The sequence below is a fragment of the Spirillospora sp. CA-108201 genome (genome assembly GCF_050936235.1).
Classification (GTDB): Bacteria; Actinomycetota; Actinomycetes; order Streptosporangiales; family Streptosporangiaceae; genus Spirillospora.
Map to the genome: position 1 here is coordinate 5,220,680 of NZ_JBNJNE010000001.1, position 112,930 is coordinate 5,333,609.

The window sequence follows — 112,930 nt, forward strand, 5'->3', positions numbered from 1 at the left end:
CTCGCCACGTGCGACACCGTGTACGACGTCATGTCGATCACCAAGCAGTTCACCGCGGCCGCGATCTTGAAGCTGGAGATGATGGGCAGGCTCCGGACGACCGACCGGATCGGCACGGTCCTCGGCCCGGTGCCCGCGGACAAGCGCGGCATCACCCTGCATCAGCTGCTGACGCACACGGCCGGGCTGGCCGAGGGGCTCGGTGACGACTACGAGCCCGTCTCCCGCGACGAGATGCTGGGCGAGGCGCTGAGATCCAAGCTGGTCTCCCGCCCCGGCGCGGAGTTCCACTACTCGAACACGGGATTCAGCGTGCTCGCCGCCATCGTCGAAAAGGTGTCAGGGACCGGCTACGAGCGGTTCCTGGCAACGCACTTGTTCGCACCCGCGGGAATGACCCGTACGGGCTATGTGCTGCCGAAGTTCTCCCGCGCACAGGTGGCCGTCGAGTACGACGAGAACGGCGCGAGCCGGGGACGTCCGTTCGACCATCCCTGGGCCGCCGACGGACCGTACTGGTACCTGCGCGGCAACGGCGGCATGCTGTCCACCGGACGCGACATGTTCACGTGGCACCGCGCGCTGCTCGGCGACACGATCCTCAACGCCGCCGCCAAGACCAAGATGTTCGAGCCCCACGCCCGCATCCCCGGCGCCGACGCCGCCTACGGGTACGGCTGGGGCATCCTGCAGACCAAGGACGGCAGGGTCGGCTGGCACAACGGCGGCAACGACTGGTCCTTCGCCAGCTACAGCCGGATCCTGCGCGACGGCACGATGGTCCATTGGGTCACCAACCAGGTGACCCGAGCAGACCAGTGGAACCTTGAGGACCGCGAACTGGAGATGAGCCAGGCCCTGGCCGACCGCGTCCGCGACACCGACTAGTACTACATAGCTAGATCTGGATGATCTGGAGGCGCAGGTGTCGCCTGAAGTGGTGCCTGCGCGCTTCAGCTTGATGGCCACGGCGGAGGGCGGACCAGTAGAGTCCCAGGTCAACAGCGTGATCGTCTTTACCGATCAGGTTGAACAGACGCCGGATCTCTGCGATCGACAGGGCGATCAGTCGCCGGAGAGGCCGTTGAGGTGACCGTCCGGGGGGCGGGTGGTGATTGCTGCCGGTCCGTCTGTTGTGCGCCGCCGGTCGCCGCCGGTTGTCCACAGGGGGCGGGTCCCCTTTTTGGCGGTATGGCGCAGCACGGCGAGAAAGGCCATGGCGAGCATCGCCAGGGTGATGTGGCGGTACCAGGCGCGGTAGAGCCGGAACTGGTATTGCGCCAGCCCCGCTTCCTGTTTGGCGGCCTCGAAACATTCCTCGATCGGCCAACGGGAGCCGATGACCCGGACCAACTCGCATAATCCTTCCCCGCGCGGGTTGTAGGAGTGAAAGTACGCGAGTTCGCCATCGGTGATGTTTCGCCGGAACACGTACTGGTGTCCCGGGAACGGTGCCTCGATCACGGCCCAGTCATAGACCCGGAAGCCTTTCGATCCGATTCCGCAGGCTCGGCGTTGCCAGTCGTGGGGTTTCAGTTGTGCGGCGACGGTCTCGACAATGGCGGGGTCGCCTGTCGCCGAGGAAACGCTTCCGGTGATGACGGTGGTGTTCTTGGGCACGGCCATGCAGTAGGCGATCTGTTGTTCCTCCAGATGACGGCGCAGTCTGTGGTTTTGGCCGAACTCCTCGTCCCCGGCGAACCACGCGAACGGCACCCCTGCCCCGACCGTCCGGTCGATCATGGCCTGGACCTGCTGCGGGCGGGTCATGAACGCCAGGTCCTCGGGGACGCCGGCCTCGGCCCGCCGCTCGGCGTCGGCGCACCAGGAGCGTTCGGGCATATAGAGTTCCCGGTCGATGAGCACCCGGTCTCCGGCCGTGTTGGCGTAGGCCAGGAAAGTGCCGATCTGACAGTTGTCGACCCGGCCGAGCGTCCCGGAGTACTGCCGTTGTACCCCGGCCGACTTCTTTCCCTTCTTAGCGAACCCGGTCGGGTCGGCGATCAGCACCGCCCGGGGATCGGCGAAATACTCCATCGCATAGGACCGCACATCGTCGCGCAGCCCATCGGCGTCCCATGACGTCAGGTTGATGAACCGCTGGACCGCTGTCGGCCTGCGCTCCCCGGTGAACTCCGAGATCGTCCAGGAATTCTTGCGCGCGAGTGGCGCCAGCAATCCCCGCAGGTACTGCCGGAAATGCTCACGTGACTCCGTCCGGTACCATCGGCGCTCGAACCGGACGCACACCGTCTCGAAATCCGAATTCCATCTGTCCAGAACCGCTGCCGTCACCGCACCGGCGCACTCACGAGAGTCAAACATACAGACACCGTTACACCACCCAGTGTGATCACGTAGAGGAATCGTTCGATCGCCCACCGAGATCTAGGCATGTAGTACTAGCCCCGGTTCTCCCTGGCCCGGCGGCGGTGCCGGGTCGGGGATTCGGGCCGGACGTTCAGACAGTGTTGTTCATTTGAGGCGTGTCCGGCCGGTGGGCTACGGTCCTCGCGTGGCTGAGGACCTTGAGCGGGTGTTGCTGGGTCGCTACCGGCTCCTCGATCCGCTGGGACGCGGCGGTATGGGCACGGTCTGGCGCGCGTACGACGAGCGGCTCGGCCGCCAGGTCGCGATCAAGGAACTGCGGCTGCCCGAGGGCCTGAGCGCCGAGCAGCGCGGGGCGTGGACGGCGCGGCTCGACCGGGAGGCGCGTGCGGCGGCCCGGCTCCGGCACCCGGGCATCATCACCGTTCACGACCTGGTCACCGACGACGGGCAACCCTGGATCGTCATGGAACTGGTGCCCGGCCCGTCCCTGGCCGATCTGCTCGCCGAGCAGGGCCCTCTTTCTCCAGAGCGTGCCGCCGCGCTCGGCGTGCGGGTTCTGGACGCGTTGCGCGCGGCCCACCAGGCGGGCATCGTCCATCGCGACATCAAGCCCGCCAACGTGCTGCTGGAGGGTGACCGGGTCGTCCTGACCGACTTCGGGATCGCCGCGGTCGAGGGCGACGCGACCCTGACGCGTTCGGGCGTGCTCCTCGGAACCCCCGCGTACATGTCCCCCGAGCAGGTCCGCGGCCTGCCCGCGGGCGCGGAGTCGGACCTGTGGTCGCTCGGGGCGACGCTGCACACCGCGGTCGAGGGCCGCCCGCCTTTCGCGGGCAGCGGCCCCGGGGCCGTGTTCGTCGCCGTCGCGACCGAGGAACCGGCTCCCGCTCCCAACGCCGGGCCCCTCGCGCCCGTCCTCCACGGCCTCATGCGCAAGAGCGCGGCCGAGCGGATGACTCTCGATCAGGCGCTGCGGACGCTGGACTCGCTCGCGTCGCGACGAGCCGGGTTCGCTCCCGCGCCGGCCGGACGGCAGGGCCCGCCCGCCGAGCATGTCGGGCCGATTCCCGGACCAGTGGGCGGCGCCGCACCGCCGCCACCGGGGCGCCCGGCTCCCTGGCGGCCACCGGCAGGTGCACCGCCGACACGCGTGTCGCACCAGAACGGACGCCTTGGCCGACGGCCGGGCTTCGCCGTCGCGGGCGCGGCGGCGCTGTTGATGATCACTGTGCTGCTGCCCTGGCAGACGGTGACCGTCTCCATACCGGACCTTCCCCGCGACATGACGACCACCACCACCGGGCTCGGTTCGGTCTGGGGCTGGGTGACGTTGCTGTGCGCGGCGGCAGCGGCCGTGTTCGGCGTGCTCGGTGGCGTCCGGTCCAAGGGCGGGCTCACGGCGGTCGCGGCGGCGCCGGCGCTGATCGGCCTGCTCATGCTGGCCGCCGTGGCCGCCCTGCCCAGGTTCAGGAAGCCGACGGTCCCGAACGTGAAAGGCTGCCCCCGCAGCTGGCCTCCATGGTGAACAGTCACACCAAGGCGTCCGTGGACTTCGGCTGGTATCTCGCGGTGCTCCTGACGCTGCTGGTCATCGGGCTGAGCATCGCTTCTCTTGCTCTCACGCTGAGGCTGAACACCACGAAGCCGTGAGGCGGCCTCAGAGGTTCCGCTCCCCGGCTCGGCCGGTCGTCACTGTTCGGCGAGCCACTGGTCGAAGGTGGTCGGCGTGATGCGGGCGTCCGGGCCGGGCAGCAGCGCGTTGCCCGCCGCCTCCTCGCTGAAGATCGCCGACCACGTCGGCACGAGCTTCACCGTGCGGCCGCGCGCCTGGTCGGTGCGCCGGGCCATGTCGACCAGGTCCTGCGGTTCGGGGCCCGCGACATCGCTGTAGCGCCCCTGCGGCCGGCCCGCCGCGATCTCGGCGAGGACGCCGGCCACGTCCGCGGGCGCGACCGGCTGCACCAGCAGCGGCGCGATCGCGGCGACGCCGTCCTGCTCGGTCCAGCTCGTCACCGTCGCGGCGAAGTCGTGGAACTGCGTGGCCGGGACGATCGTCCAGGGCACCGGACCGGCGGCCACCAGGCGCTCCTGCTCTCGCTTGCCGGCGTAGTGCGCGTTGCCCTCGATGCGGTCGACCCCCGCGATCGACAGCAGCACGTGGTGGCTGACGCCCGCCCGCTCCTCGGCGGCGAGCAGGTTCCGCGTGACGGCTCCGAAGAAGGCGACCGTCCCGGCCGGGTCTGCCGCGGTGCTGTTGGTGACGTCGACGACCGCGTCGACGCCGGCCAACGCGTCGTCGAGCCCCTCGCCGGTCGTCAGGTCCACGCCGAGCGAGCGGCTGACGCCCACCACGTCGTGGCCGTCCCGCCGCAGAGCGGCGACGGTGAGGGTTCCGATGTTCCCGGTCGCGCCGGCGACGGCGATCCGCATGGCGGTCTCCCCTGTCCTGGTGATCGAGGTCTGGTGATCGGGGCCTGGTGATCGAGGTGGAGCGTATCATGGACGAAATAGATCCATAATGTCTGCGATATGCTCTCGACCGTGAAGCTGCCCGCAAGCACCGAATGGGTTCTGCACTGCGCGACCACGCTGGCCCAACTGGATCCGGAAGCCAGCGCGTCGACGGCGCAGCTGGCGCAGTACCACGACCTGCCGGCGCCCTATCTCGCCAAGCAGCTGAAGGCCCTCGTCAAGGCCGGTCTGCTCGCCGCGACCACGGGCCCGCGCGGCGGGTTCCGGATCGCACGCCCCGCCTCGCGGATCACGCTGCTGCAGATCGTCGAGGCCGTCGACGGCGGATCCTCTCCGTACGAGTGCCGCGAGATCCGCCAGCGGGGCCGGGGAGCCCTGCCGCCCGGCGAGTGCCGGGACACCTGCGTCCTCGCCGCGAGGATGGCCGACGCGCACCAGGCGTGGCGGGACAGCCTCGCCGGCGTCACCCTGGCCGACGTCCTCGGCACTCTTCCGCCGTCGGCGCCGTCCCGTACCCGGTCACGCCTGGCTGAGCTGACGTAGCTCGGCGGACGTCCGCCGGCCGGAACGCAGGGCGGTCAGGGGGCGGTCGTGCGGTGCAGGGCGTCACCGGCGGGCGGCAGGTTCTGGTCGGCGAACAGGCTGGCGATGAGCTCCCCGCGGCGGGAGACGCCGACCTTCTTGAAGATCGCCTTGATGTGGTCCCGCACGGTGTGGACGGAGATGACGAGGGCCCGGGCGATCTCGTCGCTGGTCAGGCCGCGGGCCACCGCGAGGGTGATCTCCAGTTCCCGTCCCGAGAGCCCGCAGGCCTCGGCGGCGAGAAGCGACACCTGCGCGGGCGTGGCGGGCTCGATGACCAGCGCGGTGCGGCCGGACGAGCCGTCCGCCCCGCGCATGCACGAGGCCCGGCAGACGAGCCACCGGCCCGCGCGGTCGCGGACCCGGACCTCCGCGCCGCCGTCCGCGGCCCCGCGCGCCCCGACGGCCATGCCGTGCATCCAGGCGGGCAACGCGATCCCGAACGCCGTGGGGGACGACGGGCCGGGCGGCAGCGCGTCCAGGTGCCCGCGCGCGTCGGCGTTGACGGAGATCAGCTCGCCGGCGGAGTCGAAGAGCAGCAGACCGGGGCCCGAGGGGGCCGTCGTGCCCGGCCCGGGAGCCGGCCGGGCGAAGGAGCGCAGCCGCCGGGCGAGCGGCGGCGACAGGCTGGACACCAGCGCGATCTCGGATGCCGTGAAGGGCGGGCGGCCCTCTTCGCGGAACAGGCTGATGTGGCCCCACGGCCGTCCGCCCGCCCGCAGGACGGCGCGCAGCTCGTCGGCGAGCCCGCGGGGTCGCAGGTAGCCGCGGTAGAGGGGGCTTCGCTCCGGCATGTCCCCGGTGCTCTCGCGGAGCGCCGCTGCGGGGACGGCGGCGCGGGCGAGGTCGCTGAACAGGTTGACGCTCTCGGCGAGCCACTCGTTGTCCCAGTAGGCGGCCGAACCGCCCTCGGAGAGGTTCTCGACCCGGACGGGCGCCGTCATCAGCCCGGTGAACGGATCGGTGGCCCGCCACACCGAGGCGTCGAACGGCACGAGGGCCCGCAGCCGGGTGGACGCCTCCGCGAACATGTCGAGCGCGTCCGCTGCCTGGTCGGCGCGGGAGATCAGGCCGGCCCGGCCGCGCCGGACGCGGGACGCCGTTGGGTCGTGCATGCGATCCGCCCTCCTGAGGCGTCTTCGAGGAGGACGCGGCTCCGCCTGCTTCTATTCCGCGGGCGGGCGGCCCTTGCGGGCGGTCTGCCAGGTCGGGCTGTCCAGGAAGTGGACGTCGTACCGCTCCTGCACCGCGAGCAGGCTCTCGGGGCGGTCCCGCCCTTCGGCGACGCGCTGGAGCATCCGGAAGTAGCCGAACCGCTGGACGCCCGGGGTGATTCCGACCAGCAGATCGGCGCCCGAGCCCCGCACCGCTCCGAAGGCGTGCGGCAGACCCGGCGGGATCACCAGGAAATCGCCCTTGGCGAGGGCCTGGACGTCGCCGCCGAGAAGGAACTCGGCCGCGCCGTCGAGGACGTGGAAGAACTCCGACGAGAGCAGATGACGGTGCGGCTGCGCACCGTCGGCGCCGTCGACGAGGGTGAGACGGCTCGCGCTCAGGGCGGCTCCGGTCTCCTCGCCGTCGGTCAGGAGCCCGAACCCCCCGCCGGAGGGGAGGCCGAGGACCTCGGCCTCGCCGCCCCGGACGAGGAGCGCGCTTCCCGGCTGGGACGTGCTGGTCATGCGGTGTCTCCCGGTGGTGCTCGTGGACGTTCCCCCGATCGTGCCGCCGGCGCTCCGCGGCCTCCATCCCCCGTTCGAGGGATTGGCCTCGCGCGCCGCCGCGGTGATGGTGATCGGGCACCTGACGGGAACTCCGCGAAGGATTCGATCATGCATGCCGCATCTGCCCGGCGGGCGTCCACGCCCCCACCGGTTCGGAACGAGACCGGCGCGGGCCCGGCGGGACCGCGGCTGGGCGTCCTGTTCGGCCCGGCGGTGTTCGGCGTCACGGCGGCAGGCGTCGCGCTGCCGGAGGTGGCCGCCTCGCTGGGCGCGGCACCGGATGACGTCGCCTGGGTCCTCACCGTGCACGCACTGGCCCTGGGCGTGGGGACGGCGCTGTTCGGGCGCCTGGCCGACGCCCGGGGCGTCCGCACCACGCTGCTGTCCGGTTCGCTCGTCCTCGGGCTCGGCGCGGTGGTGATCCTGCTGGCGCCGAACCTCGGCGTCCTGGTCGCCGGACGGTTCGTCCTGGCGGCGGGCTCGGGGGCGATGACCTCCGGCGCCCTGTCGCTCGCCGGGGTGCCGCTGTGCCTGCGCCTCGCCGTCCGTCCCGGATCAGGGAGGCGCATGGATCCCGTCGGCGCCGGGCTGGTCACGGCGGCGGCGGCCACGCTGCTGGTGTTCGTGCAGTCCCCCACGCTGTCGCTGCCCGCGTGGGCGGTGGCGTCGGCCGGGCTGGCGTTCCTGCCCGCGGCGGCCTGCCTGGCCTGGTGGGTGCGGACCCGGCCGGAAGGCTTCGTGCTCCGGTCCGTGGTGGCCGATCGCGCCTTCGTCCTGGCGGCGGCCATCGGCGTGGGCGTCTACAGCGGCCTGTTCGCCGTGATGTACGCCCTCCCGCAGATCCTGGTGGAGCAGCAGGACTGGAGCGTCCTCTCGGTCGGGAAGGCGCTCCTGCCGGGTGCTGCTGACCGGAGCGTCCCTCGCCTTCGCGGCGTTCGCCGTCACGCAGGTCGTCACGACCGGCCTCGTGTCGGCGCGCATCGCACCGGACCTGCGCGGGGGCGCCATGGGCCTCCTCAACCTCACGTTCTTCGCCGGCGGCGGGATCGGCTCGGCCGCCGCCGCGGCCCTGTCCCGGTCGATGCCCCTGACCGGCGCCCCCGCGCTCGTGGCCGTGCTCCCGCTCGCCGCGGGCCTCCTCGCCCTCGTCCAGGGAGGCGGGAAGCATCCGGGCACGGCCCGGAAGCAGGGCGGGCGCGGCAGGGATCGGGGGGCATTATCGATCTTGGCCTCGGGGGCCCGCGGGCGTCATTAGGATCCCTTGGTGATCTCCAAACGATCTTTCGCGGGGGCCGGCCTCCTCGCCCTGCTCGCCCCCTCGGCGCTGGTCGGCGCGCCCCCCGCCGCCGCTGACGACGGCGGTCCCGCGGAGCCCCCCAAGGTCGAGCTCGTCCTCGACGTCAGCGGCTCCATGCGCGCCCGCGACATCGACGGGCGCAGCCGGATGTCGGTGGCCCAGCAGTCCTTCGACGCGGTGGTCGACTCCCTGCCCGCCGAGACGCAACTGGGCATCCGCGTGCTCGGGGCGCGGTACCGGTTCCCCGGCAGCCCGAAGGCCGTCGGATGCACGGACACCCAGCAGCTCTCCCCCGTCGGCCCGGTGGACAAGGCGCGGGCGAAGGCGGCGATCGCGACGCTGCGCCCCACCGGCTGGACGCCGATCGGGCTCGCGCTCCGCGCGGCGACCCGGGACCTCGGCGCCGGGGAGACGACGCGGCGGATCATCCTCATCACCGACGGCGAGGACACCTGCTCGCCCCCCGACCCCTGCGAGGTGGCCCGGCAGCTCGCCTCCCAGGGCACGCACCTGGTCGTGGACACCCTCGGGCTGACCCTCGACGACAAGGTCCGGCAGCAGCTCACCTGCATCGCCGACGCGACCGGCGGGACCTACACCGCCGTCCAGCACCAGGACGAGCTGACCGGCCGCCTCAACCAGCTCGTCCAGCGCGCCGGCGCCACCTACACGCGGACGCCGGAGAAGGTCGCCGGGGCCGCGGGGTGCGCCGGCGCGCCCACGCTCGCGCCCGGCGTGTACACCGACCGGGAACGGTTCGGCGAGCACCGCTGGTACCGGGTGTCGGTGGCTCCGGGCCAGGAGCTGCGCGCCTCCGTCAGCGTCGCGCTCGACCGGACCCTGAACCCCGACCACGGGGTGCTGCTGCGCGCGGTGTCCGGGGCCGGGCAGGAACTCGTCCGCGGCACGGACGCGGGCAGCGGGCGCACCGACGTGCGGTCCACCGGGCTGCGCTGGTCGGACCAGCGGGCCGGGGCGGACGCCTCCGCCTCGCCCTCGCCGGACGGCGGTTCCGGCGGCACGCCGGTCTGCCTGGTGGTGAGCAACTCCTTCTCCGCCCCGCCGTCGGTGCGGACGGCGCCGGGCATGCCGCTGGAGCTGACCGTCGACCTCGTGTCGTCCTCGGACACGCCGGGCGAACCGGACCTCGGCCGCGGCTGGCTGCTGCTGGTCGTGCTCGCCGGGACGGGCCTGGTCGCCGGCCTGGCCACCGGGTGGCTCGCCCGGTGGCGGGTGGCCGTCTGGAAGGAGAACTGACCATGCGCACCCTCCCCCTCCTCTCCTCCACCGCCTGCATCGCCTCCGCCGTCTGCGCGGTCCTGCCCGCGGCCGCCGCGCCGGCCGCCGCGGACGCCTCCCCGAGCCCGCGGCCGACGGTCGGCACCGCGGGGACGTCCTTCCTGACCGCGACCACCGTGGAGGCGGGGCAGCCGGTCCGCGTGCCCGCCTCGACCGGCGACTACCTGTACTGGTCGTTCGCCGCCGCGGCCGGGCAGACCGGGCGGATCACGGTGACGGTCGCGCTGCCCCCGGCGGCGAGCCGCCACGGCGCCGCGACGTACACCATCGACGTCTTCGACGGGCTGCGCCGCCGCCAGGCGTGCACGGCCGGCCCGCAGAACGCGACGGCGGCGGCGGGGGCCGCGAGCGTCCGGCTCCGCTGCTCGCTGCGGCAGGTCCGGGCGTGGGCCGAGCCGTGGTCCGACGACCCGCTGCCCGGCACCTACTACCTGCGGCTCGCGGCGAGCGGCCTGCCCGAGCAGGACCTCGGCCTGCCGATCCGGGCCGACGTGCGGATCAGCGCGAAGGACGGGAACGCCCGGCCGGCGGGCGCGAAGCTGAAGGCGCCGCTGTCCCCGGCCGTCGACCCCGGAGCCACGCTCGCGCCGGGCGCCGCCCCGTCGGCGAGCCCCGTGAACTCGGCGCCGAAACCGGCGGAGCGGGTCAAGGGCTGGTTCTCCTGGCCGTCCGGCCGCTGGTGGTGGACGATCGGCGGCGGCGTCCTCGCCGCCGTCATGGCGGTGGCGGGCTACAGCCTGACCCGGCATCCGCGCCGCTGGTTCTCCGCATAGCGCTGTGCCTGCGGGGTGGACGCCGCCGTCGCGCCGGCAGGCGACTCGGTCCTCGGGGCCGTGTTCTCGGCGTGAGGGTGCCGGGTCCGGCCGATGGCAGTGCCCGAAGGGGATCGGCCCGTGATGATGTGGTCCGCGTGGGTTGACCTGCTGCTCCGGCACCGGAGGGTCGAATAATGTGACGAACGAACGATAACGACTGGTTGGCCGATCAGTTCGTCGAGCACCGGCCGCATCTGAGGTCAGTGGCCTACCGGATGCCCGGCTCGCTGAGCGAAGCCGATGACGCCCTGCAGGACGCGTGGCTGCGCGTCAGCCGGGCCGACACCAGTGACGTGCGCAACCTCACGGGGTGGCTCACCACGGTGGTGGCGCGGGTGTGCCTGCGCTGCTGGTGGTGCTGGACACCCTGACACCCGCCGAACGGCTCGCCTTCGTCCTGCACGACATGTTCGCGGTGCCGTTCGAGCAGATCGCCGCCATGCTGGACCGCTCGGCAGCGCCAGATCGTCGAGGCGTTCCTGGCGGCCACCCGGAGCGGGGACTTCCACGGGCTGGTCACCCTGCTCCATCCCGATGTGGTGCTCCGCGCCGACAAGGCCGTCATCCCCACCCCCGAGCCCGTCACGGTCGCCGGAACCGAACCCGTGGCCAAGGGCGCGATGGCCGCCGTCCAGCGGGCCCGGTTCACCGGCACCGCGCTCATCGACGGGGCGGTCGGCCTGGCGACGGCCCCCGGCGGCCGCCTGCGCGTGGTGCTGGCCTTCACCATCGTCGACGGACCCGCTCCGCCGCCGGGCGACCGCTCCCCGTGGCCGTGACGCGCGTCACACGGCCCCCGCCGTCACATCCGTCCCACGCGCCGGGTCAGGGCAGTGACCGACCCTCCGCCGGAGCCCACCGGGCCGAGTACGGCGTGCCCCGCTCGTGGTGGACCCCGCTCGGCGCGGCCAAGGCCGCCGCCGCCCTCGCCCTGGCATCGGCCGCCTGACATCGGGCACCGTCCGGTGCTGATCCGGTTCGGCCGAACCGCTGCCGCCGCTATTTCGGGTCGAGGACGAACACGGGGATCTGCCGGTCCGTCTTCTCCTGGTACTCGGCGTAGGACGGGTAGGCCGCGACGGCCCGCTCCCACCATTCGGCCCGCTCGGCGCCGTCGACCTCACGTGCGACGTAGGTCTTCGTGACGACCCCGTCCTGCAGCGGGAACTCGGGGTGCGCCTTGATGTTGTGATACCAGGTGGGGTGCTCGGGAGCGCCGCCCTTGGACGCCACGACCGCGTAGCTGCCGGCGTGCTCCACCCGCATCACCGGGGTGTAGCGCAGCCTGCCCGTCTTCGCACCGCGCAGCGTCATCAGCACGACCGGCGAGCCGAGGATCTCGACTCCCTCGGTGGTGCCGCTCTCAAGGATCTTCCTCGTCTGGTCCTGCACCCAGCTGGTGGGGCTGAACTCCACGTCGTCCGCCATGTCCAGGACGAACGTCTCCTGATCCGCGCCCATTCCCGCCGGACGCGCCGTCTCCCGCCCCGGCACGATCGGCACGCCGACGGCGCTCCCGCGTCACGAGGGTGCGAGGGTGGTGTCGGCGTGGCGAAGGGCGGCGTTCTCCGTCCTGATGCGGGTTCTCAGGAGGCCCAGGTTCACGATGGTGAACAGCAGCGCGGTGATCCAGCAGGTGTGCACCAGCGGCAGGGCGACGCCCTCGGCGACGACCGCGACGTAGTTGGGATGGCGCAGCCGGCGGTAGGGGCCCCTGGCCACCGGCGGCAGGCCCGGAATGATGATCACGCGGGTGTTCCACCGTCTGCCGAGGGTGGCGATGCACCACCAGCGCAGCCCCTGGGCCAAGACGGTCAGGCTCAGCATCGTCCAGCCCAGGACCGGGATGAAGGGGCGGTCGAGCAGCCACGCCTCCAGCGGCGCGCCGCCGAGCAGGCCGGCATGGGCGACGACGATCCCCGGGTAGTGCCCGCGTCCGTACTCGACTCCGCCCCTGCTCCTGGCCCAGGCCAGATGGCGGCGGGCCACGACCAGCTCCGCGACCCGCTCCGCCCCGACCAGCGCGATGAGGAGCGTGAACCCGATCACGCGGTCACCAGCGCAGGAGCAGCAGTTCGGCGGAGAACCCCGGTCCGAGCGCCATCAGCAGCCCGGTCTCGCCCTCCGGCGGGCGGCGCCGTTCGATCGTCGCCTGCAGCACGTTGAGCACCGAGACCGAGGACAGGTTGCCGAACCTGCGCAGGGAGTCCCAGGTCAGGTCGAGCTCGCCGTGCCCGAGGGCGAACGCCTCGGCGATCGTCTCGATCACCTTCGGCCCCCCGGGATGGCAGACCCACGAGGTCACCTCGCCGGGAGACAGGCCGTGCTCCCCGAGGAAGGCGGCGACGTCGCCGGCCAGCGTCGCCTCGACGTGGTCCACCAGGTCGGCCGCCAGGACGATCCGGAAGCCGTGCTCACCGACGTCCCATCCCATGAGCCTCTCGGTGCCGGGGTAGAGCTTGCTGCGGGTCGCGACGACCCGGGGCCCCCAGCGGTCCGGCGCCCCCGCGCCGGCCGGCCGGTCGGCCCCGACCGCCACGGCCGCCGCGGCGCCGTCCCCGAACAGGCCGCTGGCCACCAGGTTGGCCAGCGAGCCGTCGTCGCGCTGCGCCGTCAGCGAGCACAACTCGACGCAGACCAGCACCGCCACCTGGTCGGGCCACGCGCGCAGGTAGTCGTGCAGCCGCGACAGCCCGACGGCGCCGGCCGCGCATCCGAGACCGAAGACCGGTACCCGCTTGACGTCGTCCCGCAGGCCCAGGCGCTGGGCCAGGAAGGCGTCCAGCGAGGGCGTGGCGACCCCGGTCGAGGAGCAGAAGACCAGGTGGTCGACCTGCGACGGGTCGACCCCGGCCGCCTCCAGCGCCCCGCGGGCGGCCCGCTCCCCGAGGGACAGCGCGGTATCGGCGTAGGCGCCGTTCGCCGTGGTGAACCCGTCGAGATTCGCGTACTTCTCGATCGGCAGCGCCAGGTACCGGCCCGACACGCGGGTGGCGGAGTGGAAACGCTCCACCACCCGCCGGTCGGCGCCGGTCGCCGCGACGACGGCCTCGGTGATCTCACGCTGGTCGTAGTGGTACTCCGGCAGGACGGTCTGCACAGCCCTCACACGCACGGCTCCCCCTCAGCTTCCCCCTCCTGCTTCCTACCCACCAGCACGGCATGAAGCGGGCGTCACGGGGTCGGGTCGACGGCGGCCGGAACGCGGCGGATCACGGTGACCACGGGACGGTCACCGCGATCCGTGGAGGGAAGGCTCACGCAGGGGGCAGCACGTTCAGTCGCTGCAGCAACTCGCGCGAGACGGCGGCGCGCTTGCCGGCGTCGGCCGCCTCGACGATGTCGATGTTCAGCGCGAACGTGTACACGCGCCCGCCGCGCTCGACCCATCCCGTCCACCAGCCGGTGCCGGGACCAGGGGCGTTCTGCCAGCCGGACTTGGCGAACAGCTTGTACCCGTCCTTCTCCTCCTGCTTGATCAGGTCGCGGACGGTGCGCTGGTGCGCACGCGAGGCGGGCAGGCGCTCGGCCGCCAGCCGCTCCATGAACCGGGTCTGCTCCACCCCTGAGATCTTCAGCGGCCCGTCCAGCCAGAACCGGTCCACCTTCGTCCCGGTCCGGCGGTTGCCGTAGCCGAGCCGGTTCAGCCACTGCCGCTCGCGCTGCAGGCCGATGCGGCGGGCGATCACCTGGAACGCGGCGGCGTTGGAGACGCGCACGGCCTCCCGCATCGTCATGTCCTGCTCCCACTCGGGGAACGGCTGCGGCGTCCCGTCCCAGGGGATCACCTCGTCGGGGCTCCTGACCGCCCCGGTCTCCAGGGCCACCAGTGCGTGCGGGACCTTGAAGCTGGAGGCGGGCACCAGCGGGGTCTGGGCGAGCCGCCGGTCCACGACGGTCGTACTCCCGGTCTTCACGTCCAGCATCGTGAACGAGCCGCGCACGCCCGCCGCGTCGAAGACGGCCCGCAGATCGTCGCGCTCGACGACGCCGGGGCGGATCCGATCGGCCGCCGCGACGGCGGCGGCGCCGCGCGGGGCGGGGTCATGGCCGGCCGCGCCGCACGCGGCGGAGCCGAGGAGGGTGAGCGCACCGAGCGCCGCGGCGCCCAGCCGGACGCGCAGCGTTCGGGAAGAAGGCTTGGTCATGCGGTTACCCGATCACCGAACCCTGCCTTCTGTCCAATATTGATATTGATTATTGATCAATATCTGAAAAGACATCTTCGCAGCTCGATCGGGTCGCTGGAGCTCGCGACCACGTCCAGGGTCCGCACACCTGATCGGTTTCGGGGAGACCGCGTCCGGCGTGTGGCCACCCACGGTGGTCAGTGATCGAACGTCCTCGAAAGTCTGTGGCGGCGGTGTCGGATCCGGGCGGGGGTGTTCGTGGAAGTGGTGGAGCCGCCCAACGGAGGCGGCGCGGGAACAGGGAGCAGCGCCATGAGCACCACCTTCACCGTCGACTACTTCTGCAGCCTCGACGGCTACGGCATGGCCGAGGGCTGGCCCGGCTACTGGGGGAAGGAGGGGCCGGAGCTCATCGAGGACCGGGTGCGCACGTTCGCGCAGGACCAGGTGCTCGTCTTCGGCGCGACGACGTTCCGGCAGTTCCGCACGTTCGTGGGGATGTTCGACGAGCCCTACTACGACAGCCTGAACGAGCTGCCGAAGATCGTGTTCTCCGGCACGCTCGAAGAGCCGCTCGGCTGGCGGAACTCGACGGTCCTCAACGAGGACGCGGTGACGGCGGTCGAGCGCCTCAAGCGCACCACGGACGTCCCGATGCGCTGCCACGGCAGCGTCTCGCTGAACCGCGCCCTGCTCGCCGCCGGCCTCGTCGACCGGCTCGAAGTCATCATGTTCCCCGCCGTCTCCGGCCGCTCCGGCAAGGCGGCGCTCCTGCACGGCGGGCCGGAGCTCGACCTGGAACTCATCGAGTCGACCGTGCTCGACGGACGGACGCACAAGCTCGTGTACGCCCCGCGCCTCCACGGCGCGATCCCCGAGGGCGTCGGACCGCGGCTCCGGACCGCGGGCTGAGCGGTCGGTCGGCACCGAGCCGGTCAGGGGCGTGTGGAGACGTCCAGCAGCCGGGCCGCGGCGTGGGAGAGGGGGACGGCTTCCTGCTCGATCCGGCGGAACGGCGTGGGGCCCGCGGTCGCGACGGTGTCGTATGCGGTCCTCTCGGCCTCGGTGAGGTGCGGCAGGTTCTCCGAAGACGGCTTGATGGGACGCCCGTCCTTGTCGTGGTTCAGCCCGTGCCCGGCGTAGCGGTGCAGGTCGGTGGCATCCATCAGGATCGAGGTGACCGGTTTCGGTGGCGCGCCGTCCGGTGCGGGCTCGGCCAGCGCGGCGCGGAACCGGTCGAGGATCGCGTATCCGTCCGCGTCGATGTCCCCCCAGTAGACGACGTGGTCCGCGGCCCGGATCCAGGGCACGTGCGCGAGCAGGGCCGCGGCCGCCTTGCCGCCGCCCTCGACCACGATCGCGTCCGGCACCGGCGGGAACCAGAGCCGGGAGTCGCGGTTCTCGACGACGAGGACGGTCCGCGGCCGGTAGGCGACGTCGTGCGTGTCGCCGGTGGTCCAGGCGTCGTGCCTGCGGCGGCCCGACGCGGCGTGGCCGGGGTCGACGTAGGTCAGGTGCAGCACGGCCGGGCGGGACCGGACCTCGTCCCGGACGTCGCGTCCGGCGACGTCGCGCAGCAGCGCGCCATGGGTGTCGAGCCACTTGGTGTGCATGCCCGGGATCGGGAGCTGGCGTGCGGTCCAGGCGCCCGCGTCCGGGTGCCGGCCCAGCCAGGACACCGCGCCGAGCAGGACCTCGGCGTCGCCGGCGCCGAGCCGGCAGACGGCCCGGAGGGTGGCCGGGGTGAGGACCGCGCCGGCGGACCGCAGCGACGACGCGAGCGCGCGGGCGCGGGCGGCGTCCACGGCCGGCGGTCCGGTTCCGGAGACGAGGGCGACGGCGGCGTCCAGATCCGCGACCAGCGTGGCGGGGTGGTCGTCCGTCACGCCCCGGACGGACACCGGCCTGCGGACGATCTCCACGCCCGGCGGGAGCCTCTCGGCGAACTCACGCCAGCGCATGCGCCACTCGTTCCAGGCGGGGAGCCTCCTCGTCACCGCGCTCCCGGTCGACACGCCGGGACGGAGCGGGACGGAGAACGCGACCGGGTCACCGATGCCGAGTTCGGCGCACACGGCCTCCGCCCACTTCCGGTCCACCTTGCGGCGGAGGAGCTCGACCGCGGCGGCCGGGGCGACGAGCCGGGAGCTCACGCGTCGGGAACCGCGACGATGGGCTTCGCCCTCGACCGCCCCTCGGCGTTCTTCAGGATCAGGTACTCCGCGTCCACATGGGGCTCGATCGCGCTGTGCTTGTCGTTGGGGGCGCCGATGACGAGCTGGAAGCCGAGCCCGCGCCACGCGCCGATGGCCCGGCCGGTGAAGTGCGCGTCCGCCTTGATCAGCGCCTCGTCGAGGAAGACGGGGGCGTAGCGGGGGCGTTCGGCGCCCGCGTCGCCCAGCTGGTAGCGCAGCGCCGCGCCGACGATGAAGGCGACCAGCTCCTGGGACTCGCCGCCGGACTTCTCCCCGATGTGGTCGTAGACCGCGACGTGCTCGCCGGCGAGGTCGCACTTCTCCGCGCTGATCCGGACGTGGTTGCGCACGTCGACCAGGTCGGCGAAGTCGGGCGCGGTGCGGCGGATGCGGTCGATCACCTTGGCCATCCGGTGGTAGGCGCGCTCCCGGTCGGCGTCCGTGCCCGCCTTGTCGATGACGGCGCGCACGTCGCGCAGTTCCTTGCGGAACCGGGCGCGCACCGCCGAGTGGCTCTCCTGCGGGTCGATGCGCAGCCGGTGCCCGTCGTCGGCGAAGGGCAGCTCGGCGAGGATCCGGTTGACCGGGTCGATCCGGTCGCGGATCTCCCGGACGGCGGCGGCGAGCTCGCTGTCCAGGCTGGTCAGGTCGTTGCCGGAGAGTTTGAGCAGGCTGTCGCGCCACTCGGTCTCCAGCTCGTGCAGGCCGCTGGTCTCCAGATCGGTGAGCAGGCGGTCGAAGTCGCGGTAGGAGGCGTCGGGCTCGGTGCCGAGGTTCGGGTTCGGCCAGCGCTCGACGAAGGTCGAGAACGTGTCCCGCAGCGCCTTGCGCGACCGGCCGACCTCCTCCTCCGCCGACGTGCGGTCGGCGCGCATCCGTTCGGAGCCGCGCCGGTGCGCGGCGTCGAACTCCTTCAGCGCGGCCGCCGGGTCGGCGCCGTCGGGGGCGTCGCCGAACAGCCCCGCGAGGTAGTCCCGGTGTTCCGCGCTCACCTCGGTGCCGGTCTCCGCGGCGGTGTCGAGCGCCCGCTGGGCGCCGTCCACCTCGTCCACGATCTCCTCCCAGGACCTCTCCAGCCGCTCCACGTCCTTCTTCCGTCCGCCGATGTCCTCGGTCAGCTCGGTGACCTTCCGCTTGAGCTCCTCGACCTCCCCCTGCAGCCGGTCGATCTCCGGGTTGCCCTTGCGGACCTCGGTGATGACTCCCTGCCAGCGGTCCCGTTCGGCGGTGACCGACTCGACGTCCACCTGGTCCCAGGACAGTTCGGTCACGGTCAGGTAGGCGGTGCGCCTCTCCTCGAACGAGTTGAGCTCCCGCTCCGCGTCCTCCGCCCTCGCGTCGGCATCGTCGAGACGCTCCTGGGCGCGGCCGATCCCGGCGTCGAGATCGGCGAGCAGCCGGGTGTTGGTGAATCCCAGCAGGTTGGCCCGGCCCTGACCGCCGTGCGCGCCCCGGCCGCCCTGCGACGTCTGGCCGGTGATCGTGAGGGCCTTCTTGTACTGCCTCAGCAGCCGGGGCGTCTCGACGCAGACGAAGTCGAACCGCTCGGCGAGTTCGCTCTTGAGCCACGCGGTGAACGGCGACGACCGGTAGTCGAGCCGGCCGGGGAGCGTCCGGTCGTTCAGCCCGACCTCGTCGCGCATGCCGGTGCGGACGCCTTCGAACTGCACGCGGCGGGCGACGGGCACCGCGTTGATCGCCTCGCGGAACGCGTTCAGGAGGCCGATGTCGATCAGCATCCGGGTGGCGAACCCGCCGAGCGCCAGGTTGAACGCCTCCCGCCACGGCTCGAACTCCGTGCGCACCTCGATCAGCTCGCCGACGAACGGCAGGTCGTCCGGGGTGAGGCCGGCGGCGGCGGCCAGCCGGTCGCGGGCGGCGTGCAGCTCGGTGGGGATGTTGCCGCGGCGGGCCTTGACGGCGCCGTGCTCGGCGCGCAGCGCGGCCAGGTCGCGGGCGGCGTCCGTCTGCTCCGCCGCCGCCTTGGCGAACTCGTTCTGGGCGGTCTTCCTGGCGCCGGAGTCGGCCAGCGCCCGGTGCGCCTCGTCGACCAGCGCGGCGAAGTCCGGGGCGGTCGACACGGTCGCCCCGACGCCGTCCAGGACCCGGTCCAGCCGCTGCCGCGCGCGTTCGACCTCGGCCAGCCGCCGCTCGGCCCCGCGGATCTCCCGGAGCGCGGTCTCCAGCCGGTCGCCGCCGGAGGCGCGCAGCGTGTCGGCCAGCGCCTCCCGCCGGGTCTCCGCCGCCTCGATCAGCACGGCGGTCTCCCGCACGTCCTGCTCGGCCCGGCGGCGCCGCGCGGTCAGGTCCTCCTCGGCCGCGCGCAGCAGGTCGAGCCGGCGTTCGTGCCGCCACAGCGCCGCGGGGGACGCCGGGTCGGTGAACGACCCGACGTCGTCGATCACCTTCAGCCGCGTCACCGCGCCGTCGACGGCGGCCCGGTGGTCGCGGATCGGGGCCAGCGCCCGCACCTGCCGCCGGGCGGTGATCATCCGGTCGCGGGTGCCGGACAGCTCGTCGAACTGCTGCACCACCTCGTCCGCCGTGGCCAGGGTGGACGGCTCCTCCAGGACCATCGTCTTGTACAGCGCGTCGACCGTGGTGATCTGCTGGCCGGCCTGGATCCTGCCGAGCAGCCCGACCGCCTTGTGCCCGTCCCCGGCGGCGCCGATGCCCAGCGTGGTGTGCAGCCGGGCGGTGAAGTCGCGGTCGGTGTCGAAGCAGGTCACGCCCGTCGCGGTGACCGCGGGGCGGGCGAGCCTGCTGCCCGCGGGGCCGTCCAGCTCGCGCAGGTCGTAGTCGTCGTCGACGGTGCCGCGGACCACGACGACGTCGTCGAGGGCGCGCGCGGACGACGGCACGTACCAGGCCCGGAGCGCGGTGAACACCGCGCCGCCCGGGTCGGCCCAGGTCATCGCGATCGCCGACCAGGTGTCGCGGCCGTCCCCGCGCAGCACCCGCTGCCTCGTCTCACCGCCCGCCCGGGACTCGTCGAGCTTCCCGCGCGCGTAGGAGAGGATGTTGCGCTGGTCCTTGCCCCGGGGCCGGCCGACCACGCCGCCGTTGGACGCCCCGTTGAACGGCGTGGTGTGCGGCATCAGCAGCGCGATGTAGGAGTCCATCAGCGTCGACTTGCCCGACCCGGAACCGCCGCCGAGCAGGGTCGCGCCGGGCGCGAACCGGACGCGGTGGTACCCGTCGTAGCCGCCCCAGTTGACCAGCTGGAGGTCGCGCGCCACCCACTGCTGCCCCCGCGACGCCGCCGGGATCAGCCCGAACAGCGTGTCGATCATGCTCATGGCGCGACCTCGTTCCGCTCCCGCAGCCACCGGCTCAGTTCCGCGAGCTTCTCGGTGCTCAGCACGACCTCCACCAGCGGCGTGATGCGGTACCGCCCGGCGGACTCCTCCGCGAGCAGGCCCTCGGTGGCCAGCCGCTGCACCGCGTTGCGGATCTCGCGCTGGCCGCGGGCGAGGTTGTGGTCGTCCGGATCGAAATAGGTCAGCACGGTCTGTTCCAGCTCTTCGATGTCGACCCGCGCGGACGTCTCGCCGGTGCCGCGCTCCCGCTGGAAGACGGTCCGCAGGTGGACGAGTACCAGGGTCTCGGCCCGGCCGTAGGGGTCGTCCTTCAGCAGGATCGGGACGTCCAGCTCCCCCGAGCGCACCTGCTGCTTGTAGGCGATGCCGCGGTCGTGGTCGACCACGAGCCGGACGAACAGGTCGTGCAGCCGCGACTCGACGATCTGCTGGTTCTCCAGCAGCGTCCGCCACTGCGCCGGGTTCTTCTCGGCCAGCAGGAACTTGCGCTGCAGCAGCCGGACCAGCACGCGCCGCACGTCCACGTCCAGCGTGCCGGTGTCGCCGGCGAACAGCTCGGCCGGGTCGTCCTCCATCGGGACCGGCTCGATGAAGCCGGCCTCCTCGCCGGTCGACCACCCCTCGCCGGCGCCGTCCGGTTCACTCATCGTCGTTCCCCGTCCCCTCGTCGGCGGCGCGGGCCGGCGCCGGGACCGCCGCCAGCACGCCGCCGAACGCGAGCCGTCGCCGGGTCCGGTCCGGACGGACCGTCTCGACCACCGCGACCTCGGCCGTGTCGGTCATGCCGAGGCCGTGCGCGATCTCCAGCAGGCCGAGCAGATCCACCGGCCGCCGTATCCGCTCGGCCGCCGCGCGGAACGCGGCCGCGACGTCGACGCCGGCGCCCGCGTCGCCCGCGAAGCCCGCCAGGTGCGCGCGCAGGTCGGCGTACTGCGGACCGCCCCATGCCCGGGTGTCCGCGGTCGTCACGTCGTCCTCCTCGTCCCATTCCCGCAGCGGCGTGGGCGGCTGGGGCGGCCGCAGGTCGCTCATGGTCTGCCGCAGCTGCCCGACGTCGGCCACCGGCAGGCGGCGCAGCGGGTCGACGGCCGAGCCGCGGCGCGACCCGGGCACCCACGCGTGGAACCCGGACATCACGTCCCGCAGCAGCTCGTCCACCTGGCGGTCCCGCATCGGGTCGTGGTTGCGCACCTGGGTGGTGATGACGTGCGACGCCTGCCGCTGCGCGGCCAGCACCTCCTTGACGCCCTGCTCGATCCGGCGCGCGATCTCGGCGAGTTCCCGCCGCTGCGGCTCCGGCATCTGCTCGGTGAACCCGTGCCGCAGGACGGTGCGCAGCAGGTGCCACAGGTCGTCGATCTGCGCCGGGTCGCCGATCAGGCGCAGCGCCCCGGCGAACGCGCGGCCCTCCGGCGTCGCGTCCATGATCTGCCGGCCGCGCTCCAGGTACTCGCGCAGCACCTCCCCGGTCGGCCGCACGTCCTGCCGCAGGTCGGCGACGACGTCCCGCTGCATGGCCTTGATCGACTCGGCGACGCGGGCGAAGTCGGCGGGCAGCTCCCGCGCCAGGTGCAGCACGTTCTCGGCCGCTTCGAGCAACTGGTCGTCGGCGACGGTGTCGACGACGCCGCCCTTCTCCAGCCGGTCGAGTTCCCGCCGGCGCTGGTCGATCTCCGTCTGGAGGCGCGCCATCCGGGCCATCACGTCCGGGTCCGCGTCCTGCGCGAGCCGCTCGACCGCCTCCAGCAGCGTCCGGACGCGGGACTCCGACACCCTGGTCCGGGCCCCGCCGACCCGGCCGGCGACCTCGAGCGCGCCGACGCCGTGCGCGGACAGCCGGTACACCTCGACGTCGTCGGAGACCTGCCGGACCAGCCAGCCAGCGTGCACCCACTGCCTGCACAGGTCGCGGGCGTTCCCCGCGGGCAGGGGCTGGTCGCCCTCGTCGCCGTAGCCCGCCGCCCGCAGCTGGTCGAGGGCGTCGGAGATCTCCGCGTGGGCGTCGGCCACCGCCACCGTCGGCCGCTCCGGCGTGAACATCATCGCCAGCACGGTCACCACGAACGGCGCGTAGGTCCGGTGGAGCAGATCGAGCATCGGGTTCTGGAACGCCCGAAGCGCACCCTGATATGCGCCCTCAACACCTCGTGTACCCATCGCCGACCAGGGTACGACCTGGGGCTGACGCAACGCGTCGAGAAACTGACGCCGTCGCGCCCTGCCGAGGCTTCGTCCCGCCGTTCGGCCGCGAATTCCAAACCCCGTCCGCAAGCCTTTCTCGCGACCTCGGCACCGGTGCCCGGTTGCGGAGGGGGAGGGGTGGGGAGAGCATGTCGGCGTCCGGTGACGTCGGCGTCGCCGGACGACCTTCTGCAGGTCACCGCATCTCACACCCCTTGAGGAACCACGCTATGACGACCCCGCGGGCCTTCCCCCTGGAACCCACTCCGATCCATGTGCCCGATGAGGTCCTCGACGACCTGCGCGCCCGTCTCGCGTCGACCCGTCCGCCGCTGGACGAGGGGAACGAGGACTGGTCCTACGGCGTCCCCGACGCCTATCTCCGTGAGCTGGTCGCCTACTGGCGGGACGGCTACGACTGGCGCGAGGCCGAGGCCGCCATCAACGCCTACGAGCACTACCAGGTGGACGTCGCCGGTGTCCCGGTGCACTTCATGCGCAGGCCCGGAAAGGGGCCTCGCCCGGTCCCGCTGATCCTCACCCACGGCTGGCCGTGGACGTTCTGGCACTGGTCGAAGGTGATCGACCCGCTCGCCGACCCGGGCGCGTTCGGCGGCGACCCCGCCGACGCTTTCGACGTCATCGTGCCGTCCCTGCCCGGTTTCGGCTTCCCCGGCCCGCTCACCGGATTCCCGGACGTCAACTTCTGGAAGGTCTCCGACCTCTGGCACACCCTGATGACCGAGACCCTGGGATACGAGAAGTACGCCGCCGGGGGCTGCGACATCGGCGGGATCGTCACCAGCCAGCTCGGCCACAAGTACGCCGACGAGCTGTACGGCGTCCACATCGGCTCCGGGCTGCCGCTCGACTTCTTCAACGGGCCCCGCGCCTGGAGCCTCACCCGGAACCGGCCCCTCACAGGCGACCAGCCCGCCGACGTCCGCGCCCGCATCATCGAGCTGGACCACCGCTCGGCGTCGCACCTCACCGTGCACATGCTCGACGGCGCCACCCTGGCCCACGGGCTGAGCGACTCGCCCGCCGGGCTGCTCGCCTGGCTGCTGGAGCGCTGGAACGCCTGGAGCGACAACGGCGGGGACGTCGAGTCCGTCTTCACCAAGGACGACCTGCTCACCCACGCCACGATCTACTGGGCGAACAACTCCATCGCCACGTCGATGCGTTACTACGCCAACGCCAACCGCTACCCCTGGGCCCCCGCCCACGACCGCACCCCGGTCGTGCAGGCCCCGGTCGGCCTCACGTTCGTCACCTACGAGAACCCGCCCGGCGTCCACACCGCCGAGCAGCGCGTCCGGGCGTTCAAGGGCGGCCCGCAGGCCGCCTGGTTCAACCACGTCAACGTCAACGCGCACGACCACGGCGGCCACTTCATCCCCTGGGAGAACCCCGACGGCTGGGTGAGCGACCTGCGCCGCACCTTCCACGACCGCAGGCCCTGAACGACCTGTCACGCCCGGCCGGGAGGCTCACTCCGTCAGGCTGTGCGGGTCGGTGAGGCCGTGCGGGTCGGTGAGGCCGTGCAGGTCGGCGATGACCTCGGAGGCGGCGACCGGGTCGAGGTCGCCGAAGGCCAGGGGCCGGCCGGAGTGGCGGCCCGTCATGAGCATGACGCCGCCGATGTGCTGCTCGGCGTGCTCCTCGGGGTCGAAGACGCGGATGCCGGGCGCGAAGGTGACCATCACGTGCCGGTCGTCCGGCGTCATGCGCATGACCTGCCGGCGGAAGCCGCCGGTCTCCTTCTCGCCGAGCTCCCAGCCGCGGGACGTCAGGCCCATGATCCTGCCGAAGTGGACGGTGCCGCCCTCGAAGCGCGGAAGGCGGTCGCGGCCCCGCTCGTCCTCCCGGAGGGTGTGGACGGGACGGCCGAGCTGCGGGAACGGCTGGAGGATCTCGTAGTCGGCGAGGATCGCGGCCCAGGCCCGGACGGTGTCCGCGCCGAGGACGAGCGGGTGCGGCAGGGCGACCCGGGCGTCGCCGGGCAGCGTGAAGGCGTCCTCGTGGACGTCGGCGAGGGTTCCGTCCTCGGCCACCCGGAACGTGTCCGCCCCGGCCGACCACACCAGGCGGCGGGCGATGTGGCGCATGAGCGGGTGCTCGACGAACAGGGAGGCGAACTCCCCGGCCGCCCAGGTGCGGCCCGCCGCCATCGCCGTCTCCAACCGCCTGATCTGGTCCGCGGCGACCGTGCGGACCTCCTTCTTGAGGACGGTGAAGCGTGCGTAGGCCGCGGGGGCGAGAGCGTCGTCGTCCTTGGCGCCGGGCTTCGGCAGCGTCTTGCGAGGCTTGCCGCTCTCGTCGGCGACGAAGGGCCTGAGCTCCTCGTCGAAGCCCACCACGAAGCTGCGCGGCCCGTAGTCGAGCGTCATGGAGCCTTCGGCGTCCAGGCCCAGGGTGGGGACGAGCCGGTCGGCGAGCTGCTCCTGGGTGAGCCCGCGCTGTTCGGCGGCGCGCTTCAACGCCTCGCGCGCGGACCGCCGGATCCACTTGCGGTCCTCGGCCTTGTTCGCGAGCCGGTCCAGATGGCGGAGTGCCGAGTCGGTGCCGAGGGAGCCGAACAGGCGGAGCGCGGACTGCCCGCCCGCATCCCACACGAACGCCCTGGACCACCGTGCGACGATCGGCGCGAGCCGGTCGGCGGTCCCGTCGTCGCCGAACTCGGCCAGGGCGTACTGCAAGCCGGGCGACGCCCACAGTTTGGGATGGCGGTCGGCCTCGTAGAGGGCCCAGGCGAACTCGGCGAGCGACGCCGGGTCGAGAGGCCCGACGACGAGGGGCACCCCGGCGTACGGCTTGCGGCTCTCCGAAATGGACAGCATCGTCAGCAGATGCCGGGTCGCGGCCAGGGGAAGCGCCTGCCGGCGTCGGCGCAGCAGGATCCGCGGCAGCCTCTCGGGGTCCCAGCTCTCCGGGAGGTCCGGCAGCGGGTCGGGGTACACGTCGAGCGGGTCGGTGCGCAGCATGGAGACCGCCTGCACGGCCTCGTCCCCGTAGTACTCGGCCGCCTCGACGAGAATGTCGTGGCCGTGCCGTTGGGCCACCGAGCGCAGCGCCGCCTCGGCGCGTTCCCGCTTCGGGCCCGGCTTGCGGAAGGCGTCCGGGATCGTCAGCCTCACGGCGTCCGCCCCGTGCAGCCCGTACCAGGCATCCTGCGCGTCGTCGCGCCCGTTGCCGGCGAAGTCCTTGATCATTGCCTGGGCGACGGCGTGGTCCAGGAAGGGTTCGAGCGCGTACACGCTCCATTTCTTCTTCTTCGACTGGTGCATCACCAGCGGGTAGGCGGCCATCTCGTGACGCGCGACCGCGCCGCGATCGGCGCCGACGTTCGAGAAGTCGGCGAAGGCGTCCCAGTAGCGCTCGTCGGCGAGCAGTTTCTCGCCGAGTTCCCGGGGCGCCTGCATGACGAGCCCGATGTAGAGGCGCTCGAACCGCGACCGGGACTGCCAGTCGCGCGGCTTCCACAGTGGCAGGGCCTGGTCACCGGCGAAGAACGCGGCGAGGTCGTCCCAGTCGGTGTCGTCCGGCATGCGGGCCTGCGAATACCTGTACGGGGACTCCAGCCATTCCTCCCGCCGGCCGGGCGCCCAGCGGATGACGGTCGGTTCCCTGGGCGTCTTCAGCTTGAGGACGACCGGTTCCCTCGTCCCGCCCGTCCAGGGCGGCCGGACGAGCAGGGCGGGCAGCGCGTCGCCGGGGGCGTCCCCGACTTCTTGATCACGGCTCATCATGCCCAGTATTCCGGCCGCCGAGAGCGCCGGGACCGGCCCGCCGAACACCGCCGCCGAACACCGCCGCCGACGTCACGCTCCGCGATGGTTCCATCACCCTGGCGCGAGCGCAGGCCGACCAGCAGGGGAATCGTGGCCCATGGACCGCGTCCGTACCGTTAAGGCCCCTCGTCGCTTCTTCAGGAGGACTCATGAGGTCACCCTTACGTGCCGCGCCGGCCATAACGGGCGCCATTCTGGTGCTCGCCGTTTCAGCCGTCGCGCCCGCGCCCGCGTCGGCCGTCGGCGTGCGGGCCACGGGCACCTTCTTCTACCACTCGCCCGACTCGGGCGATCTGGAGATCGAGGACCCCCACAACGGCGACTGCCGGCTGCTGCTCCAGGGCGCCACCAGCGCCCGCAACCAGACCGACGCCCGCGCGGCCTTCTTCCTCGACCGGCTCTGCGAAGAGCCCGCGAACATCACCCTCGTTCCCGGCGCGACCAGGTCCTTCGCCGCCCCCATCCCGCACAGCGTCATGTTCGGCTGACCGGATCTCCTGTTCGCGGGTCGCGGGTGGCGCCGTCCGCTCCAGGCGGGCGGCACCACCCGCGATCCGGCTCCCGCCGGGGGCGCTACCGAGTGCGGGCCGGGAGGCGGGCTGCGACGAGGGGGACGACGATCGCCGCGGCCACGAGGTGGGCGGCGATCAGGGTGAGCCTCGTCGGGACCGTCGCCGGGACGATCAGGTCGGGCACGACCGAGAGCGCGGTGAGGACGGCGGTGGCCGCGAGGAACGCGCGCCTGGGCGCGGGGGCCCAGCGGCGCAGCGCCACGGCCAGCAGCACGCCGATCACGCCGAACAGCAGCGTCAGCTGGGGGAAGCCGAGCAGCGGGATCGGCTCGCCGTCCACCTCCAGGGACGCGCCCGCGCTCCGGCCGAGGGCGGCGACGGCGGTGGTGGCCGCCGCGGCGGCGACGCAGGCGATCAGGCCGGTGCGCCACATCGGGACGGCGCGGGAGGCGGTCGCCGGGGCCTGGACGGCGCCGAGGCCGCTGGAGGTGACGTCGCTCGTCATGGTCTGACCTTTCACGTGGGGGTTGTCCGTGAGAAGCAATGTGTCCACCGGACACTTGATGTAAGCTAGACACATCGATGCCGGGTTGACAAGAGGTTGGTGGGATGAAGGCGCTCTGGGATCTCCGCGACCAGCCGGAGAAGCGGCCGCGCATGCCGCTCTCGGTGTCCGCGATCGTCGAGGCGGCCATCGCGGTCGCCGACGCGGACGGTATCGAGGCGGTCTCCATGCAGCGCGTCGCCGCCGATCTCGGCTTCACCAAGATGTCGCTCTACCGCCATGTCGCGAACAAGTCCGAGCTGCTCAGCATCATGATCGACACGGCGGTGGGCGAGCCGCCCGACCTGGGCGAGGTGCCCGGCGGCTGGCGGGGCAAGCTGGAGGAGTTCGTCCGGCGGCTCGCCGAGGTCTGGCGGCGGCACCCCTGGATCCCCGCCGTCACCGTGGGCACCCGCGTCATGGGCCCCCGCGAGGCCGGGTGGACCGAGAGCGCGGTGGCCGCGCTGGCCGGGACCGGCCTCACCGGCGACGAGCGCATGGCCGCCGCGTTCCTGCTGTTCGGGCACGTCCGCACCACCCAGTCGATGACCACGGCCGGCACCCAGGCCTGGTCGGGCGGCAGCGAGACGGCCGAACTGATCCGCGGCCGGGCGGACCTGTTCCCCGAGCTCAGCAAGGCGTTGAGCGGCCCCACCCCGGCCCTCGACGACAACGCCCGCGCCTTCGGCCTGGACCGCCTCCTCGACGGCCTGGCGGCCCTCGTCGAGGAGCGGTCGTGACCCCCCACGGGCTGGCCTCGGCCTACCTGTCCGCCCTGGAGGCCGGCGACCTGGAGGGCGTCCTGGGGCTCTTCCACCCCGAGGCGGTCGTCCACTCCCCGCTGTACGGGCCGCTGCGCGCCGCCGAGTTCTACCCGAGGCTGCTCGCCGACACCGGCCGCTCCGAACTCCACCTTCGCGGCGTCACGCAGGGCGAGCGACTCGTCGGCGTCTGGTTCCGCTTCGACTGGACGCTGTCCTCGGGCACGGCGGCCGGCTTCGAGTGCGTGGACATGCTGGAACTCGACGGCGAAGGCCTGATCGCGACACTGCGCATCTTCTACGACACCGCCACCACCCGCGCCGCGTTCGAACGCGAGACGGGCGGCTCCTGGCACCGCGCCTCCTGACGTGACCGGCGCGCGTCCGCCCCGTTCCCGCCCGCCGGTTCCGCGGAGCGCGGCCGGACAACCGGCTCCCGGCGCGCCACAACGGCCGGTTGTGCGCGCCTAGGGTGAACCGGTGGACACCGAGGCACTGCGATCGTTCGTCCGGGCGGCCGAGCTCGGGCAGCTGCGGCATGCGGCCGACGAGCTGGGCGTGACGCAGCAGGCGGTCTCCAAGCGGATCGCGGCCCTGGAGCGCGACCTGGAGGTCCGCCTCTTCACGCGGACCGCCGGGGGGGTCGAGCTGACGCTCGACGGCCAGGCGTTCCTCCCCCACGCGCGGAGCGTCGTCGCGGGCGTCGACCGCGCCGTCGCCGCGGTCAGGCCGGGCTCGCGGGCCCTGCGCATCGACGTTCTCGGCTTTCGGAGCGCCCAGTCCGTCGTCCTGCACGAGTACTGGCGGTCGCGTCCCGGAGCCGACCTCGACCTCGTGACCCTCAGGGTCGACGACCCGCGCGCGGCTGTCGCCGCCGTCGAGTCCGGCGATCTCGACGCCTCGTTCCGGACCGTCACCGACCCGGCGGCCCTGCCTCCCGGCGTCCGGATGGTCCACGCGTTCGACTCCCCGCTGGAACTGCTCGCCGGCCCGGGGCATCCGCTCGCCTCCGCGCGGAAGCTGACGCCGTCGCAGCTGCGCAGGCACCGGATCTGGGTGCCGGGCATCGCGCCCCGAAGCGAGTGGGGAGAGTTCTACGACCAGCTCGCCACCGAGTTCGACCTGCGCATCGACGCGGCGGGCCCGCATTTCGGCGACCAGGTCCTGCTGGACGCCCTCGCGGACTCCGCGGACGTGGCGACCCTGGTCGGGGCGCGCGACCGGTACGTCTGGCCCGCGGGCCACGACCTGCGCCGCATCCCCATCGTGAACCCGACCCTCGCGTACCCGCTCTCGCTCATGCTGCCGAGAAGCGAGCCGCATCCGGAACTCCGCGGGATCACCGCTCACCTCGCGAACCTGCCGAGGCTTCCCGAGACGGTCTGGCTCCCGTCCTGGGCGAGGACGCGCCCGGCGAAGGCGAACTGACCGACTCCTCCAACCCCACTCCCCCGGAAAGGATCGCGGCATGCCCGGCGACCGTCTCATGCGCATCCGCAGCACCGAGTTCCAGGCCATGGCCGAGAGGGTCCTGCGGACCACCGAGCTCACCTCCCGCCTGAACGTCCTGCCCTTCGAGGACGAGGCGGGCAAGGCCGAGCTGTTCGAGCGGATCCTCGGCAGGCCGCTGCCGGCGGGGGTCACGATCTACCCGCCCTTCTACACCGACCACGGCCTCCGCCTGGACCTCGCGGAGCGCGTGTTCATCAACCAGAACTGCACCTTCCTGGACTACGCCGGCATCCGGCTCGGGGAGCGCGTGATGGTCGGGCCGAAGGCCACCTTCATCACCGTCGGCCATCCGGTCGACCCCGGGGAGCGGCGGGAGTGGCTGACCGGCGGCCCCATCGACGTGGCGGAGAACGTGTGGATCGGCGCAGGCGCCACGATCCTGCCCGGCGTCAGCATCGGCCGCGACTCCGTGGTCGCCGCCGGCGCGGTCGTGGCCGAGGACGTCCCGCCGGCGACCCTGGTGACCGGCGGGAAGGCGGCCGTCAACCGGCGGTGGTGACCGGGCCCGCGCACTCCGCCGGGCGGCGATGATCTCCGTCTCGGGCGATCCGCTGGTTGGATCTCTCCGTCATCTGCTACAAGTGTGGTAGCAAGCGGCCGCCGGTGCGGTCGCGGGGATGACGACAGGAGTAAGGACCCCATGGTCTTCAAGCAGCTGCTCGGCGCCTTCGGCGCGGGCGGACCGTCGGTCGAGACCGTTCTCGCCGCCCCCCACGCCCGTCCGGGGGAGCACCTGGCCGGCGAGGTACGGGTGCGGGGCGGCGACCGCGACGTGCACGTCCACCAGGTCGTGCTGAGCCTGGTCACCCGGGCCGAGTACGAGCACGGCGACCACGAGGGGGCCGGGAGCAGGGAGTTCTACCGTGGGCCGATCACGGGCGGGTTCCCCCTGGGCGCCGGGCTGTCCCACGCGATCCCCTTCCAGATGCCGCTGCCCTGGGAACTGCCGCTGACCGAGGTCTACGGGCAGCACCTGCACGGCATGGCCATGGGCGTCCGCACGGAGCTCGCCGTCGCCGGCGCCGTGGACGCCGGCGACCTGGACCCGGTCTCGGTGAGCCCGCTGCCGTCCCAGCAGCGCGTCCTGGACGCCTTCGGGACGCTGGGCTTCATGTTCAAGAGCGCCGACGTGGAAGAGGGGCACATCGCGGGCGTCCACCAGGAGCTGCCGTTCTACCAGGAGATCGAGTTCTTCGCGCCGCCGCAGTACGACGGCCGGATCAGCGAGGTCGAGCTCACCTTCGTGTCCGATCCGCACGGGCTCGTGGTGATCCTGGAGGCCGACCGGCGCGGGAACGTCTTCTCCGAGGGCGACGACGTCTTCGGCCGCTTCCACGTCTCCCACGACCAGGCCCTCCACACGGCGTGGGAGCACGAACTGGAGGGGTGGCTGCGGGCCGTCGCCGGGCACCTCCACGGCGGGTCCGTCCACGGGTCCCACGAACCGTACGGCCACCACGGCGAGCACTTCGGAGGGCACCACGGCGAGCACTTCGGAGGGCATGGCGGGGGGCACGGCGGCGGGCACGGCGGCGGGCACGGCGGGCCGGGGTGGGGCGGTGTCGCGGCCGGAGCGGCGGGCGGACTGGCGGCCGGGTTCGTGGCGGGCGCCGTCGTCAACGAACTGCTCGACGACGACGAGGAGCAGAAGGACGAGCCGTCGGTGGGCGACGCCTTCGCCGACGTGAGTCAGCAGGCCGCCCAGGACGCCTACCAGGAGGCGGCCTACGAGCAGGCGTACGAGGACGCCTACGAAGACGCCTACGAGGACGCCGTGGAGAGCTTCGAGGAGGAGTAGGGGGCGGTCAGCCAGATCCGGCCGAGGCAGGCCAGGAACGTGCCGAGCGCCCAACCCGCGACGGCGTCCGTCGGCCAGTGGTAGCCGAGCGCGACGACGGCGACGGCGACGGCCGCCGCCCCGGTGTGGGCGGCGGCCGTCCAGGCGCGGGACGCGCCGGTCACGGCCGCCGCGAACAGCAGGCACGCGGCCGCGTTGGCGGCGTGCCCCGACGGGTAGGACAGGAAGCCGTCGGCGAAGACGGCGTCGTGGCCGGTGCGCGGCGGCGTCCGGGCGAACGCGATCTGCGCCCCGCGCACCAGGAGTTCGCTCGCCACCAGCCAGATCCCGGCCTTGAGCAGGAGGGCCCTGCTGCGTCGCCGCCGGGCGGCCCAGAGGGTGGCGAGCGCGGCGAAGGAGCCGGCGAGCCAGTACTGGCCGCCGTTCACGACCGTCCGCCACCAGAGGTGCCAGGCGCCGCTGCGCGGCGGCAGGCCCTCGGCGAACGTCCGGCCGTCGAGATGCCGCAGGGGCCCGCCGAGCAGGACGTCCAGGGTCACCGCCGCCGCCACCGCGGCGGTGACCGCGGCGAGGACGTAGGGCGGCCTGGCTACTACATTTGTAGCAGGACGGCTAGGGTCGGGAGAGACGACCGACGAGCGGAGGATGACGATGCCTTTCTGGGACAAGCTGCGCGACTCCACGCAGAGTATGCAGACGCAGCTGCTCAGTAAGAAGAACGAACTGAAGAGCGGAGCGTTCCGGGACGCGAGCATGGCGATGTGCGCGCTGGTCGCGGCGGCCGACGGCAGTGTGGACCCGTCCGAACGGCAGCGGACCGCGTCCCTGATCGCCTCCAACGAGGTGCTGCAGAACTTCGCGGCCGACGACCTGCAGCGGCGGTTCAACGACTACGTGTCCAAGCTCACCGCCGACTTCGACTTCGGGAAGGTCTCCGTCCTCCAGGACATCGGCAAGGCGAAGAAGAAGCCCGCCGAGGCGCGCGCCGTCATCCAGATCGGCATCGTGATCGGCGGCGCGGACGGGCACTTCGACGACGCCGAGAAGGCCGTCGTCCGCGAGGCGTGCTTCGCCGTCGGCCTCGACCCCGCCGAGTTCGAGCTCTGAGGGACGGCGCCCCCGTCACCGGAACGCGAGCAGCGACACCAGGAACGACACGAGGACGTGGTCGAGCTGGAGGGTCGCGGCGGTCAGCGACCCGGTGACGACGCCGTTGCCCATGAACAGCAGCGGGCCGGTGACCGCGTTCTTGGCCGGGGGCGTGCCCAGCAGCGCCTCCACGCGCTCGACGATCCCCGACTCGGCGAACGCGCTCACCGGCCCGGGGTCCCGCGGCTGCGCGAGCGCGACCTTGGCGATCGTCCGGGCGACGGCGGCGCGGTCGCCGGTCGCCTCCGCGGCGTCCTCGTCCGCCCAGCGCTCCGTCGCCAGCCGCAGCCGGCCGGCCAGCGCCCGCAGCGGCGGCAGGACGGCCGAGGCGAGGGCGCCGGCGGCGAGGTAGCGGTGGTGCCGGTGCCTGAGGTGGGACGTCTCGTGCTGGAAGACGACGTGGAGCTCCTCGGCCGTCAGGCCGCGCAGCAGGCCCCGGGAGACCAGGACCCCGCCGCGGCGGCCCGGGATCGCGACGGCGATCGGCACGTCGGTGTCGAGCGGCTCGCGGGCGTCCGCCCGCGCGGTGCGGAGCTCGGCCGCCCAGCGGGAGGCGGCCCTGCCCGCGGCCGCCAGCCCGGCGGCCGACAGCAGGGCCGCCGGAATCCCCACCGCGTCCGGCACCGGCCGGTCGTCCCCGAACAGCGCCCATTCGGGGACGTGCGCCGCGGCGGACGGCGCCAGCGTCGCCGCGTAGTTGACGGCCACGAAGAAGCCCGTGCCGAGCGCGGCCACGGCGGTCATCGCCCCGGTCGTCGCCAGCAGCCGCGCCGACCAGGACGGGTGGAGCCGTAACGGCACCTTCGCCAGCGCGGCGCTCAGCGTCAGCATGATGGCGAGGGGCAGGAAGGTGAACCAGTTCACCCGCCGGCCTCCGGCGGGTCGAGGAACTCGCGCAGCTTGCGCGCCTCCTCGGCGCTGAGCGACCGCGCGAACCGGTTCAGCACGTTCCCCGGGTCGCTGGCGTGCCGCAGGTGTTCGCGCATGCGCCCCGCCACCAGCTCGGACTCGTCGACGGCGAGCCGGTACCGGTAGTGGCGCCCCGCCCGGGCGCGCGACACCAGCTTCTTGTCGTGCAGCCGGTGCAGGATGGTGTTCACCGTCGTGTAGGCGGGATCACCGTCCAGCCGCTCCACCAGCTCGGCGGTGCTGGCCGCCCCGCCGAGCCCGGCCAGCGCGGCGAGCACCTCCGCCTCCAACTGCCCGAGCGGCCTGCGCGACACCGTCCTCAGCCCCCCTTCCGCAGCACGTCCGGTTCGAGGTAGACGAGCCGGGCGATCGGGACCGCGGCGCGGATGCGCGCCTCGGCGTCGTTGATCGCGTCGGCGACCTCGCGGGCGTCGTCCTGCAGATCCACGGCGACCTTCGCGGCGACGAGCAGCTCGTCCGGCCCGAGGTGCATGGTGCGCATGTGGATCACCGAGGGGATGTCGCGGCCCTCGACGATCGCCTCTCTGATCAGCCGCAGGTGGCCCGGGGTCGCGGACTCCCCGACGAGCAGGCTCTTGACCTCGGTGGCCAGCACGATCGCGATGGCCGCCAGCAGCACGCCGATCGCGGCGGTGCCGATCCCGTCCCAGATCCCGTCGCCGGTGATCAGCGTCAGGCCGACGCCCGCGAGCGCGAACACCAGCCCGACCAGCGCCCCGGTGTCCTCCAGGAGGATCACCGGCAGCTCCGGCGACTTGGAGCGGCGCACGAACTGCACCCAGCTCGTCCGCCCGCGGCTGCGGTTGGACTCCCGGACCGCGGTGCGCAGCGCCGCGCCCTCCAGGACGATCGCGACCAGCAGGACGGCGATGGGCACCCACTGCCACTCCTCGATCGGGTGCGGATCGCTGATCTTGTGCCAGGCCTCGTACAGCGCGAACAGCCCGCCGAGGCTGAACAGGACGATCGCCACGAGGAACGCGTAGATGTAGCGCTCCCGCCCGTACCCGAACGGATGCTCCTCGGTCGCGTCCCGCTGGGCGCGCCTCCCGCCGATCAGCAGCAGCGCCTGGTTGCTGGAGTCGGCCACCGAGTGGATCGCCTCCGCCAGCATCGACGACGATCCCGTCAACGCGAACGCGACGAACTTGGTGACCGCGATCCCCAGGTTCGCGGCCAGCGCGGTGATGACGGCCTTGGTACTGCCTTCGGCGCTCACGGACTCCCCTGTCGTACCGGCCCTTCGGAACGTCCGGTCAAGCGTAGGCGGTGATCGCGGGCAGCATGTCCTGAAGGGTCCGTCCCTGGCCGGGTTCGCCGATCGCGTTCATCTTCCAGCCGCCGCCCTGCCGGTACACGCTCGCCATCACCATCGCGGTGTGCCGGCCGCCGCCGCTGAGGGTGTACCGCGCCAGCTCCTCGCCGGTGGTCTCGTCGACGAGCCGGCAGAACGCGTTCTCGACCTCGTCGAAGGTCTGCCCGGTGAACGAGCTGACCGTGAACACCAGGGACGTGACCTGCGCGGGCACCGTGGACAGGTCGACCAGTACCGACTCGTCGTCCCCCTCCCCCTCTCCGGTGAGGTTGTCGCCGGTGTGCCGGACGGACCCGTCCTCGCTGGCGAGCTTGCCGAAGTAGACGACGTCCGCGACCCCGCCTCCGGCGAGCATCACGCACGAGGCGTCCAGGTCGATGTCCTGGTCCCGCTGCTTGCCGAACAGCCCCTTCTTCTTGACCGCGTCCCAGCCCAGCCCCATCCGGACCACGCTGAGCGTCCCGCCCTGCTTCTCCAGCGAGATCCGCTGCCCCTTGACCATCGAAACCGCCACGATCCGGCCCCTCCCGTCCCTCGACGTGCGCGAACTTGCAACTACACTTGTAGCAGAAACGGCGCGGCCTCGGGAGGACCGGACCCGCCGCGGTTTGCGATCATTGACGGCGGCGGGGGCCGCCCCGCCGAACGGTGGACGAGAGCTGCGGCCGATCGGAAGGGCTGGGGACATGGACGAGTTCGACGTCGTGGTGGTGGGAGCCGGGCCGACGGGTGAGAACCTGGCCGAGCGGGCGCACGCCGGCGGGCTCAGCGTCGCGGTCGTGGAGAGCGAACTGGTCGGCGGGGAGTGCTCCTACTGGGCCTGCATGCCCAGCAAGGCCCTGCTGCGCCCGGCCGCCGCGCTGGCGGACGCCCGGCGGCTGGCCGGCGCCCGCGAGGCCGTGACCGGGACGCTGGACGCCGAGGCGGTCCTCAAGCGCCGGGACGGGTTCACCTCGCACTGGAAGGACGACGGCCAGGTCGAGTGGCTGGACGGCGCCGGGATCGTCCTGGTGCGCGGGCACGGGCGGCTGGACGGCCCCAGGCGCGTCGCGGTGCGGACCCCGGACGGCGGGCGGCGGGTGCTGACCGCCCGGCACGCCGTCGCGGTGTGCACCGGCACCCGCGCGGCCCTGCCCGGGCTGCCGGGCCTGGCCGGCGTCCGCCCGTGGACCAGCCGCGAGGCGACCTCGTCCGAGCGGGTGCCGCCGCGGCTGGCCGTCATCGGCGGCGGCGTGGTGGCCTGCGAGATGGCCACCGCCTGGCGGGCGCTCGGCAGCGAGGTGGTGCAGCTGGTGCGCGGGTCGCGGCTGCTGCCGCGCATGGAGCCGTTCGCCGGGGAGGCCGTGGCCGGGGGCCTGCGCGCGGCCGGGGTCGACCTGCGCTTCGGCGCGTCGGTCACCGGCGTCCGCCGCGACGGCCCGGTGACCCTCACCCTGGACGGCGGCGACACGGTCACCGCCGACGAGGTCCTGTTCGCCACCGGCCGCACGCCCGCCACCGGCGACCTCGGCCTGGACACGGTCGGGCTGGCCCCGGGCCGGCCGATCGAGGTCGACTCCACCGGTCTGGCGGCCGGCGTCCCGGGCGAGTGGCTGTACGCGGCCGGGGACGTCAACGGCCGCGCCCTGCTGACCCACCAGGGCAAGTACCAGGGGCGCGTCTTCGGCACGGTGATCGCCGACCGCGCCGCCGGGCGCCCCCTCGACACCGCCGCATGGGGACGCAGCGTGGCGACCGCCGACGAGCGGGCGGTCCCGCAGGTCGTCTTCACCGACCCCGAGGTCGCCGCCGTCGGCCCGACGCTGGAGGAGGCGACCCGGGAAGGACGCCGGGTGCGCGCGGTCGACTACGACCTGGGAAACGTCTCGGGCGCGTCCCTGTACGCCGACGGCTACCAGGGCCGCGCCCGCGCGCTGGTCGATCTGGACGGCGAGACGCTCCTCGGCGCCACCTTCGTCGGCGCCGGCGTGGCCGAGCTCCTCCACTCCGCCACTATCGCGGTCACCGCCGAGGTCCCGATCTCCCGCCTCTGGCACGCCGTCCCCTCCTACCCCACCATCAGCGAGGTCTGGCTCCGCCTCCTGGAGACCTACCGCGGCTGAGCCCCCTCGGCCGTCCGCTCCCGGGAGAGGCCCGGGCCGCCCTCGGACAGCCGGCCGTCGGTCATGGAGTGCACGCGGTCGGCGGCGGCGAGCCTGGCCAGGTCGTGGGTGACCATGACGGTGGCCAGCCGCCGGTCGCGGGTGAGCCGTTCGAGCAGCTCGACGACCTGTTCGCCGCGGACGTGGTCCAGGGCGCTGGTCGGCTCGTCCACGAGCAGCACCTCCGGCTCGTTCATCAGCGCGCGGGCGATGTTGACCCGCTGGCGCTCGCCGCCCGACATCCGGTGCGGCCGCCGGTGCTCCAGGCCGGCGAGGCCCACGGCGGCCAGCAGCTCGCGGGCCCTGCCGGCGGCCCGCCGCGGCGACCGGCCGGCCAGGTGCGCCATCACCGTCAGCTGGTCGAGCGCCGTCAGCGAGGCCGGCAGGTTGGGCTGCTGGAAGACGATGCCGACGTGGTCGCGGCGCAGGCGGGCCCGTTCGGCGGGACGCAGCCCGGTGGTCTCCCGTCCCGCCACCGACACCGTCCCGGAGGCGGGGGCGATGAGGGTCGCGGCGACGGCCAGCAGGCTCGACTTGCCGGAGCCGGAGGGGCCGGCGACCGCGGCGAACTCTCCGGGCCCGACGGCCAGGCTCACCCGGTCCAGCGCGGTGAGCGTGCGGTCCCCGTCGGGGTAGGTCAGGACGACGTCGGTGAGGGCCAGGCTCATCGTGCGGCTCCCAGTGCGGTCAGCGGATCGACTGAAGTGATCTTGCGGACGGCCAGCGCGGCGCCGGCCGCCCCGAGCGCCACCATCAGGGCGACGGGCAGCACGGTGGTGGTCGCCGAGACCACGAACGGGACCCCGTCCCCGATCGCGAGCCCCGCCAGCCCGCCGGCGGCGCCGCCGAGCCCGGCCCCGGCCAGCAGGACCAGGACGGCCTGGGCGAGCGCGTCGCGCAGCAGGTAGCCGGTGCTCGCGCCGAGCGCCTTCAGCACGGCCACGTCGCCGCGCCGCTGGATCGTCCAGACCGTGAAGAACGCGCCGATGACCAGCGCCGAGATGGCGAACAGGAATCCCCGCATGAGTCGCAGCGACCCGTTCTCGGACGAGAACGACGGGATCGCGGACCTGGCGTCCTCCCGGGCGAGGGTGGTGGTGCCGAGCCGCCGGTCGGCCGCGCCCAGGTCGGCATGCCCGGTCCCGCGCAGCAGCAGCACGGTCGCGGCGAGATCGCCGCCGCCCGGTTCGAGGGCGCGCCAGTCCTCGACCCCGATCCAGGCGACCGGCGCGTGGCTGTAGGACGACGCGCCGCCGGCGCCCGCCACGGTGAACCCGTGCCCGAGGACGTCGACCCTGTCGCCGGCCGCCAGCCCGGTGCTCCCGGCCAGCTCCGCCGACAGGACGATCTGACCGGGCGCGGGCGGGCGCGCCCGGTTCCCCGGGGCGACGCCGAAGAGCGCGGCCGGGGCGCCGCGCTCCCCGGACGGGCCGAACGACATCCGGCCCATCGCGATGCCGAGCGGCTCGGCCTTCACACCCGCGACGTCCTGCCAGCCCCGCGACGTCGCCTGATCGATCCGGCTCCCCGCGAAGGAGGTCTCCCCGCCGAACACGACGTGGTCGGCGGGGAGGTCCTCGATGGCCGAGGCGCTGTCGCGCGCCAGGCCGGCCGTCAGCCCGGACAGCAGCGTCACCAGCAGCGTGATGAGCAGCACGACCGACCCCATGAGCGCGAACCGCCCCTTGGCGAACCGCAGGTCTCGCAGTGCCAAGAACACCGTGGGCCTCCATCTGACGTCCTGGAATCGACGCTTCCCAGCGTGCGCCGCGGGCCCGTCCCGGCACATCGTGCGCCGGGACGGGCGGATCGCCTTCTTCCGGACGGCGGGACATCAACCTTTCGATCGATGCGGTCCGCGGGACCCGTCGCCTACGGTGAGTGAGAGATGCCCGACGATCTGTTCTCGCCCGCGGTGCGGTTGCTCGGCTGGGCCGTGCACGGCACCTTCCTCGTGCTGCTCACGATCGCCCTGGTGCGCACGCTCCACGACGGGCGGGCGGGGATCGCCGCGGGCGGCCTCGCTCTCGGGGCCCTCTACGTCGCCGGGGTGACCTGGGCCGGGCACGACCGGCGCCCCCGTCCGGTTCCCGCCCGGCTGTGGCTCGCGCTGCTCACCGCCGCCTGGGCGGGGCTGGCGCTGTCCTCCCCCGACTTCGTGTGGCTGGCCTTCCCGTTGTTCTTCCTCTACCTGCACCTGCTGCCGCTGCCCGCAGCGCTGCCCGGCGTCGCGCTGCTGACGGGCGCGGCGATCGGGGCGGTGGCCTGGCACGGCGGCGGGGTCACGCTGGCGGAGGTGCTGGGCCCGAGCGTCGGCGCCTCGGTCGCCACCCTCATGGCCCTGGCCTACCGGGCGCTCTACCGGGAGAGCGAGCAGCGCCGCCGGCTCATCGAGGACCTGGTCCGGACCCGCGAGAGGCTCCTCAGGGCGGAGGCCGACGCGGCACGGCTCACCGAGCGCGAGCGCCTCGCCCGCGAGATCCACGACACGCTCGCCCAGGGCATGTCCAGCATCATCCTGCTGCTGCGCGCCGCCCGCCGCGACCTCCACGGCGACCTCGACGCCGCCGTGGGACGGCTGGAGGAGGCCGAGCAGGCCGCCGCGGAGAACCTGGAGGAGGCCCGCAACTTCGTGCGCGAGCTGGCCCCGCCCGCCCTCCAGCGCTCCTCCCTGCCCGACGCGCTGCGCCGGATCACCGAGTCGGCGGACGCCCGCTCCGCCGCCCGGATCCGTTTCCAGGTGTCCGGGCCTCCCGCCGAGCTCCCGGTCGACCACGAGGTCGCGCTGCTGCGCATCGCCCAGGGGGCCCTGGGGAACGCCGCCGGGCACTCCGGCGCCGAGAACGTCGGGGTCACCCTGACCTACCTTGACGACATGGTGGTGCTGGACGTCTACGACGACGGGCGCGGCTTCGATCCCGCGGCGCGCGGCGGGCGGCCGCCGGGGAGCGGCGCGGGCACGGGCTACGGGCTCCGGGCGATGCGCGAGCGCGCCCGCGCGCTGGGCGGCGCGCTCACCGTCGAGTCGGCCCCGCGCGAGGGGACGGCCGTGGTGGCGAGCCTGCCGCTGCCCGGCGGCGAGGAGCGGCGATGAGCGGGCCGATCCGCATCCTGCTGGTGGACGACCATCCCGTGGTGCGCTCCGGGATCCGCGCCATGCTCGCCGACCGGCCCGGCTTCGCGCTGGTCGGCGAGGCGGCGACGGGGCGGGAGGGGGTCGACGAGGCGCGCCGCCTCTCCCCCGACGTCGTGCTGATGGACCTCCAGCTCGGCGCCGGGATGCACGGCGCCGAGGCCACCCGCCAGATCACCTCCGCCGGGGCGGGCGCGCCGCGCGTCCTCGTGCTGACCACGTTCGACACCGACTCCGACATCCTCGCCGCCGTCGAGGCCGGCGCCACCGGCTACCTGCTCAAGGACGCGCCCCCGGACCGGCTGTTCGCCGCGATCCGGTCGGCCGCCGCCGGAGACAGCGCGCTCGCGCCCAGCGTCGCCTCGCGCCTCCTCGGCCGGATGCGCTCGCCCACCGCGACGCCGACCGCCCGGGAGCTGGAGGTGCTGCGGCTGGTCGCCGAGGGGCTCTCGAACCGGCAGATCAGCAGGCGGCTGTTCCTCAGCGAGACCACGGTCAAGACCCATCTGGTGCACGTCTACGCCAAGCTCGGCGTCGACTCCCGCACGGCCGCGGTCGCGGCCGCCACCCGGCGGGGACTGATCCGCTCGCCGTGACCCGGCTGCGGGGACCGTCAGCGGGTGACGGCCGCGGCGCGCAGGCGGCCGTCGCCGGCGCCGAAGTAGACCTTTCCGTCCGAGACGGTCGCGGTGGGGTCCGAGTCGTCCGCCAGCTCGGCCCTGCCCTGGAAGCCGCCGTCGCGGGCGTTCAGGAGGTGCAGCTCACCGGCTTCCGTGCTCACGTAGACCGTGCCGGACGCGACGGCGGGCGGCGAGCTCAGCGGGGACGTGTCGTAGCTCCACAGCCTCTTGCCGGTCGCCGCGTCGACGGCGAGGACCTGGCCCTTCGATCCCTGGGTGTCGTCGTTTCCGCCGTAGTAGACCACTCCGCCGGACAGGACGGGGGTCTCCGAGTCCGAGAAGTCGCGGAGCTCCGCCGGGTGACTCCACAGAAGGTCGCCCCTGCCCGGCCTGCGGGCCGACAGGGTCCCGTCGGCACCGATGGCGTAGAGGACGCCGTCGGCGACGGTGAGGGACTCGGGCCGTTTGTAGACGTCCTCGGCGAAGGGCGCCTTCCACAGCCGTTCACCCGTCTCGGCGTTCAGCGCGTGGAGCTGGGGGCTCTTCTCCTTCCGTCCGTTCGCGACGTAGTAGACGACGTCGTCGGCGGCGGTCAGCGCCCACACGATGTCGGTGGCGTGGCTCCATGCCCTCTTGCCGGTGCCGGTGTTCAGCGCGTAGACGGTGGACGCGTAGCCGCCGCCCCGCCGCCCGTAGAAGTAGAGCTGCTTCCCGGACAGCGCCGGACCGGTCAGCATCTGGCGGGGCTCGTACTCCCACAGACGGCGGCCCGAGTCGACGTCCAGCGCGAAGACCCAGCTGCTGTCGCCGTCCCGGGAGGAGTCGGTGTACCCGCTGACGTACATCACATCGCCGGCGACGACCATGGAGTGCCCGGCGCCCCACGCTCGGTCGGACTGCCACCGGCGGTCTCCGGTGGCGGCGTCGACGGCGTGCACGACGCCGTCGCCGTCGGCGAGGTAGACGGTCCCGTCCTCGACCTTCGGAGGCCAGCTCGGGTCTCCTGCGTAGGACCAGAGCTGCCTCAGGACCGGCGGCCGCGGCGTCGGGGTCCGGACCGCCTCGCCGCCGCTCGGGTCGCCGCCCCCGCCGACCAGGAGGAGCGTCGCCGCGACGACGGCCAGGACGCTGGCCGCGGCGAGTCCGGCCAGGACCGGGCCCCGGGTGAGGAGTCGGCTCCCACCGCCGGGGTTTCCTGGGGACGGGAGCGCCGCCGTCGCGACGACCGTGGGGCGGGCGCCGGCCGCGGCTCACCGGCCGTCGGGTCGACCGCCGTGGAGTCGACTGCCGTGGAGCCGACTGCCGTGGAGCCGACTGCCGTGGGGATGCTCCAGGGCGGCGTCGGCATGGGCTGCCCGCCGGCGCCGCGGGCCTGACCGAGTTCCTCGACGAGTGGTGCGACGGCGGGTCGCTGCCCGGGTTCCTTGGCCAGGCAGCGGGCCACGACGTTCGCCAGGCCGGGTGCCACGCCGGTCAGGTTCGGCGGCTCGTGGACGACCCGGTAGTTCAGGGCGTGGACGGAGCCGCCTCCGAAAGGGCCGGCACCGGTCGCCGCGTACGCCAGGAGGGCGCCGAGGGCGAAGACGTCGCTCGCCGGGCCCACGGCGGCGCCCCTCAACTGCTCGGGCGACATGAAGCCGGGCGTCCCGACGAACGCGCCGGTCAGCGTCAGCCTGGTGCCCTCGAACGCCACCGCGATCCCGAAGTCGATCACCCGGGGGCCGTCCGCGGCCAGGAGCGCGTTGGACGGCTTGAGGTCGCGCTGGACGATCCCGGCGCCGTGGACGCCCTCCAGCGCCTCGGCCAGCCCGGCGGCGAGCGCCAGCACCGCCCCCTCGGGCAGGGCGCCGTGCGCCTCGACCGCCGCCTTCAGCGACATGCCCGGCACGTACTCGGTGGCCAGCCAGGGCGGCTCGCCTTCGGGGTCGGCGTCCACCACGGCGGCGGTGAAGAACCCGCTCACCCGGCGGGCCGCCTCCGCCTCGCGCACGAACCGGCGCCGGAACCCCGGGTCGTCCGCGAGCTCGGCCCGCACGACCTTCACCGCGACCGCGCGGCCGCCCGGCGACAGCGCCAGGAACACCGAGCCCATCCCGCCGGCGCCCAGCCGCCCGACGATCCGGTAGCGCCCGACCCGTTCCGGGTCACCCGCCCGCGACGACGCGAAAGCTCCCACCCCGCTCCTTTCGCCCTGCAGCGTCAGGTCCGGTCACGGCCGCGCCCGAAATTTCGCAAGATCATACACGCGCCGATCCGGCCGCCCCGGACGATGCCGGAACGGCCGGACGCCGCGGGCGCCCGCCCCTACCGGACGGGAACGGACGGCAGGCCACCCGCTCGAAGGAGCCCGGGGTCTCGAAGAGCCGGGCGCCGGAGCCGGCGACGACCGGGTCGACCACGAGGCGCGGCTCGTCCAGCAGGCCGCCGGCGAGCAGGCCGCGCACCAGGGTCGGACTGCCGGTGACCAGGAGCGTGCCGTCCGGCTCGGCCACCTCGCCGAGGCCGGAGAGCCGCGTCGAGTCCGCCCATTCCAGCGGGGCGTCGGTCGAGGTGACGACGTACTCGCGGAAGGCGTTCATGCGGTCGGCCATCGCGCCGCCGGCCGCCGGCCAGTAGGAGGCGCGGCCGGCGTAGGTGCGGCGGCCGGCCAGGAGGGCGTCCGCCTCGTCCAGGGCCTGGAACGCCTCGTCGGCTGCGATCTGCTGAACCGCTCGACGCACCGGGTGGAGCTGACCCTCGCCGGCGAGGCCATGCTCGCAGGGTTCGAGCCGCCGCCGGAGGTCGTGGTCGGGCCGGTGAAGGCGGGCGGCGTCCCGGCCCTGCGGCCGGCGCCCCCGGACGCCTCACCGGCGCGCGTCCTCTACCTGCACGGGGGCGGCTTCGTGATGGGCTCGGCGTACGGGTACCGGCCCCTGGCGGGGGCGCTCGCGGCGGGCGCCGACGTGGACGCGCGGCTGGAGCTCTGTCCGGTGGCGACCCACGGCCTCCACCTGCTCTGGACGTTCCTCCCGGAGGCGGCCCGCGCCCTGGACCAGGCGGGACGCTTCGTCCGTGACGTGACCACACCGTCCACCCGGCACCGGAACGGCTCCTGACGGGTGGTCGCCCCGCCCCGGGAAGCGGGCGGGGCCGCGACCCCGCCCGCCTGCTCCGGCCGGGCGCTACTGCTTCAGCAGGGTCTTCATCTTGGTGATCTCGGCGGTCTGCGAGGAGATGATGGTCGCCGCCATCCGCTTGGCCGGCGGGAACCGTCCGGTGGACTGCTCGGCCTTGGCCATCGCCACGGCGCCCTCGTGATGCTCGATCATCATCCGCAGGAACGCCTTGTCGAACGCCTCGCCCTTGGCCGCTTCCAGTTCCTCCATGTCCTTCTCGCTCATCATGCCGTCCGTGCCGCCGTGGTGCATGCCGCCCATCCCGGTCGTGCCGGGCGAGGGGACCGGGGCGCCCCAGCTCTTCAGCCAGGCGCCGAGCTGCTGGATCTCCGGTTCCTGCGCCTTCCTGATGGCGGCGGCCAGGGCCTTCACGTCCGCGGACGAGGCGCGGGTGGCGGCGAGGCCGGCCATCTCGACCGCCTGCCGGTGATGCGGGATCATCATCTGCGCGAACATGACGTCCTGGCCGTTGTGCGATCCGGCCTGCGCGCCGCCCGGCGCCGCCGAGTGGGCGGGCATGGAGTGAGCAGGCATGGAGTGGGCGGGCGAGCCGCCGTTGTCGTCGTCGCCGCACGCGGCCAGCGCGATCGCCAGGGCCGGGACGGTGAGGAGCGCGAACGCTCGCTTCATGGTGGTGGGCCTTCCGTGTCGAGTGCTGTGATCGGTGGTCGGCGGCGGCGCCCGGTCTCCGGGCGCCGCCGGACCTGTCACAGCCTCAGCACGCTCAGCCTGTGCAGGGACGGGCGCGGCGGCGGCCGTCCGACCGGCGGGATCCGCACCCGCGCCGGCCTCGACACGGCCGCCGGCGGCGACCTCCGCAGGCGCAGCACCAGGAGGGCCCCGGCGAGCGCGAGCGCGAGCAGCGTGAGCATGGCCAGGCAGACCTGGCCGCCGGGGTGGTCCGGATGGCGGTCGGAGTGATGACCGCCGGGCCGGTCGCCCGGGGGCCGGTGATGCCCCGCCATCGCGTCGGCGGCTGGGTCCGCGTACCCGGCGGCCGTGGACGTCAGCGGAAGACCGCTCATCCCGGCCGGGCTCGACGTGGCCTGGAAGCCGTGCATCGCCAGCAGGCCGAGCAGCACGAACAGGCCGGACGCCAGGTGGAGGACGGTGCGGCCGCCGACGTTCCTTCTCATCCCGAGCCAGGGTAGCGAAGAGTGACCGGCGGCCACCGGTCGGTCACCGGGTCGCGGGGGTCAGGCGACACGGGGTCAGGCGACACGGACTCCGCCGGCGAAGGGGCGGCCGGCGATGGGGGCGATCTTGACGACGTCGCCGGTCTGCGGCGCGTGGACCATGTTGCCGTTGCCGATGTACATGCCCATGTGGTGCAGGTCGCTGTGGAAGAACACCAGGTCGCCGGGCTTGAGCTGGCTCATGCTCACGTGGGTCCCGGCGTTGTACTGGCTGCCGGTGTAGTGGCCGAGGGTGATGCCGACCTGCGCGTAGGCGTACAGGGTCAGGCCGGAGCAGTCGAAGCCCTTGATGTTGGCGCCCTGCGCGGTGCCGTAGCTAGGGCCGGACGCGTTGCCGCCGCCCCAGGAGTAGGGCACGCCCTGCTGGGCCAGGGCGGCCCGGACGGCCGTCATCGCCTTGGCCGAGGCCCCTCCGGAGCTGAGGTTGGGGATGGAGCCGGGCCGCGCGCCGGCGGTCTTGAAGGTGCCGAGCTGCTTCTCGACCTTCTTCAGTTTGATCTGGAGTTCCCGGCGCTTCTTCTTCGCCTCGCCGGTGAGCGCGCGCACCTGGGCGGCGCGCTGCTCGGCGGCCTTGCGGGACCGGTCGGCGCCCTGCATCACCTGGAGCATCTGCGTGATGCGGATGTCGTTCTGCTTGGCGAAGTAGTTGAGGGTGGCCGACTGGTCCAGGACGGCCTGCGGGTCGGAGGACGAGGCGAAGGAGATCGCCGGGTCCGCGGGGCCGTTCTTGTAGCTGTCGGCGGCGATCTTCGCCATGCGCTCGCGCGCCTCGTCCAGCGCCTTCTGCTGGCGCAGTGCGCTGCTCTTGGCCGTCTTCGCGGCGTGCTCGGCCTGCTTGAGGCGTTCGCGCAGCCCGTTGTACTGCTCGCTGAGCTTCTCGGCCTCGTCGGCGAGCTTCTCCTGCTGCGCGGTGAGCTGCTTGCGCGTCGGCTTGGGCTCGGCGTGCGCGGGCGCGGGCGCGAGAAGCCCGGCGGACAGCGCGAGGGCGACCGTCCATGCCGTGACACCGCCGGGCCGGCCGGTGCGGATCCTGCGGCGGGCTGTCGTTCGGGTGCCGGCAGCTCGTCGCTGCATGCGGTGTCCTCTCCTGTACCGCCTACCGGGTCAGCTGACGGGTTCGGGCCGGAGTCGCCCTACCGTCCCGTCGGGACGGATTCACCCCTGAAGATCGGGTCCCCGGTTCCCCGGACGGAGCCGTCCGCGGGATTCGGCGCGGTCGCCGGCCGTCCCCGGCGGGGACGTCGGACCGTGACCTCCTACGGAGCGTAGGAGGTTTGCGGACGGTTCGCCACCGGAGCGGAAGATTTCCCCAAAAGCCACATTCTGCCTCAGCACATCGCGGCGAGCTCGGCGACCGCCACGGCCCCCGCCAGGAGCGGCGCGGCGACCGCGGCCACCACGAACAGGCCCGCCGCGAGCCGGACGGCGCGGCGCGGCCTCACCTGAGCGTCACCCTCCAGCCGCAGCACCCGCTCCATCAGCGCACCGGCGGCCGGCGCGCCCGCCGCCCCGAGCGCCCCCGCGACGGCGGGCGCCGCCGAAAGCCGGCACAGCGCGCCGACCAGCGGCTTCCTGCCGTGGGCGCGGACCGCGGCGTCGTCCGCGGCCATCTCCAGCAGCAGCGGCAGCCGCGCCTTGGCGCGCCGGACGGTCGGCAGCCACGGCAGCATGGCGTGGACCAGGTCCAGGGCCAGCAGGAGCACGTGGTGGCGCTGGCGCAGATGCGCCCGCTCGTGCGCCAGGACGGCGCCGAGCTCCTCGGCGCTGAGCGCCTTCTGGGCCCCGGTGCTGACCACGATCGCGCGGTGCCGGGACGGCAGCGAGTACGCCACGGGCACGGGGTGGTCGAGGACGAGGACGTCCGGATGGCGGCGGTCCTCGCGGGCGACCAGCCGCAGGATCTCCCGGTGCCGGCGGCGGTGGCGCACGGCCCGGCCGAGCCTCGGCAGCCCGCGGGCGAGCACGCTGGCGCACGCCGCCGCGAGGACGGCGGTCGCGGCGGCCGCGGCGGCGGTGGCGGGCCGGCCGTGATGGGGCAGGCAGTCGCGCAGCCGGGACAGGAATCCGTGGCCCGGCCCCGGCGGCGCGAGCAGCGCCGCCGCCGCGATCCCCGCCGCGGCGATGAACGTCCCGGCGAGGGCGGCCGCCCAGCAGGCGACGGCCGTCCCCGGGCCGACGGCCGAGCGCCGGAGCAGGTCCAGGGCGGGCCCGGCCGCGCACCCCAGCAGGACCGCCGAGACGGCCAGGGCCGCCACCAGGAGGATCACGGCTCTTCCCCGGCGGTGCGCCGCCGCAGCGCGTCCAGGAGGTGCCGGGCGTCCTCCGGCGGGACGCTCTCGGCGAACCGCGCCAGGATGGCGCCGTGGTCCGCGGCCTCGCTCAACGCGTCCATCATGAGCTCGACCGCGTACTCCTCCCGCGGCCGCGTCGGGCTGTAGCGGAAGGCCGTGCCGTCCTGCGTGCGCCGGAGGAGGCCCTTCTGCGCCAGTCGTTCTGCCACGGTCTGCACGGTGTTGTAGGCGAGCGGCTTCTCCGCGTTCTCGTTCAGCTCGGCCAGCAGTTCGCGGACGCGCAGGGGACGGGGCGCCGCCCAGAGCACGTCCATGATGGAGCGTTCGAGCGATCCTCCGAGTGCGGACACGCGGTCACCTCCGTCCCGCCCACATTGTGCCGGACGCCTCCCCCGAACCGGCCTCCTGGAGCCGGGTCTCTCCAGCGTGGGCGGGCCCGCGGCGCCAGGGCGTCCACCAGTTGGCCCGGCCGCACAGCTCCATCACCGCGGGGACGAGGACCATCCGGACGACGGTGGCGTCGACGAGCACGGCGACGGCCATGCCGAGGCCGATCTGCTTGACCGACACGTCGGGGCCGAGCAGGGACGTCGAGAACACGGCGATCATGATGGCGGCCGCGGCGGTGATGACCCTGGCGGTGCCCGCCAGCCCGCGGGTGACGGCCGTCCGGGTGTCGCCGGTGCGCTCGTACTCCTCCCGGATCCGCGAGACCAGGAAGACCTCGTAGTCCATGGACAGGCCGAACAGGAGCGGGAACATCATCATCGGGACCCAGGTCGTGATCGGCATGGTCGTGGGGAACCCGAGCGCCCCGCCGAGCCACCCCCACTGGACGACCGCGACCAGCACGCCGTAGGCGGCGCCGATCGACAGCAGGTTCATCACCGCGGCCTGCAAGGCGATCGTGACCGACCGGACCAGCGCGACCAGGAGCACGAGGGACAGGGCGACGACGACCCCGACCATCAGGGGCAGGCGGGAGCCGACCTCCTCGGCGATGTCGATCGCGGCCGCGTTCGGGCCGCCCACCCGGACCCCGCCGCCGCCCGGCGCCCCGGGCAGGACGTCGTCGCGCAGCCGGTGCACCAGATCGGCGGTGGCCTCGTCCTGGAACCCGCTGCGGGGGTAGGCCATGAAGACGGCCGCTCGCCCGTCCTCGCTGCTCCGGGGCGGTGTGACGGAGGCGATGCCCGCCGTCCGGCCGACCGCGGCGGCGACGGGGCGCAGGTCGGCGTCCGCGGACCCGGTCCGCACGGCGAAGATCAGGGGCGCGCCGTATCCGGGACCGAAGCCCTCGGAGAGGATCGTGTAGGAGGTGTGGCTGCTCCGGTCGTGCGGCTGGACGCTGGCGTCGGGCAGGCTCAGCCGCATCGACAGCACGGGGGCGGCGAGCACGAGCAGGCCCGTCCCGGCCAGGACGGCGGCGACCAGCGGCCTTCTCTGCACCACCCCCGCCCAGCGCTCGGCGGGGGCGCGGCGCTCTGCGGAACGCGGGCGGGACGCGCGGCGCGGCAGCCGCAGCGAGTCGATCCGGCGGCCGGTGAAGCCCAGGAGCGCCGGCAGCAGGGTCACCGCGGCGATCATCGTGACCAGCACCGTCACCGACGCGGCGACGGCCACGCCGGTCATCAGCCGCTGCCCCATGACGACCAGGCCGAGCAGCGCGATCACCACGGTCGTGCCGGCGAACAGCACGGCGCGTCCGGCGGTGGCGATGGCCTCGGCGGTGGCGTCCTCGGGCTCGCCGCCGTCCCGCAGGGCCTCCCGGTAGCGGGTCACGATGAACAGCGCGTAGTCGATGCCGATGCCGAGCCCGACCAGCGCGGCGACGAGCACCGTGAAGTCCGGCGCCGGGACGAGATGCCCCACCAGCTTCATCAGGGCGATGCCGCCGAGGATCGCCGTCAGCGCCGTCACGATCGGCAGGCCCATCGCGACCAGCGACCCGAAGGAGATGAACAGGATCACCGCCGCGGCCAGGAGGCCCACGCCCTCGGCCGGGCCCTGCTTCGGCGTCTCGGCCTTCTCCGCCCGCTCGCCGCCCAGCCCCAGCGTCACGCCGTCGCCGCCGGAGGCGTCCTTGACCGCGGTCACCAGGGGCATGACGTCGGACTTCGTCGCCGCCGCGTCGGTCAGCGGGATGGTCGTCCGGGCGATGCGGCGGTCGCGCGTCACCAGGCTCACGTCCTGGTAGGGCGAGGTCACCGGCCCGGTCACGGGCGAGGCGTCCAACTCGGCGACGACCTTCTCGATCCGCCGCCGGGCGGCGGGGTCGTCGATCCCCCTCGCCGCCTTGATCGCGAGGGTCAGGGTGTCGCCCCGCCGCTCGGGGAAGTGCTCCTCGATCAGCTTCTGCGCCCTGGCGGACCCGGAGTCCCCGCCGGAGAAGTCGTTGTCGGACGGGGCGCCGAAGCCGAAGCCGGCGAACGCCACGGCGACCACGCCGACGAGCCAGGCCAGGAGGACCAGGCGGCGGCGCCGGTGGCAGAGGCGGGCCAGCGCCGCGAGTGCGCCGTCCGGTCGAGGAGGTCCAGAGTGATCGCTCATGGCGCCGATCGTCGCGCCGCCGGGGCGGCCGCCGCGTCTGCCGGCGGACGGCGGCGCCTACGCGTCCGGGCGTACGCCGCGCCGGACCCGCTCCGCCCGGCGGAGGAGCAGGTCGCGCGCCTGAGCGCAGGAGCGTTCGCGCACCCCGACAGTAGGATCCCGGCATGGAACGCCGTATCGGGACGTTCTCCCCACGAGCGGTGACGCACGACGCGCTGCTCGCGCTCTTCGTCACCGTGATGCAGGTCCAGGGGACGATCGCCCGCGTCGCCGCCGAAGGGGCGACGCGTCCGCTCGCCGACCTGGGAAACCTCGGATACGCGCTGCTGGTCGTGAGCGGCCTGGCCGTGGCCGTCCGCCGCCGGTGGCCGGTGCCGGTGCTCGCCGTCGCCGCGCTCGCCAGCCTGGCGTACTACGGCCTCGACTTCCCGGACGGGCCCGGCTGGCTCGCGCTCTTCGTCTCCCTCTACACCCTCGCGGCGTACGGGGACGGGCGCCGGTCACTGGTGATCGCCGGTTCGGGGATCGCCGTGCTGGCCGCGGCATGGCTGTACGCGGCGGCCGACGTCGAACCGCGCGCGGCCATCGGCTGGGTGTTCTTCCGCATCGGCGCGTCGGTCATGAGCGCGGCGCTCGGCGAGTCCGTCCGGTCCCGCCGGGTGATCGCGGCCGAGGCCGTGCGGCGCGCGGAACTGGCCGAGCGGACCCGCGAGGAGGAGGCGCGGGCGCGCGTGGACGCCGAGCGCCTCCGGATCGCCCGCGAGGTCCACGACACCGTCGCCCACGCGGTGGCGATCATCAACGTGCAGTCCGGGGTCACCGCGCACGTGCTCGACAAGCGTCCGGAGCAGGCGCGCGAGGCGCTGCGGACCATCGAGCAGACGAGCTCCCGGGCGCTGCGGGAGATGCGGGCCGTCCTCGGCGTCCTGCGCGACGACGGCGACGGCCGCGCGCCGCACCCCGGCCTGGACCAGATCGACGAGCTCACCGCCGAGGCGCGCGAGGCGGGGCTCGACGTCACGCTGGAGGCGTCCCCGCCCGCGACGCCGCTGCCGAGCGCGGTCGGCGGCGCCGCCTACCGGATCCTCCAGGAGTCGATCACCAACGTGATCCGGCACGCCGGCCCCACCCGCGTGACGGTCGCGCTCGTGCCGGGGGCCGACACCCTGGAGATCCGCGTGACCGACGAGGGTCGCCGCACCGGAGGCGAGGGCGCGGCCGCACCGGAGGGTTCCGGCCACGGCATCCCGGGCATGCGCGAACGCTGCCGGCTGCTCGGCGGCGAGTTCGCCGCCGAGCCCGCTCCGGGCGGGGGGTTCGAGGTGACGGCGCGGCTCCCCCTCGCACCGACCGGGCCGCGGCGGGAGGCGGCGCCGTGACCGGGCCGTCCGCGGCGCCGATCCGGGTCCTGCTCGCCGACGACGAGGGGCTCGTGCGGTCCGGGTTCAAGCTGCTCATCGACGTCGAGGACGACTTCGCCGTGGTCGGGGAGGCGACCGACGGCGCCCAGGCCGTCGAGCTGGCCCGCGCCGCCCGTCCCGACGTCGTCCTCATGGACATCCGCATGCCGAGGCTGGACGGCATCCAGGCCACCGCGCAGATCACCGCGACGCGCGGGCTGGAGGACGTCCGGATCCTCATCCTCACCACCTACGACACCGACGCCTACGTCTTCGAGGCGCTGCAGTCGGGCGCCAGCGGCTTCCTCCTCAAGGACGCCGGACCGGCCGAGCTCCTGCACGCCATCCGCGTGGTCGCCGCAGGAGAGGCCCTGCTCGCGCCCCGCATCACCAGGCGCCTCATCGGCAGGTTCGCCGCGTGGCACACGGCGTCGGCGAACGCGCGGGACCGGCTGGCGCCGCTCACCGGCCGCGAGCGGGAGGTGCTGGCCCTGATCGGGCGGGGGCTGAGCAACCAGGAGATCGGCGCCGAACTGTTCATCAGCCCGGCCACCGCCCGCACCCACGTCAGCCGCACGATGGCCAAGCTCGGCGCGCGCGACCGCGCCCAACTGGTCGTCGTCGCCTACCAGACCGGCCTGGTCACCCCGGACGCCTGACCCTCGGCGCGCGGCCGGGTCAGGTCGTCCGGGACGGGGGACGCGGGGCGAAGCGCACGAAGGGGATGTGGCGGCCGACCTGGCGGTAGTCCTCGACGCCGCCGTCGACGGCGAAGCCCATGAGCCCGCACAGCCGGCGCGCGGCGGTCGGGTGGCGCGGGGCGTAGCGGGCCATGATCTCGCCGCCCTCCTCGGTCGGGATCGGAGCCGCGGTCGCGAGGACGCGCCGCCCGCCGATCTGGAGGGTGACGTCCGGGTCCGCCATGACGTTGCGGTACCAGTCCGCCCCGGGGGGCCGAAACCCGAGGCCGCCACGGCGCCGGGATCATCGTCGCGGCCCTGCTCGTCGGGCTGCTGAGCCGGCGCCGGCTCGCGTGGGGCCTGGCCGGGCTCGGCGCGTTCGGGACGGTCGGGGCGGTCGCCGCGCTGACCCGGCCGGTCTCCGGACCCGCCGACGCGGCGCCGCCCATCGTCGGGGCGCTGGCGGGCATGGCCGCGCTGGTGCGCGCCGCCCTGCCCAGGGACACCGGCCCCGGGACGGAGGTGGATCGGCGGCGCGCGCTGCTGACCGGGGCCGGAGTGATCGGCGCGGCCGGTGCCCCGGGGCGCGCAGGTGCGGACGCCGGGGACGACACCGTTCCGCACGTCCAACCGGGACTTCTACCGCGTCGACACCGCGCTCACCCTGCCCCAGGTCGATCCGCGCGACTGGACGCTGCGCATCCACGGCATGGTCGGCCGCCCGGTCGAGATGTCGTTCGGCGACCTGCTGCGCGAGGCCCTGATCGAACGCGACATCACCCTGTCGTCGTGCGTGTCCAACCAGGTCGGCGGCGAACTCGCGGGCAACGCCCGCCGGCCGGGCGCGCCGCTGGCGCCGCTGCTGCGCAGGGCGGTGATCCGCTCCGGCGCCGACCAGATCCTGTCCCGCTCGGCCGACGGGATGACGCTGTCCACCCCGATCGAGCCGGTCCTCGACGGCCGGGACGCTATGCTCGCCGTCGCCATGAACGGCGAGCCGCTGCCGATCGCCCACGGATTCCCGGCGCGCATGGTCGTCCCCGGACTGTTCGGCTACGTCTCGGCCGCCAAGTGGGTCGTCGACCTCAAGGTCGCGCGCTTCGCGACCGACCGCGCGTACTGGACGGAGCGCGGCTATGCCGAGAACGCCCCCGTCAAGACGTTCTCCCGCATCGACGTGCCGAAGCCGCTCGCCGCGGTGAAGGCGGGACGCGTCGCCGTCGCGGGCACCGCGTGGGCCCAGCACCGCGGCGTCGACGCCGTCGAGTGGCAGGTCGACGACGGCCCCTGGAGGACGGCGCGGCTCGCACCCGTCCCCGGCCCGGACACGTGGCGGCAGTGGGTCGCCGAGCGGGACGCCGCGCCGGGCTCCCGGAGGGCGCCACGGGATGGCATTCGGTGGTGGTCACCGTGACCTGAACCGTCCGCATCCGATCCGCCAGAAGTCTCCGACATCCGACGAAGGAGTTCACCATGAACCGCAACCGCATGCTCGCCGGCTTCCTCGCGGCGACCGCCCTCGCCACCGGCGCGGCGGCCTGCTCCGGCGGCGACGACAAGAGCGACGCCGCCGCCTCCCCGGCCGGGTCGTCCGCGCCGGCCGCCTCGCCGAGCGGCGTGCCGGGGGCGGGCGTGCCGTTCGGGCCCGCCTGCTCGGCCGTCCCGGCGTCCGGCAAGGGCAGCTTCCAGGGCATGTCCGCCGACCCCGTCGCGACCGCCGCGTCCAACAACCCGGTGCTGTCCACGCTGGTCGGCGCCGTGAAGAAGGCCGGCCTGGTCGACACGCTCAACTCGTCGAAGAACATCACCGTGTTCGCGCCCACCGACGACGCGTTCAAGAAGATCCCGAAGGCGACGCTCGACAAGGCCATGTCCGACAAGAAGACGCTGACGAGCATCCTCACCTACCACGTGGTCGGCCGGCGGGTCTCGCCGAGCGGGCTGGGGGCGGGCGACTTCAAGACGCTGAACGGCGCCACGCTCAAGAGCAGCGGCTCGGGCGACTCCTACACGGTCGGCGACGGCGCGAACGTCGTCTGCGGCAACGTCCAGACCGCCAACGCGACCGTCTACATCATCGACAGCGTGCTGATGCCGCCCAAGTGAACCCGCCTCACGGCAGGGGCCCCGGGCACCCGGGGCCCTGCCGTTTCGAAGTCCCGGCCCGCTTCGCTCGCCTGGCGGCTCGCTACGTGACCGGAACTGGGCGAACGCGGCATCGCTTCGCGATCTGCCCGGCTCCGGACCGCCGCGCCCGGCGCCCTTCGCTGCGGCGTTCCGGAGCGTGGGGCTGATCATGATGTGCGCGTCGAGGCCCGTGCGTCGCAGGATCCGGCGGCACACCGGGCTCGGCCGGCTGAGGACCAGGCGGCCCCGCCGGGCCGTGACCGTCTTCCAGAGGCCGGCCAGGGCCCCCAGGCCGGAGGAGTCGCAGAACCCGACCTCCTGGAGGTCCAGAATGATCCGCCATGCCGCCGGCGAGTGAGAAAGCACATACTCCCGAAAGGCGTCGGCCGTGAGGAAATCGATTTCACCTTCGACATGGACGAGAAGGCACGTGTCGCGGTTCTCGACGCGTATTCGGAGTCTGTCGTGAGGATCGTGCCACAGCCGAAGCGACGTAAGATTCCCGTCTTGTGCCGCGTCCATCACCAGACTCGACCTCCCGTTGGGGCGAGGCCACCCCGGAACGCCGGAGGCATTCACGGGCCGCCGGTCATGAGGCGGCGATCACCCTCCTGGCCTGGGCACTCACCGGCCGGTGGAGGCCCGCGGACGAGATCGGGCGGAATCTTTGCCTTTCGGCAACTGTCTTGTTGCGGTTAGGGTGGTGGCGAGGACAAGATCCTCGTTTGGCGGCTCAGCTGAGGAAGGAAGTGGTCCCGCCGCAGGCTGCGACGTGATGGAACTGACCCAAGGTATGGACGTCACTCGGCATGTTCTCGACCCGGCGCTGGGGCCCGGTCCCTATCCCGCGCTCGCCGTGAATCCGAGCGGTACCGTCACGCGGCTCAACGACGCGGCGCGCCTGCTGCTCGGCATGGCGCCCGGCGCGCTGATGGACGACGCGGCGCCCGCCTGGCTTGCCGAGGCGCACCACGCGCTGGCCGGCGACCCCCTCGCCGAGGTGACCGACGCCGACCTGACGCACCCCGGTACGTCGCGGCCGGTCGCGCACGGCCCGATCGGCGAGCGGGCCTACGAGGCCCACGGCGTGCCCGACGAGCCCCACACCCCGCCGGATCCCACGCCGGGGACGGTCTGGTGGCTGTTCGACGTCACCGAGCACCGGCGGCTGGAGCGCGAGCTCGCCGACGAGCGCGAACGCACGGCCTTCCTGGCGGAGGCGTCCAGCCAGCTGCTGGCGTCGCTGAACCTGGAACGGTGCATGGAGGTGACCGTCCGGCTCGCGGCGCGCTACCTCGCGGACGCCGCCCTGGTGATCGCGCCCGGATCCGGACGGGCCTTCCCCGTCTCCTACTGCGGCCCGGACGGCCTGGTGGACCACCAGGAGCTCGTCGTGGACCCCGCGGAGGTCCCGGGGCTCGCCGAGGCGATGCAGGGGTTCCCGCCGGTGCCGTCGCGCTGGCTCGACCCGACGGCCGCGCCCCCCTGGATCCTCCGCGCGGACCTGGGCGACCTCGCCGCGATGGTGGTGACCGCGCTGCCGGGGCACGGCGTGCCCGCGGGCGCGCTGGTGCTGCTCCGGCGCGGCGGGCGGCGCGCGTTCTCCGAAGGCGAGGAGATGATCGCGCGCCTGTTCGCGGCGCGGGCCGGCGCGGCGATGTCGGCCGCCCGCGTGTACGCCGAGCAGGCGTCCATCACCGAGACGCTGATGCGCGAGCTGCTGCCGCCGCGCACCCGGGAGCTGGACGGGGTGGAGCTCGCGGCCCGCTACCGGCCGTCGGGCGCCGGGGAGCGCGTCGGAGGCGACTTCTACGATCTGCACCCGGCGGCCGCGGGCTCCGGCGAGGAGCAGGAGTCGCTGGTCGTGCTGGGCGACGTGTGCGGCAAGGGCCTGGAGGCCGCCGTGCTCACCGGCAAGATCCGCAACACGCTGCAGGCCCTGCTTCCGCTGGCCGAGGACCACAAGCGCGTGCTGGAGCTGCTGAACGGCACGCTGCTCAGCAGCGAGTCCACCCGCTTCGTGACCCTCGTGCTGGCCTCGATCCGGCGGGAGGGCAGCCAGGTGCGGCTGCGCCTGACGAGCGCGGGCCACACCCGTCCCCTCATCGTGCGGGGAGGCGGCGAGGTCGAGACCGCCGAGACGGGAGGGTCGCTGATCGGAGTGCTGGACAAGATCACCTCGACGACCGCGACCGTGCTGCTGGAGCCGGGCGACACGTGCCTGCTCTACACCGACGGCATCACCGAGGCGTTCGGCGGCCCGCTCGGCGACGAGATGTTCGGCGACGAGCGGCTGAGGGACGAACTCGCCCGCTGCGGCGGCATGCCCCCGGAGGCCCTCGTCGAACGGGTCCACATGCTCGCCTCCGAATGGGTGGGCACCGGCAGGCACGACGACATGGCCGTGGTCGCCATCACCGCTCCCCGGCGCTTCCACCTGAGCGCCGTAGGGGGGCAGGGACCGGGGAGGTTCACCGCGTGACCCGGACCGCGGAGCACCACGGGCCGGGCACATGGGCGGACGGTCTCTGGGACGCCGTCATCGCCGGCGACGAGTACGCCGCCGCCGACGCCGTCACGGCCGCGATCGACCGGGGGGCGGACGCCGAGACCGTCCTGCTGGAGATCATCGCCCCGTCCCAGGCCCGGGTGGGCCGGGAGTGGGCGGCGAACCGGCTCACGGTCGCGCAGGAGCACACCGCGACGGCGATCAACGAACGGGCGATCGCGGCGCTGGCGCACCATCCGGCCGTCCGCGCGTCCCTGCGGCGGCAGGCCGAGCGGCCGCGCGGCCGGGTGGCGGTCGCGTGCATCGACGGGGAGTGGCACGCGCTGCCCGCCCGGATCCTGGCCGAGGTGCTGCGGCTGCGCGGCTGGCAGGTCGACTACCTCGGCGCCCAGGTGCCGACCCCGCATCTGATCGGCCACGTGCACCGGACGAACCCGGCCGTGGTGGCGCTGTCGTCCTCGATCGCCACCCGGCTCCCCTCGGCGCACGCCGCCATCACCGCGTGCCAGGCGACCGGTACCCCCGTCCTGGTGGGCGGCGCCGCGTACGGGCCGGACGGCCGGTACGCCGCCCTGCTCGGCGCCGACGGCTGGGCCCCCGACGCCAGCTCCGCCGCCGACCGGCTGGCGCGGGGGCCGCTGCGCAAGCCGCCGCCCGTCCACCAGGTCATCGACGATCTGCCGCACCTGGCCGACCAGGAGTACACGCAGATCAGCCGGTCCGCGCGCCGCCTCGTGCGGCACGCGATGGCCGAACTGCCGTCCCGGTTCCCCGCGATGGCGGACTACACCGAGCAGCAGCGCCGCCACACCGCCGAGGACATCGCCCACATCGTCGACTTCCTCGGCACCGCCCTCTACGTGGACGACCCCGACCTGTTCACCGGCTTCATCGGCTGGACGGCGGGCATCCTCACCGCGCGCGGCGTGCCCGCCCGGAGCCTCCTGCCGGGCCTGGAGCTGCTGGCCGACCAGCTCGTCGACTACCCGCGCGCCGCCGACCTGCTCTCCCACGCCCGCGACACCCTCCGCCACCCCCTGCTGGACGCCGCCGAAGAAAGAACTGCATGACCGCCTTTGTTCCCGATACTCCGTTGCGCATGGTCGCGTCCCTTTCTGGGGCGCGTGCGCTGCGGATCGAGATTGCGGGTGATCTGGACTTCTCCACCGCCGACATGCTGGTGGCCACCGTCCGGACGCAGATGGAGGACAACCCCGACGTGCGCGAGCTGGAGCTCGCCTGCGGCGGGATGGGCATGTGCGACTCGGCCGGGCTGGCCGCGCTGCTGATGGTCCGCCGCCGGACGTCCGCGGCCGGCGCCCGCCTCGCGCTGACCGGCCGGAGCGCGCAGCTCGACCGGCTCCTGGACATCACCGGGACGCTGCACCACCTCACCGGCGAATCCGCCGGGGCCGCCAAGGGCGACGAGGATCAGGAGCTCCCCCAATAATACTGCGGGGGTGCCTTAGTGCCTGTCTTAAAGTGGCCTCACCACGCGCGCGAACGCGTGACCTGCCCGGTGCAGCGAAGCCGGAGGCGAGCGGAACCGGGCAGATCGCGAAGCGATGCCGCGTTCGCCCCAGGCCCGGTCACGTAGCGAGCCGCAAGGCGAGCGAAGAGGGCCGGGACTCTGTAACACAGCCGCCAGGCGAGCGAAGAGGGCCGGGCCTGTGGAAACACAGTGCGGGTGCCGTCGACCAGTGCTTCGCCGGTGGTCGTCCGGTAGTAGAGGACGGAGCGTCCGGCGCGGCGGCGGTCGATGAGGCGGGCGTCGAAGAGGATCCGGAGATGGCGGCCGACCGAGCCGAGACCCTGGCCGGTCAGTGCCGCGAGCTGCGTGGTGCTCAGCGGCGTGGCGAGCAGGACGAGGACGCGGGCGCGTCCCGGGCCGAGGAGGCGTTCGAGCGCGGCGGGGGCGGCCGCCTCGCCGGCGCCCGCCGGGGGGGCCGAGCAGGGGTGGACGATCGCGTACCGGTCGGGGGCCGGCTCCTGCCAGGCCACCCAGCCCGTCCGGGGCGTGACCGGGACGAACAGCAGCCGGGCGCCGGAGATGTCCCGCGGCGGGTAGGCGCGGACGTTGATCTGGAGGCGGCCGTCGCCGAGCCAGCGCATCCCGGGGCGCATGTCGTCGAGCGCGGCGGCCCACCCGCCGCGGCTCAGCTGTCCGGCGCGCGCGACGGCGTCGGCCTCGATGACGCGGCGGCGGCGCTCCCAGTCCGGCTCGACGGTGTTCGTCCACACCCACTCCAGCAGGCCGGCGATCCGCTCGGGCGCGTCGGTGCGGCGCAGTCCGGCGGGCAGCGGGCCGCCGGACGAGACCTCCAGGTCGGCGTGCGCCCGCGCGGCCGGGGTCCGGCGGACGGCGTCGAGCTCCTCGTGGAACGGCGGCGACCCCGCGCCCGGGTGCGGCGGCGTCAGGAAGTCGGCGTTCCACAGGGTCCGGGCGCCGAGCGCGGCCTCCAGCAGCGCGGCGGTGACCGGGTCGCGCCGGAGCATCCGGCGGTAGGCGGGCAGGTGGAGGTCGAGCCAGGCCCGCTCCCCCGGGTGCGCGGCGGCGTCCTTCTCCAGGAGCTTCACGCAGGCGGTGGTCTCGGCGAGGGCCGAGACGACGAACCGCCCGCTCGCGAGCGTGTCCGCATTGATCAGCCATAAGCCCATGTTTCGCCTCCTTGCGAAACATTACCGACCGCCCTGCGGCGGGCCCGAACCTGTCGATCATGCGCACGTATCGGGATCTGTTCCGCGCCCCGGAGTACACGCCGCTCTTCGCGTCGTCCACGGCGCAGGCGTCCGCCCAGACGGTCGGCGGCCTGGCGCTCGGCACGCTGGTGTACGACGCGACGCACTCGCCGCTGCTGTCGGCGCTGAGCATGTTCGGCGGCTCGTTCGCCCAGGTGGCCGGCGCGCTGACGCTGCTGTCGGCCGCCGACCGCCTGCCGCCGAGGGCCGCGCTCGCCTGGACGGCGCTGCTCTTCGGCGCGGGGACGGCCGTCCTGGCGGTCCCCGGCCTTCCTCCGGCGGCGCTGGTCGCCGTCGTGCTGGGGCTCGGGCTGGTCGCCTCGTTGAGCAGCGGCGTCCGCTACGGCCTGCTGAGCGAGATCCTGCCCGAGGAGGGCCGCCTCCTCGGGCGCTCCGTCCTGAACATGGCGGTGGGGACGACGCAGATCTGCGGCTTCGCGGCCGGCGGGGTCCTCGTCGTCGCGCTCTCGCCCCGGGGCGCCCTGCTCGCCGGCGCCGTGCTCCACCTGCTCACCGCCGTGGCGGCGGTCGCCGGCCTGAGCCGCCGCCCGCCCCGCGCCGCCGGGCCCCCGAGCCTGGGAGAGACCTGGCGCACCGACGTGCGGCTGCTCTCCTCGGCTCCGCGCCGCCACGCCTACCTCGCGATGTGGGTGCCGAACGGCCTGATCGTCGGCTGCGAGGCCCTCTTCGTCTCCTACTCCCCGCACCACGCGGGGCTGCTGCTCGCCGCGGCGGCCGCCGGCATGCTGGTGGGCGACACCGTGACGGGCCGGTTCGTCCCGCGGCGCCTGCGCGAACGCCTCGGCCCGCCCCTGCGGCTGCTGCTGGCCGCCCCCTACCTGCTGTTCGCCGTCGACCCGCCGCTCCCGCTCGGCGCGGCGGCGGTCCTGCTGGCCTCCGTCGGCTACGCGGCGACGCTGCTGCTGCAGGAGCGCCTCATGGCGCTGACCCCGGTCTCCCTGCACGGGCACGCCCTCGGGCTGCACTCGTCCGGGATGCTCGCCATGCAGGGCGTAGGCGCGGCCCTTGCGGGCGGCGCCGCCCAGCTGACGTCGCCCGCCGCCGCCATGGCGATCACGGCCGCCGCGTCGGTGGCCGTCACCCTGGCCCTGGCCCCGGGGCTCCGCCCCCCGCGGGATCTCCACACGATCGGCACACGTCCGACGCCACCGGCGCGGCCGGGCGGCGTTCAATGAGACATGCGCGTGAAGATGATCCTCCCGGCCCTGACCGAGGCGACCTCGCCGTTCTTCCGTCCGATCAAGTACTCGCTGTTCCCGCCGCTCGGGCTGGCCACGCTCGCCGGGTACCTCGACCCGGACGACGAGGTGACGGTGACCGACGAGCACGTCCAGAAGGTCGACACCTCCGACGAGCCCGACCTCGTGGTGATCCAGGTCTACATCACCTCCGCGCGGCGGGCCTACGAGCTGGCCGACCTGTACCGCGCCCGGGGCGTCCACGTCTGCCTGGGCGGGCTGCACGTCACCTCGCTCCCGGACGAGGCGGCCCGGCACGCCGACACGATCTTCTGCGGGCCCGGCGAGGACACCTGGCCCCGCTTCCTCGCCGACCTGCGCGCCGGGCGCCCTGCGGCCCGCTACGACTCCCTCGAGCGGACGCTCGCCGCGCTGCCGCCGATCCGCCGCGACCTGATCGCCCGCGAGCGCTACCTCGTCCCGAACTCGATCGTGGTGTCGCGCGGCTGCCCGCACGTGTGCGACTTCTGCTACAAGGAGGCGTTCTTCGAGGGCGGCAAGTCGTTCTACACCCAGACGGTCGACGCGGCGCTCGCCGAGATCGACCGGCTGCCGGGGCGGCACCTGTACTTCCTGGACGACCACCTGTTCGGCAACGCCCGGTTCGCGTCCGCGCTGTTCGACGGGATGCGCGGGATGGGGCGGCTCTGGCAGGCCGCCGGGACGGTGAAGGCGGTGCTGAACCCCGGGCTCCTGGAGAAGGCCGTCGAGTCCGGGCTGCGGAGCCTGTTCGTCGGCTTCGAGACCGTCAACGCCGGAAACCTCACCGAGCAGCGCAAATGGCAGAACATCGACCGCGACTACGGCGCGGTGGTCCGCCGGCTGCGCGACAACGGCGTGATGGTGAACGGCAGCTTCGTGTTCGGGATGGACGAGGACGACCCTTCGGTGTTCGACCGGACCGTCGAGTGGGCCGTCGCCCAGGGGATCGAGACGGCGACCTTCCACATCCTGACCCCCTACCCCGGCACGCGCCTCTACGACCGCATGGCCAAGGCCGACCGGCTCCTGCACTCCGACTGGGACCGGTACGACACCCGCACGGTCGTCTTCAAGCCCGCCAAGATGACGGCCCAGCAGCTTGAGGACGGCTACTGGCGCGCCTACCGGGACTTCTACCGCTGGGGTTCGATCGTGCGCGGCGCCTCCACCAAGCCGACGGCGCGCGGCAAGGCCCGGCACGTCGCCTACGCCGGGGGCTGGAAGAAGTTCGAGCCCGCGTGGGACGTCGTCATCCGTGCGAAGCGGGCGGGGCGCGCGCTGCCGCTGCTGGAATCGATCCTGTCCGGCTTCGGCAGCCGTCCGGCCCGCACCGGGCCCCGAAGGGACCCGGAGCCGGCTTCCGTGTCCTGATGCCCTCGCGTGTCCAGTCCCAGGGGACCGGTTTTGCAGGTTTCCTACAACTACAGCGGCGCAGCGTGCGTTGTCGGCGGCATGGCGCCGTCGCCCTCTGGGCGGAAAGGTGAGTGTGTCCGGGTGCGCCGTGCGCGGCGCCGCACATCGTCTGGAGAGGGGCTCGGTCGGGTGTTCAGTCGTGTCGCCATCGTGAACCGGGGTGAGGCCGCCATGCGGCTCATCCACGCTGTACGGGACATCGCCGCGGAGAGCGGGACGCGGATCGAGACCGTCGCCCTGTACACCGATGTCGACCGGACGGCGACCTTCGTCCGCGAGGCGGACCTGGCCTACGACCTCGGGCCCGCGTCCGCCCGGCCCTACCTGAACCTGGAGCTGCTGGAGCGCGCGCTGGTGGAGACCGGCGCCGACGCCGCGTGGGTCGGCTGGGGCTTCGTCGCGGAGGACCCGGCGTTCGCGGAGCTGTGCGACCGGATCGGGGTGGCCTTCGTCGGGCCGAGCGCCGAGGCGATGCGCCGGCTCGGCGACAAGATCGGCGCGAAACTGATCGCCGAGGAGGTCGGCGTGCCGGTCGCGCCGTGGAGCCGCGGCGCGGTCGAGACCCTGGACGAGGCGGTAGCGGCGGCGGCGCGGATCGGCTACCCGCTGATGCTGAAGGCGACCGCGGGCGGCGGCGGGCGCGGCATCCGCGTGATCACCAGCGAGGCCGAGCTGGCGGACGCCTACGAGCGCACCAGCCAGGAGGCGGCGCGGGCCTTCGGCAGCGGCGTCGTGTTCCTGGAGCGCCTGGTCACCGGCGCCCGGCACGTCGAGGTCCAGGTGATCGCCGACGGGGAGAGCGCGTGGGCGCTCGGCGTGCGCGACTGCTCGGTGCAGCGCCGCAACCAGAAGGTCATCGAGGAGTCGGCCTCGCCGGTGCTCGGCGCCGGGCAGACCGCCGAGCTGAAGGCGTCGGCCGAGCGGCTCGCCGTCGCGGTCGGGTACCGCGGCGCGGCGACCGTCGAGTTCCTCTACCACCCCGGCGACCGCATGTTCGCGTTCCTGGAGGTCAACACCCGCCTCCAGGTGGAGCACCCGATCACCGAGTCCACCACCGGGTTCGACCTGGTCAAGGCGCAGCTGCACGTCGCGTCCGGCGGCAGGCTCGAAGGCGCGGCGCCGGCGGAGCGCGGGCACGCGATCGAGGCCCGGCTGAACGCCGAGGACCCCGACCGCGACTTCGCCCCCTCGCCGGGGCGCATCGCCCGGCTGGACCTGCCCGCCGGGCCGGGCATCCGGGTGGACACCGGCGTGAGCGAGGGCGACACGATCCCCGCCGACTTCGACTCGATGATCGCCAAGATCATCGCCTACGGCCGGGACCGGGACGAGGCGCTCGGCCGGCTGCGCCGCGCGATGACCCAGACCACCGTGATCATCGAGGGCGGCGCGACGAACAAGAGCTTCGTGCTCGACCTGCTCGACCGGCCCGAGGTGATCGACGCGAGCGCCGACACCGGCTGGATCGACCGGGTCCGCGGCGAGGGCGGGCTCGTCACCCACCGGCACTCCGCCGTCGCGCTCGCGGCCGCCGCCATCGAGGCCTACGAGGAGGCGGAGGGCGCCGAACGGCGGAGGCTGCTGTCGACGGCGTCCGGCGGCCGCCCCCAGGCCCGGCACGAGAGCGGCCGGCCCCTGGACCTCAAGCTGCGCGGCGCGGGCTACCGGGTGCGGGTGGCCCGGGTCGGCGCGGACCGGTTCCGCGTCGCCGTCGAGGCGGGCGGCGAGGTCCGCACCGCCGACGTCGAGCTCGAACGCTTCGACCGGCACCTCGGCCAGATCACCGTCAACGGCGCCCGGTACCGGCTCCTCACCGGCACCCACGGACCGGTCCACTTCGTCGAGGTGGACGGCGTGGCGCACCGGGTCAGCCGCGACGAGGGCGGCGTCGTCCGCTCGCCCGCGCCCGCGCTGGTCGTCGCCGCGCCGCTGGAGGTCGGCGCCGAGGTCGAGGCGGGCGCTCCGGTGCTGGTCCTGGAGAGCATGAAGATGGAGACGGTGCTGCGGGCGCCGTTCAGGGCGCGGCTGAAGGAGTGCGTCGTCTCCGTCGGCAGCCAGGTCGAGACGGGGGCGCCGCTGCTGCGGCTGGAGCCGCTCGCCGACGAGGCCGAGGTGGCGGACGTCGCGGACGCCGGGTCCGTCGAGCTGGACCTGCCCGCCGCACCCGGGGCCGTCCCGGCTCGGGAGCGCGCCGCGCGCGGCCGGGAGGACCTGCGCAGCCTGCTGCTCGGCTTCGACGTCGACCCGCACGACGAGCGCCGGGCCTTGGACGACTACCTCGCCGCGCGCCGCGCCGCCGCCGCGGACGGGCACCGGCCGGCGGCCGAGGAGCTCGGGCTCGTCGACGTGTTCGCCGACCTCGCCGAGCTGAGCCGCAACCGGCCGGCGGGCGGCGACGGCACCGACGGCGGCCACGTGCACAGCGCCCGCGAGTACTTCCACACCTACCTGCAGAGCCTCGACGTCGAGCGGGCCGGGCTGCCCCAGGCGTTCCAGGCCAAGCTCGCCAAGGCGCTCGGCCACTACGGCGTCACCGACCTGGAGCGCTCCCCCGAGCTCGAGGCGGCGGTGTTCCGGATCTTCCTGGCCCAGCAGCGGGCGTCCGCGGACGCCTCGGTCGTCGCGACGCTGCTGCGCGAGTGGCTGGGCGAGCCGCCGCCGGACGAGGCGCTGCGCGAGTCCGCCGGCCTCGCGCTGGAGCGGCTGGTGGCCGCGACGCAGGTCCGGTTCCCCGTGGTCTACGACCTCGCGTGCGGCGTGGTGTTCGCCTGGTTCGCCCAGCCGCTGCTGCGCCGCAACCGCGCCGCCGTCTACGCCCGCGTCCGCCGCAACCTGCGGCACCTGGACGCGCACCCGGACGCGCCGGAGCGCGGCGAGCTCATCGCCGAGATGGTGCGCAGCACCGAGCCGCTGGTGCGGCTGCTCGGCCAGCGGCTCGTGCGCGGCAACGGCGACAACGCCGTGCTGCTGGAGGTGCTCACCCGGCGGTACTACGGCAACAAGGGCCTCACCGGCGTCCGCACCCGGGAGGCGGGCGGCTGCTCGTTCGCGGTCGCCGACCACGCGGGCTCGCGCCTGGTCTCCTCCGCGGTGAGCTTCGACGCGCTCGGCGCCGCGCTGCGCGGGCTCGCGGAGCTCGCCGGCGGCGACGAGGCCGTCGACGCCGACATCTACCTTTCCTGGGAGCGGCAGCCGGAGGGCTTCGACGCGATGGCCGCCGCGCTGCAGGAGGTCGTCAACGCGCACCCGCTGCCGCCGCAGGTCCGCAGGCTCACCGCGACCGTCGCGGGCAGCAGCGGCGCGGTGATGCACCACCACTTCACGTTCCGCCCGGCGGAGGGCGGCGGGACGGATGAGCGGAGCGATCCGGGGGGTGTGGGGGGTCGTCCCCCCACAGGGGGCATGGCCGAGGAGCGGCTGATCCGCGGCCTGCACCCGTTCATCGCGCAGCGCATGCAGATGGAGCGGCTGCACAAGTTCGACCTGACCCGGCTGCCGTCCTCGGACGAGGAGGTCTACCTCTTCCAGTGCGTGGCGCGCGACAACCCGTCCGACGACCGGCTCGTGGCGTTCGCGCAGGTGCGCGACCTCACCGCGCTGCGCGACGGCGACGGCCGGCTGCGCTCGCTGCCGACGGCCGAGTACACCCTCGCCACCTGCCTGGACTCGATCCGCCGGGCGCAGGCGCGGCGGCCGTCCAAGAAGCGCTTCCCCACCAACCGCATCGTGATCTACGTCTGGCCGACGAGCGACCTCACCCGCGCCGAGCTGCAGCGGCTCGCGGGCCGCATGCTGCCGACGGCCACGGGCGCCGGGCTGGAGGAGGTCCTGCTCATCGCGCGGCAGCGCGACCCGCGGACGGGCGAGCCGGTCAAGATCGCGGTCCGGATCTCCTTCGACGCCGCGGGCGGCACCCGGCTGACCGTCGGCGCGCCGACGGACGAGCCGGTCGAGCCGCTCGACGGCTACCGGCAGAAGGTGCTGCGGGCGAGCAGCCGGGGCACCGTGTACCCGTACGAGCTGACGGGCCTGCTCGGCGACTTCGTGGAGCACGACCTCGACGACGACCACGCCCTGGTGCCGGTGGACCGGCCGAAGGGCCGCAACACCGCGGCGATCGTCGCGGGCGTCGTCACCAAGCGGACCCGGCGCCACCCGCAGGGCGTCACCCGGGTCGTGCTGCTCGGCGACCCCACCAAGTCGCTCGGCGCGCTGTCGGAGCCCGAGTGCCGCCGCGTGATCGCCGCGCTGGACCTGGCCGAGCGGATGCGGGTGCCGCTGGAGTGGTACGCGCTGTCCTCGGGCGCCCGGATCTCCATGGAGTCGGGCACGGAGAACATGGACTGGGTGGCGGCGGCGCTGAAGCGGATCGTCGAGTTCACCCAGGACGGCGGCGAGATCAACGTCGTCGTCGCGGGCATCAACGTCGGCGCCCAGCCGTACTGGAACGCCGAGGCGACGATGCTCATGCACACCAAGGGCGTCCTGGTCATGACGCCGGACTCGGCGATGGTGCTCACCGGCAAGCAGGCGCTCGACTTCTCCGGCGGCGTCTCGGCCGAGGACAACTTCGGCATCGGCGGCTACGACCGGGTGATGGGCCCGAACGGGCAGGCGCAGTACTGGGCGCCGAACCTCATCGCGGCGCGGGACGTCCTGATGTCGCACTACGACCACACCTACGTGGCGCCCGGGGAGCAGGGGCCGCGCCGCGCCGGCACGACCGACCCCCTCGACCGCGACGTCTCCACGTTCCCGCACGTCCTGGAGGGCAGCGAGTTCACCACGGTCGGCGAGGTCTTCTCCGCCTCGGCCAACCCGGACCGCAAGAAGCCGTTCGACATCCGGACCGTGATGCGGGCGCTGTCCGACCAGGACCACCCGGTGCTGGAGCGCTGGGCGGGCATGGCCGACGCCGAGACCGCGGTGGTGCAGGACGTGCACCTCGGCGGCATGCCGGTGTGCCTGCTCGGCATCGAGTCGCAGTCGGTGCCGCGGCGCGGTTTCCCGCCCACCGACGGCCCGGACGCCTACACCGCGGGCACGCTGTTCCCGAAGTCGTCGAAGAAGGCCGCGCGGGCGATCAACGCGGCCAGCGGCAACCGGCCGCTGGTGGTGCTGGCGAACCTGTCGGGCTTCGACGGCTCGCCGGAGTCGATGCGGCAGCTCCAGCTGGAGTACGGCGCCGAGATCGGCCGCGCGGTCGTGAACTTCCGCGGCCCCATCGTGTTCTGCGTGATCTCCCGGTACCACGGCGGCGCGTTCGTGGTGTTCTCCAAGACGCTGAACCCGAACATGACCGTGCTCGCGCTGGAGGGCTCGTTCGCGTCGGTGCTCGGCGGCGCCCCGGCCGCCGCGGTGGTGTTCGCCGCCGACGTCAGCGCCCGGACCGCCGCCGACCCGCGGGTGCGGGACCTGGAGGCCCAGGTCGCGGCGTCCTCCGGCCCCGGCCGCGCCGCGCTGACGGCGGAGCTGGACGAGCTGCGCGCGTCGGTCCGCACGGAGAAGCTCGGCGAGGTGGCGGCGGAGTTCGACCGCGTGCACGACATCCGCCGCGCGGTCGAGGTCGGCTCCGTCGACGCCGTCATCAGCGCCGCGGAGATGCGCCCGCGGATCATCGAGGCCATCGAGTCCCGTTCGCGGTGACCCGCGCCGCCGGGGCCGGGCGCGGGGACCCGGGCTGGCCGGCCCCGCGCCTTCAGGGGCGCGGGGCCGGCCGCCGGAGCCTCGCGCCGGAAGCCGTCCAGCGTCAGCTGGCCGGGGGCGGTGTCCGCGGAGGCGTAGCGCAGGGTCGTGACCAGGACGCCGCCGTAGCCGACCATGTAGTCGGGGGTGACGCATCCGGTGGTGTCGCTCCGCCAGCGGACGCGGCCGTCCCCGGTGCCGGTCCTGAAGGCCCCCAGCAGCCGCATCGCCTCCGCCGCCTGGCGGTGGTACTCGCGGTCGCGCGTGTGCTGGTACATGTCGAGCAGGAAGTCGACGCTCCCGGCGAGGCCGTGGCAGTAGGACGGCCCGAGCCAGCGGGCGCCGCGCGCCACCATCGACGCGGCGGCCCGCGGCCACCAGAGGTCGTCCATGCGGCAGGCGCGGTTCAGGTTGAGCAGGAACCGGCCGACGCCCGCCGCTCCGTGGCACCAGACGCCCGCCGAGCCCTCGGCGGCGCCCGGCCATTCGCGGCCCTCGCCGTCCGGCAGGGCCGGGCGGGCCCGCCTCATCAGCCAGCGCGCCGCCGCGGACGCCGTCCGGGCGTACCTCTCGTCGCCCGTGGCGAGGAAGAGGTCCAGGAGGCCGTCGGCGATTCCCGCGGCGCCGTGCGCGTATCCGCAGTGGGCCTTTCCGCCGAGTTCCCCGAAGCCCTCCGGTATCCGCCAGCACGCCGTACCGGGCGCGGGCGACTCCGCGGACGACAGCAGGGCGCCGCCGGCCGCCTCCGCATGGGCCAGGTGGCGCCTGTCGCCGGTCTCCTGGTGGACGAGGAGGTGGAAGCGGAGCATGCCCGCCCGCCCGTTCATCAGGTCGGGTGATCCGGTGGCCGTCCCGGCGACCGCGTCGCTGATCCGGGCCGCGTCCTCGACCAGCGCGGCGTCGTCCAGTACCTGGCCCGCCCTGAGCAGCGCGGCGCCCACGCCGGCCTCTCCGACGTAGAGGCCGGGCACGACGGCGCCCGGGAAGGGGTCGGAGGAGCGGAGCCATTCGGCTGCTCCGGACAGGACGTCGCGATGCCGCCGCGCGCCGAACTGGCGGACCGCCTCCACGAGGGCGAGGACGCATCCCACCGCGCCGATGTGCAGGAAGCGGTGCGGCAGCCCCAGCGCCGACGGGTGCGTGCTGGTCCAGGCGAGGCCGGCGCCCGCGGGAAGCGCGTCCTCGCACAGCGCGTCCGCCAGGGCGTGCGCGGTTGCGAGCGCGCCGTCGCAAGGTTCGGGGGCGTCGCGAGGTTCGGGGGCGGGCGTCCGGACGCGGGCCGGGGCGCGGCGCAGGAGGCGTCCGACCTCCGCCGGCGACGGCCGTGCGCCCGGGTCCGCGCGCAGGCAGCGCAGGATCAGCGACTCCAGCGGTTCCGAGACCTGGGGATTGAGCAGCCTGACGGGCCGCCCTGCGAGGTCGTACGGCTCGGGGGCGTGGCTCGGGTTGGCGCCGGTGGCCGCGTAGTACAGGAACGCGCCGAGCGAGTAGACGTCGTCCGACGGCTCCGGAGCGCCGCCCTCGGCCGCTCTGCGCGGGCACATGTAGCCGCGCGTCCCGGCCGGCGGCGGCTCCGGGTCGCGCACGTCGTGGGCGAGTTCGAAGTCGACGAGCCGGAGGCGCCCGCTCCCGTCGGTCATCACGTTCGACGGCTTCAGGTCCCGGTAGACGATCCCGTCGCGGTGGAGGCGCTCCAGGAGGGCCAGCAGCCGCCGCGCGACGGACCGGATCTCCTTGTCGCCGTACAGCAGGCCCAGCCGCATCCGCCGGGCGAGCAGATCCTCCATGTTGCGTCCGCCGGCGTCCTCCATCACGAGGGCGCCGCCGGGGCCGTCGACCAGCACCTCGTACAGCTCCGGGCAGACCCCCGACCCGCGCAGCCCGCGGAGCATCGCCGCCTCGTGCGCCAGCCGTTCCGCCGCGCCCTCGCTCCGGCGGTCGACGCACTTGACGACGCACGGCCGCAGCCCCTCCAGGTCGACCGCCGCGTGCACCGAGGCCCGCGGCGTCCAGTGCAGCCGCGCGACCACGTGGTAGCGGCCCGCGATCTCGGCGCGCCCGGCGTCGGAGATCCGCACGCCGAGGTCGGCGAGCGCGCCCGCCGGATCGCGTTCGAGCCGGTCCCGCATCTCGGGCCGGGTGATCAGGTCGTCGAGGGCGCGCGCGAAGGTCTCGGCGTCGATGCCGATGCCCTCGCCGATCGGGAATGGGGTCGTCATGGTCGTCTCCGCTCTCACTAGCGCATGAGTGACTCCGGCCCCCAGTCGGAGCCGGCGGGCACGGGGTCGTCGTCCGCGCCGATGAAGTGGCGTTGCGGGATCCCGACGTTCACGGGCCCGGCCCGTCCGGCGGGCGGGGCCGCGGCCTCGGGCGGCAGGTCGGACGCGCGGAGCGGCTTGGGAGCCCGGGCGACCTCGCGCAGGCCGCGCAGGCCGGTGCCGGGCCGCCGCAGGACAGTCCGCGGGTAGAAGTCATGGATCGCCTGGGGGAACGCGAACTCGATCATGCGCCGGCCGGGGGTGCGGATCGCGGCCACGGCCTTGAGCTGCTCGACCATGTCGCCGATCTCCCAGATCTCCTCGGGAGTGAGCCGGACGCCGGACCGGAAGAGGTAGAGGTCGCGGAAGAAGCCGAACTCGTCGTACATGGTCTCGTTCACCACGCCCCGGGCGCGGTCGGCCTGCCACAGCCTCGATCCGGGGATCTGGCAGTACCACTGGAGCAGGATCCGGACGCCGTACAGCGCGTGCAGGCGGACGGCGAACCGGATGGTCTTCTCGACCTCGGCCCTGGTCTCCCAGGGCAGGCCGAGGATGAAGGAGAAGTCGGCCCGGTCGCTGATGCCGAACTCCTGGAGCCGGCGCGCGGCCCGTTCGAGGATGTCGCAGGTCGTGCCCTTGCCGACGAGCTTGAGCCCCTCGTCGTAGCCGCACTCGGCGCCGATCAGGAACTGGCAGGTGAACGGCGCGATGGCGGGCACGTACGGCTCGTACAGCAGGTCGGTCGCGCGCGAGTCGTACACCAGGAGGGGCCGCAGCCCGCGGCGGGCGATGGCCTCGGCGACGGCGGTGGCCCGGCGGGGGTTCATCGAGAACTCGTCGTCGATGATGTGGACGGTCCGGTAGAGCGTGCGGTCGAGGTGCGGCAGCACGGCCTCCAGGCGGTCGACGAACGCCTCGGGCTGGAGGCCCCGCCACGTCCGGCGGTAGGAGGTGCTGCAGAAGGAGCAGTCGAAGGCGCAGCCCCGCGACGACTCGATCGCCAGCCCCTTGTAGACGCCGGCCGGGACCTCCGCGTAGTCGGGGACGGGGAACTCCGCCAGCCGCTCCGCCGCCATCTTGGGCGCGAGGGCGTTCCGCCGGACCGTTCCGTCCGCCTCCCGCGGCTGAGGTTCGGGACATCGTCGAGGCCGGATCCCCGGGAAATGGCCTCGCACAGCGCGGGAAAAGCCGTTTCCGCCTCACCGCGGATCACGTAGTCCACCGGGAAGGCGCCGAGAACGTGCTCGTCGAACATGGTCGGGTGGATCCCGCCGAGGACGATCGGCACGTCCGGCCGCTCCCGCCGGATTTCCTCGATCACCACGAGGGCGGTGGGCCACGTGTGAGAGGACTCCGCGTGTGAGAAGACTCCGCGCGCTAGGAGATCCAGCCGCCGGCCTGCGCCCGGTCGAGGACCTCGTCGGCCTCGCGGGTGTCGAGCATCTCCAGACCGCGGACCGCCCAGAACCGCAGCGAGTCGTCCGGGCTCTCCAGCTGGCCGCGGAACACCTCCAGGGCCTCCGGCGACCGGGCCTCGGCGATCAGTTCGAGCAGCCAGCAGCGCAGGCCGGGGTCGTCCCGCTCCGCCGCGAACTCGGCGATCAGCTCGCCGACGTAGGCGTCGGCGTGCTCGCGCAGGAAGTCGAACGCGTCCTCCCGGACCCGCGGCTCCCGCGTCCGCATGAGCTGCATGGCCTGATCGAAACGCCGCCGCGACATGCCCCGACCCTACGGCCGCCCCCCGACATGTTCACACCGGCATGTTCACACCGGCGGGCTCACGTCCGGAGGCGCCCGGTCAGCGCAGGCCCTTCCAGAGGTCGGCCAGCAGGGCGGACAGGTTCTGGATCGTGTCGCCGTGCCGCTCGGCGAGCGCCTGCTCGTGCGCGCGGGCCAGGGCCTCCAGCCGCTCCAGCTTGGCGCGTCCCAGGTCGGAGACGTGGACCGACACCCGGCGGCGGTCGCGGCTGGAGTGGGACCGGTAGAGGCAGGCGGAGTCGACCAGGGCGTCCACGAGCCGGGTCAGGGTGGGGTGCGGGATCTCGACGACGAGCGCCAGCTCGCCCATCGAGACGTCGTCGGCCTCGGCGAGGGCGCGCAGCACCCGCCACTGCTCGACCGTCGCGCCCTCCTCCTCCAGGCGGGCGCCGAGGTCGCGGGCCAGGGCCCGCTGGGTGCGGGTGAGGAGGTCGACGAGTTCGGTCTCCGCCGCGCGCGCCGCCGCGCCGTGCCGCTCGACCACCCGGTGCCTCCCTCGCCAGCCGCCCGTGGGGAGAGCATACTTGGCCTGGTCATGAGGGGTTCGGCGGTCATGCGCGCGGTGGTGCGGGACAGCACGGAGTTGCTGGTCACCGGGCCGGACCCCGCGGTGCTGCGGCTCGGGCTGCTGCTGCCGCTGTCGGGCCCGCTCGGCCTGACCGGGCCGTCCGGGATGAGCGCCGCGTGCCTGGCCGCGACCGAGGTCAACGCCTCCGGCGGGGCGGCGGGACGGGGCGTCGAGCTGGTGCCGGTGGACGCCGGACGGGCGCCGGACGCGGTGGCGGGCGAGGCCCGGTTCCTCGCCGACGCCGGGCTCGTCCAGGCGTTCGTCGGGTTCCACACGAGCGACGTGCACCGGGGCCTGGAGGCCGCGCTCGCCGGGCGGGCGCCGTACGTGTTCACGCCGCCGCACGAGGGCGGGCCGCGCCGCCAGGGCGTGGTGCTGCTCGGCGACTCCCCGGAGCGGCAGCTCGGCCGCGCGCTCCACTGGTTGAGCGCGCGGCTGAGGCTGCGGCGTTGGGCGCTGGTGGGCAGCGACTACATCTGGCCCCGGGCGGTGCACCGCGCGGGGGCGCGGCTGGTCCGGGAGGCGGGCGGCGAGGTGGTCCTGGACCGGCTCGTCCCCTTCCCGTGGACGGCCGGCGACGACGCGGAGCCGCGCTTGGAGGAGGTCGTGCACGCGCTGGCGCGGGCGGGCGCGGAGGCGATCCTGCTCAGCCTCGTCGGCCGGGACCTCGCCGTGTTCAACCGGGTGTTCGCCGCCTCCCGGCTGTCCGCCGGGGTGGTCCGGCTGTCGGGGGCGCTGGAGGAGAACGTCCTGCTCGCCGCCGGCGGGGACGACACCGGGGAGCTGTACTCGGCGATGCGGTCGTTCGCCGGGCAGGGCGACGAGCGGCAGCTCGCGCTGGCCGAGCGGTACCGGACGGTGTTCGGCGAGGTCGCCCCCGTCCTCGACGCCTACGCGGAGGGCTGCTACGACGGCGTCCACCTGCTGGCGGCGCTGGCCGCCGCGGGCATGCTGACGGCGCGGCGGGGGCGGGCCGCCTCGGCGCGGCTGCTGGCGGGCGCCGACCCGTCGCGCGGCGCGCCTGGTCGGCCGCGCCGCTCGGCCCGCCGCGCCCGAGGGGCTACCTGGCCAGGGCGGACGGCCTGGATCTGGCCGTCGTCACCCGCCTCTGAGATCTGTGAGCATCGAACCTTTTCATTTGAAAGGAATGCCTCTAGGGTTCGCTGAGCGGGACCGACCCGCGTCCTCGGCCGAGGAGGAAGCATGGCCGTCGCCCCAACGCCGCCGGAGGGCATCGAGCGCTACGGGTACACCCAGGAGCTGCGGCGCTCCCTGACGTTCCGGGACCTGGTGGTCTACGGGCTGATCTTCATGGTGCCGATCGCGCCGTTCGGGATCTTCGGCAGCGTCTTCGAGGGCTCGGGCGGCATGGTCGCGCTCGCCTACGCCGTCGGGATGCTGGCCATGCTGTTCACCGCCGGCTCCTACGCGCAGATGTCGCGGGCGTTCCCGATGGCCGGGTCGGTCTACACCTACGCCGGGCGGGGCATCGCGGCGCCGGTCGGGTTCCTGTCCGGCTGGATGATCCTGCTCGACTACGTGCTGGTGCCGGCCCTGCTCTACCTGATCGCCGGCGTGGCGATGAACTCGCTGGTCCCCGGCGTCCCGGTGTGGCTCTGGCTCATCGCGTTCGTCGTGCTCAACACGGTCGTCAACTTCTTCGGCATCGAGATGACCGCCCGGATCAACCGCATCATGCTGCTCGCCGAGCTGGCCGTCCTGGCGGTCTTCCTGGTGGTGGGCCTGGTCGCGCTCGCCCAGGGCAAGGGCCACGGCGGCGGGAGCCTCAGCCCGATCTACAACGGCTCGACGTTCTCGTGGGGGCTGGTGTTCGGCGCGGTGTCGATCGCGGTGCTGAGCTTCCTCGGTTTCGACGGGATCTCCACGCTGGCGGAGGAGAACCGCGAGTCGGCCCGCGCCATCGGGCGGTCCATGGTGGCCGCGCTGCTGCTGGTCGGCGTGCTGTTCATCGTCCAGACGTGGGTGGCGTCGCTGCTGGTCGCCGACCCCGGCGAGCTCGCCGGCAAGGGGGACCCGGACGGCACCGCGTTCTACGACGCCGCGCGGGTCGCGGGCGGGGCGTGGCTGGCCAGGCTGACCGCGCTGGCCACCGCGATCGCGTGGGGCTTCGCCGACTCCCTGGTCGCGCAGGCCGCGACGTCCCGCCTGCTGTACGCCATGGCGCGGGACCGGCAGCTGCCGCGGTTCCTCGCCAGGGTGCACCCCCGGCGGCAGGTACCGGTCAACGCGACGCTGCTGGTCGCGGCGGTGTCGCTGGGCCTCGGCCTCTACATGGAGCAGCGCGGGGACGGCATCACCCTGCTCAGCTCGCTCGTCAACTTCGGCGCCATGACGGCCTTCCTGGTGCTGCACGTCTCGGTCGTCGTCCACCACGTCGTCCGCTCCGGCAGCCGGGACTGGTGGCGCCACCTGATCGCGCCGGCGATCGGCTTCGGCATCCTCGCCTACGTGGTGGTCAACGCGAAGGTCGCCGCGCAGGAACTGGGCTTCCTGTGGCTCGGCGTCGGGCTGGTGCTGCTGGTCGGGCTGCTGGTCACGAACCGCCGTCCGGCACTGGCCGGCATCGCGGAGGAGGAGGACGAGAAGTGACGTTCGACGTGGTCTCCCTGACGGGAACCGAGCCCGGCTTCGCCTTCGGCGGACGGGAGGCGGCGCTCACCGTCGCGCCCGGCACCGTCGTGGAGCTGACGACCGAGGACTGCTTCGGCGGCGCCGTCCGGGGGGTGGACGACCTGCCGAGCCAGGTGTGCGCCTTCCCCTACCTCAACCCCGTCACCGGTCCCATCGCCGTCGCGGGCGCCGAGCCCGGCGACGCGGTCGCGGTGCACTTCGTGGACATCCGCCCCGCCCGCGACTGGGCGGTCTCGTCGACGTTCCCGCACTTCGGGGCGCTGACCGCGACGCACGCGACGGCGATGCTGCACCCGGCGCTGCCGGAACGGGTGTGGATGTACGACGTGGACGCCGCGCGCGGCCTCTGCCGGTTCCGGGCCCGCGCGAGCGACCTGGAGATCGAGCTGCCGCTCGACCCCATGCACGGCACGGTGGGCGTGGCCCCGGCCGCGGGCGAGGTGATCATGAGCATCACCCCCGGCGCGCACGGCGGCAACATGGACACCCCGGAGATGCGCGCGGGCGCCACCGCCTACTTCCCGGTCAACGTGCCGGGCGGCCTGATCTCGATCGGCGACGGCCACTGCCGCCAGGGCGAGGGCGAGGTCTGCGGCACCGCCGTGGAGGCGGCGATGGACACCGTCGTGGTCGTCGACCTGGTCAAGGGGGCGGCGCCGGCGTGGCCGCGCCTGGAGGACGACCTCCACCTGATGTCGACCGGTTCGGCCCGCCCGCTGGAGGACGCGTTCCGGATCAGCCAGCACGACCTGGTCGGCTGGACGTCCTCGCTGCTCGGCCTGGACGAGCTGGACGCCTACCAGCTGGTCAGCCAGGCCGCGCTCGCCCCGGCCGGCAACGTCGTCGACACCAACTACACGATGCTCGCGAAGATGCCCAAGACCGCCCTGCCGGGCGTCTCCGCATACGACGGCGTCCACGCGCGCCTGCGCGACACCGCCGAGAGGTACCTGTCCCAGCGCTGACACCCCCCGGGCCCGCCTTCCACTTCGATCACGCTCCGTGTTCGTATAATTCCGATGCGTTGCGATGTTCGGGGGCGGAGCGCGGTCGCGCGCTCCGCGGGGAGGGGTGTGCGTCTTGGTGACGAGTTGGAGAGTGGCGGGCGTGGCCGTGGGGACGGCCGCCGCCGCGGTCGTGTCCGCGGGATGGTCCGTCGGGGCCTCCGGAACCGGAACCGCGGGGGGCGGCCGGTGGAGGCTCGTCGCGCAGGAGGGGTTCGACCATCCGCTGCGCGTCGACGGGACGCCCTGGCGGCTGGACCCGCAGGGACCGCGCAGCCCGTGGGCGGTCGACGCGTTCGACGACGACGGGGCCGCCTGGAAGAAGATCAGCGGACCGCTGTTCGAGCGGCAGATGAAGACCCTCAACGTGTTCCGCAAGCGCGTCGCCTTCGGGCGGCAGGGGTGGCTGACGGCGGAGGTCGCCGCCGTCGACAAGGACCGCGACGGGCGCCCCGACTCCCGGCCGGGGCTGTCGGCCGTGGCGCTGCCGGGCGGGCACCGCGTCGCGCGGATCTCCGAGCCGAGCTGGGACGCGGGCGTCCTGATCCGGCCGACCCGCCCGCTGCCCCGGTACTACCGGGTGGAGATGACGCTGCGCGGCATCCAGTTCGGCGGCAAGAGGGGCGGCACGTTCGACTACGGCGGCAGGCACAACGGGTACACCAGGGAGGCGTGCAAGACCCGGTACCCGTGGACGTTCCAGGGCGCGGTGCCCGGAAGGTCCCGGTGCCAGTACCCCGACGTGACGCGGGAGAACGGGTTCTACTACCTGACGATCCTCGACCACGCGAACCCGGCGCCGCACGGCAACCCCGGCATCCACTTCCGGCGCAAGGTCATCATGGACGGCTACTACAGCGACGACGCCCGCTGGAAGAACGCCGCGACCTGCAACCCGAGGACCCGCCAGATGTACCGGACGTTCGACGGCACCTTCAACGGCGTCAACGCGCTGTTCCCGCGCGGCGACCTGTTCCGCGAGACGGCCAACAACAACATCAGCAACGAGTACTACGCCAAGACCGCATGCGGGGAGGCGTCCATGGACCGGCGGTACGGGCCGGGCGGCCGGTTCGAGGGGCACCTGACCAGCGCCGAGCTGCGGCCGGAGCTGATGCCGAAGGCCGCCTACCGGTTCGCGATCGAGCGCGACCGCACCGGGTACACGCTGGAGATGAGCGGCCCGTTCCTGCACACCGGGCAGACCACGCTGCGCGCCCACCACGACTTCGTGGAGAACGGGCGCCCGATCTGGCACTACAACCAGACGCCCGGCGAGTACGACGGCCGGTTCGACCGCAGGCTCGTCCACAAGGGCCCGGCCGGGACGTACACGACCGAGCACAGCTGGCCGAAGGGCTCGGCCTACCCCGACTCCTTCATCATCGGCGACCCGCACCTGAACTACTACGAGGGCGAGGCGTACGTCGACGACGTCCGCCTCTACGTCCCGAAGAACCAGGGGTGACCCGCACCGGCGGGGCGCGTCCGGTCGCGCGCCCCGCCGGGGATCAGCAGCGGCCGATCTCAGCAGCGGCCGATCCAGGAGCACTCCAGTTGCGGGGCGTTCCCGGAGACGCGGAACGTCCGGACGGCGGCGGGGTCTCCCCCCGCCAGCCGGATCGCGACCCTGTCCTCGATGTCCTTGGGCGCCGCGCCCTGGTAGCCGTTCAGCACGACCGAGAAGACGAGCCGGCGCCCGGACGGGTCGGTGACGTAGCCCGACAGCGCGGAGGCGCCGGTCAGCGTCCCGGTCTTGGCGTGCACGTTGCCCGCCGCCGGGGTGTTCCGCATCCGCGACCGCAGGGTGCCGCCGTCGAGGCGGTCCGGGTCGCCGGCGACCGGCAGCGCCCGGTACCAGGTGCCGAACCAGGGCGCGCCCTGCGCCTTCTTCAGGATGGTGCTGATGTCCTGCGCGGTCGTGCGGTTCACGCGCGAGAGCCCGGACCCGTCGGCCATCTCCAGCCGTGCGGTGGGCACGCCCTGGCCGCGGGCGTACCTCTCGACCACGGGCAGGCCCGCCGCCCAGCTGCCCTTGCCCGCCCTCTCCCGGCCGATCGCCTTGACCAGGGTCTCGGCGACCATGTTGTTGCTGAGTTTGAGGAACGGCACCATCAGCCGCGACAGCGGCATCGAGGAGCGGGCGGCGAGCGCGATCGCGCGCTTCGGGGTCCTGCCGCGCTCGGTGGCGCCCTTCACCTGGACGCCGTGCGCCCGCAGCGCGCTCCGGAAGACGTCCGCCGCGTACAGGCTGGGGTTCTCGACCGTGCGCAGGGTCGTGTAGGCCGCGCCGCCCGCCGGGTGGGAGCCGCTGACCACGATCGTGTCGCTGCCGTCGGCCCGGTTCAGCTCCAGCGTGGACGGCGTCCCGGGACGTCCCGTGACCGCCCGGTTGTCGATCTTGACGGCGCGGGTGGCCGGGGCGAGCCCGACCGCGACCGGCGCGCCCTCGGCGCCGCCGGGCCTCACCGAGACCTCGACCGACCCGGCGTCGAAGTCGTCGTTCGGCGCGACGGTCAGCGCGGACGTCTGCGCGGCGTAGTAGTACTGGAGGTCCGTGGGGTCCCAGTGCGAGGGTGTGCGGACGGCGTCGAACCAGGTGTCGTCAGCGACGAGGGCTCCCTCGACGCGCCGGATGCCCCGCGCCGCGACCCGCGCGGCGAGCCGGTCGTAGTCGGCGGCCCGCGTCGTCGGGTCTCCGGTGCCCCTGAGGTAGAGGTCGCCCTTGACGGACGCTCCGGACACCGCTCGCGCGTACACGCCGGTGCGGAACCGGTACCCGGGGCCCAGCAGCGACAGCGCAGCGCCCGACGTGTAGAGCTTCATGTTCGAGGCGGGCGTCACCGCCGCCGTCGCGCCGCGCGAGTAGCGGACGGCGCCCGTCCGGGCGTCGCGCACCACGGCCCCCACGGTGGCGCCCTTGAGACGGCTGTCGGCGAGGATGGCGTCGAGGTCCTTGCCCAGATCTCCCTTGGGGGCCGCCGTGGCCGCGGGGTGCATGGCGGGAGCGGCGAGCAGGGACGTCCCGGCGACCAGGACGGACGTGATTCGCACCAGTGGTCCACGCATGTGGTGTGAGCGTAGGGGAACGACCCGGTCACAGCAGCGGAACGACACGGCCGGCATCAGTGTCCCGCGTAGACCAGAGAGAGCTCCCTGGAGAAGTACTCGGGCAGGCCGTCCCACGGGTTCGCCCCCGTCCGGTCGGTGATGTACACGACGCCTGCGTTGCAGCGCCTGGCTCGTGCCAGCGCGCGCGGGAGAACCGACCGCGGCGGCGCGTAGACCAGATGGCAGAACCGCTCGGCGGGCAGCCGTGTCGCCCACGCGGCCGCGCGCGTGCCGGTACGCCGACCACGGCCCCTCGAAGGTGACGAGAAGGTCGGCGAGTCGCGCGTACGCCTCGTCGGGGTAGGCGCCGTGGTTGAGGACGACGTGCTCCGCGCCCCGCGCCCGGACGCCCGCGACGATGCGCCGGTACCGCAGCACGTGCTCGGGCGCCGCGGACACCTGGTCGAGGAACACCGCCCGGACGCCGTACCAGAGCCGGTACCACCGCACCTCCTCCTCGATCTCGGCGGGCGGGCGGCGCCCGTACGCGGTGTCCACGTACCCGGCGAGCCGCACCCCCGCGGCGGACGTGCGGTGCGCGACGTCCGCGAACCCGCCGTCCCGGGCCGCGCCCGCGCCGCTGTCGACGTTGAGCACGACGGCGCCGAGCCGGGGGTCGGCGAGATCGCTCCAGTCGACGGCGCCGGGATGGAAGTACGCCGGCACGGCCACCGAAGAGGCGAGCTCCACCCCTGTCATCGCTGGGCCGCCCACAGGTCGCGGAGCGACGTCGTCAGGTCGGTGACGGGGGCCCAGCCGAGCGCCCGGCCGGCGGCGCGGATGTCGGCGCGCTGCCAGGCCACGCCCGCCGACCGTTCCGGCCCCGCCGACCGTTCCGAGCCGGCGGCGGCCTCCAGCACCCGGCTCCGCGCGCCGGTGACGCGCACCAGCTGCGCCGCGAGGTCGCGCAGCGGCGTGGCCCGCCCGCTGCCGACGTTCAGCACGGCGGGCAGCCCGCCCAGCCACAGGGCCGCTTCCTTGACGTCGCCTCCGACCGAGACCCACTCGGCCTCCGCGTCGTCCGGGACGGCCTCGTGCGGAATGCCGGGCGCGACCTTCACGCAGGCCGCGGGCAGTCGAGCTGGCGGATCCCGAACCGCTTCTCGTAGTCGGCGAGCACCGCCGCCCTCGGCCTTCAACCGGTCCGCGACGGCCGACACCGAGGCGCCGCCGTCGGTGACGACGAGCACCCGCAGGTCGACGCGGGGGCCCGCGGCGGAGGCGGGGGGCTGGAGGCCGAGGGACAGGGCGGCCGCTGCCAGCGCTCCGGCGAGGACGCTGAGAGCGGGACGGCGCAGGACGCTCACCGGGCCTCCCGGAGCACGCGACGACGGCGACTGAATTTCAACACCGTTCACATCCCGAATAGAAATGCAATTGAGTTCTTTCGAACCGGACGACCAGAGCATGCGGGACCGCGGGCGGGCGAGTAAAGGCGGGGGTCGGGCCCATCTTGTGCCGGGACCGGTCCTAGGACTCCGCGGGGCCTGCGGAAATCGGTTTGCCGCGGCCCGTGATCGGCCTTAGGGGATGCCCGCCCCGCCGCCGGCGGACTCCGGGCGCGATTCGCGCCAGCGGGCGATGGCGTGCTCGCGGCCGGCCGCGCCCAGCACGTCCGGGAGGTCGGCCGGTTCGAAGTGGCCGTGGTCAGGCAGCCGTGCGCGCCGGCGGCGAGGACCTGCACGAGGGCGTACGGGTCCTGCGTCGCGGTGACCACGACGATCCGGACGGCGGCCGGGGCCCGGTCGGCGGGCGCGCCCCCGGCGACGACCACGCGCGGCACCGCGTCCAGCAGCGACGCGAATCCGATCCGGGAGACCGGATTGTCACTGGCAATCAGCACCCGAACCGATTTCGATTCGGGATCCGGACCGGGAGTCGACATGCGCCAAGAATAGAGGATGCCATTGACCGGCTCCTTGACCGCAGGAGGACAGCGGCCCTATTCGAATATTGCGAGAATTATTCGCCACCGGCGCCTCACCACATCGCGTCGAGCAGTTCCGCGACGGCTCCCGCGTCCGGCGTCCGGGGGTTGGGATAGGGGTCGGCGGCCACCCGCGCGGCGATCTCGGGGAGCCGCTCGCGGGGGACGCCGAGCGCGGACAGGCGGGTCGGGCCCCGGTGCGCCCGGGCCAGCGCGGCGACGACCGCGACCGGGTCCGGCCCGGCCACCCGGGCCAGCCGGGCCGAGGCGGCGGGCGCCGACGGCAGGTTGAACGCCATGACGTGCGCCAGCAGCATCGTGTGCAGTTCGGCGTGCGGGAGGCCGAACGCGCCGCCGAGGACGTGCGCGAGCTGGTGGTGCAGGCCCATCCGGGTCTGCGCGAGGCAGCTCCCGGCCAGCCACGCGGCCGACTGGAGGCGCGCGCGGCCTTCCAGTCCGCTCAGGTCGTCGAGCACCTCGGGCAGTGCGCCCAGGATGCCGGCGGCGGCCTCGGTCGCCAGCGCGTCCGTGGCCATCGTGGCGTCCGGCGCCCACAGCGCCTCGACGGCATGGGCGAGCGCGTTCATCGCGCTGGTCCGGGTCAGCCCGGACGGCATGCCCAGGGTGAGGACGGGGTCGTAGACGACCGTGCCGGGCGCCAGCGCCGGGGAGCGGCGCGTGGTCTTCACGCCGTCCTCGGTCTCGCCCAGCACGGGCGTCATCTCCGAGCCCGCGTACGTGGTCGGCACCGCGACCTGCGGTATCCCCGTCCGCGACGACACCGCCTTGGCCAGGCCGATCGCGGAGCCGCCGCCGACAGCGACGACGCAGTCCGCGCCCGCGGACTCCTCCATGGCGCGCTCCGTCACGGCGACCGGGGTGTGCGGCGCCGGACGGTCGAAGCGCGCCGCGAGCCGGGATCCGAGCGCCCCGGCGATCCGGCCGGCGGGCCCGGCGGCCGACGGCGCCGCGACCAGCAGCGTCCTGCGCGCCCCGATCCGCGCGACCTCGTCCGCGACGCGACCGCTCGCGCCCGGCCCGATCAGGACGCGCACCGGCGGCGTCTCGTGGACGACGACCTCGTCCGCGCTGCTCATGACGACCGGCCCGACAAAAAGATCATGTTCACTCTCCTGTACGGCGCTACGGCTTCTCTACCGCGTGACCTCTCTCCTACTCAGCGCCACGCCCCCCGCGTTCGACACGCGTCCCTCCCCCGGCGCCTGCGATGCGCCGGGCCGGCTGGGCGCCGGTCGCGCTCAGCCGGCGCCCTCGGCGATCCGGCGGAGCAGCTCCACGAGCCGGTCGCGCTCGCCGCCGCCGAGATGGCCGAAGAGCCGCTCGCCCACGGCGGCGCCGGCGCGCCGCCCGCTCTCCAGCGTCCGGGCCCCGTCCGGGGTCAGGCTGATGGAGTGGGCCCGGCGATCCCGCGGGGCGCGCTCGCGCCGGACGAGACCGCCGGCCTCCAGCTCGTCGACGATGCGCACCATCGTGGACTTGTCGATGCCGGTGAGGTCGATGAGGCGCCGCTGGCTGGACGGCCCGTACATCTCCAGGGCGAGCAGCATGCTGAACCCGCGCACGTCGATGCCGAGGCGGCGCAGTTCGTCGTTCATGCTCGCCCGGCTCCGGTTGTGCGCGGAGGCCAGGAGGATGCCGAGCCCCACGTGCCGGACGGCGGGGTCGCCGTCCTCGGACAGGAGGCGTTCGAGCAGGTCGTCGAGCATGGTCCCAGTTTAGGGGCTTCTGATATAGTCTCAGATGAGACTTTCTCGGATGAGAGAGTCATGCGTGGGCGGCGCATCGAACGAGTGAGGGAGACGCGCATGCCCGAGACGACCCGCCGCCGCGCCCTGCAGGTGACCGGCCTGGCGCTGGCCGCGACCGCCGTTCCGGCGAACGAGGCGGCCGCCGCCCCCGCCGCCCCCCGGCGGCCGCGCGGCAGGATCGACACCCACCACCACGCCGTCCCGCCGCGGATGCGGGAGTGGGCGGTCGAGCAGGGCCTCCTCCCGCCGACCGGCGGGCCGTCCTGGGCCCGGTGGACGCTGCCGAGCACCCTGCGGACGATGAACGCCAACGGCATCGCCGCCGGGGTGGCCTCCGCGCCGGTGCCCGCCGAGGTGTTCTCGGACCGGAAGATCGCCGCCTCGGGCGTGCAGGTGTGCAACGAGTCGCTCGCCGAGCTGGTGCGCGAGCACCCGACGAGGTTCGGCTTCTTCGCCAACGCGGCGATGCTCCACCCGGACCTGGCCGTGCGCCAGATCGCCCACGCGCTCGACGACCTGGGCGCGGACGGAGTGCTCCTCAACACCTCGGCCGCCGGGCACTACCTCGGGGAACCGATGTTCGACCCCCTGTGGGCCGAGCTCGACAGGCGCAGCGCGGTCGTGTTCACCCACCCGGTCGCCCCCAAGGGCCTGGCCGAGGCGCCGGGCGTCGGGGACTGGCTCGCCGACTACCTGCTCGACACCACCCGCACCGCGCTCAACCTGATCGCCGCCGGGACCCTCGACCGCTACCCGCGGGTGTCGGTCATCCTGTCCCACGGCGGCGGGTTCCTGCCGTACATGGCGGGACGGGCCGAGCGCTCGGCCCGGGAGGACGGCGGCCCGCTCCCGGCGCGGATGCGTCCGGCGCTCCGCCGCTTCCACTACGACACGGCCCTGCCGGCCTCCCCCTACGCCACGCCGTCCCTGATCGCCGCCGTCGGCGCCGACCGCGTCCTGTTCGGCACCGACTGGCCCGCCAACTCCGCCCGCGAGGTCGCCCTGAACACCCGGGACCTCGACCGCGACCCGGTACTGGACGACCGCGCCCACCGCGCCGTCGACCGGGCGAACGCCCTCCGCCTGCTCCCCCGGCTGGCCGAACGCCTCAGGTGACGCGGACGGGGAGGGTGCGGGGGCCGCGGACCTGCCCGGCGGCCCAGGTGACCGCCTCCGGGTCGGCCAGGGTGAAGGACGGGACGCGTTCCAGCCAGACCTCGAGGGCCGCGCGCAGCTCCATGCGGGCCAGGTGCGAGCCGACGCAGCGGTGGATGCCGAGGCCGAAGGCGGCGTGCCGGTTCACCTCGCGGTCGATGGCGATCTCGTCCGCCCGGTCGAACTGCGCCGGGTCGCGGTTGGCGGCGGGGAACGACAGCAGGATCCAGTCGTCGGCCTTCATCTCGACGCCGCCCCAGGTCATGTCCTCCCGCACCAGCCTCGCCATCGTGACGGGCGCGAAGGCGCGCAGGAACTCCTCCACCGCGGTCGGCACGAGCGCCGGTTCGGCGACGAGGCGCTCGCGGTCCGCGGGCGTCCTCGCCAGGTGCCACAGCGACGCGCCGATCGCGCTCCAGGTGGTGTCGATGCCCGCGATGAGCAGCAGCGCCATCGTCCCCGAGACGTGCGACGGTTCGAGCTTGCGCCCGTACAGCTCGGCCTCGATGAGATAGGTGGTGAGGTCGTCGCGCGGGTGGGCGACGTGGTCGCGGATCTGCTCCAGCAGGTAGTCGAACAGCTTGTCCATGCGCGCGATGCGCTCGTCCGGAGGGAGGTTGACCCCTTCGAGGGTGTTCTCGACGAACTCGCGGAACCGGGGCCCGTCCTCGGGCGGGAAGCCGAGCATGTCGGCGATGACCCGGATCGGGATGTGCTGCGCGTACTCGTGGGCGGCGTCCACGACGTCGCGGCCCTCGAAGGAGTCGATGAGCTCGTGGCAGTACGCCCTGGTCGCGGGCTCCAGCCGCGCCACCGCGGACTTCTTGAACGCGGGGAGCAGCAGCCTGCGCGCGTCGTGGTGGAACGGCGGGTCGGAGGAGATCGGCGGCGTGACGCCGATCGGCGCCGACTCGCGCGGCGGCCGGAAGTTGCTCATGACGACCGAGCGGGAGGTGAAGCGCTCGGTGTCGTGGGCGATCGCCGCGACGTCCTCGTACCGGGTCGGCAGCCAGCCGCCGCCGAACCGCTCCGTCCGCGCGACCGGGCAGCGCCGCCGCAGCTCGTCCTGGATCGGGTACGGGTCGGCGGCCCATTCCGGTTCCAGGTGGGAGAAGTCGGTCGCCCAGTCGGCGACCGGGCCCGTGACGGCCTCGTTGCGCGTGCCGAGCGGGCGGCCCTCCCGCTCCTCCCTGAAACTCCTCCCGAAGCGGTCGTCCGCGCTCATCTCACGCCTCCCCGAGGACGTCGATCGCCCGCTCGGGGCAGTTCGCGCCCGCCAGGCGGGCCTCGTGCTCACCGTCCTCGGGGACGGCGCCGTCGCCGAGGACGGTGCCGTATCCCTCGTCGTCCTCACCGAACAGGCCGGGGGCCAGGTCGTAGCAGCGGCCGTGTCCCTGGCAGCGTTCCGGGTCTATCTGCACCTTCACTGTGTTCCTCCCGGGTCGGGTCGAGCCGGGCGGCGGGAGCGACACGACGCACCCCGCACGGGCACGAGAACCTCAGCCGTGACGTGAGGATCGCCCGGCGCGTGACGGGGGTTCCCGAGGGTCGCCCCCCGGGGTCGCGACGAGGTGGGCGCGAGCGACGCCCGCAAAATGCCCCATACCAGCATTAAAGGAGCGTTCATTTGACGGGTCAAGGGCCCCGCCACGGCACGGCGGACCGGGCGGGGCCCGTGACGCGCGACGCCCGGAGGCGCCCGGACGCGTCACCGCACGGCGGCCGAGAAGGACTCCGCGCGCTCCTTCCGGTCCGCGGTGAGGAATCCGGCGAGCGCGGCGAGCGCGGCGACGGCCTCCCCGGCGAAACTGATCGTCTTGTCGGCGTACCACTGCGGGTCGTACATCCGCGGGATCGGGCCGAGCTGCCCGAAGTCGACGAAGTAGTACAGCAGGACGGCCCCGGCCGCGCTCGCCGCGACGGCGAACGCGATCGCGTACGTCCACCTGCGCGCCCAGCAGAGCACGAGCAGGGCCGCGACGGCCGCCGCGACGGCCTGGCCTCGGAACAGGTCGTCTCCCGGGATGACGTCGCTCGGGGTGTGGGGCCCAGGGGCCATGTCGGGCGCGAAGCGCCAGTGCACGAAGGCGTCGGCCGCCAGTCCGGCGGCCACGAGTACGCGAAGAACGATGCCCATACCCGTTGCACGGCGGTGCGCGGCGGGCGGATCAACCGCGCGGAGGATTTCCGTGGCCGGGCCCGGCCGTCATCCGGGGATGCTCTCGGCGCGGCGGCCCCTGACCCGGCGCCAGCTCCAGAAGAGGAGCCCGAAGAGGATGAAGCCGGACAGGATGAGCCCCGAGCCCGTGCTCCATCCGCTGAGCGGCAGCTCCTTCGCGAGCCCCCAGACGACGCCCGCGCCGATCAGCGCGAGCCCGGTGAGGACGGAGCCCGTGAGGCGCCACCACGACGTCACGCTCTCCTCGGCCGCCTGGATCGCCCGCTCCCGGACGGGCTCGACGTAGCGGTTCACGGCCGGGAACTCCCGGGAGAGGATGAGCAGGCCCGCCAGCACGAGCAGCAGCCCGGGCCCGGGGAGCACGAGCAGCGCGACACCGGCCAGCAGCACCGTGCCGCCGACGATGATCACCAGGCCCTGCCGGGTGGACCTCCCGTAACCCATGCCTCTCCCCGTCCTCCCGCACCGCCCGGACCCGTGCTCGGCCCCTGCCCCGCCCGCGGCCTCCGGTAACGGCCGCCGCCTCGGGTAACGGCCGGTCTACCCGCCTTGAAGGATCTTGCGCGCGGGGCGTCCGCCGAAATCCGCCGCCCCGCCCGCGGCGCCCGCCCGTGACGCCCCGGCAGCGTGCTGTGACACCGGGGGTTCTGGACCGTTTCGTTAGGTATGCTCCACGAGCCCCTCCCAGGATCAGAGATCTTTCATGACACAGACACCCGAGGCGTCCGTCGTGGCCGAGGCGGTTCCGGACTCCACCCGGACGGCGGTTCCGGCCTCCGCCCCGGCGGCGCCCCCCGGCGAGCGGCCGCAGGACGGGCCGAAGGCGCCGGGCGGCGCGGCTCCCCGAGGACGCGACCCGCACCTGGACAACGCCAAGTTCCTGGCGATCCTGCTCGTCGCGGGCGGGCACGGACTGTCGGGACTGCGCGACGTTCCGCTGGCCGCGGCGCTCTGGAACTTCATCTACCTGTTCCACATGCCGCTGTTCGTCATGGTCAGCGGCTACCTGTCCAAGCGGTTCACCCTCACCGACGACAGGTCCGTGCGGCTGGTCGGCTCGACCCTCGCGCCCTACCTGGTCTTCCAGTGCGCCTACAGCCTGTTCGCGTGGGGGGTCGACGGGCGGCCGTTCCAGTTCGACGTGCTGGACCCCTACTACCTGACCTGGTTCCTGCTGGCGCTGTTCGTCTGGCGGCTCCTCACCCCCGTGTGGCGGCGGCTCAGGTTCCCGCTGGCGACGGCGGTGCTCGTCGCCCTCCTGACCTACATGTCCGACATCAGCAGCACGCTCGACCTGTACCGGATCCTCGGGCTGGCGCCGTTCTACGTCCTCGGGCTGACCCTGTCGCCGGAGGTGATCCAGATCGTCCGGCGGCCGTGGGCGCGGATCACGGGCGCCGTGCTGCTGGCCGCCGCGTTCGCGGGCGCGTACCTCACCCAGGACCGCATGAACGCGCGCTGGCTGAACTGGGACACCGCCAACGCCGACCTCGGCGTGGACGAGCTCGCCGGCACCCTGATGCGCGCCGGCCTGCTGCTCGCCGGGACGGTGCTGATCCTCGCGTTCCTCGCGGTCACCCCGTCCCGCCGCACCTGGTACAGCGACCTCGGCGCCGCCACCATCTACGGCTACCTGCTGCACGGGTTCCTGACGCGGCTCTTCACCTTCGAGGGCTGGCACAAGCTCGCCTGGTTCGACACGATCCCCGGCGTCCTGTCGGTCGTACTCGCCTGCTTCGTCCTCGTCACGGTGCTGAGCACGTCCCCCGTGCGCCGCGTGACCCGCTGGGCCGTCGAGCCCGACATGCGGCCGCTCTTCGGCCGCTGAACCGGGCGGGCGGGCGCGGGCGCCCGGGACCTCGACGATCATGGGCCGGGGCGCCGCCAGGCCCTGTCACACAGGGGTTACAGGACGATGGAACATCGGTGAATTCACCTCAAAGTTCTACGAACCGGGTACAGTTAGGCGGCAGTTCCCCCCTGCGCGGATCACCAGCCCTGCGAAAGCCGTGCCGCCCGCACCCCCAGATCCCCACGGGTGACTGCATCACGTTCGGTTTCCGGCCGCCGATCCGGCTGCCATAAAAGAAGAAGGACGGTCGCATTGGTCATGGCGCCGCAGGGTGAGCATCGCGTCGTCGCCGTCATCCTCGCGGGTGGCAGCGGACAGCGCATGGGCCTCAGCACTCCCAAGCAGCTCCTCAAGATCGCCGGGAAGACGATCCTCGAACACACGCTGGGCGTGTTCGAGGAGGCCCCCGACGTCGACGAGATCATCGTCCTGATGAACCCCGGCTTCCTCCAGGACGCCGCGGACTGCGTACGCAGGGCCGGCTGCACCAAGGTCAAGGCCGTGCTCCCCGGCGGGACGTCGCGGAACGCGACCACGCAGCTCGCGCTCGACGCCCTCGCCGACCACCCGGCGGACACGACCAGCGTCCTGTTCCACGACGCGGTGCGCCCGCTGCTGTCGCAGCGCATCATCCGCGACTGCGTGGCCGCGCTGCGCGAGCACCGGGCCGTGGACGTCGCCATCCCGTCCGCCGACACGATCATCCAGGTCGACGAGGACGTCATCGTGGACGTCCCGCGCCGGGCGAACCTGCGCCGCGGGCAGACCCCGCAGGGCTTCCGGCTCGCCACCATCCGCGACGCCTACGCGAAGGCGTGGCAGGACGAGAACTTCGAGGCGACCGACGACTGCACGGTGGTGCTGCGCTACCTGCCCGGCACCCCGATCTACGTCGTCCCCGGCGACGAGCACAACATGAAGGTCACCGAGCCGGTCGACATGTTCGTCGCGGACAAGCTGTTCCAGCTCGCCTCCTCCGACGCCCCCGACCTGACCGAGGCCGAGTACGCCGAGGCCCTCGGCGGCAAGACGATGGTCGTGTTCGGCGCCAGCCAGGGCATCGGCGCCGCCATCGCCGAGCTGGCCCAGCGGTTCGGCGCCCGCGTCTTCGGCTACAGCCGCGGCGCCACCCGCACCCACGTCGAGCGGCCCGACGACGTCGCCGGCGCGCTCGCGCAGGCCTACTCGGCGACCGGCCGCGTCGACTTCGTCGTCAACACGGCGGGCATCCTGCGGATCGGCCGCCTCGACGCCATCGACCCCGAGGCGATCGAGGAGGCGCTGCGCGTGAACTACCTCGCGCCGATCCACATCGCGCGGGCGTCGTTCCCCTACCTCGCCAAGACCGGCGGGCAGCTGCTGCTCTACACGTCCAGCTCCTACACCCGCGGCCGCGCCGACTACAGCCTGTACTCCTCCGCCAAGGCGGCCACGGTGAACCTCACCCAGGCGCTGGCGGACGAGTGGTCCGGTGACAAGGTGCGGATCAACTGCATCAACCCCGAGCGGACCAGCACCCCGATGCGGACCGCGGCGTTCGGCCAGGAGCCCCCGCACACCCTGCTGAGCGCCGACCAGGTCGCCCGCACCTCCGTGAACGTCCTGCTCTCCAGCCTCACCGGCCAGGTCATCGACGTGCGCCGTGAAGACCCCCTCAGCGGCGGCCGCTCCGGCTGACCGCCCCACCCCCGCACGCGTCCGCTCGGCCCGGCGGACGCAGGTTTCCCCTTCCCTTCTCCCCAGGTGCGCCCACCCCTCGGGCGCTGACAAGACGGAGGTGTGCCGTGCGGCGTCTCGTCACCCGGTACTCGACTCTCATGCGGTACTCAACGGTACTGTCGCTGCCCGTCACGCTCGGGCTGCTGATCGGGGCGGCCGCGGCCGGGTCGCCCTGGGCGTTCCTCGGCGCCGGCGCGCTCTGCTACGCGGCCGAGTTCGTTCTCGTGCGGGCGCTGCCGGACGCGGCCAGGCCGCTGCGCTGGGGCCAGATGAGCCCCGGCGCGCGGGTGCTGGTCCGGCAGGCGGCACTGGTGCTCCTGCTCGTCCAGTCGGGCGACGCCGGCAGGCCGACCGTCCTCCTGGCGGCCCTCGGCCTCCTGCTGGCCGACTGGCTCCGGGCCGCGACCCTCGCCGGCGCGGTCGCCTCGCGCCGCGTCAACCGGCTGCCCTTCGTCAGCCGCAACCTCGGGCAGGGCGAGCCGTCGTCCCCCGCCCCCGTCGCCCCCGCGCAGGCCCGGCTGACCCTCCTGCTGGAGAGCCACGCCGACCTCCCGCCGCTGCTGTTCGGCACCGCCGGACTCCTCCTCGGCCTCCCGGTCCTGGTGGCCGCCGGGCTCCTCGGCACGGCGGCCGTCGCCGTCGTCGTCTCCCTCGGCCAGGCGCCGCGGCTGCGCCGGATGCGGGCCCTCCTGAGCGCCGAGCGGACCGGCCCCGAGGTGCAGCGCCTCGTGGACCTCTACCGGCCCGAGGTCGTCCTCTACTTCACCGGCCCGCCCACGACCGTCTACCAGGCCAACATGTGGCTGGAGACCCTGGAGCGCCTGGACCGCAAGGCGATGGTCCTCGTCCGCTCCCCCGAGGTCGTCGGCGCGCTCGCGCCCACCCGGCTCCCCGTCCTGTGCATCACGCGGGCCGAGGACATGATGAACTTCGACCTCGGCACCGTGAAGGTCGCGCTCTACCCGGGCAACACCGGCAAGAACCTCCACCTGCTCCGCGAGGAGCACATCAAGCACGTGTTCGTCGGGCACGGCGACAGCGACAAGGGCCCGAGCTCCAACCCCGTCAGCAAGGTCTTCGACGAGGTGTGGGTGGCCGGCCCGGCGGGCCGCGACCGCTACCACAACTCCGACGCCGGGGTCCGCGACGAGGCCATCGTCGAGGTGGGCCGCCCGCAGCTCGGCGAGATCACCACCGAGCCGTCCGGCGGGCCCGTCCCCACCGTCCTGTACGCGCCCACCTGGGAGGGCTGGGACAACGAGCACGGCTACAGCTCCCTGCTCGGCATGGGCGAGCGGATCGTCCGGACGCTGCTGGAGCAGGGCCCGCGGCTGCGCGTCATCTACCGGCCGCACCCCTACACCGGCCGCCGGCTGGCGGAGGCCGCGGCCGTGCACGAACGGCTCATCCGGATGATCGAGCAGGCGAACCGGAGCGGCGCGGGCGGCCACCAGGTCGTGACCGGCGCGGACGCCTCCCTCTACGAGTGCTTCAACCGCTCGGACATGCTGATCACCGACATCTCCAGCGTGATCTCCGACTACATCCCGAGCCTGAAGCCCTACGTCGTGGCCAACCCCGACGGGATGGACGAGGGCCTCTTCAAGACCGAGTTCCCGTCCGCGTCGGCGGCCTACCTGCTGAGCCCGGCCTGCGGCGAGCTCGCCGACATCCTCGCGGTCGCGGCGACGCCCGGCCAGGACCCGCTGGCCGCGGAGCGGCGCACGCTCCGCGACTACCTGCTGGGCCCCCGGCACCCGGACGCCATGACGCGGTTCGACGCCGCCGTCGAGGCGCTCGCGGAGACCGGACCCAGGTCGACGATGTACGGGATCTCAGGACGGACGGTCACGGCGGCCACGGAGCACGCCTAGAGTTGGTCCTCACCACCACCTCCCGCGAGCGTAGAGGGCCATGAGGCAACCCCTGGTCAGCGTCATCGTCCCGGTGTACCAGTGCCGGGACACGGTGGGCGGGGCACTGGAGTCGGTCTTCGCCCAGTCCCTGCCCGCCGAACGAATCGAGATCATCGCCGTCGACGACGGCTCGACCGACGGCGGCGGCGAACTGCTGGACGAGCTCGCCCGCGCCCACGAACGGCTGAGGGTCGTCCACCAGCCGAACTCCGGTGGCGCGGGCGCGCCGCGCAACCGCGGCCTGGAGCTGGCGTCCGGTGAGTTCGTGTTCTTCCTCGACGCCGACGACCGGCTGGCCCCGGAGGCGCTGGAGCGCATGACGGCGATGGCCGAGCGCAACGGGACCGACATCGTCCTCGGCAGGCAGGTCGGCACGGGCGGCCGCAAGGCGCCCAAGGTCTTCGACCGCTCCGTCGAGCGCACCCACGTGCTCGACCCGGACTGCGACCTGTTCGGGCGGATGTCGATGGCCGCGCTCCAGCTCTTCCGCCGGTCCCTCGTCGAGGACGCGGGGCTCCGCTTCACCGAAGGCCTGGTGGCCCACGAGGACCAGCTCTTCACCGCCGGGGCCTACCTGAAGGCCGCCGGCGTCTCCGTCCTGGCCGACCACGACTGCTACTACTGGGCCGCCCGCGAGGACGGCTCCAGCGCGACGCAGGGAGCGGGCGCCCCGCCCGCCGACCTGTACGCGGTCATCGCCCAGGCGATGCGGCAGGTCGCCGACCACACCGAGCCGGGCGAGACCCGGGAGCGGCTGAACCGGCGCTACCTGCGGCTGGAGGTCTTCGGCCGCCTCGACCGCCTGTACCTGGACTTCTCGCCCGACGACCAGAAGACCACCCTCGCGGGCTGCCGCGACCTGCTGGAGGAGTGGTACACCCCCGCGCAGCGGGAGCTGGCCCACCCCCTGCACCGGGTGATCGCCCACTGCGTCCTGCACGACCTCGACGACGAGCTGGTGGAGGTCCTGCGCTTCCGCCGGGCCGGGACGCGGCCCCGCCTCCATCTGGAGGACGGGCGCGCCTACCTGAAGTACCCGTTCTTCCGCGACGCCGCCGCCCGCATCCCCGACGCGTGCTTCGCGAGCCCCAAGCCGCTGGCGGTCCGGCCCGCCCTGACCCGGCTGGCCTGGGAGGACGGCGCCCTGCTGCTCGGCGGCACGGTGGTCGTCCGCGACGTGGACGAGGGGGCCCCGGCCGTCCGCCTGCTGCTGGAGGACGGCGACGGCGCCCGCCGCCCGGTGGCCTGCGAGATCGCCCAGGCCGCGCCCGGCGACGAGGGCGTCGAGGTGTCCTTCACCGCCGCTCTCGACCCGCGGACGGACCCTCTCCCGGACGGCCGCTGGACGGCCCGCGTCGAGGTCTCCCTCAGCGGGCACGTGCGGACGGCGCCGCTGGTCAGGCCGCGCGACCTGCCCCTCCCGCGGGCGGCGCTGGCCGGCTCCCGCCTCCTGCGCCCGGCGCAGGCGCGCGACGGCGGGCCCCTCGTGCTGGAGGCCGGCGGCGCCCTCACGTCCGCCGACTTCCGCGACGTCGAGGTCGGCTGGGGGCCGGGCCGGCGGGTCCGGGTGCGGGCCGAGGCGCCGCACGTCCTCGGCGACGGCCCCGCGATGAGCGTCCTGCTGCACCACGCCGACGGCGACACGACGATCCGCGCGGTGCTGGAGACCGCGCCGGACGACCCGTCCCGCCTGCGCGCCGACCTCTCCCTCGCGGGCGCGCGGCCCGGCCGCTGGCGGGCCCGCTTCTCGGTCGACGGCGTGGGCGAGCCCGTCCCGGTGCGCCTCCCGGCCGAGGGCGGCGGCGTCCTCGGGCCGGCGACCGCGTCGCTGGTGCCCCGCGCCGCGTGCACGTCAAGATGGACCGCAGGACGGCGACCGTGCACGTCACCGCGCCGCTGGGGTCGCGGGCGAGGCGCACCTGGCGCCGGCTGCTCCCCGGCGGCGGCGGCGCCGAGCCGCGGCCCTGAGCCCGCATCCACCCGCCGAACATCCGCATGGAAGGCATCGAATGAGTCACCGCATCCTGCCGAGCGCCCAGGTCGACCCCGGCGCGGAGCTCGGCGACGGCACCACCGTGTGGGACCTCGCCCAGATCCGCGAGGGCGCCAGGCTCGGTGCGGGCTGCATCGTGGGACGCGGCGCCTACGTCGGCGCGGGCGTGCGGATCGGCGACAACGTCAAGCTCCAGAACCACGCGCTCGTCTACGAGCCCGCCGTGCTGGAGGACGGCGTGTTCGTCGGTCCCGCCGTCGTGCTCACCAACGACCGGGAGCCCCGCTCGGTGGCCCCGGACGGCACGTTGAAGCGCGGCGACGACTGGGAGGCGGTCGGCGTCCACGTCGCCGAGGGCGCCTCGCTCGGCGCCCGCAGCGTCTGCGTCGCGCCGGTCCGGATCGGCCGCTGGGCGATGGTCGCCGCGGGCGCGGTGGTGACCCGCGACGTCCCCGACTTCGCGCTGGTCGCGGGCGTCCCCGCCCGCCGGATCGGCTGGGTCGGCAGGGCCGGCGCACGGCTCACCGAGCGTCCGGGCGGGGCGTGGGAGTGCCCCCGCACCGGGGAGGTCTACGTCGAGGCGCCCGCCGGCGACGGCTCGGAGAAGACGGTCCTGGCCGAGAAGGGCTGAGCGCGGCGGGGGCCCCGGGCGGGCCGGTCAGGGCTTGGCGTCGAGGCTGCGCACCTGCCGCGTCGTCACGACGAGGTCGGGGTGCAGGCGGGCCAGCCGGCGGCCGAGCGGCACCGACGTCCGGTCCATCACGATGACGCGGACGAGCCCGCCCGTGTCGATCTCGCGCAGGACGCGCCGCCGCGCGATGCGGGCCAGCAGGTGCGGCCGGACGTGCCGGTAGAACGGCACGAAGAGCCGCCGGTGGACGGTGCGGGAGGCGCGGCTCCGGGCGCGGTCCAGGCGCGCGCCGGGACCGCCGGCCCGCGCCACCGGCCGGACCGCGAGGCGCGGCACCCTGATCACGAGCGTGTGCTCCAGCCAGGGCAGCGGATGCCGGGCCTCCGCCCTGTCGAGCCGGTGCAGGCGCACCCGCCCGTCCAGGTTCGCCCACCCGTCCGGCTCGGCGGTCACCACGTCGACCCGCGCGCCCTCCTCCGCGAAGTATCCGGCCAGCCCGACGACCCTCTTGTGCTGGCGCTTGGGCGCCACGCTCGGGTCGGGGTCCATGGCCAGCCTGGGGTCCATGGCCAGGACCAGCACCCTCGGCTGCCGCGCGCCGTCCACGTCGCCGTCTCCCACCCTGCTCACCCGCCCGCGCCGCGCCCGCGGGCGGCCAGCTCGGAGAGCCGCCCGACGAGCGGCTCCAGCGTCACGTTCCGTTCGAAGCGGTCCGCGTAGGCGCGGGCCTCCGCCGTCTGCCGCTCGTCGAGGCCGGCGGCCGCCTTGGCCGCCGCCACCATCGAGGCGGCGATGTCGGCCGGCGCGATCCCGCCCGGGTTGAACCACAGCGGGTACCCGCGCAGCAGCTCCTCGGCCGCCGACCCGGGCGTGTGGACCGACACGATGGGACGCCCCGCCGCCATGTACTCGAAGATCTTTCCGGAGGTGACGTAGCGTCCGCCGCCGTTGAGGAACACCAGCACGTCGGAGTCCTGGTAGACGCCGGCGAGCGCCGTCTTGGACACCGGGCCCCGGTGGAGGATCCCGGGGGCGAGCACCTCGCCGCCCTCCCCGCCGCCCGGCTCCGCCTGCTCGGCCGTCGCCTCCCCGCCCCCGGCCTCCCGTTCTCCGGCGGCCGCGGCCGCCGCCTCGGCCGCGACGGCGAAACGCCTGCGGAGCTTGTTGTCGGTGCCCTGGAAGAACCCGAAGTAGCCGTAGAAGTTCAGGGTGGCGGCCCGCATGTCCGAGTGCGCGCGGGCGCGGAAGAACCCCTCGATCAGCTCCTCGATGGGCTGCTGGTCGGTGACCGTGCCGACGAAGGAGAAGCGGGGCGCGTGCGCGCCCGCCGTCGCGCGGGCGGCCGGGGGCGGCGCGGCGCTCCGCGGGAGCGTGTCGGCGTCCCACCCGTTCAGGACGGTCATCATGCGGTCCGCCACGCGCGGGTGGCGCTCGGCGTGCCAGGCGCGCTGGGCGTCGTTGACGTACAGCGAGCTCGCCGCCGACCGCAGCACCCGGCGCTCCCAGCGCCACGCGGGGTGCCCGTCCTCGAACATCGGCTCCTCGCTGAACTGGTCGAGGGTCCAGGCGTCGCGGTAGTCGATGACGTAGGGGGTGCGGGTCAGCTTGTGGAACAGCCACGCCGCGGCGAACGAGGCATAGGGGTTGCCCGTCGCGAGGACCACGTCGAACCGGCGCCGCGTGTGCATCCGCAGCGCCCGCCGGACGGAGGCGCGCCCCCAGGACGCGTAGTGCTCCGGGAAGACGTGCTTCTGCCCCCACGTGTACAGCGACTGGGCCAGCTGGGGGAACGCCCCCCGGAACCGGCTGTACTCGCGCAGGTCCGTCTGCCAGACGAACCGGTTCAGGTCCGGGCGCACCAGCGTGATCCGCGGGTCGACGGTCTCCGTCAGCCGGTCGTCGACCGAGCCGATCGTGTCGTACAGGAACGGGAGCGGCGCCGCGAAGACCGTGACGTCCCAGCCCAGCCCGGTCAGCCGGTTGGCGGTCGCCCGGGGCCGGTACACGCCGCTCGCGCGGGACGGCGGGAAGTAGAAGGCGAGGTAGAGAAGGCGTGGAGGGCGTTCGGTCATCGAGTCATCCTCTGGCTCAGCCTGCCGTGGACCTTTCATGAGCGACGGAGTAGGAGAGCGTCGCTCCGGCGCCGCTGATCGTGTCCGCGAGCTCCGACACGGCGACCAGCGACTGCGGATCCGCGATGACGACGAGGTCGATGGAGCGGCCCCGCAGCAGCTCGCGCTCGACCACCCGGCGGCGCACCGCGTCGGCGTCGCGCCGGTAGAGGCGGGCCAGCCGCCGGTCGACGGGCCGGGCGACGCGCCTGCGGTACGCGGAGTCGACCCGCTTCCCCAGCCCGCGCAGCGGCCCGGGGAAGCACACGCGCAGCAGCAGCGCGGGGATCCGGTACAGCGGGATCCGCACCGCCGCCGGGCGGTAGCGCCGTTCGAGCGCGGGCAGCTCGACGGCGTCGACGCCGTCCGGGAGCGGGTCCTTCGCCCACGTCGCGGTCTTGCGCACCAGCACGGCGGCGCTGCCGCCGTCCGCGACGACCCGCGCCGCCTCCCGGACTACCGCGGGCCGGCGGGAGGCGCCGAGCGCCACGAACAGCACGTTCACGCTTCTTCTCTCCCCTTCGCGGCGCCGTTTCCGGTCTCGGGGCCGCCGTCCGGCGGGGCCTCGGGGAACCAGTGCCGGTGGTGCGCCTCCGCCACCGTGCGGTATCCGAAGCGCCCGTCCAGGATCTCGCGGGCCTTCGGCAGGTCGAGGCCGTCCGGGAAGCGGTCGCGCAGGCGGCGGTACCCGGTGACGATCGAGCTCGCGTTCTCCTCGACGTCGATCATCTCCCCCGCGGCCGCCTCGATGCCGGCCAGGGTGCGCTCGGGTCCGCCGCAGCGGGTGACGAGCACCGGCAGGCCCGCCGCCACCGCCTCGACGACCGTCACGCCGAAGGTCTCCCAGCGGGCGGGGTGGACGAGCAGGTCGTGCTCCCGCATGAGCCGCGCGGCCTCGTCGGGCGGGACCGCGCCGAGGAACGACACGGCGTGCCCGACGTCCAGCTCGGCGGCCCGCTCCCGGAGCCGCCCGGCGAGCACGCCCGGCCCGGCCATGGTCAGCGTCAGCCCGGGGTCCTCGGCGAGGCACTCGGCGAACGCCTCCAGCAGCCAGCCGACGCCCTTGCGCTCGACCAGCGTGCCGACGTACAGCCAGCGCCGCAGCTCGGTGACGGGACGCTCGCGCGGCTCCCCGAACGCGATCGGGTTGGAGATCATCTCGATCTTGTGGGCGAGCGCCGGGAACGCCTCGGCGAGCGTGTCCCGCAGCACGTCGGTGACCACGAGGAAGCCGGTACAGCGCTCCAGGACCCGCTCGTACATCTCCCGCGAGTCGGGCTGCTCCAGGACCTTGTCCAGGAAGGACGCGTGCTCGGTGACGAACACCCGCGCGTCCGGGCGGGCGTTCTCCAGCGCCGTCCAGCCGCCGCGCAGCCCCACGTGCGCGTGGACGACGGGCGCCGGGATCGGCTCGCCGCCGAGCGCCTCACGCAGCCACCCGGCGTGCTGCACCGCGAGGTCGGCGAAGGTGTAGTCCGGCACCGTCGGCACCGGGACGCGCACGAGCCGGGAGCCCGCGACGTCGGGCGCGGGGCGCAGCGCGAGCGGCATCAGGCGCCGGTGCGCCTCGCGGGCCGCCTCGACCTCCTCCGCGGGCTGCCTCATCAGCCACGCCTCGGTGTGGTAGACGGTGACGTCACCGCAGCCCGGGGCCGTCGCCTCGACCATCGACCGGACGAAGGAGCCGGCCCACTCCTGCATCGGGTTCGGATACCAGGGCGTGACGACCGCCACGCCCGCGCCCGCGCCCGCGCCGCTGCCCGCCGCCATCGTCAGTCCTGCGCGCCGATGAGCCGGTCGTCCGGACCCGCCGGGGGGCCGCCCGGGGCGGGCCTCGCGGCGGACGGCAGCAGCTTGGCGTAGACGCCGTCCAGGATCTCGGCCTGCGCCTCCCAGGTCCACTCGTGGAGCAGCTCGGGCCGGTCGTCGTACACGGCGCGGTACCGCCGCGGGTCGCCGAGGACCGCCTCGACCGCCCGCACGTAGTCGTCGAGGTCCTCGGCGTGGAAGACCTCGCCCTGGCCGGTGGCCTTCGCCATGTCGCCCATCGCCTCCACGTCGCTCACGACGATCGGCAGCCGGGCGTGCGAGTACTCGAAGAACTTCGTGATCAGCGCGATCTCGTGGTTGGGCCAGTGGTGGATCGGGATCACGCCGATGTCGGCCGCCGCCAGGAACGGGACGACCTGGTCGAACGGCACGTACGGCAGCGTGTGGACGCGGTCGGCGGCGCCGAGTTCGGCGGCGCGGGCGACCAGGCCGCGGACGTACTCCGACCCCGCCGAGGAGACGACCAGGGCGACGTGGAGCCCGGGCAGCCGCGGCAGCGCCTCGATCATGATGTCGAGGCCGCGCTGCGGGGCGGCGGCGCCGCTGTAGACGGCGATCGGGGTGTCCGGGCCGACGCCGCACATCTCCCGCATGTCGGGGACCGGATCGGACGTGCTCGGCTCGCCCCCGGTGGTCGGGGCGTTGAGCACGACGGTCGGCCTGCCGCGCAGGCCGTGGCCCTCGATCAGCCGGTCGGCGAGCGCCTCCGAGACGGTCACCACCGCGTCGGCGTCGCCCGCGTACTCGCGCTCGTACGCGCACATGGCGGGGTGCCAGCGCGGGTCGGAGCCCCAGGGGCGGATGCCCGGCAGGAACTCGTGCGCGTCCCACACGAGCTGCACCGTCCGGCCCTTCGCGCGGGCCCGCCGCACCGAGCGCGCCGCGACGCCGAGCATGCGGAAGTCGTTGGCGTGCACGATGTCGGGTTCGAGCTTGTCGATGACCTTGCCGTAGGCGCTGTCCCAGTCCCACAGGTTGCGGTCCAGGACGCGCCACGCCCGGTCGCCGAGGACCTTCTCCCAGAAGGTGATCGGGAGCCGCTCCATCAGGGAGCGCGGGTTGCCGCGGGCCGCGGCGAGCGACTCGGTCTGCCGCACCCGCAGGGCGACCCACCGCGACTGGAGCTTCGCGGTGACCCGCCGGGCCAGCAGCCACACCTTGCGCGCCGGTCCGCGGGACCTGCGGTCGAGGCGCGCCGCTGCGAGGTCGGCGCGCCGGGACTGCACGAGCCGCCGCCGGTAGTCCGCCACCTTCGGGTGCCCGTACGCGAGCGGGCGGCGCAGCGTGGCGCGCAGGACGCCGTGCCGGTTGCGCAGGAGCACGTGCTGCACCGGCAGGAGGCGCACGCGGGCGCCGCCGAGGTCCCACGAGCGGCGCCTCTTGCCCCTCGCGCTGCCGAGCAGGTGCACCTCCCAGCCCGCCTCGGCCATCGACTTCGCCGCCTTCTGCACCCGGGAGTCGCGCACGACGTCGTTGTCGACGAGCATGACGACGCGGCCGCGCGACGGCGCGCCGGGAACCGTCCCGTCTTCGATTTGCATTCGATTCTCCAGTCGCGGTCGGCCGGGACGCATGCGCGGACCCGGCCCGAACGGTCGGCGAGGCGTCTACGGACCTGTCACGGCGTCCGGGGCGCCGATGACGACGCGGTGCACGCCGGGCCAGCGGGTGGCGTCGGTGACGCGGCGGCCGTCGACCAGGGCCTTGACGCCCGGCAGGTCGTCCGCGCCGAGTTCGCGGTAGGCGGCGTGGTCGGCCTGCACGACCGCGGCCGTCACCGACTCGCCGCGGTGGGGCGGCAGGCCCAGGGCCTCCAGTTCCTCGGCGGTGTACATGGGGTCGGACACGTACGGGACGGCGCCGCGCCGGCGCAGCGCCTCCACCGTGGGGAAGACGCCGGAGAACGCCGTCTCCTTGACGCCGCCCCGGTACGCCGCGCCCAGCACGAGGACGCCGGCGCCGGTCAGGTCGCCGTAGGCGTCGGCGAGGAGGCCGACGGCGTACTCGGGCATGCCCGTGTTGGCCTCGCGGGCGGCGCGGACGACGGTCGCGTCCGGGTCGTTCCACAGGTACATCCGCGGATACACCGGGATGCAGTGGCCGCCGACGGCGATGCCCGGCCGGTGGATGTGGCTGTACGGCTGGGAGTTGCAGGCCTCGATGACCTTCATGACGTCCACGCCCGCCGCGTCGGCGTAGCGGGCGAACTGGTTGGCGAGGCCGATGTTGACGTCGCGGTAGGTCGTCTCGGCGAGCTTGGCGAGCTCCGCCGCCTCCGCGGAGCCGAGGTCCCAGACGCCGTTCGGGCGGTCGAGGTCCGGCCGCTCGTCGAAGTCGAGGACCTGCTCGTAGAACGCGACGCCGTGCCGGGCGGACGCCTCGTCGACGCCGCCGACGAGCTTGGGGTAGCGGCGCAGGTCGGCGAACACCCGCCCGGTCAGCACGCGCTCCGGGCTGAACACCAGGTGGAAGCCGGAGCCCGCGGTGAGGCCGGAGCCCTCCGCCAGCATCGGGGCCCAGCGGTCCCGGGTGGTGCCGACGGGCAGCGTCGTCTCGTAGCTGACGAGCGTGCCCGGCCGCAGGCCCTGCGCGATGGAGCGCGTCGCGGCGTCCATCCAGCCGAAGTCCGGGATGCCCTCCCCGTCCACGAACAGCGGCACGACCACGACGACCGCCTCGGACTCGGCGACCGCCGCCGCCGTGTCGGTCGTCGCCGTGAGCAGCCCGGCCCGCACCGCCTCGCCGAGGTGGACGTCCAGCTCCGCCTCGCCGGGGAACGGCTCGCGACCGGCGTTGACCTCGGCCACGACGCGTCCGTCCACGTCGGCGCCGATCACCCGGTGGCCCTTGCGGGCGAACTGCACGGCGAGCGGGAGACCGATCTTGCCGAGCGCGACCACGCAGATCCGCATGTGCTACTTACCTCCAAGGGACGTCACGCGCCGGACCCGCTGGGCGACGGCCTGGGCCGGACGTACCGGACGTGTCTCGATCATCGTGCCGTGCCGGTCGTCGCCGGCCACCGCCAGCCGGTAGGGCCGGGCCCGGTGCCAGACGAGCTCGCCGCGCGGGCCGGGCACCACGGACTCCCCCGCCGGCACGGCGAGGTCGTGCGTCTCCCCGGCCGCCCGGACGACGAGCCGCAGCACGTGCCGGTTCTTGCCGGACGCCGCCGTGAGCGCCGCCGGGAACCGGGCGGTGACGTGCAGGCCGTCCTCGCGCGCCTCGCGGGTGGTGTGCTCGTCGAGGTCGAGGGTCTCGCCGCCGCCGCGGGGGGCGAGCGCGAGCCGGACGGTCGCGGGGTCGGCGGCCTCGGGGCCGGTGAGCGGGGTCCGGACGGTGATCTCCACGGTGTCGCGGTCGCGCCGCACGGCGACCGTCCGCACCTCCTGGGACAGCCGCCTGCGCATCCCCTTGGTGATCTCGAACAGGTCGTCCGGCAGCCCGAGGCGCGGGTCCTCGAAGCCCTGGTAGGCGAGGTGGGTGCGGCCGTCCTTGAGCGCGATCGGATAGGAGCGCTCGGCGACCCCGTCCCGGATCGCCTCGCACAGCAGGTCGACCTCGCCGAGCTGCGCCAGCCGGAGCCGGGCGCGGCGGACGATGGGCAGCGTGTAGAGGACCTCGTCGGTCACGTACCGCTCGACGAGGGCGCCCACGCGGGCGCAGACGTCCTCCTGCGTCGCGCGGTCGAGTTCGAGGAACCCCTCCCGCGTCGGCATCGTCAGCTCCCAGCGGGTGTGCCGCCTGAGGATCGCGTCACGCTTCGGTCCGGGTTCGATCAGGTCGGCGACGACGCCGAACAGGCTCTCCGCGCATTCGAGCCGGGTGTGGACCTGGACGGCGCCCTGCGTGATGTTGCCGCCGTCGTCGCGCAGCACCGCGTAGTAGCAGGTGTAGTCGGCCAGGACGGAGATCCGCTCGGCGCGCACGCACGCCTCGAGGGTGAACGGCTGGTCGCTGCCGATCCGCATGTGCTCGTGGAACCGCAGCTTGTGCCGCTCGACCAGCTCGCGGCGGAACAGCTTGCAGTTCGACAGCACCCACGGCAGCACCGAGTCGTACAGGTCGATCTCGGGGCGGTTCTCGGCGAACAGCTCGGGACGCCGGACGGCCCGCCCGTTGACGCCCTCCATCTTCCCGACCAGGACGTCGGAGCCCCACGCGTCGGCCGCCGCGACCATGCGCTCCAGCGCCTCGGGGCCCAGGTGGTCGTCGGCGCCGACGAAGTAGACGTAGCGGCCGGTCGCGTGGTCCAGCGCCCGGTTGCTGGGGGCCGCCGGGCCGCCGGAGTTCGGCTGGCGCAGCACCCTGATGACGTCCGGGTGCTCCGCGGCGAACCGGTCCAGCTCGGCGCCGCTGCCGTCGGTGGAGCCGTCGTCGACCGCGACGACCTCCATGCGGTCCGGGCCGATGCTCTGCCCGACCAGCGAGTTCAGGCAGTCGGTCAGGTACGGCATCGTGTTGTAGACCGCGACCACGACGGTGACGTCAGGCGTCCCGGTGTTCCGTTCAGACGGCACCCAGTACCTCCCCTGGCTGGAGCGTGACCGTCTCGCCGAGACGGGCGGACTTCAGGACGGCGGCCGACACCTCGACCGTCCGCAGGCCCTGCCGCAGGGTGACGACGTCGCCCGGGGCCACCCCGTCCGGGCCCGCGAGGACCGCGTCGCGGAAGCGCTCGTGCTCGACCAGCAGGGGTTCGCGCTTGGGGATCGCGTACCGGATCATGTCGCCCTCGGAGACGCCGCGGAACGCGCGCAGCGCCTCCCACTCGGTGTTCACCTCGCCGTTGGCGTAGAACGTGAGGTCGGCGGTGAGCGTGTCGGCGATGAAGCAGCCGCGCTCGCCGGTGACCACGGTGGTGCGCTCCTTGAGCGGGCTCAGCCAGTTCACCAGGTGGTTGACCATGGAGCCGTCGGTCAGGCGCCCGACGGCGGCGACCATGTCCTCGTGGGGGCGGCCGCTGCGCGCCACGGTGTGCGCGGAGATCGACACGTAGTCCTGGCCGGTGACCCACCCGGTCAGGTCGATGTCGTGGGTCGCGAGGTCCTTGACGACGCCGACGTCGGCGATCCGGTGCGGGAACGGGCCCTGGCGACGCGTGACGACCTGGAACACCTCGCCCAGCTCGCCCGCCTCCAGCCGGGTCCGCATGCTCTGCAGCGCCGGGTTGTAGCGCTCGATGTGGCCGACTCCGGCCATGAGCCCGCGCGACTCGAACGCGGCCACCAGCCGTTCGGCGGCCTCCACCGAGTCGGCGAGCGGCTTCTCGATCAGCGCGCCGACGCCGGCCTCGGCGAGCGCGAGCCCGGTCTCCTCGTGCAGCGCCGTCGGGCAGGCGACCACCGCGTAGTCGATGCCGACGTCCAGCAGGTCCTGGAGGGACGCCATCAGCGGCACCCCGTGCGGGGCGCTCTCGGGCCGCCCGGCCGGGTCGACGATGCCGACGAGGTCGACGCCGCCCAGCCCGGACAGGACCCGCGCGTGGTTGCGTCCCATCACGCCGAACCCGATCAGGCCGGCGCGCAGCGGCGCGCTCACGACGCGGCCCCGGCGGCGTTGACCGCGTCGGCCACGCGCGCCAGCTCGTCGTCGGCGAGGGAGGGGTGCACCGGAAGCGACAGCACCTCGGCCGCGGCGCGCTCGGTCTCGGGCAGGTCCCAGCGCGGGTCCGGGGCGCCGTCCTTCAGGAACGGCCGGAGCCGGTGGACGGGCGTCGGGTAGTAGACGGCGCTGCCGACCTTCCGCTCGTCGAGGAGCCGCTGGAAGGCGTCCCGGTCGCCGGCGACGCGGACGGTGTACTGGTGGTAGACGTGCCGCACGCCCGGCGCGACCGGCGGCACCGCGGCGCCGGTGATCTTGGCGTCCAGGAACCGGGCGTTGCCGATGCGGCGCTCGGTCCAGCCGGGCAGCCGCTTGAGCTGCTCGCGCCCGATGGCCGCGGCGACGTCGGTGAGCCGCACGTTGGCGCCGACGATCTCGTTGGCGTAGCGCTGCTCCATGCCCTGGTTGCGCAGCAGCCGCAGCGTCCGGGCGGTCTCCGCGTCGGGGGTGGTGAGCATGCCGCCTTCGAGGGCGTGCATGTTCTTGGTCGGGTAGAAGCTGAAGCAGCCGATCGTGCCGATGGCGCCCACGGGCGTGCCGCCGTGGGTGGCGCCGTGCGCCTGGCAGGCGTCCTCGACGACGGCGAGGCCGTGCCGCTCCGCGATGGCGCCGACGCGGTCCATCGCCGCCGGGTGCCCGTACAGGTGCACCGGCATGATGGCGACGGTGCGGGGGCCGACCGCCGCGGCGACCGCGTCCGGGTCGACGCAGAACGAGCCGGGCTCGATGTCGACGAAGACCGGCTCGGCGCCGACGAGGCGGACGACGTTGGCCGTGGCCGCGAAGGTGAACGAGGGGACGATCACCTCGTCGCCGGGGCCGACGCCGAGGGCCATCATGCTCAGGTGCAGCGCGGAGGTGCCGGAGTTGACGGCGACGCAGTGCCGGCCCGCCACGAGCGCGGAGAACTCCTCCTCGAACGCGGCGACCTCGGGGCCCTGCACGACCCTCCCGCTGCGGAGCACGCGGACGGCCGCCTCGATCTCCGCCTCCCCGATCACGGGACTCGCCGCGGGGACGGGCCTTTCCGATTCCACGGGCATGCACAGGCTCCTTAGGACATGACGATGAGCAAGGGCTTCCTCGGCGGGGGACAGATCGCGACCGGACAAAGATGCGCACTCTCGGCGGAAGCCTCATCTGACGGACGGATTCTAGCCAAGTCGGACCGTGGCGAGGACCTTTGCCGATCTATCCCCCTCGGGGACCTCCCATGAAGACTCCGGTCCAAAACCGCTGCCGCTCGGGATCGGCTCCGAACAGGTACGTCGCCTTCAGCTTGGGCGGCAGCAGCGGCGCCAGCCGGGCGGCGGCCTCCGCGTGCTCGCGGAGCTGGGACAGCTCGGCGTTGGCCAGGACGCGGTGCACGACGTCGGTCGCGTCCGAGCCCTCGTCGCCGGCCGCGCGGAGCCGCTCCGCCCAGGCGTCCAGGTCACCGGCCAGTTCGCGCAGGCCGGTCACCTCCCGGCGGGCCAGCCGCGCTTCGAGGGCGGTGAGCGGGACGGGCGCGTAGTCGCCGTCGCCCAGGTACATCTTGCCGACGTCCAGGGGCAGGCCGGTGCCGTGCAGGCGGATGAGGCGCTCCAGGGTGCGCTTGGTCATCCACTGCCGTCCCTCGTCGTCGATGTCGTTCTTCCACCACTCAAGGACGGTCTCGGCCAACGCTCCGTAACGAGAAATAAGCCATTCGTTAGCCGGAATGTCATCTGGCTCGATTTCCAGAGAGACGGTGAAGCGGGACGCCTGCGCGATGGTGTTGCGTGACACGAGGAGCTTGCGGCCCAGGTAGTACGGAGGATTCTGCAAGGCGATCTGGGCGCGGAGTCCCTTGATTCGTCGTCCGGCCAAGGACCACTCCTGCGTGACCTCCATGAGGCGGGCGAAAGTGGCCTTGTCCTTGGGGCGGTTGTACTCGTCCCAGACGATGGCCTTGTCTCCCGGCTCCAGGAACGGGCCCGACAACAGGTTGTCGAGGGTTCCGTCCAGGGTCGGGACGGGCGCGCACAGGTCCTCGACGTTGGTGACGGGCATCGAGAAGTAGAGCGGGTCGACGCCGAGTTCGTCCCTGACGACCTCCTTCACCACCTCCGTCTTGCCGCAGCCGGGAGGTCCCTGGACGAGCACGGCCCAGCGCCGCTCGATCGCCGTGCGGACGACCCGGCGGACCGCGTCCGGCACGTGCGCCGGGTCCGGGACGTCGGCCCCGGCACGGCGCAGCTCGGCGGCGATGCGGCCGAGGATCTCGGGGGCCCGGTCGGCTCCCCGCCTCTCGCCGGACGGGACGAGGGGCAGGCGGCCCCCGTCCACGAGGGGAAGGCCCCAGGCGAGCGGAAGCCCGGCGAGCGCGCAGTCGAGGACGTGCTCCAGCGTGCGCGGCGACAGCAGCCTGCGCAGCTCGGCGGGCAGCGACGCCCACACCCGGAACACGCCGGTGAGGTCGACGCCGCGGAACCTGCGCGACAGGGCGGCCCGCCAGGCGGTGTCGGCGGCGGTGACCCGCAGCGTCGCCATGCGGTCCAGGACGGCCGGGTCGGTGCGGAGCGCGGCGGTCTCGGCGAGCGTCTCGTTGTCGGTGAGGAACACCCCGACGCAGCCGAGCGCGCGCAGGTCGTGCTCGCCGAGCGTCCAGTCGCAGGCGATCTGCATGAGCTGCGACTGGATCGTCGGGCCCGCCTGGAGGGAGTCGTCGATGAGCAGCACGAACGGCCGGCCCGGCTTGAGCTGCCGCATGACGAGCTGCCGCAGCACCAGCTCCCCGTCCTGCCGGACGGGCGCGTTGACGAGCAGGTCGTCCGGGGTGAGGTTCGCGGCCGGCACGTAGACGAGCGCCAGGTCCTCGCGGCGCCGGACGTGGTGGAAGAACGTGGAGGTCTTGCCGATGCCGTGGTCGCCGAAGACCTGCCCGGTGATCCCGAGCTCGATCATCGTGTCGATGAAGCGGGCCAGCCGCGGCCCGTCCGGCATGCTCATGCGATCAAGTAGAGCGGACCGGGGGCGCCCGGATCACCCGGTTTACGGCGAAGCCCGTCCCCCTCCCCCGTCCGCTCCGCCGCGCCCGGCCGCGGCCGGGCGCCCCCGCTTCGTCCTACCGGCCCGCTATCGTTCCCCCGTCCAGTCGTCCCGGGAAGCAGGGGAGCGCGCCATTCACGAGGAAAGGCCGTGACCGGCGACCTCGGCTCCGCGGGCCACCATCCGGTCGGCGGGGCCCCCGCCCGCCCGGGCCGCCGGCCACTGCGAGAGCACCGTCCGCTCGACCTGCGCCGGCTGCTGGAGGAAGAGGACGCGGACCCGGAGGTCGTCGAGCAGGCCCGCCGGCGCAAGGAGTCCGTGCTGCTGGGCTTCGGGGTCGGGCAGAGCACGGTGGCGTCCTGGCTGTACGCCAAGTGCCAGCACCACATCCCGACCACCGCGATCCCCACCGCCGCCGTGGCGGCCGCCGGCGACGGAAGCCGCGCCCTGCTCTACAACCCGTACTTCTTCATGGAGCTGGACTACGACGGCGTCAGGTTCGTGCTGTTCCACGAGGCCCGCCATCTGATGCACCGGCACCTCTACGTGGACGAGGAACTGCGTTCCGACCCGGTGTTCACGATGGCCGCCGAGGTGTCCATCAACCATGTCGCCCTGCGCCGGCTGGGACGGTCCGGCCTGCCCACGATCCCCGTGCGCACGGCGCCCGGCACGGCGGGGGCCGGCGGCGAGGAGCGGGAGCCGGTCGGCGTCGACCCCGGCCTCGTCTACGAGGCGTACCAGGAAGACCTGCGGCGGCAGGGGCTGGCCCCGCTCCCCTACGACGAGTTCAGCTACACCGACCTCACGGTTTACGGCGAACTGCGCCGCATGAAGGCGCCTACCGACCCCGTCACGGCGTACTGCGTCCACCTGGCCGACGATGCCTCCGGCGGCTCCCGCGGCGCGCACGGCGGCGACCCGGCGGAGCGGCGGGTGATCCCACTGGACGCGGAGACCGTGGAGCGGCTGGGCGACGATGTCCTGCACGAGGTGATGCAGGCCGCGCTGCGCGGGAATCCGGCGGCACGCGGCGAACTCCTCGATCTGGCCGACCGCACGGCGGAAGGCGGAGAGCGGTTGGATCGGCTGTGGGGCGGCCTGGGCATGGACAGACTGCGCGGCGTCACCCCGAGGACCCGCCGGGTCGACTGGTGGCAGCGGTGGCTGACCGACGTGCTCGCCTCGAAGCTGAGCGAGAGCGAACGGCTGGTCTACCCGAAGAAGCACGGCGCGGTCATGCTGGCCCTCGGCCACCCCCCGATGCTGGCCCGGCGGGGCCCGGAGCGGACGAAGGTGGTCCTCATCGCCTTCGACACGTCGGGCTCGATGCCCGACCACGTGGTCGACTGGCTGACCACCCTGGTCGGCCGCACCGACGGGGTGGAGAGCCACTGGCTGAGTTTCGACGGCGTGGTGCTGCCGTTCGCCCCCGGGGAGCGGGTGGCGGGCGGAGGCGGCACCGACTTCCAGAACGTCGTCGACTACGCCGAAGGCCGGCTGGAGGTCGACGGCAAGCGGTTCGAGGCGGAACCCGACGCGATCATCATGGTGACCGACGGCCACGCGCCGCACGTCACTCCGGCCGCCCCCGACCGGTGGATCTGGCTGATCACCGACGGCGGCGACGACTGGCCGGACCACCACCGCCCGCCGATGGCCTGCCACCGGGTCACGTCCGGGCACTGACCGAGGAGAACCGAACAGTGGCGGCAGCGGAACGGTCCCCGGCGGGGGCGGAGAACGCTCCGGGAAGCGGCCTGGAGAAGTTCATCGACGCGATGGTCTCGACCGGGCAGACCGGGCAGATCTTCGGCGAGCACGGCATCGGCAAGACCTCCACGTTCGTCTCGTACGTGCCGAGGCGCTTTCCCGGCACCTCCCTCGTCGTCGTGCCCGCCGCCAACCTCTCGCCCGACGACCTGCTGGTGAACGCCCCGGTGCGCGACGACCGCAGCGGGGAGCTGGTGCTCCGCCAGCTCGTCATGCGGCAGCTCGTCCCGGGCAGGCCGTTCGTCCTGCTCATCGACGACTCGTTGCAGGCCGGCAACGCGGTGCAGTCCCAGCTGATGCAGATCGCCTGCAACTGGACCCTGGGCGAGCACGACCTGCGCGAACTCGGCTGCGTCGGGGTGTTCCTCACCGACAACGAGTCGCTCGCCGAGACCGGCGTCCGCCGGTCCGACCCGGCGATCCTGGACCGCATGGTCACCATCCGCCTGACCGCGAACGACACCGCGTGGAGGACGGCGCTGGCCGCACGGTATCCCGACTGGGATCTGCGCGAGGTGTTCCGCGACTGGGCCGCGCTCGCTCCGGAGCTGCGCCGCCTGCTCTCGCCGCGCACCCTCCAGCACGTGCTGGACTGCGCCCGCGCCGGCTTCCCGCTCGCCTGGGGACTGCCGATCCAGAACGGCGCCCGGCTGGCGCTGGCGGAGGAGGGCAGGGACGGGCGGCCGGGCCGGGACCGCACGGCGGAGGTGCTCGACGGCATCGCCGCGGCGGTCGGGGCGGCCAACCCCGCCACCGTCCCCGACCCGGTCCGCCGCATCCTGCGGGCCGCCATGGCCAACCGCTGGGCGGTGCTCCTCCAGGGCCCGCCGGGGTGCGGCAAGACCGAGATCACCAAGCAGGTCGCCCGGGAGGAGACGGGCCACGAGCCCGTCTACTTCTCGCTGCCGGTGACCAGCGTCGAGGACCTGTGCGTGCCGGTGCCCACCCCGGACGGGTCGCTGGAGGCCATGCTCGCCCGGTCGCTGCTCGACCCGAGGCCCAAGGTGCTGATCTGGGACGAGTACAACCGGCCGAAGGACAAGGCGGCCTTCGCCAGGCTCATGGAGATCACCCAGGAGTGGACGCTCGCCGGCCGGCCCCTCCCCGGCCTGCGCGCCCAGGTGGCGTTGCAGAACCCGCCCTACCACCTGGGCCGCAAGATGCTGGTGACCGGCAACAACGTGGCCCAGGCCAGCCGGTTCACGATCAGTTACGAGGTCCACCCGGACGACATCCCGGCCAACGAGTGGCTGATCTCGACCTACGGCGAGACGGCCGAGACGGTCCTGGAGTGGTGGAAGAACGACATCGACGACGAGGGGCGGGACTGGATCACCAAGCGCACCATGGAGCGGCTGATCAAGCTGCACGGGGCGGAGATGCCGCTGCGGCCGGCCCTGATGTATCTGGGCGACGGCGAGTACGCCCCGGTGCCGCTGTCCGGGCTGGAGGCGCGCCTGGCCGATCGCCGGCCGGTCGGCCTGGTGGAGATCGCCGAGAACTGCTCCGGCTGGGAGGCCCGGCTGTCGCGGGCGGCCGAGACGTCGCGGGAGGGCACCGACGACACCGACCTGGTCCACCAGGTGTTCTCCAACGCCGAGGTGTCGCAGCTGGAACGGCACCTCGACGTGGTGGCCCGGCTGCTGCCCCACCTGCCGCCGAAGCTGCGGGCCACCTACCTGGTCGGGCAGACCCAGGAGCGGCAGCGCTTCTGGATGGCGGCCCTGGCACGGATGGCCCGGCTGTCCGTGCCGGGCCGCGCCGCGGATCCCCAGGGCCCCGCTCCCGGGTCACAGCCGACAGGGGTCTGAGCGACCGGGTGACCGGTCCGCGAACGCCCTAGACCGGCGCGTGGTCGCGACGAGGCTCCTCGTCGGCGTCTTCGTCCTCGCCCTCCGCGTCGTTCTGGTCGTCCCCGTCGTCCCCGTCGTTCTCGTCGTCCTCGTCCTCCTCGGCGCACCCGCAGCCGCAGTCCTCGCAGTCCTCGACGCACACGCACTCGTCCTCGTCGCAGCCGCAGTCGCAGTCGCACCCGCATTCGCATCCGTACTCGCTGAAAACCTCCACGTCGAACTGACGGATCATGGGCACGGAAACGGTGGACTGCTCGTGCTTCGCGGTCCAGGTGTTGCGGAAGAAGTCGAACTTGAGGTGGTAGAGGCCGGGGGACTCGGTGAAAAGGATCGGCGGAACGAGGAAGTGGACCACGCCGACCTCGGCCGCGGCCGCGATGTAGGTCTCCGCACCCGGCAGGCGGGGGCCGCCCTGGCAGGCGGCGAAGTTCACCGGCGCCGGCGCCTCCTTGCCGAGCACGTGGATGCGGTTGCCCTCGACGACGAACATGTCCGGGTCGAGATGGACGTCCTGGCCGAGCATCAGCACGGGCGCGGGCATGATGTCGGCCTTCGCGGAGTCCTGCGCGCGCGTGTATTGCTTGATGATCTCCGCGTTGCGCGTGCTCTCGAAGTACGAGTCGATCACGCCCCCGCTGCAGATCCCGCAGGCGCAGTCGGGCAGCTCGTCGGTGGAGGGCGACTCCGGCTCCGGGAACAGCATGGACTTGTCGAACGGCGCGACCGGCGACTCCCCGCTCCCCTGCCCGAGGAAGTCCGGAATCCAGTCCGCGCCGTCGGCCTCGATCACCTCCGAGTCGCACAGGGCACGGAAGGCGTCGTCGCCCAGCTTGCAGTTGAAGTAGTCCAGAAGCGTGATGGCGGCGCATTCGGCGAGCGTCCGCCCGCCGCTCTTCGCGAACCAGAAGTCGTAGCCGTTCGCGACGAAGTCCACACCGCGGAACCGCTTGTGGACGAAGGGCCCGCCGCCGGCGCCGGCGGACAGGCCGTTCCAGTGCGCGGCGGCGACCTCGTTGTAGTAGGCGTCGGCGTGGCGAGCGAGTTCCGGGGCGAAGACGCTCTCGCCGGTCAGGTAGCAGGCCTTGCTGAACAGCGCGCCGATCTCGGGATCGTGCGCGACCTCCGGATCGGTGAAGACGAGCTCGGTGCGCAGGAAGACCTTGCGGCCGTCGCGGTAGGGCGCGCCCTCGTGCTCGTGGCGCTGATCGAAGATCACGCAGGTGAAGGGCTCGATCGTCTCGATCGCGGCGCCGCCTTCGAGGGCGAGGGCGGGTTCGGCCGAGCCGCCGGTGAGGTACAGCAGCACCGTGTGACGGGAGACGTGCCGGCGCGAGGCGTCGTAGTAGGGGGTGTCGCGGTGGCGGTGGAAGTTGGCGTCGCCCGGCTCGAAACGGTTGCAGCGGAACACCGGGTTCACATGCGAGAAGCCGTCGAGCGCCGACCGCGGCATCGCCTCGGCCACCGCGCCGGTGAGGGCCTCCGCCAGCAGCGCCGAGTGGAAGATGAACCGGTCGCCGCCCCGCGAGCCCGCGTTCAGCGGAGGCACGTACAGGTCCAGCGAGTCGAGCTGCTCCAGGCAGGCCCGGGCGGGCTCGGGGAGGCGCAGCGAGAACGTCTGGACGCCCTCGGCCACCTCGTGGCGCTCGTCCAGCCGGAGCTCCAGCGGGACGCCGGCGAACCGGTGGTCGAGCGGCAGGATGTTCTCGAACGTGCGGAACGAGAACTCGCGGGGATCGGCGAAGACCGCGGCGAGGTACGGCGCGTTCTCGCTCGGCCGTGCGAACAGCTCCCGGACACCGGCGTCGACGCGTTCGGCGTCCACGAACCGCACCGCCTTGAACCTCGCCGTCGGATGCCAGCAGACCGCCAGCCCGTCGATCGTCGTCGTGGGCTCGGCGTCGGTCGCGTCGACCAGGGCGCGGTAGCGGTCGACCTCTTCGGCGGGGGCCTCGCTCTTCGACAGGGCGAAGAAGCCGTCACGGAGCTCGGTGCTCACACGTTCCTCCAGTAGCTGCGCAGTCCGGGCGGGAGTTGGGGGGCGGCCCCGAGCATCTTCGCGCCGGCGTCTCCGACGTCGTCGCGGTAGAGCAGCAACCGCTCGAGCGAGCCGGCGAAGGGCGCGGCGAGCAGGTTCGCCACTCCCTCCGCGCCGATCTCGTTGTACCGCAGGTCGAGCTCGACCAGCCCGGTGAGGGGATGCAGCGCGCGCATGCCCTCCGCGGAGAGCAGGTTCCGCTGGAGGCGCAGGCGGCGGACGCCGGCGAAGCCCTGGGACGCCGCGAGGGCCGCCAGCCCGGCGTCGCCGACGCGGCTGTACCGCAGGTCGAGGGTCTCGGTCCGCCCCCGTCCCGCCGGGGAGCCGGCGCCGGACGCCTCCAGGCGGAAGTACGCCGAGACGGCGAGGGCCTCGGCGCCGAGGGCGCCGATGCGCAGGTACGAGAGATCGAGTTCGACGAGCCGGCCGAGGTCGAGCGTCGCGAGGGCGCCGGTGTCGATGGACGGGGAGGGGGACGGCGCCTCGTCGGCCTGGTCGTCCCACTCGTAGGCGTCCCGCTCCTGGACGTCGGAGGGCACGATCCGCAGCGCGGTGACGAAGGGAGCGTGCATGACCTGCTCGATCAGCGCGGGCGCGTCGTCGGACCATTCGACGGAGACCTTCGTGGCGAACCCGTACCGGCGCTCCAGGACGGTCGCCCCCTCCGGCAGCGCCGCGTCCC

96 protein-coding genes, 5 pseudogenes and 1 riboswitch (2 of these 102 cut by a window edge) are annotated in these 112,930 nt (G+C 73.7%); of the genes and pseudogenes, 43 read left to right on the forward strand and 58 right to left on the reverse strand.

Going from position 1 to position 112,930, the window contains the following annotated elements:
- A protein-coding gene (locus tag ACQEU6_RS25070) for a serine hydrolase domain-containing protein (protein ID WP_499335466.1) crosses the window boundary here: on the forward strand, positions 1-888 show its 3' portion. Its footprint begins 249 nt before the window's first position; only the last 888 of its 1,137 coding nucleotides appear in the window; its start codon lies beyond the left edge, outside the window; the stop codon is at positions 886-888.
- Between the two features lie 177 nt (positions 889-1,065).
- On the opposite strand, the gene ACQEU6_RS25075 is transcribed toward ACQEU6_RS25070, so the two are convergent.
- On the reverse strand, positions 1,066-2,325 hold the full coding sequence (locus tag ACQEU6_RS25075; RefSeq protein ID WP_499335467.1) for an IS701 family transposase: 1,260 nt from the start codon (positions 2,323-2,325) through the stop codon (positions 1,066-1,068).
- 190 nt (positions 2,326-2,515) lie between these two features.
- On the opposite strand from ACQEU6_RS25075, the gene ACQEU6_RS25080 reads away from it, so the two are divergent.
- Together ACQEU6_RS25080 and ACQEU6_RS25085 are read left to right on the forward strand one after the other, a co-directional pair.
- Entirely contained in the window at positions 2,516-3,856 is a 1,341-nt protein-coding gene (locus ACQEU6_RS25080; protein ID WP_499335468.1) for a serine/threonine-protein kinase, read from the forward strand.
- Positions 3,850-3,981 (forward strand): hypothetical protein, encoded by a 132-nt coding sequence (locus ACQEU6_RS25085; protein WP_499335469.1) that lies wholly within the window; start codon positions 3,850-3,852, stop codon positions 3,979-3,981. The genes ACQEU6_RS25080 and ACQEU6_RS25085 overlap by 7 nt, the downstream gene beginning before the upstream one ends.
- Positions 3,982-4,020: 39 nt before the next feature.
- Here ACQEU6_RS25085 and ACQEU6_RS25090 read toward each other — a convergent pair whose 3' ends face one another.
- Positions 4,021-4,761, reverse strand: coding sequence for an SDR family oxidoreductase (locus ACQEU6_RS25090; RefSeq protein ID WP_499335470.1), 741 nt, complete (start codon positions 4,759-4,761; stop codon positions 4,021-4,023).
- Between the two features lie 111 nt (positions 4,762-4,872).
- Here ACQEU6_RS25090 and ACQEU6_RS25095 point away from each other — a divergent pair, with 111 nt between their 5' ends.
- Positions 4,873-5,346: an RrF2 family transcriptional regulator gene (locus ACQEU6_RS25095; RefSeq protein ID WP_499335471.1), complete on the forward strand. Its 474-nt coding sequence runs from the start codon at positions 4,873-4,875 to the stop codon at positions 5,344-5,346.
- A 35-nt stretch (positions 5,347-5,381) separates the two neighbouring features.
- On the opposite strand, the gene ACQEU6_RS25100 is transcribed toward ACQEU6_RS25095, so the two are convergent.
- Positions 5,382-6,500: a helix-turn-helix transcriptional regulator gene (locus tag ACQEU6_RS25100; RefSeq protein WP_499335472.1), complete on the reverse strand. Its 1,119-nt coding sequence runs from the start codon at positions 6,498-6,500 to the stop codon at positions 5,382-5,384.
- A 51-nt stretch (positions 6,501-6,551) separates the two neighbouring features.
- Entirely contained in the window at positions 6,552-7,064 is a 513-nt protein-coding gene (locus tag ACQEU6_RS25105) for a cupin domain-containing protein (RefSeq protein WP_499335473.1), read from the reverse strand.
- A gap of 150 nt (positions 7,065-7,214) precedes the next feature.
- On the opposite strand from ACQEU6_RS25105, the gene ACQEU6_RS25110 reads away from it, so the two are divergent.
- The 4 genes and pseudogenes from ACQEU6_RS25110 (at position 7,215) to ACQEU6_RS25125 (ending at position 11,296) form a co-directional block, all read left to right on the forward strand.
- The gene (locus ACQEU6_RS25110) at positions 7,215-8,459 is read left to right on the forward strand and encodes an MFS transporter (protein ID WP_499335474.1); all 1,245 of its coding nucleotides are present in this window, start codon (positions 7,215-7,217) and stop codon (positions 8,457-8,459) included.
- Positions 8,371-9,660 carry a VWA domain-containing protein gene (locus ACQEU6_RS25115; RefSeq protein ID WP_499335475.1) on the forward strand — a complete coding sequence of 430 codons (1,290 nt, stop codon included), beginning with the start codon at positions 8,371-8,373 and terminating at the stop codon, positions 9,658-9,660. Before ACQEU6_RS25110 ends, ACQEU6_RS25115 begins: the two co-directional genes overlap by 89 nt.
- A gap of 2 nt (positions 9,661-9,662) precedes the next feature.
- Positions 9,663-10,475 carry a hypothetical protein gene (locus ACQEU6_RS25120; RefSeq protein ID WP_499335476.1) on the forward strand — a complete coding sequence of 271 codons (813 nt, stop codon included), beginning with the start codon at positions 9,663-9,665 and terminating at the stop codon, positions 10,473-10,475.
- 203 nt (positions 10,476-10,678) lie between these two features.
- Positions 10,679-11,296: pseudogene (locus ACQEU6_RS25125) on the forward strand (sigma factor).
- Positions 11,297-11,516: 220 nt separating this feature from the next.
- Here ACQEU6_RS25125 and ACQEU6_RS25130 read toward each other — a convergent pair.
- From ACQEU6_RS25130 to blaOXA, 4 genes are all read right to left on the reverse strand, one after another.
- A complete protein-coding gene (locus ACQEU6_RS25130; protein ID WP_499335477.1) occupies positions 11,517-12,020 on the reverse strand; it encodes a nitroreductase family deazaflavin-dependent oxidoreductase in 504 nt (167 codons plus the stop codon).
- Positions 12,021-12,038: 18 nt separating this feature from the next.
- Positions 12,039-12,566, reverse strand: a complete 528-nt coding sequence (locus ACQEU6_RS25135) for an isoprenylcysteine carboxyl methyltransferase family protein (RefSeq protein WP_499335478.1) — start codon at positions 12,564-12,566, stop codon at positions 12,039-12,041.
- A gap of 4 nt (positions 12,567-12,570) precedes the next feature.
- Positions 12,571-13,626, reverse strand: a complete 1,056-nt coding sequence (locus tag ACQEU6_RS25140; protein WP_499335479.1) for a type III polyketide synthase — start codon at positions 13,624-13,626, stop codon at positions 12,571-12,573.
- 148 nt (positions 13,627-13,774) lie between these two features.
- Positions 13,775-14,665 (reverse strand): class D beta-lactamase, encoded by an 891-nt coding sequence (gene blaOXA / locus ACQEU6_RS25145; protein WP_499335480.1) that lies wholly within the window; start codon positions 14,663-14,665, stop codon positions 13,775-13,777.
- Positions 14,666-14,959: 294 nt separating this feature from the next.
- Here blaOXA and ACQEU6_RS25150 point away from each other — a divergent pair, with 294 nt between their 5' ends.
- A complete protein-coding gene (locus tag ACQEU6_RS25150; RefSeq protein ID WP_499335481.1) occupies positions 14,960-15,559 on the forward strand; it encodes a dihydrofolate reductase family protein in 600 nt (199 codons plus the stop codon).
- Between the two features lie 23 nt (positions 15,560-15,582).
- Here the strand turns inward: ACQEU6_RS25150 and ACQEU6_RS25155 are convergent, their stop codons facing one another.
- From ACQEU6_RS25155 to ACQEU6_RS25170, 4 genes are read right to left on the reverse strand one after another with little or no spacing between them, the layout of a single operon-like run.
- Positions 15,583-16,800, reverse strand: a complete 1,218-nt coding sequence (locus tag ACQEU6_RS25155) for a Wadjet anti-phage system protein JetD domain-containing protein (RefSeq protein WP_499335482.1) — start codon at positions 16,798-16,800, stop codon at positions 15,583-15,585.
- Complete coding sequence (locus ACQEU6_RS25160) at positions 16,797-20,141, reverse strand: ATP-binding protein (RefSeq protein WP_499335483.1); 3,345 nt, start codon at positions 20,139-20,141, stop codon at positions 16,797-16,799. The genes ACQEU6_RS25155 and ACQEU6_RS25160 overlap by 4 nt, the downstream gene beginning before the upstream one ends.
- Positions 20,138-20,809, reverse strand: a complete 672-nt coding sequence (locus ACQEU6_RS25165) for a DUF4194 domain-containing protein (RefSeq protein WP_499335484.1) — start codon at positions 20,807-20,809, stop codon at positions 20,138-20,140. The genes ACQEU6_RS25160 and ACQEU6_RS25165 overlap by 4 nt, the downstream gene beginning before the upstream one ends.
- Complete coding sequence (locus ACQEU6_RS25170) at positions 20,802-22,319, reverse strand: DUF3375 domain-containing protein (protein ID WP_499335485.1); 1,518 nt, start codon at positions 22,317-22,319, stop codon at positions 20,802-20,804. The genes ACQEU6_RS25165 and ACQEU6_RS25170 overlap by 8 nt, the downstream gene beginning before the upstream one ends.
- Positions 22,320-22,573: 254 nt before the next feature.
- Here ACQEU6_RS25170 and ACQEU6_RS25175 point away from each other — a divergent pair, with 254 nt between their 5' ends.
- A complete protein-coding gene (locus tag ACQEU6_RS25175) occupies positions 22,574-23,809 on the forward strand; it encodes an epoxide hydrolase family protein (protein WP_499335486.1) in 1,236 nt (411 codons plus the stop codon).
- A 27-nt stretch (positions 23,810-23,836) separates the two neighbouring features.
- Here the strand turns inward: ACQEU6_RS25175 and ACQEU6_RS25180 are convergent, their stop codons facing one another.
- Positions 23,837-26,095, reverse strand: coding sequence for a DUF4132 domain-containing protein (locus ACQEU6_RS25180; protein ID WP_499335487.1), 2,259 nt, complete (start codon positions 26,093-26,095; stop codon positions 23,837-23,839).
- A 191-nt stretch (positions 26,096-26,286) separates the two neighbouring features.
- Here ACQEU6_RS25180 and ACQEU6_RS25185 point away from each other — a divergent pair, with 191 nt between their 5' ends.
- The gene (locus ACQEU6_RS25185) at positions 26,287-26,625 is read left to right on the forward strand and encodes a hypothetical protein (protein WP_499335488.1); all 339 of its coding nucleotides are present in this window, start codon (positions 26,287-26,289) and stop codon (positions 26,623-26,625) included.
- An 85-nt stretch (positions 26,626-26,710) separates the two neighbouring features.
- Here ACQEU6_RS25185 and ACQEU6_RS25190 read toward each other — a convergent pair whose 3' ends face one another.
- Positions 26,711-27,154, reverse strand: coding sequence for a DUF6069 family protein (locus tag ACQEU6_RS25190; RefSeq protein WP_499335489.1), 444 nt, complete (start codon positions 27,152-27,154; stop codon positions 26,711-26,713).
- Positions 27,155-27,258: 104 nt separating this feature from the next.
- On the opposite strand from ACQEU6_RS25190, the gene ACQEU6_RS25195 reads away from it, so the two are divergent.
- The 5 genes from ACQEU6_RS25195 to ACQEU6_RS25215 all read left to right on the forward strand — a co-directional run bounded on the left by ACQEU6_RS25195 (position 27,259) and on the right by ACQEU6_RS25215 (position 31,264).
- The gene (locus tag ACQEU6_RS25195; protein WP_499335490.1) at positions 27,259-27,933 is read left to right on the forward strand and encodes a TetR/AcrR family transcriptional regulator C-terminal domain-containing protein; all 675 of its coding nucleotides are present in this window, start codon (positions 27,259-27,261) and stop codon (positions 27,931-27,933) included.
- A complete protein-coding gene (locus tag ACQEU6_RS25200; protein WP_499335491.1) occupies positions 27,930-28,322 on the forward strand; it encodes a nuclear transport factor 2 family protein in 393 nt (130 codons plus the stop codon). Before ACQEU6_RS25195 ends, ACQEU6_RS25200 begins: the two co-directional genes overlap by 4 nt.
- 112 nt (positions 28,323-28,434) lie before the next feature.
- Positions 28,435-29,382, forward strand: a complete 948-nt coding sequence (locus ACQEU6_RS25205) for a LysR family transcriptional regulator (protein WP_499335492.1) — start codon at positions 28,435-28,437, stop codon at positions 29,380-29,382.
- A gap of 40 nt (positions 29,383-29,422) precedes the next feature.
- Positions 29,423-29,965 carry a DapH/DapD/GlmU-related protein gene (locus ACQEU6_RS25210; protein WP_499335493.1) on the forward strand — a complete coding sequence of 181 codons (543 nt, stop codon included), beginning with the start codon at positions 29,423-29,425 and terminating at the stop codon, positions 29,963-29,965.
- Between the two features lie 141 nt (positions 29,966-30,106).
- A complete protein-coding gene (locus tag ACQEU6_RS25215) occupies positions 30,107-31,264 on the forward strand; it encodes a sporulation protein (protein WP_499335494.1) in 1,158 nt (385 codons plus the stop codon).
- Here the strand turns inward: ACQEU6_RS25215 and ACQEU6_RS25220 are convergent.
- Positions 31,228-31,932 (reverse strand): phosphatase PAP2 family protein, encoded by a 705-nt coding sequence (locus ACQEU6_RS25220; protein ID WP_499335495.1) that lies wholly within the window; start codon positions 31,930-31,932, stop codon positions 31,228-31,230. The genes ACQEU6_RS25215 and ACQEU6_RS25220 overlap by 37 nt on opposite strands.
- Between ACQEU6_RS25220 and ACQEU6_RS25225 the strand changes: the two genes are divergently transcribed.
- Entirely contained in the window at positions 31,910-32,371 is a 462-nt protein-coding gene (locus ACQEU6_RS25225) for a tellurite resistance TerB family protein (RefSeq protein WP_499335496.1), read from the forward strand. The two genes, ACQEU6_RS25220 and ACQEU6_RS25225, sit on opposite strands and share 23 nt — an antisense overlap.
- 15 nt (positions 32,372-32,386) lie before the next feature.
- Here ACQEU6_RS25225 and ACQEU6_RS25230 read toward each other — a convergent pair whose 3' ends face one another.
- From ACQEU6_RS25230 to ACQEU6_RS25245, 4 genes are read right to left on the reverse strand one after another with little or no spacing between them, the layout of a single operon-like run.
- Positions 32,387-33,277 (reverse strand): M56 family metallopeptidase, encoded by an 891-nt coding sequence (locus ACQEU6_RS25230; RefSeq protein WP_499335497.1) that lies wholly within the window; start codon positions 33,275-33,277, stop codon positions 32,387-32,389.
- A complete protein-coding gene (locus tag ACQEU6_RS25235; protein ID WP_499335498.1) occupies positions 33,274-33,636 on the reverse strand; it encodes a BlaI/MecI/CopY family transcriptional regulator in 363 nt (120 codons plus the stop codon). Before ACQEU6_RS25235 ends, ACQEU6_RS25230 begins: the two co-directional genes overlap by 4 nt.
- Before the next feature lie 5 nt (positions 33,637-33,641).
- Entirely contained in the window at positions 33,642-34,562 is a 921-nt protein-coding gene (locus ACQEU6_RS25240) for a cation diffusion facilitator family transporter (protein ID WP_499335499.1), read from the reverse strand.
- Between the two features lie 37 nt (positions 34,563-34,599).
- On the reverse strand, positions 34,600-35,172 hold the full coding sequence (locus tag ACQEU6_RS25245; RefSeq protein WP_499335500.1) for a TerD family protein: 573 nt from the start codon (positions 35,170-35,172) through the stop codon (positions 34,600-34,602).
- Positions 35,173-35,344: 172 nt separating this feature from the next.
- Here ACQEU6_RS25245 and ACQEU6_RS25250 point away from each other — a divergent pair, with 172 nt between their 5' ends.
- Positions 35,345-36,760: a dihydrolipoyl dehydrogenase family protein gene (locus tag ACQEU6_RS25250; protein WP_499335501.1), complete on the forward strand. Its 1,416-nt coding sequence runs from the start codon at positions 35,345-35,347 to the stop codon at positions 36,758-36,760.
- Here the strand turns inward: ACQEU6_RS25250 and ACQEU6_RS25255 are convergent.
- Both ACQEU6_RS25255 and ACQEU6_RS25260 read right to left on the reverse strand, forming a co-directional pair.
- A complete protein-coding gene (locus ACQEU6_RS25255) occupies positions 36,748-37,467 on the reverse strand; it encodes an ABC transporter ATP-binding protein (protein WP_499335502.1) in 720 nt (239 codons plus the stop codon). The two genes, ACQEU6_RS25250 and ACQEU6_RS25255, sit on opposite strands and share 13 nt — an antisense overlap.
- Complete coding sequence (locus ACQEU6_RS25260; protein WP_499335503.1) at positions 37,464-38,519, reverse strand: FtsX-like permease family protein; 1,056 nt, start codon at positions 38,517-38,519, stop codon at positions 37,464-37,466. The genes ACQEU6_RS25255 and ACQEU6_RS25260 overlap by 4 nt, the downstream gene beginning before the upstream one ends.
- A gap of 168 nt (positions 38,520-38,687) precedes the next feature.
- Between ACQEU6_RS25260 and ACQEU6_RS25265 the strand changes: the two genes are divergently transcribed.
- Both ACQEU6_RS25265 and ACQEU6_RS25270 read left to right on the forward strand, forming a co-directional pair.
- Positions 38,688-39,893, forward strand: a complete 1,206-nt coding sequence (locus ACQEU6_RS25265) for a sensor histidine kinase (RefSeq protein ID WP_499335504.1) — start codon at positions 38,688-38,690, stop codon at positions 39,891-39,893.
- Positions 39,890-40,528: a response regulator gene (locus ACQEU6_RS25270; protein WP_499335505.1), complete on the forward strand. Its 639-nt coding sequence runs from the start codon at positions 39,890-39,892 to the stop codon at positions 40,526-40,528. Before ACQEU6_RS25265 ends, ACQEU6_RS25270 begins: the two co-directional genes overlap by 4 nt.
- Positions 40,529-40,545: 17 nt before the next feature.
- Here the strand turns inward: ACQEU6_RS25270 and ACQEU6_RS25275 are convergent, their stop codons facing one another.
- The 3 genes from ACQEU6_RS25275 to ACQEU6_RS25285 form a co-directional block, all read right to left on the reverse strand.
- On the reverse strand, positions 40,546-41,676 hold the full coding sequence (locus tag ACQEU6_RS25275; RefSeq protein WP_499340344.1) for an outer membrane protein assembly factor BamB family protein: 1,131 nt from the start codon (positions 41,674-41,676) through the stop codon (positions 40,546-40,548).
- Complete coding sequence (locus ACQEU6_RS25280; protein ID WP_499335506.1) at positions 41,577-42,728, reverse strand: serine/threonine-protein kinase; 1,152 nt, start codon at positions 42,726-42,728, stop codon at positions 41,577-41,579. Before ACQEU6_RS25280 ends, ACQEU6_RS25275 begins: the two co-directional genes overlap by 100 nt.
- Before the next feature lie 61 nt (positions 42,729-42,789).
- The gene (locus tag ACQEU6_RS25285; RefSeq protein ID WP_499335507.1) at positions 42,790-43,272 is read right to left on the reverse strand and encodes a dihydrofolate reductase family protein; all 483 of its coding nucleotides are present in this window, start codon (positions 43,270-43,272) and stop codon (positions 42,790-42,792) included.
- A gap of 3 nt (positions 43,273-43,275) precedes the next feature.
- Between ACQEU6_RS25285 and ACQEU6_RS25290 the strand changes: the two genes are divergently transcribed.
- Complete coding sequence (locus ACQEU6_RS25290) at positions 43,276-43,647, forward strand: hypothetical protein (RefSeq protein WP_499335508.1); 372 nt, start codon at positions 43,276-43,278, stop codon at positions 43,645-43,647.
- Positions 43,648-43,713: 66 nt separating this feature from the next.
- Here ACQEU6_RS25290 and ACQEU6_RS25295 read toward each other — a convergent pair whose 3' ends face one another.
- The 6 genes from ACQEU6_RS25295 to ACQEU6_RS25320 form a co-directional block, all read right to left on the reverse strand.
- The gene (locus ACQEU6_RS25295) at positions 43,714-44,337 is read right to left on the reverse strand and encodes a DUF305 domain-containing protein (RefSeq protein WP_499335509.1); all 624 of its coding nucleotides are present in this window, start codon (positions 44,335-44,337) and stop codon (positions 43,714-43,716) included.
- Between the two features lie 77 nt (positions 44,338-44,414).
- The gene (locus tag ACQEU6_RS25300; protein WP_499335510.1) at positions 44,415-44,843 is read right to left on the reverse strand and encodes a DUF6153 family protein; all 429 of its coding nucleotides are present in this window, start codon (positions 44,841-44,843) and stop codon (positions 44,415-44,417) included.
- Positions 44,844-44,918: 75 nt separating this feature from the next.
- Positions 44,919-45,977 (reverse strand): NlpC/P60 family protein, encoded by a 1,059-nt coding sequence (locus ACQEU6_RS25305; RefSeq protein ID WP_499335511.1) that lies wholly within the window; start codon positions 45,975-45,977, stop codon positions 44,919-44,921.
- A 3-nt stretch (positions 45,978-45,980) separates the two neighbouring features.
- Positions 45,981-46,126: riboswitch (cyclic di-AMP (ydaO/yuaA leader) on the reverse strand.
- Between the two features lie 105 nt (positions 46,127-46,231).
- Complete coding sequence (locus ACQEU6_RS25310) at positions 46,232-47,170, reverse strand: M56 family metallopeptidase (RefSeq protein WP_499335512.1); 939 nt, start codon at positions 47,168-47,170, stop codon at positions 46,232-46,234.
- Entirely contained in the window at positions 47,167-47,544 is a 378-nt protein-coding gene (locus tag ACQEU6_RS25315; protein ID WP_499335513.1) for a BlaI/MecI/CopY family transcriptional regulator, read from the reverse strand. The genes ACQEU6_RS25310 and ACQEU6_RS25315 overlap by 4 nt, the downstream gene beginning before the upstream one ends.
- Positions 47,545-47,548: 4 nt before the next feature.
- Positions 47,549-49,744 (reverse strand): MMPL family transporter, encoded by a 2,196-nt coding sequence (locus tag ACQEU6_RS25320; RefSeq protein WP_499335514.1) that lies wholly within the window; start codon positions 49,742-49,744, stop codon positions 47,549-47,551.
- A gap of 164 nt (positions 49,745-49,908) precedes the next feature.
- Between ACQEU6_RS25320 and ACQEU6_RS25325 the strand changes: the two genes are divergently transcribed.
- Positions 49,909-51,123 (forward strand): sensor histidine kinase, encoded by a 1,215-nt coding sequence (locus ACQEU6_RS25325; RefSeq protein ID WP_499335515.1) that lies wholly within the window; start codon positions 49,909-49,911, stop codon positions 51,121-51,123.
- Positions 51,120-51,803: a response regulator gene (locus ACQEU6_RS25330; RefSeq protein ID WP_499335516.1), complete on the forward strand. Its 684-nt coding sequence runs from the start codon at positions 51,120-51,122 to the stop codon at positions 51,801-51,803. Before ACQEU6_RS25325 ends, ACQEU6_RS25330 begins: the two co-directional genes overlap by 4 nt.
- A 19-nt stretch (positions 51,804-51,822) precedes the next feature.
- Here the strand turns inward: ACQEU6_RS25330 and ACQEU6_RS25335 are convergent, their stop codons facing one another.
- On the reverse strand, positions 51,823-52,068 hold the full coding sequence (locus ACQEU6_RS25335) for a hypothetical protein (RefSeq protein ID WP_499335517.1): 246 nt from the start codon (positions 52,066-52,068) through the stop codon (positions 51,823-51,825).
- Between the two features lie 330 nt (positions 52,069-52,398).
- Between ACQEU6_RS25335 and ACQEU6_RS25340 the strand changes: the two genes are divergently transcribed.
- Positions 52,399-53,238, forward strand: a complete 840-nt coding sequence (locus ACQEU6_RS25340; RefSeq protein ID WP_499335518.1) for a molybdopterin-dependent oxidoreductase — start codon at positions 52,399-52,401, stop codon at positions 53,236-53,238.
- Between the two features lie 59 nt (positions 53,239-53,297).
- Positions 53,298-53,930 (forward strand): fasciclin domain-containing protein, encoded by a 633-nt coding sequence (locus ACQEU6_RS25345; RefSeq protein WP_499335519.1) that lies wholly within the window; start codon positions 53,298-53,300, stop codon positions 53,928-53,930.
- 177 nt (positions 53,931-54,107) lie between these two features.
- Here the strand turns inward: ACQEU6_RS25345 and ACQEU6_RS25350 are convergent.
- Positions 54,108-54,473, reverse strand: a pseudogene (locus tag ACQEU6_RS25350) (STAS domain-containing protein); the annotation flags it as partial.
- A gap of 253 nt (positions 54,474-54,726) precedes the next feature.
- Between ACQEU6_RS25350 and ACQEU6_RS25355 the strand changes: the two are divergent.
- The 3 genes from ACQEU6_RS25355 to ACQEU6_RS25365 are packed head-to-tail and all read left to right on the forward strand — an operon-like array spanning position 54,727 to position 57,910.
- On the forward strand, positions 54,727-56,433 hold the full coding sequence (locus ACQEU6_RS25355; protein WP_499335520.1) for a SpoIIE family protein phosphatase: 1,707 nt from the start codon (positions 54,727-54,729) through the stop codon (positions 56,431-56,433).
- Entirely contained in the window at positions 56,430-57,530 is a 1,101-nt protein-coding gene (locus tag ACQEU6_RS25360) for a cobalamin B12-binding domain-containing protein (RefSeq protein WP_499335521.1), read from the forward strand. The genes ACQEU6_RS25355 and ACQEU6_RS25360 overlap by 4 nt, the downstream gene beginning before the upstream one ends.
- A 29-nt stretch (positions 57,531-57,559) precedes the next feature.
- Positions 57,560-57,910, forward strand: coding sequence for an STAS domain-containing protein (locus ACQEU6_RS25365; RefSeq protein WP_499335522.1), 351 nt, complete (start codon positions 57,560-57,562; stop codon positions 57,908-57,910).
- A 38-nt stretch (positions 57,911-57,948) separates the two neighbouring features.
- On the opposite strand, the gene ACQEU6_RS25370 is transcribed toward ACQEU6_RS25365, so the two are convergent.
- On the reverse strand, positions 57,949-59,118 hold the full coding sequence (locus ACQEU6_RS25370; protein WP_499335523.1) for an ArsR/SmtB family transcription factor: 1,170 nt from the start codon (positions 59,116-59,118) through the stop codon (positions 57,949-57,951).
- Between the two features lie 59 nt (positions 59,119-59,177).
- Between ACQEU6_RS25370 and ACQEU6_RS25375 the strand changes: the two genes are divergently transcribed.
- The 3 genes from ACQEU6_RS25375 to ACQEU6_RS25385 all read left to right on the forward strand — a co-directional run bounded on the left by ACQEU6_RS25375 (position 59,178) and on the right by ACQEU6_RS25385 (position 67,499).
- Entirely contained in the window at positions 59,178-60,395 is a 1,218-nt protein-coding gene (locus tag ACQEU6_RS25375; RefSeq protein WP_499335524.1) for an MFS transporter, read from the forward strand.
- A 3-nt stretch (positions 60,396-60,398) separates the two neighbouring features.
- Positions 60,399-61,811, forward strand: a complete 1,413-nt coding sequence (locus ACQEU6_RS25380) for a B12-binding domain-containing radical SAM protein (RefSeq protein ID WP_499335525.1) — start codon at positions 60,399-60,401, stop codon at positions 61,809-61,811.
- A gap of 171 nt (positions 61,812-61,982) precedes the next feature.
- Complete coding sequence (locus ACQEU6_RS25385; protein ID WP_499335526.1) at positions 61,983-67,499, forward strand: ATP-binding protein; 5,517 nt, start codon at positions 61,983-61,985, stop codon at positions 67,497-67,499.
- 131 nt (positions 67,500-67,630) lie between these two features.
- On the opposite strand, the pseudogene ACQEU6_RS25390 reads toward ACQEU6_RS25385, so the two are convergent.
- From ACQEU6_RS25390 to ACQEU6_RS25410, 5 genes and pseudogenes are all read right to left on the reverse strand, one after another.
- Positions 67,631-69,757 (reverse strand): annotated as a pseudogene (locus tag ACQEU6_RS25390) (protein kinase domain-containing protein); the annotation flags it as partial.
- Between the two features lie 17 nt (positions 69,758-69,774).
- The gene (locus ACQEU6_RS25395) at positions 69,775-70,875 is read right to left on the reverse strand and encodes a B12-binding domain-containing radical SAM protein (RefSeq protein ID WP_499335527.1); all 1,101 of its coding nucleotides are present in this window, start codon (positions 70,873-70,875) and stop codon (positions 69,775-69,777) included.
- Between the two features lie 110 nt (positions 70,876-70,985).
- Positions 70,986-71,264, reverse strand: a pseudogene (locus ACQEU6_RS25400) (cobalamin-dependent protein); the annotation flags it as partial.
- The gene (locus ACQEU6_RS25405; protein ID WP_499335528.1) at positions 71,177-71,518 is read right to left on the reverse strand and encodes a HEAT repeat domain-containing protein; all 342 of its coding nucleotides are present in this window, start codon (positions 71,516-71,518) and stop codon (positions 71,177-71,179) included. The gene ACQEU6_RS25405 and the pseudogene ACQEU6_RS25400, both read right to left, overlap by 88 nt.
- 79 nt (positions 71,519-71,597) lie before the next feature.
- Positions 71,598-72,041 carry a MarR family winged helix-turn-helix transcriptional regulator gene (locus ACQEU6_RS25410; protein ID WP_499335529.1) on the reverse strand — a complete coding sequence of 148 codons (444 nt, stop codon included), beginning with the start codon at positions 72,039-72,041 and terminating at the stop codon, positions 71,598-71,600.
- A 51-nt stretch (positions 72,042-72,092) separates the two neighbouring features.
- Between ACQEU6_RS25410 and ACQEU6_RS25415 the strand changes: the two genes are divergently transcribed.
- The 4 genes from ACQEU6_RS25415 (at position 72,093) to ACQEU6_RS25430 (ending at position 77,249) form a co-directional block, all read left to right on the forward strand.
- Complete coding sequence (locus ACQEU6_RS25415) at positions 72,093-73,292, forward strand: ABC transporter substrate-binding protein (RefSeq protein ID WP_499335530.1); 1,200 nt, start codon at positions 72,093-72,095, stop codon at positions 73,290-73,292.
- A 36-nt stretch (positions 73,293-73,328) separates the two neighbouring features.
- Positions 73,329-74,735: an APC family permease gene (locus ACQEU6_RS25420; RefSeq protein ID WP_499335531.1), complete on the forward strand. Its 1,407-nt coding sequence runs from the start codon at positions 73,329-73,331 to the stop codon at positions 74,733-74,735.
- Positions 74,732-75,742: an acetamidase/formamidase family protein gene (locus ACQEU6_RS25425; RefSeq protein ID WP_499335532.1), complete on the forward strand. Its 1,011-nt coding sequence runs from the start codon at positions 74,732-74,734 to the stop codon at positions 75,740-75,742. Before ACQEU6_RS25420 ends, ACQEU6_RS25425 begins: the two co-directional genes overlap by 4 nt.
- A 142-nt stretch (positions 75,743-75,884) precedes the next feature.
- Complete coding sequence (locus ACQEU6_RS25430; protein WP_499335533.1) at positions 75,885-77,249, forward strand: hypothetical protein; 1,365 nt, start codon at positions 75,885-75,887, stop codon at positions 77,247-77,249.
- A 59-nt stretch (positions 77,250-77,308) separates the two neighbouring features.
- Here ACQEU6_RS25430 and dacB read toward each other — a convergent pair whose 3' ends face one another.
- From dacB to ACQEU6_RS25450, 4 genes are all read right to left on the reverse strand, one after another.
- Positions 77,309-79,591, reverse strand: coding sequence for a D-alanyl-D-alanine carboxypeptidase/D-alanyl-D-alanine endopeptidase (gene dacB / locus ACQEU6_RS25435; protein WP_499335534.1), 2,283 nt, complete (start codon positions 79,589-79,591; stop codon positions 77,309-77,311).
- Positions 79,588-80,199 carry a hypothetical protein gene (locus ACQEU6_RS25440; protein ID WP_499335535.1) on the reverse strand — a complete coding sequence of 204 codons (612 nt, stop codon included), beginning with the start codon at positions 80,197-80,199 and terminating at the stop codon, positions 79,588-79,590. The genes dacB and ACQEU6_RS25440 overlap by 4 nt, the downstream gene beginning before the upstream one ends.
- Positions 80,200-80,872: 673 nt before the next feature.
- Positions 80,873-81,916: a maleylacetate reductase gene (locus ACQEU6_RS25445; RefSeq protein WP_499335536.1), complete on the reverse strand. Its 1,044-nt coding sequence runs from the start codon at positions 81,914-81,916 to the stop codon at positions 80,873-80,875.
- Positions 81,917-82,078: 162 nt separating this feature from the next.
- Positions 82,079-82,546 carry a MarR family winged helix-turn-helix transcriptional regulator gene (locus ACQEU6_RS25450; protein ID WP_499335537.1) on the reverse strand — a complete coding sequence of 156 codons (468 nt, stop codon included), beginning with the start codon at positions 82,544-82,546 and terminating at the stop codon, positions 82,079-82,081.
- 99 nt (positions 82,547-82,645) lie between these two features.
- Between ACQEU6_RS25450 and ACQEU6_RS25455 the strand changes: the two genes are divergently transcribed.
- Positions 82,646-83,704, forward strand: a complete 1,059-nt coding sequence (locus tag ACQEU6_RS25455) for an amidohydrolase family protein (RefSeq protein WP_499335538.1) — start codon at positions 82,646-82,648, stop codon at positions 83,702-83,704.
- On the opposite strand, the gene ACQEU6_RS25460 is transcribed toward ACQEU6_RS25455, so the two are convergent.
- The 4 genes from ACQEU6_RS25460 to ACQEU6_RS25475 form a co-directional block, all read right to left on the reverse strand.
- The gene (locus ACQEU6_RS25460) at positions 83,697-84,968 is read right to left on the reverse strand and encodes a cytochrome P450 (RefSeq protein WP_499335539.1); all 1,272 of its coding nucleotides are present in this window, start codon (positions 84,966-84,968) and stop codon (positions 83,697-83,699) included. The two genes, ACQEU6_RS25455 and ACQEU6_RS25460, sit on opposite strands and share 8 nt — an antisense overlap.
- A 1-nt stretch (position 84,969) precedes the next feature.
- Complete coding sequence (locus ACQEU6_RS25465; RefSeq protein ID WP_499335540.1) at positions 84,970-85,170, reverse strand: ferredoxin; 201 nt, start codon at positions 85,168-85,170, stop codon at positions 84,970-84,972.
- A gap of 281 nt (positions 85,171-85,451) precedes the next feature.
- Positions 85,452-85,856 (reverse strand): hypothetical protein, encoded by a 405-nt coding sequence (locus tag ACQEU6_RS25470; RefSeq protein WP_499335541.1) that lies wholly within the window; start codon positions 85,854-85,856, stop codon positions 85,452-85,454.
- A gap of 93 nt (positions 85,857-85,949) precedes the next feature.
- On the reverse strand, positions 85,950-86,366 hold the full coding sequence (locus ACQEU6_RS25475) for a PGPGW domain-containing protein (RefSeq protein ID WP_499335542.1): 417 nt from the start codon (positions 86,364-86,366) through the stop codon (positions 85,950-85,952).
- Positions 86,367-86,625: 259 nt separating this feature from the next.
- Here ACQEU6_RS25475 and ACQEU6_RS25480 point away from each other — a divergent pair, with 259 nt between their 5' ends.
- The 5 genes and pseudogenes from ACQEU6_RS25480 (at position 86,626) to ACQEU6_RS25500 (ending at position 94,033) form a co-directional block, all read left to right on the forward strand.
- On the forward strand, positions 86,626-87,750 hold the full coding sequence (locus ACQEU6_RS25480) for an acyltransferase family protein (RefSeq protein ID WP_499335543.1): 1,125 nt from the start codon (positions 86,626-86,628) through the stop codon (positions 87,748-87,750).
- Between the two features lie 282 nt (positions 87,751-88,032).
- Positions 88,033-89,451, forward strand: coding sequence for an SDR family NAD(P)-dependent oxidoreductase (locus ACQEU6_RS25485; RefSeq protein ID WP_499335544.1), 1,419 nt, complete (start codon positions 88,033-88,035; stop codon positions 89,449-89,451).
- Positions 89,452-89,558: 107 nt separating this feature from the next.
- Positions 89,559-91,367 (forward strand): CDP-glycerol glycerophosphotransferase family protein, encoded by a 1,809-nt coding sequence (locus tag ACQEU6_RS25490; RefSeq protein ID WP_499335545.1) that lies wholly within the window; start codon positions 89,559-89,561, stop codon positions 91,365-91,367.
- A 40-nt stretch (positions 91,368-91,407) separates the two neighbouring features.
- A pseudogene (locus tag ACQEU6_RS25495) lies at positions 91,408-92,364 on the forward strand (glycosyltransferase family 2 protein); the annotation flags it as partial.
- A 1,054-nt stretch (positions 92,365-93,418) separates the two neighbouring features.
- Positions 93,419-94,033, forward strand: coding sequence for an acyltransferase (locus ACQEU6_RS25500; RefSeq protein WP_499340346.1), 615 nt, complete (start codon positions 93,419-93,421; stop codon positions 94,031-94,033).
- A 27-nt stretch (positions 94,034-94,060) separates the two neighbouring features.
- On the opposite strand, the gene ACQEU6_RS25505 is transcribed toward ACQEU6_RS25500, so the two are convergent.
- The 10 genes from ACQEU6_RS25505 to ACQEU6_RS25550 all read right to left on the reverse strand — a co-directional run bounded on the left by ACQEU6_RS25505 (position 94,061) and on the right by ACQEU6_RS25550 (position 106,548).
- The gene (locus tag ACQEU6_RS25505) at positions 94,061-94,663 is read right to left on the reverse strand and encodes a hypothetical protein (RefSeq protein WP_499335546.1); all 603 of its coding nucleotides are present in this window, start codon (positions 94,661-94,663) and stop codon (positions 94,061-94,063) included.
- On the reverse strand, positions 94,660-96,105 hold the full coding sequence (locus ACQEU6_RS25510) for a glycosyltransferase (protein ID WP_499335547.1): 1,446 nt from the start codon (positions 96,103-96,105) through the stop codon (positions 94,660-94,662). The genes ACQEU6_RS25505 and ACQEU6_RS25510 overlap by 4 nt, the downstream gene beginning before the upstream one ends.
- Positions 96,106-96,121: 16 nt before the next feature.
- Positions 96,122-96,649 carry a hypothetical protein gene (locus ACQEU6_RS25515; protein WP_499335548.1) on the reverse strand — a complete coding sequence of 176 codons (528 nt, stop codon included), beginning with the start codon at positions 96,647-96,649 and terminating at the stop codon, positions 96,122-96,124.
- Positions 96,646-97,914 carry a glycosyltransferase family 4 protein gene (locus ACQEU6_RS25520; protein ID WP_499335549.1) on the reverse strand — a complete coding sequence of 423 codons (1,269 nt, stop codon included), beginning with the start codon at positions 97,912-97,914 and terminating at the stop codon, positions 96,646-96,648. The genes ACQEU6_RS25515 and ACQEU6_RS25520 overlap by 4 nt, the downstream gene beginning before the upstream one ends.
- 2 nt (positions 97,915-97,916) lie before the next feature.
- Positions 97,917-99,515: a glycosyltransferase family 4 protein gene (locus tag ACQEU6_RS25525; protein ID WP_499335550.1), complete on the reverse strand. Its 1,599-nt coding sequence runs from the start codon at positions 99,513-99,515 to the stop codon at positions 97,917-97,919.
- Between the two features lie 66 nt (positions 99,516-99,581).
- Entirely contained in the window at positions 99,582-100,886 is a 1,305-nt protein-coding gene (locus ACQEU6_RS25530; protein WP_499335551.1) for a nucleotide sugar dehydrogenase, read from the reverse strand.
- 3 nt (positions 100,887-100,889) lie between these two features.
- On the reverse strand, positions 100,890-102,494 hold the full coding sequence (locus ACQEU6_RS25535; RefSeq protein WP_499335552.1) for a glycosyltransferase family 2 protein: 1,605 nt from the start codon (positions 102,492-102,494) through the stop codon (positions 100,890-100,892).
- Positions 102,484-103,515, reverse strand: coding sequence for a Gfo/Idh/MocA family protein (locus tag ACQEU6_RS25540; RefSeq protein WP_499335553.1), 1,032 nt, complete (start codon positions 103,513-103,515; stop codon positions 102,484-102,486). The genes ACQEU6_RS25535 and ACQEU6_RS25540 overlap by 11 nt, the downstream gene beginning before the upstream one ends.
- On the reverse strand, positions 103,512-104,621 hold the full coding sequence (locus tag ACQEU6_RS25545) for a DegT/DnrJ/EryC1/StrS family aminotransferase (RefSeq protein WP_499335554.1): 1,110 nt from the start codon (positions 104,619-104,621) through the stop codon (positions 103,512-103,514). Before ACQEU6_RS25545 ends, ACQEU6_RS25540 begins: the two co-directional genes overlap by 4 nt.
- A 148-nt stretch (positions 104,622-104,769) precedes the next feature.
- Positions 104,770-106,548 (reverse strand): DEAD/DEAH box helicase family protein, encoded by a 1,779-nt coding sequence (locus ACQEU6_RS25550; protein ID WP_499335555.1) that lies wholly within the window; start codon positions 106,546-106,548, stop codon positions 104,770-104,772.
- A 189-nt stretch (positions 106,549-106,737) separates the two neighbouring features.
- On the opposite strand from ACQEU6_RS25550, the gene ACQEU6_RS25555 reads away from it, so the two are divergent.
- Both ACQEU6_RS25555 and ACQEU6_RS25560 read left to right on the forward strand, forming a co-directional pair.
- Positions 106,738-108,276 carry a DUF2201 family putative metallopeptidase gene (locus tag ACQEU6_RS25555; RefSeq protein WP_499335556.1) on the forward strand — a complete coding sequence of 513 codons (1,539 nt, stop codon included), beginning with the start codon at positions 106,738-106,740 and terminating at the stop codon, positions 108,274-108,276.
- Positions 108,277-108,293: 17 nt separating this feature from the next.
- Positions 108,294-110,171 (forward strand): AAA family ATPase, encoded by a 1,878-nt coding sequence (locus ACQEU6_RS25560; protein WP_499335557.1) that lies wholly within the window; start codon positions 108,294-108,296, stop codon positions 110,169-110,171.
- Positions 110,172-110,199: 28 nt separating this feature from the next.
- On the opposite strand, the gene ACQEU6_RS25565 is transcribed toward ACQEU6_RS25560, so the two are convergent.
- Together ACQEU6_RS25565 and ACQEU6_RS25570 are read right to left on the reverse strand one after the other, a co-directional pair.
- Positions 110,200-112,209, reverse strand: a complete 2,010-nt coding sequence (locus ACQEU6_RS25565; protein ID WP_499335558.1) for a hypothetical protein — start codon at positions 112,207-112,209, stop codon at positions 110,200-110,202.
- Positions 112,206-112,930: the 3' portion of a hypothetical protein gene (locus ACQEU6_RS25570; RefSeq protein ID WP_499335559.1), read on the reverse strand. It continues 208 nt past the right edge of the window; the window shows 725 of its 933 coding nt (coding positions 209-933); its start codon lies off the right edge, out of view; the stop codon is at positions 112,206-112,208. Before ACQEU6_RS25570 ends, ACQEU6_RS25565 begins: the two co-directional genes overlap by 4 nt.

What these genes read in the sequence shown, in the direction of transcription:
- ACQEU6_RS25160 (WP_499335483.1), bottom strand. Translation starts at nt 20,141, where the DNA reads ATGAGCATGATCGACACGCTGTTCGGGCTGATCCCGGCGGCGTCGCGG.
- ACQEU6_RS25395 (WP_499335527.1), bottom strand. Translation starts at nt 70,875, where the DNA reads ATGGCGGCGGAGCGGCTGGCGGAGTTCCCCGTCCCCGACTACGCGGAG.
- ACQEU6_RS25270 (WP_499335505.1), top strand. Translation starts at nt 39,890, where the DNA reads ATGAGCGGGCCGATCCGCATCCTGCTGGTGGACGACCATCCCGTGGTG.
- ACQEU6_RS25370 (WP_499335523.1), bottom strand. Translation starts at nt 59,118, where the DNA reads ATGGGCTTATGGCTGATCAATGCGGACACGCTCGCGAGCGGGCGGTTC.
- ACQEU6_RS25510 (WP_499335547.1), bottom strand. Translation starts at nt 96,105, where the DNA reads ATGACCGAACGCCCTCCACGCCTTCTCTACCTCGCCTTCTACTTCCCG.
- ACQEU6_RS25210 (WP_499335493.1), top strand. Translation starts at nt 29,423, where the DNA reads ATGCCCGGCGACCGTCTCATGCGCATCCGCAGCACCGAGTTCCAGGCC.
- ACQEU6_RS25180 (WP_499335487.1), bottom strand. Translation starts at nt 26,095, where the DNA reads ATGATGAGCCGTGATCAAGAAGTCGGGGACGCCCCCGGCGACGCGCTG.
- ACQEU6_RS25460 (WP_499335539.1), bottom strand. Translation starts at nt 84,968, where the DNA reads ATGAGCGCGGACGACCGCTTCGGGAGGAGTTTCAGGGAGGAGCGGGAG.
- ACQEU6_RS25405 (WP_499335528.1), bottom strand. Translation starts at nt 71,518, where the DNA reads ATGTCGCGGCGGCGTTTCGATCAGGCCATGCAGCTCATGCGGACGCGG.
- ACQEU6_RS25375 (WP_499335524.1), top strand. Translation starts at nt 59,178, where the DNA reads ATGCGCACGTATCGGGATCTGTTCCGCGCCCCGGAGTACACGCCGCTC.
- blaOXA (WP_499335480.1), bottom strand. Translation starts at nt 14,665, where the DNA reads ATGACCAAGCCTTCTTCCCGAACGCTGCGCGTCCGGCTGGGCGCCGCG.
- ACQEU6_RS25365 (WP_499335522.1), top strand. Translation starts at nt 57,560, where the DNA reads ATGGTCGCGTCCCTTTCTGGGGCGCGTGCGCTGCGGATCGAGATTGCG.
- ACQEU6_RS25450 (WP_499335537.1), bottom strand. Translation starts at nt 82,546, where the DNA reads ATGCTCGACGACCTGCTCGAACGCCTCCTGTCCGAGGACGGCGACCCC.
- dacB (WP_499335534.1), bottom strand. Translation starts at nt 79,591, where the DNA reads ATGACAGGGGTGGAGCTCGCCTCTTCGGTGGCCGTGCCGGCGTACTTC.
- ACQEU6_RS25190 (WP_499335489.1), bottom strand. Translation starts at nt 27,154, where the DNA reads ATGACGAGCGACGTCACCTCCAGCGGCCTCGGCGCCGTCCAGGCCCCG.
- ACQEU6_RS25415 (WP_499335530.1), top strand. Translation starts at nt 72,093, where the DNA reads ATGAGGGGTTCGGCGGTCATGCGCGCGGTGGTGCGGGACAGCACGGAG.
- ACQEU6_RS25215 (WP_499335494.1), top strand. Translation starts at nt 30,107, where the DNA reads ATGGTCTTCAAGCAGCTGCTCGGCGCCTTCGGCGCGGGCGGACCGTCG.
- ACQEU6_RS25530 (WP_499335551.1), bottom strand. Translation starts at nt 100,886, where the DNA reads ATGCGGATCTGCGTGGTCGCGCTCGGCAAGATCGGTCTCCCGCTCGCC.
- ACQEU6_RS25250 (WP_499335501.1), top strand. Translation starts at nt 35,345, where the DNA reads ATGGACGAGTTCGACGTCGTGGTGGTGGGAGCCGGGCCGACGGGTGAG.
- ACQEU6_RS25325 (WP_499335515.1), top strand. Translation starts at nt 49,909, where the DNA reads ATGGAACGCCGTATCGGGACGTTCTCCCCACGAGCGGTGACGCACGAC.
- ACQEU6_RS25100 (WP_499335472.1), bottom strand. Translation starts at nt 6,500, where the DNA reads ATGCACGACCCAACGGCGTCCCGCGTCCGGCGCGGCCGGGCCGGCCTG.
- ACQEU6_RS25085 (WP_499335469.1), top strand. Translation starts at nt 3,850, where the DNA reads ATGGTGAACAGTCACACCAAGGCGTCCGTGGACTTCGGCTGGTATCTC.
- ACQEU6_RS25485 (WP_499335544.1), top strand. Translation starts at nt 88,033, where the DNA reads ATGGCGCCGCAGGGTGAGCATCGCGTCGTCGCCGTCATCCTCGCGGGT.
- ACQEU6_RS25345 (WP_499335519.1), top strand. Translation starts at nt 53,298, where the DNA reads ATGAACCGCAACCGCATGCTCGCCGGCTTCCTCGCGGCGACCGCCCTC.
- ACQEU6_RS25105 (WP_499335473.1), bottom strand. Translation starts at nt 7,064, where the DNA reads ATGACCAGCACGTCCCAGCCGGGAAGCGCGCTCCTCGTCCGGGGCGGC.
- ACQEU6_RS25195 (WP_499335490.1), top strand. Translation starts at nt 27,259, where the DNA reads ATGAAGGCGCTCTGGGATCTCCGCGACCAGCCGGAGAAGCGGCCGCGC.
- ACQEU6_RS25150 (WP_499335481.1), top strand. Translation starts at nt 14,960, where the DNA reads ATGAGCACCACCTTCACCGTCGACTACTTCTGCAGCCTCGACGGCTAC.
- ACQEU6_RS25300 (WP_499335510.1), bottom strand. Translation starts at nt 44,843, where the DNA reads ATGAGAAGGAACGTCGGCGGCCGCACCGTCCTCCACCTGGCGTCCGGC.
- ACQEU6_RS25305 (WP_499335511.1), bottom strand. Translation starts at nt 45,977, where the DNA reads ATGCAGCGACGAGCTGCCGGCACCCGAACGACAGCCCGCCGCAGGATC.
- ACQEU6_RS25175 (WP_499335486.1), top strand. Translation starts at nt 22,574, where the DNA reads ATGACGACCCCGCGGGCCTTCCCCCTGGAACCCACTCCGATCCATGTG.
- ACQEU6_RS25090 (WP_499335470.1), bottom strand. Translation starts at nt 4,761, where the DNA reads ATGCGGATCGCCGTCGCCGGCGCGACCGGGAACATCGGAACCCTCACC.
- ACQEU6_RS25110 (WP_499335474.1), top strand. Translation starts at nt 7,215, where the DNA reads ATGCATGCCGCATCTGCCCGGCGGGCGTCCACGCCCCCACCGGTTCGG.
- ACQEU6_RS25265 (WP_499335504.1), top strand. Translation starts at nt 38,688, where the DNA reads ATGCCCGACGATCTGTTCTCGCCCGCGGTGCGGTTGCTCGGCTGGGCC.
- ACQEU6_RS25500 (WP_499340346.1), top strand. Translation starts at nt 93,419, where the DNA reads ATGAGTCACCGCATCCTGCCGAGCGCCCAGGTCGACCCCGGCGCGGAG.
- ACQEU6_RS25525 (WP_499335550.1), bottom strand. Translation starts at nt 99,515, where the DNA reads ATGCAAATCGAAGACGGGACGGTTCCCGGCGCGCCGTCGCGCGGCCGC.
- ACQEU6_RS25335 (WP_499335517.1), bottom strand. Translation starts at nt 52,068, where the DNA reads ATGGCGGACCCGGACGTCACCCTCCAGATCGGCGGGCGGCGCGTCCTC.
- ACQEU6_RS25520 (WP_499335549.1), bottom strand. Translation starts at nt 97,914, where the DNA reads ATGGCGGCGGGCAGCGGCGCGGGCGCGGGCGCGGGCGTGGCGGTCGTC.
- ACQEU6_RS25420 (WP_499335531.1), top strand. Translation starts at nt 73,329, where the DNA reads ATGGCCGTCGCCCCAACGCCGCCGGAGGGCATCGAGCGCTACGGGTAC.
- ACQEU6_RS25480 (WP_499335543.1), top strand. Translation starts at nt 86,626, where the DNA reads ATGACACAGACACCCGAGGCGTCCGTCGTGGCCGAGGCGGTTCCGGAC.
- ACQEU6_RS25545 (WP_499335554.1), bottom strand. Translation starts at nt 104,621, where the DNA reads ATGCCCGTGGAATCGGAAAGGCCCGTCCCCGCGGCGAGTCCCGTGATC.
- ACQEU6_RS25475 (WP_499335542.1), bottom strand. Translation starts at nt 86,366, where the DNA reads ATGGGTTACGGGAGGTCCACCCGGCAGGGCCTGGTGATCATCGTCGGC.
- ACQEU6_RS25320 (WP_499335514.1), bottom strand. Translation starts at nt 49,744, where the DNA reads ATGAGCGATCACTCTGGACCTCCTCGACCGGACGGCGCACTCGCGGCG.
- ACQEU6_RS25380 (WP_499335525.1), top strand. Translation starts at nt 60,399, where the DNA reads ATGCGCGTGAAGATGATCCTCCCGGCCCTGACCGAGGCGACCTCGCCG.
- ACQEU6_RS25165 (WP_499335484.1), bottom strand. Translation starts at nt 20,809, where the DNA reads ATGAGTGAACCGGACGGCGCCGGCGAGGGGTGGTCGACCGGCGAGGAG.
- ACQEU6_RS25120 (WP_499335476.1), top strand. Translation starts at nt 9,663, where the DNA reads ATGCGCACCCTCCCCCTCCTCTCCTCCACCGCCTGCATCGCCTCCGCC.
- ACQEU6_RS25550 (WP_499335555.1), bottom strand. Translation starts at nt 106,548, where the DNA reads ATGAGCATGCCGGACGGGCCGCGGCTGGCCCGCTTCATCGACACGATG.
- ACQEU6_RS25445 (WP_499335536.1), bottom strand. Translation starts at nt 81,916, where the DNA reads ATGAGCAGCGCGGACGAGGTCGTCGTCCACGAGACGCCGCCGGTGCGC.
- ACQEU6_RS25075 (WP_499335467.1), bottom strand. Translation starts at nt 2,325, where the DNA reads ATGTTTGACTCTCGTGAGTGCGCCGGTGCGGTGACGGCAGCGGTTCTG.
- ACQEU6_RS25185 (WP_499335488.1), top strand. Translation starts at nt 26,287, where the DNA reads ATGAGGTCACCCTTACGTGCCGCGCCGGCCATAACGGGCGCCATTCTG.
- ACQEU6_RS25455 (WP_499335538.1), top strand. Translation starts at nt 82,646, where the DNA reads ATGCCCGAGACGACCCGCCGCCGCGCCCTGCAGGTGACCGGCCTGGCG.
- ACQEU6_RS25170 (WP_499335485.1), bottom strand. Translation starts at nt 22,319, where the DNA reads ATGGGTACACGAGGTGTTGAGGGCGCATATCAGGGTGCGCTTCGGGCG.
- ACQEU6_RS25355 (WP_499335520.1), top strand. Translation starts at nt 54,727, where the DNA reads ATGGAACTGACCCAAGGTATGGACGTCACTCGGCATGTTCTCGACCCG.
- ACQEU6_RS25255 (WP_499335502.1), bottom strand. Translation starts at nt 37,467, where the DNA reads ATGAGCCTGGCCCTCACCGACGTCGTCCTGACCTACCCCGACGGGGAC.
- ACQEU6_RS25295 (WP_499335509.1), bottom strand. Translation starts at nt 44,337, where the DNA reads ATGAAGCGAGCGTTCGCGCTCCTCACCGTCCCGGCCCTGGCGATCGCG.
- ACQEU6_RS25225 (WP_499335496.1), top strand. Translation starts at nt 31,910, where the DNA reads ATGACGATGCCTTTCTGGGACAAGCTGCGCGACTCCACGCAGAGTATG.